At 58.1% G+C, this 111,033-nt stretch carries 123 protein-coding genes and 3 tRNA genes (2 of these 126 running past the window's edge); 64 read left to right on the forward strand and 62 right to left on the reverse strand.

What is annotated here, in order from left to right; translation table 11 throughout:
- From HP15_RS03290 to HP15_RS03420, 27 genes are all read right to left on the reverse strand, one after another.
- A protein-coding gene (locus HP15_RS03290) for a hypothetical protein (RefSeq protein WP_041644985.1) crosses the window boundary here: on the reverse strand, positions 1–151 show its 5' end (the start). It extends 548 nt beyond the left edge of the window; the window shows 151 of its 699 coding nt (coding positions 1–151); its start codon is at positions 149–151; its stop codon lies beyond the left edge, outside the window.
- Between the two features lie 10 nt (positions 152–161).
- Entirely contained in the window at positions 162–941 is a 780-nt protein-coding gene (locus tag HP15_RS03295; RefSeq protein WP_014576178.1) for a hypothetical protein, read from the reverse strand.
- Positions 942–943: 2 nt separating this feature from the next.
- Complete coding sequence (locus tag HP15_RS03300) at positions 944–1,519, reverse strand: phage tail protein I (RefSeq protein WP_014576179.1); 576 nt, start codon at positions 1,517–1,519, stop codon at positions 944–946.
- Entirely contained in the window at positions 1,512–2,432 is a 921-nt protein-coding gene (locus tag HP15_RS03305; protein WP_014576180.1) for a baseplate assembly protein, read from the reverse strand. Before HP15_RS03305 ends, HP15_RS03300 begins: the two co-directional genes overlap by 8 nt.
- Entirely contained in the window at positions 2,432–2,770 is a 339-nt protein-coding gene (locus tag HP15_RS03310; protein ID WP_014576181.1) for a GPW/gp25 family protein, read from the reverse strand. The genes HP15_RS03305 and HP15_RS03310 overlap by 1 nt, the downstream gene beginning before the upstream one ends.
- 51 nt (positions 2,771–2,821) lie before the next feature.
- A complete protein-coding gene (locus HP15_RS03315) occupies positions 2,822–3,607 on the reverse strand; it encodes a phage baseplate assembly protein V (RefSeq protein ID WP_014576182.1) in 786 nt (261 codons plus the stop codon).
- The gene (locus tag HP15_RS03320) at positions 3,607–4,167 is read right to left on the reverse strand and encodes a hypothetical protein (protein ID WP_014576183.1); all 561 of its coding nucleotides are present in this window, start codon (positions 4,165–4,167) and stop codon (positions 3,607–3,609) included. Before HP15_RS03320 ends, HP15_RS03315 begins: the two co-directional genes overlap by 1 nt.
- Positions 4,143–4,685 carry a prophage LambdaW5, minor tail protein Z-like protein gene (locus HP15_RS03325; protein WP_014576184.1) on the reverse strand — a complete coding sequence of 181 codons (543 nt, stop codon included), beginning with the start codon at positions 4,683–4,685 and terminating at the stop codon, positions 4,143–4,145. Before HP15_RS03325 ends, HP15_RS03320 begins: the two co-directional genes overlap by 25 nt.
- 1 nt (position 4,686) lies before the next feature.
- Positions 4,687–4,998 carry a head-tail joining protein gene (locus HP15_RS03330; protein ID WP_014576185.1) on the reverse strand — a complete coding sequence of 104 codons (312 nt, stop codon included), beginning with the start codon at positions 4,996–4,998 and terminating at the stop codon, positions 4,687–4,689.
- Positions 4,998–5,297, reverse strand: coding sequence for a Rho termination factor N-terminal domain-containing protein (locus tag HP15_RS03335; RefSeq protein ID WP_014576186.1), 300 nt, complete (start codon positions 5,295–5,297; stop codon positions 4,998–5,000). The genes HP15_RS03330 and HP15_RS03335 overlap by 1 nt, the downstream gene beginning before the upstream one ends.
- Positions 5,298–5,371: 74 nt before the next feature.
- Complete coding sequence (locus HP15_RS03340) at positions 5,372–7,474, reverse strand: phage major capsid protein (RefSeq protein WP_014576187.1); 2,103 nt, start codon at positions 7,472–7,474, stop codon at positions 5,372–5,374.
- Positions 7,452–9,029 carry a phage portal protein gene (locus HP15_RS03345; RefSeq protein WP_014576188.1) on the reverse strand — a complete coding sequence of 526 codons (1,578 nt, stop codon included), beginning with the start codon at positions 9,027–9,029 and terminating at the stop codon, positions 7,452–7,454. The genes HP15_RS03340 and HP15_RS03345 overlap by 23 nt, the downstream gene beginning before the upstream one ends.
- A complete protein-coding gene (locus HP15_RS03350) occupies positions 9,022–9,564 on the reverse strand; it encodes a hypothetical protein (protein ID WP_014576189.1) in 543 nt (180 codons plus the stop codon). Before HP15_RS03350 ends, HP15_RS03345 begins: the two co-directional genes overlap by 8 nt.
- 3 nt (positions 9,565–9,567) lie before the next feature.
- Positions 9,568–11,529 carry a phage terminase large subunit family protein gene (locus HP15_RS03355; protein ID WP_014576190.1) on the reverse strand — a complete coding sequence of 654 codons (1,962 nt, stop codon included), beginning with the start codon at positions 11,527–11,529 and terminating at the stop codon, positions 9,568–9,570.
- The gene (locus tag HP15_RS03360) at positions 11,519–12,037 is read right to left on the reverse strand and encodes a helix-turn-helix domain-containing protein (RefSeq protein ID WP_014576191.1); all 519 of its coding nucleotides are present in this window, start codon (positions 12,035–12,037) and stop codon (positions 11,519–11,521) included. Before HP15_RS03360 ends, HP15_RS03355 begins: the two co-directional genes overlap by 11 nt.
- A gap of 117 nt (positions 12,038–12,154) precedes the next feature.
- On the reverse strand, positions 12,155–12,586 hold the full coding sequence (locus HP15_RS03365; protein WP_014576192.1) for a 3TM-type holin: 432 nt from the start codon (positions 12,584–12,586) through the stop codon (positions 12,155–12,157).
- 11 nt (positions 12,587–12,597) lie between these two features.
- Entirely contained in the window at positions 12,598–13,023 is a 426-nt protein-coding gene (locus tag HP15_RS03370; RefSeq protein ID WP_014576193.1) for an N-acetylmuramoyl-L-alanine amidase, read from the reverse strand.
- Positions 13,024–13,026: 3 nt separating this feature from the next.
- Positions 13,027–13,335 carry a hypothetical protein gene (locus HP15_RS03375; RefSeq protein ID WP_014576194.1) on the reverse strand — a complete coding sequence of 103 codons (309 nt, stop codon included), beginning with the start codon at positions 13,333–13,335 and terminating at the stop codon, positions 13,027–13,029.
- Between the two features lie 91 nt (positions 13,336–13,426).
- A complete protein-coding gene (locus HP15_RS03380) occupies positions 13,427–13,960 on the reverse strand; it encodes a hypothetical protein (protein WP_014576195.1) in 534 nt (177 codons plus the stop codon).
- A 9-nt stretch (positions 13,961–13,969) separates the two neighbouring features.
- Positions 13,970–14,302, reverse strand: a complete 333-nt coding sequence (locus tag HP15_RS03385; protein ID WP_049784454.1) for a dATP/dGTP diphosphohydrolase domain-containing protein — start codon at positions 14,300–14,302, stop codon at positions 13,970–13,972.
- 1 nt (position 14,303) lies between these two features.
- Entirely contained in the window at positions 14,304–14,615 is a 312-nt protein-coding gene (locus tag HP15_RS03390) for a zinc finger-like domain-containing protein (RefSeq protein WP_049784455.1), read from the reverse strand.
- A complete protein-coding gene (locus tag HP15_RS03395) occupies positions 14,612–15,286 on the reverse strand; it encodes a DUF6475 domain-containing protein (protein WP_014576198.1) in 675 nt (224 codons plus the stop codon). Before HP15_RS03395 ends, HP15_RS03390 begins: the two co-directional genes overlap by 4 nt.
- Positions 15,276–16,289, reverse strand: coding sequence for a hypothetical protein (locus tag HP15_RS03400; RefSeq protein WP_014576199.1), 1,014 nt, complete (start codon positions 16,287–16,289; stop codon positions 15,276–15,278). Before HP15_RS03400 ends, HP15_RS03395 begins: the two co-directional genes overlap by 11 nt.
- Positions 16,286–17,032, reverse strand: coding sequence for a Rha family transcriptional regulator (locus HP15_RS03405; protein ID WP_041644986.1), 747 nt, complete (start codon positions 17,030–17,032; stop codon positions 16,286–16,288). The genes HP15_RS03400 and HP15_RS03405 overlap by 4 nt, the downstream gene beginning before the upstream one ends.
- 65 nt (positions 17,033–17,097) lie before the next feature.
- Entirely contained in the window at positions 17,098–17,508 is a 411-nt protein-coding gene (locus HP15_RS03410) for a hypothetical protein (protein ID WP_041644987.1), read from the reverse strand.
- 177 nt (positions 17,509–17,685) lie between these two features.
- Positions 17,686–17,757: transfer RNA gene (locus tag HP15_RS03415), tRNA-Met, on the reverse strand.
- Positions 17,758–18,500: 743 nt separating this feature from the next.
- Positions 18,501–18,749, reverse strand: coding sequence for a transcriptional regulator (locus tag HP15_RS03420; RefSeq protein WP_041644989.1), 249 nt, complete (start codon positions 18,747–18,749; stop codon positions 18,501–18,503).
- Positions 18,750–18,865: 116 nt separating this feature from the next.
- Here HP15_RS03420 and HP15_RS21635 point away from each other — a divergent pair, with 116 nt between their 5' ends.
- The gene (locus HP15_RS21635) at positions 18,866–19,849 is read left to right on the forward strand and encodes an XRE family transcriptional regulator (protein ID WP_014576202.1); all 984 of its coding nucleotides are present in this window, start codon (positions 18,866–18,868) and stop codon (positions 19,847–19,849) included.
- Between the two features lie 35 nt (positions 19,850–19,884).
- A complete protein-coding gene (locus HP15_RS03430) occupies positions 19,885–20,796 on the forward strand; it encodes a hypothetical protein (protein WP_014576203.1) in 912 nt (303 codons plus the stop codon).
- Positions 20,797–20,819: 23 nt separating this feature from the next.
- Here the strand turns inward: HP15_RS03430 and HP15_RS03435 are convergent, their stop codons facing one another.
- Positions 20,820–21,602 carry an HNH endonuclease family protein gene (locus tag HP15_RS03435; RefSeq protein WP_169702129.1) on the reverse strand — a complete coding sequence of 261 codons (783 nt, stop codon included), beginning with the start codon at positions 21,600–21,602 and terminating at the stop codon, positions 20,820–20,822.
- A gap of 124 nt (positions 21,603–21,726) precedes the next feature.
- Between HP15_RS03435 and HP15_RS03440 the strand changes: the two genes are divergently transcribed.
- From HP15_RS03440 to HP15_RS03520, 17 genes are all read left to right on the forward strand, one after another.
- Positions 21,727–22,116 carry a response regulator transcription factor gene (locus HP15_RS03440; protein ID WP_041644990.1) on the forward strand — a complete coding sequence of 130 codons (390 nt, stop codon included), beginning with the start codon at positions 21,727–21,729 and terminating at the stop codon, positions 22,114–22,116.
- A gap of 13 nt (positions 22,117–22,129) precedes the next feature.
- A complete protein-coding gene (locus HP15_RS03445; RefSeq protein WP_049784456.1) occupies positions 22,130–22,327 on the forward strand; it encodes a hypothetical protein in 198 nt (65 codons plus the stop codon).
- 96 nt (positions 22,328–22,423) lie between these two features.
- Complete coding sequence (locus tag HP15_RS03450; protein ID WP_014576206.1) at positions 22,424–22,612, forward strand: carbon storage regulator; 189 nt, start codon at positions 22,424–22,426, stop codon at positions 22,610–22,612.
- The gene (locus HP15_RS03455; RefSeq protein WP_014576207.1) at positions 22,605–22,934 is read left to right on the forward strand and encodes a hypothetical protein; all 330 of its coding nucleotides are present in this window, start codon (positions 22,605–22,607) and stop codon (positions 22,932–22,934) included. Before HP15_RS03450 ends, HP15_RS03455 begins: the two co-directional genes overlap by 8 nt.
- The gene (locus HP15_RS03460; protein ID WP_014576208.1) at positions 22,915–23,136 is read left to right on the forward strand and encodes a hypothetical protein; all 222 of its coding nucleotides are present in this window, start codon (positions 22,915–22,917) and stop codon (positions 23,134–23,136) included. Before HP15_RS03455 ends, HP15_RS03460 begins: the two co-directional genes overlap by 20 nt.
- Before the next feature lie 3 nt (positions 23,137–23,139).
- A complete protein-coding gene (locus HP15_RS03465; protein WP_014576209.1) occupies positions 23,140–23,760 on the forward strand; it encodes an HNH endonuclease signature motif containing protein in 621 nt (206 codons plus the stop codon).
- Positions 23,754–24,101, forward strand: coding sequence for a hypothetical protein (locus HP15_RS03470; protein ID WP_014576210.1), 348 nt, complete (start codon positions 23,754–23,756; stop codon positions 24,099–24,101). Before HP15_RS03465 ends, HP15_RS03470 begins: the two co-directional genes overlap by 7 nt.
- Positions 24,101–24,361: a hypothetical protein gene (locus HP15_RS21845; RefSeq protein WP_014576211.1), complete on the forward strand. Its 261-nt coding sequence runs from the start codon at positions 24,101–24,103 to the stop codon at positions 24,359–24,361. Before HP15_RS03470 ends, HP15_RS21845 begins: the two co-directional genes overlap by 1 nt.
- Entirely contained in the window at positions 24,342–24,533 is a 192-nt protein-coding gene (locus HP15_RS03475; protein ID WP_014576212.1) for a hypothetical protein, read from the forward strand. The genes HP15_RS21845 and HP15_RS03475 overlap by 20 nt, the downstream gene beginning before the upstream one ends.
- Positions 24,527–24,754, forward strand: coding sequence for a hypothetical protein (locus HP15_RS03480; RefSeq protein ID WP_014576213.1), 228 nt, complete (start codon positions 24,527–24,529; stop codon positions 24,752–24,754). The genes HP15_RS03475 and HP15_RS03480 overlap by 7 nt, the downstream gene beginning before the upstream one ends.
- Positions 24,754–25,425 carry a hypothetical protein gene (locus tag HP15_RS03485; RefSeq protein ID WP_014576214.1) on the forward strand — a complete coding sequence of 224 codons (672 nt, stop codon included), beginning with the start codon at positions 24,754–24,756 and terminating at the stop codon, positions 25,423–25,425. Before HP15_RS03480 ends, HP15_RS03485 begins: the two co-directional genes overlap by 1 nt.
- Positions 25,425–25,721 (forward strand): hypothetical protein, encoded by a 297-nt coding sequence (locus HP15_RS03490; protein ID WP_014576215.1) that lies wholly within the window; start codon positions 25,425–25,427, stop codon positions 25,719–25,721. The genes HP15_RS03485 and HP15_RS03490 overlap by 1 nt, the downstream gene beginning before the upstream one ends.
- A complete protein-coding gene (locus HP15_RS22460; protein WP_206076547.1) occupies positions 25,718–26,914 on the forward strand; it encodes a hypothetical protein in 1,197 nt (398 codons plus the stop codon). Before HP15_RS03490 ends, HP15_RS22460 begins: the two co-directional genes overlap by 4 nt.
- A gap of 2 nt (positions 26,915–26,916) precedes the next feature.
- A complete protein-coding gene (locus tag HP15_RS22280) occupies positions 26,917–27,075 on the forward strand; it encodes a hypothetical protein (RefSeq protein ID WP_014576217.1) in 159 nt (52 codons plus the stop codon).
- Positions 27,072–27,332, forward strand: coding sequence for a hypothetical protein (locus tag HP15_RS03505; RefSeq protein ID WP_014576218.1), 261 nt, complete (start codon positions 27,072–27,074; stop codon positions 27,330–27,332). The genes HP15_RS22280 and HP15_RS03505 overlap by 4 nt, the downstream gene beginning before the upstream one ends.
- 273 nt (positions 27,333–27,605) lie before the next feature.
- Positions 27,606–28,001 (forward strand): hypothetical protein, encoded by a 396-nt coding sequence (locus tag HP15_RS03510; protein ID WP_014576219.1) that lies wholly within the window; start codon positions 27,606–27,608, stop codon positions 27,999–28,001.
- A gap of 220 nt (positions 28,002–28,221) precedes the next feature.
- Entirely contained in the window at positions 28,222–29,337 is a 1,116-nt protein-coding gene (locus tag HP15_RS03520; RefSeq protein WP_041644992.1) for a tyrosine-type recombinase/integrase, read from the forward strand.
- Positions 29,338–29,358: 21 nt separating this feature from the next.
- On the opposite strand, the gene HP15_RS03525 is transcribed toward HP15_RS03520, so the two are convergent.
- From HP15_RS03525 to HP15_RS03565, 9 genes are all read right to left on the reverse strand, one after another.
- Positions 29,359–29,435, reverse strand: a tRNA-Met gene (locus tag HP15_RS03525).
- Positions 29,436–29,527: 92 nt separating this feature from the next.
- Entirely contained in the window at positions 29,528–30,619 is a 1,092-nt protein-coding gene (gene ychF / locus HP15_RS03530; RefSeq protein ID WP_014576221.1) for a redox-regulated ATPase YchF, read from the reverse strand.
- Positions 30,620–30,656: 37 nt separating this feature from the next.
- The gene (pth, locus tag HP15_RS03535; protein ID WP_014576222.1) at positions 30,657–31,244 is read right to left on the reverse strand and encodes an aminoacyl-tRNA hydrolase; all 588 of its coding nucleotides are present in this window, start codon (positions 31,242–31,244) and stop codon (positions 30,657–30,659) included.
- 30 nt (positions 31,245–31,274) lie between these two features.
- Positions 31,275–31,925: a 50S ribosomal protein L25/general stress protein Ctc gene (locus HP15_RS03540; RefSeq protein ID WP_041644993.1), complete on the reverse strand. Its 651-nt coding sequence runs from the start codon at positions 31,923–31,925 to the stop codon at positions 31,275–31,277.
- 166 nt (positions 31,926–32,091) lie between these two features.
- On the reverse strand, positions 32,092–33,042 hold the full coding sequence (locus HP15_RS03545) for a ribose-phosphate diphosphokinase (RefSeq protein WP_008176348.1): 951 nt from the start codon (positions 33,040–33,042) through the stop codon (positions 32,092–32,094).
- Between the two features lie 52 nt (positions 33,043–33,094).
- Positions 33,095–33,169, reverse strand: a tRNA-Gln gene (locus HP15_RS03550).
- 19 nt (positions 33,170–33,188) lie between these two features.
- A complete protein-coding gene (gene ispE, locus HP15_RS03555; protein WP_014576225.1) occupies positions 33,189–34,052 on the reverse strand; it encodes a 4-(cytidine 5'-diphospho)-2-C-methyl-D-erythritol kinase in 864 nt (287 codons plus the stop codon).
- Entirely contained in the window at positions 34,049–34,681 is a 633-nt protein-coding gene (gene lolB, locus HP15_RS03560; protein WP_014576226.1) for a lipoprotein insertase outer membrane protein LolB, read from the reverse strand. Before lolB ends, ispE begins: the two co-directional genes overlap by 4 nt.
- Positions 34,678–36,426 (reverse strand): tetratricopeptide repeat protein, encoded by a 1,749-nt coding sequence (locus tag HP15_RS03565; protein ID WP_041646126.1) that lies wholly within the window; start codon positions 36,424–36,426, stop codon positions 34,678–34,680. Before HP15_RS03565 ends, lolB begins: the two co-directional genes overlap by 4 nt.
- Positions 36,427–36,673: 247 nt before the next feature.
- Here HP15_RS03565 and hemA point away from each other — a divergent pair, with 247 nt between their 5' ends.
- From hemA to HP15_RS03585, 4 genes are read left to right on the forward strand one after another with little or no spacing between them, the layout of a single operon-like run.
- Positions 36,674–37,963 (forward strand): glutamyl-tRNA reductase, encoded by a 1,290-nt coding sequence (gene hemA, locus HP15_RS03570; protein ID WP_008176344.1) that lies wholly within the window; start codon positions 36,674–36,676, stop codon positions 37,961–37,963.
- Complete coding sequence (prfA, locus tag HP15_RS03575; RefSeq protein ID WP_008176342.1) at positions 37,960–39,048, forward strand: peptide chain release factor 1; 1,089 nt, start codon at positions 37,960–37,962, stop codon at positions 39,046–39,048. Before hemA ends, prfA begins: the two co-directional genes overlap by 4 nt.
- Positions 39,038–39,889, forward strand: coding sequence for a peptide chain release factor N(5)-glutamine methyltransferase (gene prmC, locus HP15_RS03580; protein WP_014576229.1), 852 nt, complete (start codon positions 39,038–39,040; stop codon positions 39,887–39,889). Before prfA ends, prmC begins: the two co-directional genes overlap by 11 nt.
- A 14-nt stretch (positions 39,890–39,903) precedes the next feature.
- Positions 39,904–40,650 carry a molybdopterin-synthase adenylyltransferase MoeB gene (locus HP15_RS03585; RefSeq protein ID WP_041644995.1) on the forward strand — a complete coding sequence of 249 codons (747 nt, stop codon included), beginning with the start codon at positions 39,904–39,906 and terminating at the stop codon, positions 40,648–40,650.
- Positions 40,651–40,822: 172 nt separating this feature from the next.
- Here HP15_RS03585 and phrB read toward each other — a convergent pair whose 3' ends face one another.
- Positions 40,823–42,226 (reverse strand): deoxyribodipyrimidine photo-lyase, encoded by a 1,404-nt coding sequence (phrB, locus tag HP15_RS03590; protein WP_014576231.1) that lies wholly within the window; start codon positions 42,224–42,226, stop codon positions 40,823–40,825.
- Positions 42,227–42,391: 165 nt separating this feature from the next.
- Between phrB and HP15_RS03595 the strand changes: the two genes are divergently transcribed.
- The 11 genes from HP15_RS03595 to HP15_RS03645 all read left to right on the forward strand — a co-directional run bounded on the left by HP15_RS03595 (position 42,392) and on the right by HP15_RS03645 (position 55,611).
- The gene (locus HP15_RS03595) at positions 42,392–43,201 is read left to right on the forward strand and encodes a hypothetical protein (protein WP_014576232.1); all 810 of its coding nucleotides are present in this window, start codon (positions 42,392–42,394) and stop codon (positions 43,199–43,201) included.
- A 51-nt stretch (positions 43,202–43,252) separates the two neighbouring features.
- Complete coding sequence (locus tag HP15_RS03600) at positions 43,253–44,113, forward strand: mechanosensitive ion channel family protein (protein WP_014576233.1); 861 nt, start codon at positions 43,253–43,255, stop codon at positions 44,111–44,113.
- Positions 44,094–44,591 carry an ATP-dependent zinc protease family protein gene (locus HP15_RS03605; RefSeq protein ID WP_041644996.1) on the forward strand — a complete coding sequence of 166 codons (498 nt, stop codon included), beginning with the start codon at positions 44,094–44,096 and terminating at the stop codon, positions 44,589–44,591. The genes HP15_RS03600 and HP15_RS03605 overlap by 20 nt, the downstream gene beginning before the upstream one ends.
- The gene (gene rimK / locus HP15_RS03610; RefSeq protein ID WP_008176329.1) at positions 44,588–45,493 is read left to right on the forward strand and encodes a 30S ribosomal protein S6--L-glutamate ligase; all 906 of its coding nucleotides are present in this window, start codon (positions 44,588–44,590) and stop codon (positions 45,491–45,493) included. Before HP15_RS03605 ends, rimK begins: the two co-directional genes overlap by 4 nt.
- A gap of 3 nt (positions 45,494–45,496) precedes the next feature.
- Positions 45,497–46,561, forward strand: coding sequence for a succinylglutamate desuccinylase/aspartoacylase family protein (locus HP15_RS03615; RefSeq protein WP_008176327.1), 1,065 nt, complete (start codon positions 45,497–45,499; stop codon positions 46,559–46,561).
- Positions 46,562–46,575: 14 nt separating this feature from the next.
- Positions 46,576–47,001 carry a secondary thiamine-phosphate synthase enzyme YjbQ gene (locus HP15_RS03620; RefSeq protein ID WP_008176325.1) on the forward strand — a complete coding sequence of 142 codons (426 nt, stop codon included), beginning with the start codon at positions 46,576–46,578 and terminating at the stop codon, positions 46,999–47,001.
- A gap of 224 nt (positions 47,002–47,225) precedes the next feature.
- Positions 47,226–48,203 (forward strand): TAXI family TRAP transporter solute-binding subunit, encoded by a 978-nt coding sequence (locus HP15_RS03625; RefSeq protein ID WP_008176323.1) that lies wholly within the window; start codon positions 47,226–47,228, stop codon positions 48,201–48,203.
- 90 nt (positions 48,204–48,293) lie between these two features.
- Complete coding sequence (locus HP15_RS03630; RefSeq protein WP_014576235.1) at positions 48,294–50,483, forward strand: TRAP transporter permease; 2,190 nt, start codon at positions 48,294–48,296, stop codon at positions 50,481–50,483.
- 116 nt (positions 50,484–50,599) lie between these two features.
- Positions 50,600–52,414, forward strand: a complete 1,815-nt coding sequence (locus HP15_RS03635; RefSeq protein ID WP_014576236.1) for a sensor histidine kinase — start codon at positions 50,600–50,602, stop codon at positions 52,412–52,414.
- Complete coding sequence (locus HP15_RS03640) at positions 52,411–53,763, forward strand: sigma-54-dependent transcriptional regulator (RefSeq protein WP_014576237.1); 1,353 nt, start codon at positions 52,411–52,413, stop codon at positions 53,761–53,763. The genes HP15_RS03635 and HP15_RS03640 overlap by 4 nt, the downstream gene beginning before the upstream one ends.
- A 153-nt stretch (positions 53,764–53,916) precedes the next feature.
- On the forward strand, positions 53,917–55,611 hold the full coding sequence (locus HP15_RS03645; protein WP_014576239.1) for a methyl-accepting chemotaxis protein: 1,695 nt from the start codon (positions 53,917–53,919) through the stop codon (positions 55,609–55,611).
- A 76-nt stretch (positions 55,612–55,687) separates the two neighbouring features.
- Here HP15_RS03645 and HP15_RS03650 read toward each other — a convergent pair whose 3' ends face one another.
- The 3 genes from HP15_RS03650 to HP15_RS03660 form a co-directional block, all read right to left on the reverse strand.
- Positions 55,688–57,073, reverse strand: a complete 1,386-nt coding sequence (locus HP15_RS03650) for a PhoH family protein (protein ID WP_041644998.1) — start codon at positions 57,071–57,073, stop codon at positions 55,688–55,690.
- 24 nt (positions 57,074–57,097) lie between these two features.
- On the reverse strand, positions 57,098–57,589 hold the full coding sequence (locus tag HP15_RS03655) for a CBS domain-containing protein (protein ID WP_008176308.1): 492 nt from the start codon (positions 57,587–57,589) through the stop codon (positions 57,098–57,100).
- 82 nt (positions 57,590–57,671) lie between these two features.
- Positions 57,672–58,406, reverse strand: coding sequence for an START domain-containing protein (locus tag HP15_RS03660; RefSeq protein ID WP_014576241.1), 735 nt, complete (start codon positions 58,404–58,406; stop codon positions 57,672–57,674).
- A 137-nt stretch (positions 58,407–58,543) separates the two neighbouring features.
- Here HP15_RS03660 and HP15_RS03665 point away from each other — a divergent pair, with 137 nt between their 5' ends.
- Positions 58,544–59,551, forward strand: a complete 1,008-nt coding sequence (locus tag HP15_RS03665) for a DUF2804 domain-containing protein (protein WP_014576242.1) — start codon at positions 58,544–58,546, stop codon at positions 59,549–59,551.
- Between the two features lie 40 nt (positions 59,552–59,591).
- Here HP15_RS03665 and minE read toward each other — a convergent pair whose 3' ends face one another.
- From minE to HP15_RS03690, 5 genes are all read right to left on the reverse strand, one after another.
- Complete coding sequence (gene minE / locus HP15_RS03670) at positions 59,592–59,843, reverse strand: cell division topological specificity factor MinE (protein WP_008176301.1); 252 nt, start codon at positions 59,841–59,843, stop codon at positions 59,592–59,594.
- 3 nt (positions 59,844–59,846) lie between these two features.
- Positions 59,847–60,659 carry a septum site-determining protein MinD gene (gene minD / locus HP15_RS03675; RefSeq protein WP_008176299.1) on the reverse strand — a complete coding sequence of 271 codons (813 nt, stop codon included), beginning with the start codon at positions 60,657–60,659 and terminating at the stop codon, positions 59,847–59,849.
- 77 nt (positions 60,660–60,736) lie between these two features.
- A complete protein-coding gene (minC, locus tag HP15_RS03680; RefSeq protein ID WP_014576243.1) occupies positions 60,737–61,498 on the reverse strand; it encodes a septum site-determining protein MinC in 762 nt (253 codons plus the stop codon).
- Complete coding sequence (locus tag HP15_RS03685; RefSeq protein ID WP_014576244.1) at positions 61,495–61,884, reverse strand: HopJ type III effector protein; 390 nt, start codon at positions 61,882–61,884, stop codon at positions 61,495–61,497. Before HP15_RS03685 ends, minC begins: the two co-directional genes overlap by 4 nt.
- The gene (locus tag HP15_RS03690; protein ID WP_014576245.1) at positions 61,884–62,162 is read right to left on the reverse strand and encodes a DUF1244 domain-containing protein; all 279 of its coding nucleotides are present in this window, start codon (positions 62,160–62,162) and stop codon (positions 61,884–61,886) included. Before HP15_RS03690 ends, HP15_RS03685 begins: the two co-directional genes overlap by 1 nt.
- Before the next feature lie 115 nt (positions 62,163–62,277).
- On the opposite strand from HP15_RS03690, the gene dinB reads away from it, so the two are divergent.
- Complete coding sequence (gene dinB / locus HP15_RS03695) at positions 62,278–63,342, forward strand: DNA polymerase IV (RefSeq protein ID WP_014576246.1); 1,065 nt, start codon at positions 62,278–62,280, stop codon at positions 63,340–63,342.
- Here dinB and HP15_RS03700 read toward each other — a convergent pair.
- On the reverse strand, positions 63,339–63,887 hold the full coding sequence (locus tag HP15_RS03700; protein ID WP_041644999.1) for a phosphatase PAP2 family protein: 549 nt from the start codon (positions 63,885–63,887) through the stop codon (positions 63,339–63,341). The two genes, dinB and HP15_RS03700, sit on opposite strands and share 4 nt — an antisense overlap.
- Positions 63,853–65,061, reverse strand: a complete 1,209-nt coding sequence (locus tag HP15_RS03705; protein WP_008176287.1) for a glycosyltransferase family 4 protein — start codon at positions 65,059–65,061, stop codon at positions 63,853–63,855. Before HP15_RS03705 ends, HP15_RS03700 begins: the two co-directional genes overlap by 35 nt.
- 126 nt (positions 65,062–65,187) lie before the next feature.
- On the opposite strand from HP15_RS03705, the gene HP15_RS03710 reads away from it, so the two are divergent.
- The 4 genes from HP15_RS03710 (at position 65,188) to HP15_RS03725 (ending at position 69,583) form a co-directional block, all read left to right on the forward strand.
- Positions 65,188–66,225 (forward strand): NADP(H)-dependent aldo-keto reductase, encoded by a 1,038-nt coding sequence (locus HP15_RS03710; RefSeq protein WP_014576249.1) that lies wholly within the window; start codon positions 65,188–65,190, stop codon positions 66,223–66,225.
- 226 nt (positions 66,226–66,451) lie between these two features.
- Positions 66,452–66,775, forward strand: a complete 324-nt coding sequence (locus tag HP15_RS03715) for a hypothetical protein (protein WP_008176283.1) — start codon at positions 66,452–66,454, stop codon at positions 66,773–66,775.
- Between the two features lie 127 nt (positions 66,776–66,902).
- Positions 66,903–69,113, forward strand: a complete 2,211-nt coding sequence (locus HP15_RS03720; RefSeq protein WP_014576250.1) for an acetyl-CoA hydrolase/transferase C-terminal domain-containing protein — start codon at positions 66,903–66,905, stop codon at positions 69,111–69,113.
- Complete coding sequence (locus HP15_RS03725) at positions 69,113–69,583, forward strand: FKBP-type peptidyl-prolyl cis-trans isomerase (RefSeq protein ID WP_008176279.1); 471 nt, start codon at positions 69,113–69,115, stop codon at positions 69,581–69,583. Before HP15_RS03720 ends, HP15_RS03725 begins: the two co-directional genes overlap by 1 nt.
- On the opposite strand, the gene HP15_RS21850 is transcribed toward HP15_RS03725, so the two are convergent.
- Both HP15_RS21850 and HP15_RS03740 read right to left on the reverse strand, forming a co-directional pair.
- A complete protein-coding gene (locus HP15_RS21850) occupies positions 69,501–70,361 on the reverse strand; it encodes a lysophospholipid acyltransferase family protein (RefSeq protein ID WP_014576252.1) in 861 nt (286 codons plus the stop codon). The two genes, HP15_RS03725 and HP15_RS21850, sit on opposite strands and share 83 nt — an antisense overlap.
- A gap of 17 nt (positions 70,362–70,378) precedes the next feature.
- On the reverse strand, positions 70,379–71,140 hold the full coding sequence (locus HP15_RS03740; protein ID WP_014576253.1) for a GNAT family N-acetyltransferase: 762 nt from the start codon (positions 71,138–71,140) through the stop codon (positions 70,379–70,381).
- 246 nt (positions 71,141–71,386) lie between these two features.
- Here HP15_RS03740 and HP15_RS03745 point away from each other — a divergent pair, with 246 nt between their 5' ends.
- The 3 genes from HP15_RS03745 to glpK all read left to right on the forward strand — a co-directional run bounded on the left by HP15_RS03745 (position 71,387) and on the right by glpK (position 75,504).
- Positions 71,387–72,124 carry a response regulator gene (locus HP15_RS03745; protein WP_014576254.1) on the forward strand — a complete coding sequence of 246 codons (738 nt, stop codon included), beginning with the start codon at positions 71,387–71,389 and terminating at the stop codon, positions 72,122–72,124.
- A 165-nt stretch (positions 72,125–72,289) separates the two neighbouring features.
- The gene (locus HP15_RS03750; protein ID WP_014576255.1) at positions 72,290–73,765 is read left to right on the forward strand and encodes an ATP-binding protein; all 1,476 of its coding nucleotides are present in this window, start codon (positions 72,290–72,292) and stop codon (positions 73,763–73,765) included.
- Positions 73,766–74,022: 257 nt separating this feature from the next.
- Positions 74,023–75,504: a glycerol kinase GlpK gene (gene glpK, locus HP15_RS03755; RefSeq protein WP_014576256.1), complete on the forward strand. Its 1,482-nt coding sequence runs from the start codon at positions 74,023–74,025 to the stop codon at positions 75,502–75,504.
- Positions 75,505–75,513: 9 nt separating this feature from the next.
- Here the strand turns inward: glpK and HP15_RS03760 are convergent, their stop codons facing one another.
- Both HP15_RS03760 and argF read right to left on the reverse strand, forming a co-directional pair.
- Positions 75,514–76,587, reverse strand: coding sequence for an ABC transporter ATP-binding protein (locus HP15_RS03760; RefSeq protein WP_014576257.1), 1,074 nt, complete (start codon positions 76,585–76,587; stop codon positions 75,514–75,516).
- 4 nt (positions 76,588–76,591) lie between these two features.
- Entirely contained in the window at positions 76,592–77,506 is a 915-nt protein-coding gene (gene argF / locus HP15_RS03765; RefSeq protein WP_014576258.1) for an ornithine carbamoyltransferase, read from the reverse strand.
- Between the two features lie 238 nt (positions 77,507–77,744).
- Between argF and grxD the strand changes: the two genes are divergently transcribed.
- Complete coding sequence (gene grxD, locus HP15_RS03770; protein ID WP_008176261.1) at positions 77,745–78,071, forward strand: Grx4 family monothiol glutaredoxin; 327 nt, start codon at positions 77,745–77,747, stop codon at positions 78,069–78,071.
- A gap of 10 nt (positions 78,072–78,081) precedes the next feature.
- On the opposite strand, the gene HP15_RS03775 is transcribed toward grxD, so the two are convergent.
- The 5 genes from HP15_RS03775 to HP15_RS03795 form a co-directional block, all read right to left on the reverse strand.
- Positions 78,082–78,834, reverse strand: a complete 753-nt coding sequence (locus HP15_RS03775; RefSeq protein ID WP_014576260.1) for an energy transducer TonB family protein — start codon at positions 78,832–78,834, stop codon at positions 78,082–78,084.
- A gap of 5 nt (positions 78,835–78,839) precedes the next feature.
- Positions 78,840–81,071, reverse strand: coding sequence for a DUF1631 domain-containing protein (locus HP15_RS03780; RefSeq protein WP_014576261.1), 2,232 nt, complete (start codon positions 81,069–81,071; stop codon positions 78,840–78,842).
- 195 nt (positions 81,072–81,266) lie between these two features.
- Complete coding sequence (locus HP15_RS03785; protein ID WP_014576262.1) at positions 81,267–81,869, reverse strand: Yip1 family protein; 603 nt, start codon at positions 81,867–81,869, stop codon at positions 81,267–81,269.
- A 157-nt stretch (positions 81,870–82,026) separates the two neighbouring features.
- A complete protein-coding gene (locus tag HP15_RS03790) occupies positions 82,027–83,313 on the reverse strand; it encodes an HlyC/CorC family transporter (protein ID WP_008176252.1) in 1,287 nt (428 codons plus the stop codon).
- A gap of 85 nt (positions 83,314–83,398) precedes the next feature.
- Entirely contained in the window at positions 83,399–84,205 is an 807-nt protein-coding gene (locus HP15_RS03795; RefSeq protein ID WP_041645006.1) for a cytochrome C assembly family protein, read from the reverse strand.
- A gap of 182 nt (positions 84,206–84,387) precedes the next feature.
- On the opposite strand from HP15_RS03795, the gene ffh reads away from it, so the two are divergent.
- The 13 genes from ffh to ung all read left to right on the forward strand — a co-directional run bounded on the left by ffh (position 84,388) and on the right by ung (position 97,872).
- Positions 84,388–85,779 carry a signal recognition particle protein gene (gene ffh, locus HP15_RS03800; protein ID WP_014576264.1) on the forward strand — a complete coding sequence of 464 codons (1,392 nt, stop codon included), beginning with the start codon at positions 84,388–84,390 and terminating at the stop codon, positions 85,777–85,779.
- Between the two features lie 163 nt (positions 85,780–85,942).
- Positions 85,943–86,182: a 30S ribosomal protein S16 gene (gene rpsP, locus HP15_RS03805; protein WP_008176245.1), complete on the forward strand. Its 240-nt coding sequence runs from the start codon at positions 85,943–85,945 to the stop codon at positions 86,180–86,182.
- A 27-nt stretch (positions 86,183–86,209) separates the two neighbouring features.
- Positions 86,210–86,737: a ribosome maturation factor RimM gene (gene rimM / locus HP15_RS03810; RefSeq protein WP_008176242.1), complete on the forward strand. Its 528-nt coding sequence runs from the start codon at positions 86,210–86,212 to the stop codon at positions 86,735–86,737.
- A gap of 3 nt (positions 86,738–86,740) precedes the next feature.
- Positions 86,741–87,487 (forward strand): tRNA (guanosine(37)-N1)-methyltransferase TrmD, encoded by a 747-nt coding sequence (gene trmD / locus HP15_RS03815; RefSeq protein WP_014576266.1) that lies wholly within the window; start codon positions 86,741–86,743, stop codon positions 87,485–87,487.
- Between the two features lie 37 nt (positions 87,488–87,524).
- On the forward strand, positions 87,525–87,881 hold the full coding sequence (gene rplS, locus HP15_RS03820) for a 50S ribosomal protein L19 (protein ID WP_008176237.1): 357 nt from the start codon (positions 87,525–87,527) through the stop codon (positions 87,879–87,881).
- Between the two features lie 114 nt (positions 87,882–87,995).
- Entirely contained in the window at positions 87,996–88,898 is a 903-nt protein-coding gene (xerD, locus tag HP15_RS03825; RefSeq protein WP_014576267.1) for a site-specific tyrosine recombinase XerD, read from the forward strand.
- Between the two features lie 128 nt (positions 88,899–89,026).
- The gene (locus HP15_RS03830; protein ID WP_041645008.1) at positions 89,027–89,758 is read left to right on the forward strand and encodes a DsbC family protein; all 732 of its coding nucleotides are present in this window, start codon (positions 89,027–89,029) and stop codon (positions 89,756–89,758) included.
- Between the two features lie 145 nt (positions 89,759–89,903).
- The gene (locus HP15_RS03835; RefSeq protein WP_014576269.1) at positions 89,904–91,205 is read left to right on the forward strand and encodes a homoserine dehydrogenase; all 1,302 of its coding nucleotides are present in this window, start codon (positions 89,904–89,906) and stop codon (positions 91,203–91,205) included.
- A gap of 11 nt (positions 91,206–91,216) precedes the next feature.
- Positions 91,217–92,617 (forward strand): threonine synthase, encoded by a 1,401-nt coding sequence (thrC, locus tag HP15_RS03840; RefSeq protein ID WP_014576270.1) that lies wholly within the window; start codon positions 91,217–91,219, stop codon positions 92,615–92,617.
- A 6-nt stretch (positions 92,618–92,623) separates the two neighbouring features.
- On the forward strand, positions 92,624–94,357 hold the full coding sequence (gene recJ, locus HP15_RS03845) for a single-stranded-DNA-specific exonuclease RecJ (RefSeq protein WP_014576271.1): 1,734 nt from the start codon (positions 92,624–92,626) through the stop codon (positions 94,355–94,357).
- Between the two features lie 94 nt (positions 94,358–94,451).
- A protein-coding gene (gene prfB / locus HP15_RS03850) for a peptide chain release factor 2 (RefSeq protein WP_099045589.1) occupies positions 94,452–95,547 on the forward strand; the annotation gives its coding sequence in 2 pieces (ribosomal slippage) (positions 94,452–94,523 and positions 94,525–95,547; 1,095 coding nt in all).
- A 51-nt stretch (positions 95,548–95,598) separates the two neighbouring features.
- Complete coding sequence (gene lysS, locus HP15_RS03855) at positions 95,599–97,134, forward strand: lysine--tRNA ligase (protein WP_014576273.1); 1,536 nt, start codon at positions 95,599–95,601, stop codon at positions 97,132–97,134.
- A 3-nt stretch (positions 97,135–97,137) separates the two neighbouring features.
- Positions 97,138–97,872: a uracil-DNA glycosylase gene (gene ung / locus HP15_RS03860; protein ID WP_014576274.1), complete on the forward strand. Its 735-nt coding sequence runs from the start codon at positions 97,138–97,140 to the stop codon at positions 97,870–97,872.
- 158 nt (positions 97,873–98,030) lie between these two features.
- On the opposite strand, the gene HP15_RS03865 is transcribed toward ung, so the two are convergent.
- The 5 genes from HP15_RS03865 to nadB form a co-directional block, all read right to left on the reverse strand.
- Positions 98,031–98,864 (reverse strand): HDOD domain-containing protein, encoded by an 834-nt coding sequence (locus HP15_RS03865; RefSeq protein WP_014576275.1) that lies wholly within the window; start codon positions 98,862–98,864, stop codon positions 98,031–98,033.
- A 110-nt stretch (positions 98,865–98,974) separates the two neighbouring features.
- Positions 98,975–99,970: a CAF17-like 4Fe-4S cluster assembly/insertion protein YgfZ gene (gene ygfZ, locus HP15_RS03870; RefSeq protein WP_014576276.1), complete on the reverse strand. Its 996-nt coding sequence runs from the start codon at positions 99,968–99,970 to the stop codon at positions 98,975–98,977.
- 21 nt (positions 99,971–99,991) lie between these two features.
- Positions 99,992–100,456, reverse strand: a complete 465-nt coding sequence (locus tag HP15_RS03875) for a hypothetical protein (RefSeq protein ID WP_014576277.1) — start codon at positions 100,454–100,456, stop codon at positions 99,992–99,994.
- Positions 100,440–100,712 (reverse strand): FAD assembly factor SdhE, encoded by a 273-nt coding sequence (locus tag HP15_RS03880; protein WP_014576278.1) that lies wholly within the window; start codon positions 100,710–100,712, stop codon positions 100,440–100,442. The genes HP15_RS03875 and HP15_RS03880 overlap by 17 nt, the downstream gene beginning before the upstream one ends.
- Positions 100,713–100,751: 39 nt before the next feature.
- Positions 100,752–102,356 carry an L-aspartate oxidase gene (nadB, locus tag HP15_RS03885; protein WP_008176209.1) on the reverse strand — a complete coding sequence of 535 codons (1,605 nt, stop codon included), beginning with the start codon at positions 102,354–102,356 and terminating at the stop codon, positions 100,752–100,754.
- Between the two features lie 134 nt (positions 102,357–102,490).
- Here nadB and rpoE point away from each other — a divergent pair, with 134 nt between their 5' ends.
- The 7 genes from rpoE to lepA form a co-directional block, all read left to right on the forward strand.
- Positions 102,491–103,177: an RNA polymerase sigma factor RpoE gene (gene rpoE / locus HP15_RS03890; protein ID WP_008176207.1), complete on the forward strand. Its 687-nt coding sequence runs from the start codon at positions 102,491–102,493 to the stop codon at positions 103,175–103,177.
- A 15-nt stretch (positions 103,178–103,192) separates the two neighbouring features.
- Positions 103,193–103,753, forward strand: a complete 561-nt coding sequence (locus HP15_RS03895) for a sigma-E factor negative regulatory protein (protein WP_008176205.1) — start codon at positions 103,193–103,195, stop codon at positions 103,751–103,753.
- A gap of 67 nt (positions 103,754–103,820) precedes the next feature.
- Positions 103,821–104,795 carry a MucB/RseB C-terminal domain-containing protein gene (locus tag HP15_RS03900; protein WP_014576281.1) on the forward strand — a complete coding sequence of 325 codons (975 nt, stop codon included), beginning with the start codon at positions 103,821–103,823 and terminating at the stop codon, positions 104,793–104,795.
- Complete coding sequence (locus tag HP15_RS03905; protein ID WP_014576282.1) at positions 104,792–105,241, forward strand: SoxR reducing system RseC family protein; 450 nt, start codon at positions 104,792–104,794, stop codon at positions 105,239–105,241. Before HP15_RS03900 ends, HP15_RS03905 begins: the two co-directional genes overlap by 4 nt.
- 134 nt (positions 105,242–105,375) lie before the next feature.
- Positions 105,376–106,800, forward strand: coding sequence for a DegQ family serine endoprotease (locus HP15_RS03910; protein ID WP_014576283.1), 1,425 nt, complete (start codon positions 105,376–105,378; stop codon positions 106,798–106,800).
- Positions 106,801–106,926: 126 nt separating this feature from the next.
- Entirely contained in the window at positions 106,927–109,653 is a 2,727-nt protein-coding gene (locus tag HP15_RS03915; protein WP_041646129.1) for a bifunctional diguanylate cyclase/phosphodiesterase, read from the forward strand.
- Between the two features lie 104 nt (positions 109,654–109,757).
- A protein-coding gene (gene lepA / locus HP15_RS03920) for a translation elongation factor 4 (RefSeq protein WP_014576285.1) crosses the window boundary here: on the forward strand, positions 109,758–111,033 show its 5' portion. 527 nt of this gene lie beyond the right edge of the window; only the first 1,276 of its 1,803 coding nucleotides appear in the window; it begins with the start codon at positions 109,758–109,760; its stop codon lies beyond the right edge, outside the window.

The following is a 111,033-nucleotide window of genomic DNA, read 5'->3' on the forward strand; positions in this document are numbered from 1 at the left end:
TCCCACCAACACGACCCATGTGAGATGATCCACCTTGCACCGAAACCGGAAGCGGGTTTCCCTCGCTCACTGATCCGGCATCTTTAAGTAAATCGTCGATAGTTTTGACAGTTACGGGGGCGCCAGTGGCGTCCTTCACGATAATTGACATGGTGGTCTCCTTATATCAACGGGGTGTACTGACCGTTATCGGCAGTGATGAAGGACAGGGTATCGGCGTTATCACTGTGGTGGTGGATTAGAGCATCGACTAGTGCTTGGTTATGCTCCATCAAGGTATTGAGCAACGACATGGCCGCATCCAAGCTGTTTTGCATTGACGCTAGCCCTGATTCCAACTCCGCATTGGTCACGCCCAATCCGATAATAGAGCTCAGCCGATCAACGCCATCTGATTTATTTTTCAATGACCTAACTTCGTTGGATGATGCTCGATTAGCAATTTCATCAGCCCAGGACGAAGTGGTGTATCGGGCCACTTCTACCTCAGACCCTCCGACTCCGCCTCCATCATTTCGGTAGCGGATCGCTTCTAATCCGTTGGGTGATATCACTGTGAACTGTTCGCCATCCTGCGTGTTTAACAATCCGTCAGAGACAGTTTCGTATACTTCAGCATTAATAAATGCTGCATCCCTGGCCGCTTCGGCCCTGTCCGCATTTTCGTTGATCGCTTCGAGCGCTTCGGACGCATCCAGGAACTGAATCTGAATAGTGCTATCTCGTCCGGCGCTAGAAACACGGAGATCATAGACGCCATCAGGCGCGGAAACCTGGAAAAGCCCGTTCTGATCCGCCTGAAATGGATTCGGCACAGCACTACCAGAGGCGTCTTTGAGCCCGGTTACCAAAGTTGTTGTTCCGGTCTCGTAGAGATAAATGTGGGCCCCGGGTATAACCTCCCCACTATTGTCCTGCGCGTAATAACTCTTCAGTTCCATGATTACCCCACAACAAAGGCCAGCTCGTTGGTCACGATCGGTCTGGCGTCGAATTGGTTAACGGTGATCTGTTCGCCCAGGTTGGCAGCGGTAGCCACCCGCGCCCTGGATCGGGTCGTGGTCCGGACCAGCACTCTATCCAGGTGCGAGCGCAAACTTTTCAGTCGCTCGACGATCGTCAGCACCTGGTCAATGCCCACGTTGGTGACCGGGGTCTGTTCGGACTCCAGCCAGATCCGGAAGGTGTAGGGCTCGCCGGCGGGTACCTGGTTGAACCACTCCTGGATGCGGAGGTCGATGCCGAGGCTGGCGAGGGCTTCGCGGACGGCGCCGATGGTGCCTTTGTGCTGCTGGACGGCGATGGCGGTGCGGATGGTTTCGCGCTTTTGCAGCTCGCTCCAGTCTTCGTTCCAGTCTTCCACGCTGAAGGCCCAGGCCAGCCAGGGCAGGACGTTGGTCGGGCAGGTGGCCGGGTCCCAGATCTCGCGAATGGTGATGGGCACGTTCTGGATGTCGCCGGCGGCCTCGGCGATGGCGCGTTCCAGTTCAGTGGCGTTGGGTGGCAGCAGGTCAGACATCGGTGCCTCCCACGGTGACGGTGACGCCGGTGCAGTACGCGGCCTCGCCGTCGCCGATCACGATGGTGGCGGCCGGGCTGGTGAGGGTTACGTTTTGCACGCCGGCCTGGTGCAGGGCGGCGTAGAGTCCGGAGAGGGTGATGTCGTAGCCGATGCGGTGCTGGTTGGCCACGTAGTCGGTGATCGCATCCTCGGCGGACTGGCGCACCACTTCGGCATCCGGGCCGGAGAAGACGGTGAGTTCGGCGACCACGCTGTATTCGGTCACGGCCACGGATTGTACGTTGACCTGGTCGGTCATCGGGCGGATGTCGTCGGCATTCACGGCGCTGTCCACTGCCGTCTGCAGCTCGGATGAGGCGGTTCCGTTGCCCTCGCGGGAGAGCACGTAGACGGTGACCTGACCCGGCGAGGGGCTGACGGCCTGGGCGTCTTTAACGTTGGCATCGGCGCTGAGGGCATGGAAGACGTAGCTACCGCGGCTGCCAGCTGTGGTATAGCCCTCCGGAGAGAGCTGGATCCGGCGGCGGAAATCAGTATCGCTTTCATAGGTCGGCGGTACCGGAGGCACGGCTTCGGGGTCGCCCTGGTCGATCACTTGGCGGAACACGTTGTAGTTCGCGCCGATCTGGTCCAGGTCGTCGTCTTTGGCGTAGGCGAGCATCACGCCCCGGGCGGCCTCGTTCACCCGCTGGCGCCAGACGAGCTCCTGATAGGCGTTTTCCTGGAGGAGCTTGGTCATGGGCTCGGACTCCAGTTCCAGGGTGGCTTCGATCTCGGCTTGTTCTTCGCCATCGAACAGGGCGAGCAGGGCGGACTTGCGCTGTTCGAAGATGGTTTCGAAGTCCAGGGGTTCGACGACGTTGGGCGCAGGGAGCTGGGAAAGATCGACTGCGGAAAATTCGCCCGCCATTAAGTCACCTCAATGCCGTCAAGGTTGATGGTTTCACCGCTCGGGATGTAATCGCCGGTGAGGCTGAGCAAGATCTGACCCGGCTTGGCTTCAGCGGCTTTGACGCTGGTGAGCCTGAAACGAGGCTCCCACTGGGCAAGGGCCTCAGCAGTCGCAGCGTAGAGTTCCAGGAGCGTTGCTCGGTTCATCGGAGAATCCACCAGCTCATAAATTCGGGACCCGTAATCCCGGCGCATGACTCGGCTGCCGATCGGAGTCGTCAGAATGTCTCTGATCGATTGGCGCAGGTGATTGATGCCCTGCAGGGTTTTTCCGGTCGCGGAGTCGGTGCCTTTCATGCCAATGATGTTCGGCCAATCAGGTAGGCCGCTCCGCTGGCAGTGGTTCTTTTAGTTTGGCGGTCCAGTCGTGCCGCCACTGTCACCCGGATGGGTGTGGCTCTTGAGGCTGGTGCCATCAGCGGTGACATCCCCACCGGTCACATCGAGGGTGCCCTGAATATCGAAGTCACCCTGTAGTGACGCGCCCGATCCGGCACCGCCAGCGCCTGGGGCTGCTACCAATGCGCCGGCCAGATTGAGGGTTCCGTTGATATTTACCGTGCCGTTGATCGTCACGGTTGGGCTGGTGATTTCGGCGCTGGCCGCTACGTCAGCGGTCATGCTTCCTGCAACCGTCGCCTCTACGTTGCCGGTGATATCCGCCAGCACGTTCCCACTCGCAGCTTCAACTTCAATCGAGGTGCCGCCGGAGAACTGCAGGCTGTACTTCCCGGCGCTGGCGTCGTACTCGATCACCGTTCCGTCTGGATAGGTGGTGCGGTCGATGCTGGCTGACCGGTCGTAGTCCTTGGTGGTGCCGTCCTGGTACTTCACTCGGTGCAGGGCTTTCCTGTTTCCCGGTGCGGGGTAGGCCAGCTGGTTAATACTGCCAATCACAACGGCCTGGTTCAGCTCGCCATTCGGAGCCAGTAGTATCACCTGCTCCCCGGGCTCAAGTGCCCACCAGTCGGAATCCGGGCCGGCCCGGTTGGTCCGCCAGCGAAGCCAGTCGGTCAGAATTCCCCCGGATCTAACACGAACGAGAGCGCCAGTTTCGTCCAGCTGATCGACCACGCCGAAGCGGATCACATTGGCCAGCCGGCGCTCGATGTCGGAAAGGGCCCAGTTATCCATCAGGAGCCTCCCGGCACAATCTGCACGTAGTCATCCACATGGTCCGGACCCACTTCCGGGGAGTAACCGACATAGACCTCAGAGATCAACGTGTCATCGCCCTTCCAGATGGAGGTACCCAGGTGCACTTCCTGTTCCCACTCCACGGTCCAGACCTCGTATTCATCGAGGTGTTCGGCGTTCCGGCCCATGCCTGCAATCTCATCCGGTGAGGCAGCAATGAACTGAGCGGGCCCGACTGGCAAGCCCCAGCGCTGATTATGCAGAAACGCAGAGAACGAACCGGCCAGCTTGCGGATCTCACGCTTTGCCTGTGCAGTCCGAAATCCAATAATCAGGTGGGCCTCGAAACGGGCCGTGATCGCCAGCTGCTCCGTGCCGGGGTCCATTCCGCCACGATCCCAGCTGGTCAGCTCAATAAAGCAGGCCGGGGCCGGAAACCGGGAGCGCTCCTGCTCATAGTCATCGACGGTTTGCAGCGAAGGGAACTGTGCGGCGATGGAATCGATGATCGCCTGGTGCAGGTTACTGAGGTCTATTTCCGTTTCTGCGTTCGCCATTCCAGCTCTCTCTCGAATACGGTCAGGAAACGTTTATCGAAGGCTGCCGTGCCCAGCAGTTCGTCCTCGATCCAGACGTTTGCCTTATCCTGAATCGGCACGGTCTGCTTCTCGATCGGGAGCCGTTCCTTGCCTACGCGCTTGAACACCTTGCGGTTGGCCCCGCGGGCCTGGGCAATGAATGCCCCGGGCACACGTCGACGGCCGGCGCTGACACCGGTGTTGGTTTGCCTTGGGGAGAGGTCCATGTAATCGATCGGATCGAGGCCATACCAGACAGTGATTTCTGTCTTGTTGCCTTTGGTCTTCACGCGAAAGGATTTCAGGCGACGGCGGAGAGCCTTCTGTTTGATGTCGAGCTCCCGGGACAATCCCCGGGCGGATTGGGTGCGGAGCCAGCGGCCCATCTTTCCGAGCGTGCTCCGGAGTGCCTGACGAACTTCCGTGTCGGTCGCCTGCAGATCCAGCTGAAGCTGGTTCATGCGGTCGGCGTGAATCTCCAGATCGATGAAACTCATACTATCGCTCGGCCAAATCCAGTGTGGCCATGCCGGTTCCGTCTGGTTGGGGGCCAGTCAGAATGTCGTAGCCCTTGCCGTCGATCGTGATGATGTCGCCCCGGGTAACACCGGCGAAGTCCGCCAGCTTGCCTAATCCTCGAGGACGACTGACGTCCATTTCGTACTCGCCGATCTGGGCATTCAGATACGGATCATCGAAGATCAGAGACACCGTTCGGGTGCCACCGGCCTGGAACTCGATAACCCCGGACACGGCAAATTCCTCCGTGTCCAGGAAATCATCGAGGTCTTCCCAACCGAGAGCCGGCATCAGTCTTCTTCAGACTCCAATTTCTCGATGGCCGCGACCAGATCCGCCTTCTTCATGTCGGCCGCGCCTTCGATATCGTACTCCTTGGCCACGTCGCGCAGCTCGGCAACGGTGAGGTCCTTCAGGGCCGGGGCTTCTGCGCCGTCTTCTTCAGCCTCAACCTTCTTGGCCTTTCCTCGACGAATCAGGTTCAGAGCGTCAGCCTCGGGAACACCGTGGACGATCTTGTCCTTAGTAATCATTTCCCCCTTCACGAAGAACGCGCTGGTGCACTGGAGGCTGATGGTTTTCTTACTCATGGGACTGTCCTCATGTTTTGAGAAGTCTGAGAAAGAAGCCCGCACAACGCGGGCCTCTATTCACTTACTGCCAATTAGGTGGAGTCGCGGCCCAGGCAGAAGGACTCAACCCGGCGAACGGCCATGTCGACATCCTGGAACACCACCAGTCGGGTGCCGCCAGACTTGGACAGGCTGTAGGGGTCAACGGTCAGATCCAGACCGCCCCACATGCCGATGATCAGGTCGGCGAAGTTCCCGAAGAACAGGTCGCCTGCCTGGATCTGGTTGGTTACCTCAGACCGGTAGCCGTTCACCGTGTTGCCCGGCTCCCAGATCGGGCTGCCGTTGGTGCTGCTGAACTTCTCGGTGGTCTTGAAGTGGCCACGCATACCGCTGTTCATGACGTAGGCCATGCTGTTCACATCGGCGTTGTCGGCAGCGATCTCACTTTCCATCTGCACCACTTCGGAATAGGTGGGGAGAACGCCGGTTCCGCCAGAGGTGGCGCCCGCAAAGTCCACGGCGTTGATGCCGGAGACGTTGGCGATACCAGTGGGCTCGTCACCGCCAGCACCGTAGAAACCGGCCAGATCAATCGCCAGAGCGATGGCAGCGGCCAGGTCACGTCGGACGATGGCTTCAGCGTCCGGGGTGGACTGCAGCATCAGCCGGCGAGTGATGTCGGTGAATGCCGCCACACTCTTCGGAGTGAGCCCGATCTGACCGATGGTCGGGGTGCCCTCGGTGGCATCGACACCTTCACCAACCCAGTACGCGGTTGCACCGCCGGTCTGTTTCGGGATGTCGACGTTACCCACCAGGCCAGTCATCTGCGTTGCCAGGCGCATCAGGGTGGTGCGGTTGCGCAGCATGTCGATGAAGCTGCCGGCCATGTACTGGGTGTCAACGATGTTGGAGCCGGACTGTGCACCGGTCGGGGTATCAGCCGCACCGCCAGCGTTGAACGCACGAGACAGCACGTCATCCGGAACCAGAATGCCACGGGCTTCTTTGCCATACTGGCGCTGGGCTTCCTGAGAAAGCTCAATCTCGAACGCCGCTTCTTCCTGGGCCCGCTTGTCGGTCGGATTGGTCAGGGCGCGTACCACCTTCATCATGGAGTAGCGCTGCAGCTCCTTGTCGGTCAGACCGATCTGGGCTGAGCGGGATTCCTGCTGGTCGCCCTGATCGTTCAGGCTCTTGGAGCGGTGCTGGGACATCTCATCCAGCAGGGCCCGCTGAAACTCTTCCGGAGACTTGCCCTCGGAGACGAACTTGCCGGCCAGGTCCATGTTTTCGTACTGGCGGCCCATGTCCATGATGGCTTTCACGCGGGTCTGCTCTTGCTGCTTGCCCGCATCGCGTGCTTCAGCGTGAGCCTTGCCGGCCCGCTCGATGACTTCCAGGACTTCCAGAATCTTGCCCTGGTCGTCTACCTTGGCGCGTACAAGGTTGCCCTTGTCGTCGCGGAGAATCTTTTCCATATCGCTGCCTCGTTCATTTGGCTTTGCAGAAGATTTACTGGGAGTATCTGAGTCAGCCTCTTTTCCCTCCGCTGGCAGTGGTTCCTTTGAGCGGCCAACGCCCACAGAAACATCCGCCGGAACGGAAACAATGCTGATTTCATGGGGCTCCCAATCAATGACGCGCACCATGTCCGCCAGCCCAGAACGCTCTTCGACCTCAACCTTATTGATCGAATAGCCCACGGATACGTGGCGACGGATGCCGTCAACAATGTCCTGCCACACCTCAGAAGCACGCGCTCCACGCCCGAAGCGCACCACAGCCCGGCCTTTCCGGTCTGCTCCCAACGTGACGGACTCAACAACGCCCACCTGGTCATTCCAGTCATGGTTCACCAGTACAGCGGCGCCGTCTTCAAGGCGCTCGGTTCGCATTGCGCCTTCCGAATGATCCAGCACCTCGATGCCAAACCACCGTTCCACTTCGGCTTCACTGGAGAACGCCAGCTCCACCGTTCGTTTTTGCTCATCCAACGCCCGGACTTCGGAGACAACCAGGTCCCGGCGCAGGCTTTCAGATTTCAGTTTCCGCAGCTGCTCCTCGGTAACGCTTCGAGTCTGCAGGCTGCCGATCAGTGCTTTTCGCTTGTCGACAGGTGCAGCGGCTACAGGCTCGGGAGCCTGATTGGTCGGCTGCAGCTGCCGGTTACGATTGCTCTGCTTCTCCATTGGTAGGCTCCTGTTCGGATGTGTTGCCAGCGGTTGGCGTCTGAACCGGCCCGCCCAGGGTCGCGTCCACTATCTCTTCCGGAATGCCGGCCTCGATCATGGCCTGACGATCGGCGGCCCACTGGCGCCATACGGTTCGGGGATCTCCGCCGCGCTCACGGATCACCTGGCTTGGGGATTTGATCTTGTTGGCGATATCCCGGGCGGCGGTCTTGCTGTCCTTGTCGGGGTCGACCCAGTCCCAGCGGCGGGCCTGCCAGTCGTGCTCCCGGTACTTCTCGATCCGGTCAGCCCTTAGAACGGCGCCATTGGTTCCGGGAACGGTGATGCCTTTGAGCAGGGCCCGGGGCAGCCATGCACGGATCAATGGTTCCAGCAGCTGCTCGATCAGCCACTCTTGATCTTCCATCCAATGATCGCGGGTGCTCAGGACACCATGGCGGAGGCTGGAGAAATTCACGCCCTCGAGGTCGTTGGCCAGGGTGGGGTAATCCAGACCGAAGCCAGTGGCAACACCACGCAACGATTGCTTTGAGAAGGCCGCTAGTTCTCCATTTGGAAACTGTGGAGCCCAGCCATTGAACTTGAGGCCAGGCGGCAACTCCTGATAGCTGCCCGGTTCGGCATCCATATACAGCGGCTCGTCATCGTCCTCCTCATCGGAGGGGCCCATGCCTTCTTCCCACTCGAAGAAGCCGCCCTTCGCAGCAGATACCCGGGCATTCACCAGGGCTGCCTTCTCGAATCCGTCCAGGTGATGCAGGCGGAGCAGGGCAGTGAGCATCCACGGCAGCCCGCGGCGCTGGCCCACCAGATCTTCCTTGAAACCGTGCAGCACTTCCTCGGCAGGGATCTCGACAAAGGCCCGGCCGCCGTACTGGTAATCGCTTTCTGCAGGGTCAACGGTGCCGAACAAATAGGCGACGGCCCGGCCCCACTGGTTGTACTTGATGCCCTGCCGGATGAAATACCCTCCGGGTAGGCGATCCTCGTTCACTTCCACCGGGCACCGCTGAGGGTCCAGCACCTGCAGGGCCAGCCCCCACGGGTTGAGGTTTCGCCCGAACACCATCCGGAACATGAATTCGCCGTTGCTGGCAGCATCCTCAACAGCACGGCTGCACAGCTGGCGAAAGGAGCGGCGGCCGGCCACATCACAGATAAGGCGATCACACCAGGCGTGGAAGTCGGCCTCGATGGCGTCATTGGCCCGCTCGTCAAGAGAGCCGTCCGGATCTTTGGACAGCGCCTGCAGTTGGATACCCTTCCGGCCTACGATGTTCTGGCGACACTCCCGCACAAACCCGCGAGCGTAATCGTTGGTCAGGATCAGGTGCCGGGAACGGGCAACCAGGGCCCGCTGATTCTTGTCGATGAACTGGTCAGCAGGTACCGGCGTGGTCGGGAGGTCGGCAGACAGGCGATCGGCCCGGGCCTGACCCAGCAAGGAGCGGGCCAACGCTCGGCGAATGGTGCGCATCTTGCCCGATGGCGCGGTCTGCTCTGTGGTTGCAGGCTGTGCCTGATCTTTATTTCGCTTCCACTTTTCAAACACCGTGGCCGAACCTCGCTAATATCTGGCGTCCAAGTACGTTTTTGCCGCGCCGGGCATCGTTCAGCCGCTTCACTTCACGGCGGTACTGGTCGCGCAACTTGAGGAGCTGGCTGATCGGGGTTCTTCGGAGCTCCCGGTTATTGATGCGGTAGCTGTCCTGGTCTTTGGATGCACGGCCTTCAATCACTGCCTCGATCGCGGCCAGGACCTTTTCAGGATGGGTGCTTCCGTCGTATCCGCTGGCCTGGGCTTCCAGATCCGGGGTGATGGTGATCCGGCCGGATTCCACCTCGTGGATATCGGTGCCATCGGTAACGCGCAAGCTGTACCAGTAATCGCCGGCCACCCACTGCGCTGTGGTGGTCGGTGTCTTTGTGAAGCGGTGGCTTGAGTCCTCGGCAACAGAATCAAGATCGATGCTGGCCTGGCCACGCAGGATCAGCTTGGCCTGCCACTCAGGCGCCGAGTAATCCGCCAGCGAGACCAGGAAGGAAACGGACAGGCCCGCTGCAAGCTGTTCAGGAATCAATGACATGCATCACCAGTGGTTAACCCAGCTTTTCCGGGATCTGGAAGTTCTGCGTCTAGTCTTGCGTTTGGGCTTCTGACCCTCCGCTGGCAGTGGTTCCTCTACAGGCTCTGGCTTGTCGCGTTTCTTGGTGGGCTTCTTCTCGGGCTCTTTACCCTCGTCTTCGCTCATGGCTTTGAGCCTCTCGGCATGGCGGCGGATATTGGGGCTGGCAATCTTGAGGGCGGCATAGGCGTAGACCCGACAGTCCAGTGCCTCATTTCGGGGGCGGGTCTGGTGCCATTCACGCTTGGCCACCCCCTTGATGTACTTGGTGACCAGCTTCTCGGCAGTGATCTGGTGGAACCATTCGGCTTCCCGATCGGCGGGGATATGGGTGTACCCGGGCCCGGGTTCGGTAACCGCCAGCCGGCGCATCACGGTTAGCTTCGCCTCGTCGGTGCCAACGGAAAACAGATCCACTTTCCTCTGGCCCCGGCCGGTTCTCTTTCTGGAAGGCGCAGTGACCACCGGACGGTCCCAACCGCCCACACCTTTGATGGCGAACAGACGACGGCCCGTTTTGCGGCGGGCGTATTCGTAGGCTCTCTGGGTGTAGCCGGTGCTGCCACCGGTATCCAGACAGGCTGCGATGATGCCCAGGTGCGCTCCGGATTCATGCTTCCAGGTAGTTGCCAGGTAATCGTCCAGATCCTGCCAGACCTCATCCCGGAGCGGGTCACCCCACAGCACGGTGTAATCAATGGACCAGGATTCCTCACCACGGCCCCAGGCAACGGTCTCCACTTCCAGGCGGTCCTGCTGCATGTCTATGCCTGACGTCAGCACCACGCCGCCAGCTGGTACCGGATCAGGATATTCTTCAGCACGCTGCATCAGTACATGGGAGTCAGCCTGTTCGCCTTGCTCTTCCCAGGTCTCCGCCAGCGAAACGTTCACGAATGACTGCAGGTCATTGGCGGCTTTCTTGTCCAGGAAGGATTGGACAATGTCCCGCAACCGGCGGAAGCAGGAATACAACTCATTGAGATGGTAACTGGCGTGGCCCCGAAAGGGCTTACTGGCTTTCCATCCAGCGCCCACCTGTTCAGCAGTACGGATTGCCGCGATGCGCTCGCCGTCATTCCACAGCGTGCCGCACTCTTCGCAGATATACCTGGCGGTCTCGGGTAGGTGGTGGCCATCTTCATCCTTGTCCCAGGTCACCCGGTCCCAGTTCAGGCGCTGGTGATGGTCGCAGTGAGGGCAGGCCACGTAGAAGTGACGCTGGTCACCCTGCAGGAAAGCGGCTTCAATCCGAGATTCGTCCTTGATGGTCGGCGTGGATATCTCGATCAGCAGGCGCTGGTCACCAAAGGTCGCGGCCCGTTGCCAGAGTAGCTGCACCTCGTCACCTTCCGGGGTGCCACCGTAGCCGTCTATTTCATCGGCCACGATCAGCGGAGCTGACCGACCGCGCATGGTCTTGGTGGATCCGGCCCAGGCGTACATCATGAACCCGCCCGGGTAGCTCTTCATCCGCTGGTTGTTCACGCCCTCATGGCTGCGCGGCTTGGCAATCAGGTCCTGCAGCACCGGGTTAGTGTCGACCATCGGGTTGAATTTGGTTTCCAGCCAGGTAGTCAGATCGCCCTGGCTGGGCTGCATCATCATCTGGCTCTTTGGCTCGTGCGCAATGAAGTAGCCCTGGACGCAGAGGGCCAGCTGGGTCTTACCAACCTGAGCACCCCACATCAGAGAAATCCGGTGGCAGCCGGGGTGGGTGGCCATATCCATCGGCTCACGCTGGTAGGGCGCATTGGCAAAACGGATCGGTCCCGGGATGGCATTGCCTGCAGCGATTCGGACGTTTTCTTCTGCCCACTGGGAAGGCCTGAGCGGAGCCGGAGGGATCAGGTGGTTGGCTGCTCGCTTCAGTGCTCGGACAACACCGACCGGGTTGCTGAACTGTTCAACGGTTTCAGGCTGCATCCGGCTCCTCTTCCTCCGGCTCCAGATCGATATCGGAATCAGCCGCGGATTCCAGCGCCTGGATTAGCTCGGCAGATAGGACTTCCTTGAAGCGCGCTTCACTGGTCTCGCCGATCAGCTGGCTAACCACACGGCCCGGGACGTTCATGATGTTGGCGCGGATGGTGGCGTTCTCCATGGCGCGGGCCCGCTCGAACTCGTCAATCGGTGCAACCAGCTTTCGGTCCCGGGCAAGGTCCAGCTCGGCCTGGGCTGCTTCGGCGGCCAGCTTACGGAGCTTCAGTTCATACTCATCCATCGGGCCATCACCGGTGGCCTCGATCTGGGCTTGCTCCCGATTCCACTCGGCGACGTCCCGCGTATTGAACTTCCAGGGTTTGCCCTGCCGGCCCTTCTCTTCATAGGGGCAGCCGTTACGGATCCAGCTGGTCACCGTGTTCAACGAGACCCCGAATATCTCCGCCAGCTCCTCGCGATTGACCAGCCGGCCCTTGCCCTTGAATGCCATGACACTCCTAAATAACAACAATCAACCGGAAACCGGGGCGCTCGCTCATGTGAAATCTCGCGAGTCCGCACACCCGCAGTGCACACACTACCGGGGAGTACCTAAAAAATCAGCAAGCTATCGGTTGCGCTGGTCACGAGGCGGGCCTTTGAGAATGGTTGTGATCTTCTCTGCGCCACGGCTCACGAAGTAGAAACCGAACGCGGCCATCAGCATCTGCTTAAGCATCTCCACATAGGCAGCGTCTACCTGCTGCTCATACAGGCTGAAGCCAGCGAACAGCGTCCAGGCCCCCATGAGGTAGACGAGAACAAGCGGCCGGATGTTCTTGCTCAGCCAGCTGTCTGAGGACATGTCGGTCTTGAGGCGCTCGGTGAGCTCGGACTCCATGCGTGCCTGGAACTCAAGGGCCTGAGCCCTGGCGTTGCGGTCCAGCTCAGCCAGCCGTGCCTCAGCCTTGGCACGCTCCTCTGGGGACATGTTAGGCGGGAAGTACGATTTAATCAGGTCTTTGCCTGCGGAGATGAGATCACCAATAACGGGCATCATGGCGCTGTCCTCTAGTCGATTCGGTACTTTTTTCGGCTGGCCCACCATGCAGGGACGTCCATGTTCGGGCAGGTCTTGCGGCTGTCGAGGTCACGGTGACCAACCACTTCGGCCTCTGGATGCTCCAGCAGCTTGACGTGTAGCCAGCCTTCCAGCGTCCTGAGCTGGTCCTCATCGGGCGCAGTATCGGTAATGATGCAGATGCCCAGGCTGTCGGAGTTGTCGCCCTCGCCGTCCTTGTCAAAGTCCCGAACGTGTGCGCCCTGCCAGTAGTCGGGCCTGCCGGGCTGCAGCTCGGCGTCACCGGTAATCACGGCGTTGTAGCCGATGCCGTCCCACCCGCGTTGCTGGTGCCAGCGGTGGATGTCCTCGGCGGTATCGCCCCGGTCCTTTGGGCTGTCGCTGACGTGCACCACCAGGTATTTGATCGTTCTCATGGATTACTGCCTCACCTTTCTCTCCAGGCCCTCGATGCGCCCTTCCAGGATCTGGTTAATCAGGCGCATGTTCTCGCGCTGGGAAGCGGCTTCCGCCTTGGTCTGGTATTTGTCGAACCGCTCGTCCATGGTTGCGATGCTGGCCTCCAGCGTGTCCAGCCGGTTCACCACCACCCCCATGGTGTTGGTCAGGTCGGTTACGGACTTGCCGACCCAGATAATGGCGCCGAGGATCAGCCCCGCGATGATTGTCTGGCCGTGTCGCTCCCAGGTGCTGATATCGCCCCCGCGTGAATCAGTTTTTGCCGGCATGGCTGTTGCTCTCCCATCGGTGGCCGGGTTTGTGTATGCGTCGATGGACTTATGATGGAAGGCTGGCGGTTTGTTGGTCACTGGCACTGGTTCACAGCTCAAGTGGCAGCTGGGGCTTGGGCGGTCTGCGCTGGCCCCGAGGCTTTACGGGGCATTGATCGCCGCCGATATCGATGCGCAGGATGTAACCGAGCGTCAGGGGGCTGATCTTGACGGAATGGGCGATGACCTCGATGTCGGAGCCGGCCTCGTGCATTTCCCGGGCATCGATCACTGCGCTTGCCCACTTTTCAGTGATACCGAGCTTTTCGGCCACTTCCTTGGCCGTATAGCCCAGGTCATACCAGTCGAGAATGCGCCGGTCCTCGATGATGGCCCGCTCCACATACCGGCATTCGGCTGGCTGGATGGCACGGCCGCCGTGCTCCTCGGCTAGGGCCATGGCATCATCCCAGCCCACGAGCTTTACCAGCTGGTGGTCAGGCTTCAGGTTGTGGGGCTTGGGGATATAGATGTTCCTTCGGCGTTCGCGCTTGCCGCAGGGCGGAAGATCCCGGACAAGCCGGAGCGCCTTGTGGTATCCGATAACATCGGCGATTTCCTGTACGCTTTTCGGCAGTCGCATGAATGACCCTTATTCAGTAATGAGAGCTTCCAGCTCAACCTCTCCCAGAAACATCAGGCAGCACACCGCATGGGCGGCATGGTGCAGGCCGGTTTCATCGTCCAGCATGATGCCCTGGCTCAGGGCGTTGATATGCCGCCTGGCAGCGGCGATGTACCGCCTGCGCAGGTCTGGCACTTGCCGCCAGTTGTCCTCGTGGTACTTGATCGCCCCAACGCTCAGCACCTTGGCGGTTTCCAGCTCCATGAGCGGCGGGATCAGGTCCATCCGGGGCTTTTCCTGGTCGTACTTAATGCCTCGTTGCTTGGGCGCTGTTCCTATCAGCGATTGTTTCTTCATCATGTCAGTCTCCGTGGTACCGTGATCCGCCAGCCCCATAGCCTCGGCTGTCGTCTTTGGCCCGCTCGTCCGCCAGCTGGCGGTGTAGCCCTTTAATCTCCTGCTCTTTCTCGTTCAGCCTGAGTCGCAACTGGAGGATCAGCTCAGAGGCTGGCAGTCCTTCGCCGGTTTCCTTGCAGACCACTCCGGAGGATTCGCAGTGGTCGCACGGCAGCTCGTAAAACATCGGCTTTACAACGCCACGGCCATGGCAGGTCGGGCAACGCTTGAGCGGTCGCTTTTGCTTCGTCAGGGTGGGGCCGGACGCCTTTCTCAATGGACGCCTCCGATGCGTTTTGCCGCGCTGTCCACGGCGAGCTCCAGAAACTCCTTGGTGCCGTGCTGCTGAATACGGGCCACCCCCATATCGCCGCCGCCCTGGTAAACCATCCGGGCCTTTTCCGGGTTGCCAATCATTACCGGCTCATCTTGAGGGCGGCCTCGATTGAAACCCTCGTGCTGGCTGTTCTCGTGCTCACAGGTGCCGATCAGCTTTCGCGGGAAAGACTCGGGAGGTTGGAAGGTGAAGCCCTGGTAAAGCTTCTGGAAGTTATTCCGGAGAAACGGGTATTCCTTCTCCTCAGTCATGCTGATTTTCTGCCATCCGCCTAGTCGCTCGATGGCTGCGTGAATCTTGGGATCATCGAAAACTACGGAGCGGTAGTTGCCTACACACCGAATGGCGCGATCGACCTTTGCCCAGGCCTCACCGCTGGCGGATTGGCTGCTGCCCTGAAGCAATCGGACGATATCGGCGGGCTTGGGCGGATACTGGCCGGTATCCGGGTTCGTTACGTGCCGAGAAATGGCGCGCTCAATGTCCGCCAGAGAGAAAGCGATCAGGGACTGGAAGACCATGTAGACCACTCTGGGCTCCATACGCTTGCCGTAGATCTCATAGGCCTGTGCCCAGAGCGAGTCGAAGGCTTCGAGGTCATTAGTGTTCATAGGTCACCCCTTGCTGGCTGGACATGCGCTGTTCATGGATTCTTCGGAGCTCGGCGGCTCGGTCGAGGTCTGGCTCGGCACCAGGCTTGCGCATTTCGGTCTTGCGCTGCAGTGCCAGCCTGGACCACTTTTCGCGGAGCTTGTCAGGGCTCTGGATGTTCGCCGCCCAGAATTCATGCTGGCGGGCCCAGTCGTACAAAATCCGGATGTGCCGATGCTCCCGGCCGTCCTGCTCGCGCATCAGCCGGATTGTGTTGGCCCATCGGGAGAAGTTCGGGGCTCTAGGTTTGTCAGGACCGAGCTGTTCAGCGAGCCGATCCCACATCCACACGGCCAGGTCGAGATCGTCTTGAGTCCCCCAGAAGCGACCGTTCTCAATGGCGGCGTCTGGCCTTGAGGGCTCAGGGTTGGGCTCTGGCTCAGTTTCGCTAGAAGTGTCCAAAGGGGTGTCCGGCCGATCAGGCCCGGACGATCTTTCTGCCGTAATCTCTGCTGTAGTCTCTGTAGTAATCTCTGTAATAGATTGGCGCTTTCCGCCATCACTGTCTGGCGGATTCGTGCACTCTTGAATGGCGGTTTCCGCCATACTTGTTGCACCGTTTGTACATTCTTGATTGGCGCTTTCCGCCAAACTGTTGTTTTTGTTGGCTGTACACTCTTGATTGGCGCTTTCCGCCAAACTGGATGACAGCGCTTCCAGGGCAGCCTCGACAGCCTCAATGTCTACTCGAAAATACAGTCGGGCGGGAACTCCCTTTCGATCCTCCTGAAGGAAGCCGGCTTTAGTCAGGCGGCGGCGGGCAGTTTCCTGCTCACGCCTTGTCATGCCAGTCTCGTCCTGCCATTCCGCCTGTGACTTGTAAAACCATCCATCTGGGTTCCTGGTCCTTGTTCGCCAGTAGAGCGACTGGGACAGCATCATTGCTCCGCACATACCAAGGCCTAGATCCACGAAGGCGCGATTAAATGCGATGGGGCGCGCCATCAGGTCGATAATACTCATGCAGCCTTTTCCTCGTTATCGAAAAGCATGTGTGTGTAGTTGCCATCCCAGTCCTTGCGCATTTCGAGCTGACCCTGTTCATATTGGGAATAGAGCCACTTCGCACCCTTCTGGGTCAGGATTACCTTCTCGCAGGGCCGATCCTCCTTGTTTAGGTACCGGCGCTCGGTGAATAGCTTGTCTCGGTAGGCGGCGGCGCTTCGGTAGCCGTGCTGGGTCTTGAGAAGGCGCTTGCGCTCGACCAGAACGGCCTGAACGCGGTTCAGATTGACGCCATTGAGCATCCGGCAGAACTCCACCGGGGTGAGGCCTGCTTTAAGATTCTCGGCCAGGTCGTTGCACACGGCGTTGAGACGGTCAGTTTCCTGCCGGTAGTGGTTCACCTGGGAGTTCAGGTCCTCAATAACGACTTTCGCTTGAGGGCTGAGGTTTTCCAGCCAGCCCGGGGCGGCTTTCCTTTGTTCCAGCTCGTGCAGGCGCTTAATGACCCTGTGGCGCAGCGGAATGCTATAGCCTGTCACCAAAGTCTCGGTGAGTTCGCGGTCAAGGCGATACTCCGCCTGCTTGCGATTCATTGAATCGAAATAGGTATGAGCAAAACTGCTCACATCTCTTTCAAGCGCCTTGAGCATCACTTCAATATCGCGCTTCACATCTGGGTGGCGCTTCCCGGTGAGCTCCGCAATCTCGCGACTGCTCATCGTGAGTTGCTGTGTGTTGCCCGCAGTAATCAGTTGGTTCATACTGTCCTCCTCGGATGTTAGCCCGGCGAGGTGTTTGCGCACCGTTTGAGCCGGGCTTTCTTATTTCAGGCCTCTGGCCCTTTCCCCGTGACCACCACACGAACCTCTCCGTCCGGCTTCATGATCTCGTCGCGCTTCAGAAACGGATGTGTCCGGAAGTGGCAGTCATCGATCTTCAGTGCATCCGCCAGCCCATCACGGCCTGACTTGAACGCGGCAATAATGTTGTCGTCGTCCCGGGCCCGCCGGTTAGGCGGGTGGAAGTCCAGGAACACATGAATTTCGCCGCCAGCTTCGACCAGCTCCCTCAGCGGAGTCAGATCCCACTTGCCGGCCTGGATGGTCTCCAGCGAAATCATCTTGCAGGTGTACCGATAGACTTCTGCAGCCCTGGCCTTCTTTGCCCAATGCCCTCGTGAGTTCGGGCTTAGGGCCTTGTGCGGCCAGGGAAGTTTGATTTCGAGTTTCTCTGGCATTGCCTGCTCCGACTGCGTAATTCAAAAACTGTCTTAACGTGACATGTCACGTTTTCTCGTAGTGACTCCGGACACTCCGCCAGCCTGGCCTTTCTCTCTTCCCGATCGGCGCCGGCGGCAACGTAGGCGTTCCATTCACCAAGTGATTGCATGGTCCACCTCAAAGCGTTGTCTGGTAGCAGGCGAGGGAGTCGAACCCTCCGATATCCGGGTTATGAGCCCAGCGAGACACCGTTTCTCCATGCCTGCATAGCTGGCGGGTTATCCGGTACCACCGCCGTATGCCTTTTGAAGGGAGGCTACCCAGACCCCCTACCGGTGGGAGCCACAAGTTCGCAATGTCATTGCGGTTGATGCGTCGGCCGGGAACCTCCCAACCCCTTACACATCTGTGGAATGCCCTCGCTTGGCGGACCCGCTTTCAACGGCAAGGACACTCCCAGATGCGTCCCGGTTACCCTCGTCCGGGGACACGTCAACCACCTACCAACGGTGATACTTTTGTGCCGGGTGCCCTGGGCACCATCCCCAGGGTGGAGCCGTGGCGCCGGTGGCTCGACGCACGACGTTCTATGGCCCTACATTCCTGCCGCAGCTCACACGGGCAGTTCAGATTCCGCCGAAGCGGGCGGGCTCTCTCGGGCGGTATCCGTATCCGAGGAGGGCTCTACCTGACTCGCAGGCCTGGGGAGACCTACCAAGTCACCTTGGTCATGGGAGCAGAGCCCTCCCGGATACGGCCTGTCTTTCCAGGCTGTCAGCGCGATCAACTGGGGCGGTGGTGGGTTACCTTTGCCTCGCGCTGCTGGCGTTCTATCGCCGGGACCCTGTCCCCGGCTGCAATGTCGGCACCTCGGCTTACGCCTGGCCAGCTTGTTTTACCGTCTGCTTCTGATAGCGCTGCAGCTCGCGCTTGCTTCAAACCCTGTACAGATATCCACCCGTAGTCAGACGGGTATTCCGCCAGCTCCGGAGTGGTTTAATGGAAACCATCAGGCGGCCTCTCCAGATCGTTCCGCCGGCAACCCGTCAGTAGGATTCGGGTAGATGTCCGGGCGGAGCTCGTGAGGAGTGACCTGCCAGTCGATGGCTTGGGCAACAGGAATGACGTATTCAGCAGGAATTGATTGATCTCGGTTTAACCAATTCCATATGTAGGGCTGAGACAGCCCTACTAGCTTTCCAAGCGACGTTTGGTTGCCAGCTATTTCAATTGCCTTTTTGAGGGCTTCGGTACTCATCGACGTCTCCGCTGCGTTCGCATGCAATAACAACACTAGTTGTTTTATATGTCAACATCTGTTGTTGGAGCACCCTAAAACAATTGTTTTATGATGTTTTTTTTAAGGGGAGTTCAATGGCGTTAGGGCAAAGACTCAAACAGGCAAGAAAACTCGCTGGTTATACTCAAGAGCAGCTTGGTGAGCGCGTCGGACTGACTCAGGCGGCAATTGGAGCTCTCGAAAAAAGGGATAGCCAGCGCTCAAACAAGGCTGCAGAAATGGCTGAAGCTCTTGGGGTCAGTTTGTTGTGGCTGGTTTCCGGTAGCGGGCCAATGCTTGAGGAGGAGGCGAGGAAGGCTCGTAAAGAGCTTGATCAGTCTGATGCCCGGTATCAATGGGAAACGATATTTTTTGATTGCGTTCGAGAAAGCTTGGAAGCTGGCGACAATATTGAGAATCTGCTCGGCATCACTGAAGACGAATTCGAAGAAATAACTGGTGGCGGCTTATATGCGCCAGATTGGTTGCTTTCAAAAATTGAAATTGAGGGCTTTCCCAGATCGGGGACGAAACGCGATGTTTGTGTGTCACCGCAGACTAATAAAAATTTACAGCGGGCTTCTAAAAATGCCGACGAACTGGAGTTCTTCGGGCACATGGATGCTTGGGACAGCAACACGCCATTGGATGAGGATGAAGTTGAATTGCCTCTGTTCAGGGAAGTAGAGCTGGCAGCCGGCGCGGGCCAGACTCAGGTAATCGAGAACCACGGCGCCAAACTCCGCTTTGCAAAATCCACGTTATCCAGGGCAGGGGTGGTCGAAGAGAACGCAGCCTGTGCCTTCGTCCGCGGCAACAGCATGGAACCGGTTATGCCGGACGGCACCTGTGTTGGCGTGAACACCGGTGACACTACCATCCGGGATGGCGAAATCTATGCGATCGACCACGATGGCATGCTCCGAGTGAAGTATCTGCACCGTCGACCAGGTGGCGGAATCAAGATTGTGAGCCAGAATGCATCAGAGCATGCGACTGAAGAGTATTCCGCTCAGGATGTGATCGACAACAATATCCGGATCATCGGGCGTGTTTTTTGGTGGTCAGTGTTGCGCTAGTTTTCCGATAAATCCAACGAAGTAAGGCTCTTGAAATGGACTTCAGCATTCCCCAGCAGGTTCACTACACAAACAAAAACAGGGCCTCTATTCAGGAAATAGCGGATGGGCTCGTAGCATTAGATAGCCTGATCAGGCAAACTCCAAGCGTGCTTGAAGCGCTGTTTCCGGACTACAAGATAGAGTCTGTCGAGATATATCTCGATGAGTTCAGATCCGGAAGTATTTGGGAAGACCTCGTTGTAAAGTTCATCTTTGGCAACCAGAAAAACTTCGACAGCGCCATTGGTGCGGCAAGAGAAAAGCTTGGTATGGAGGAGGTCATGAGTGACCCTCAAGTGCTATCCGCAATTATTTTGGTTATGGTCCTGAGCGGTGGCCTCTACTGGTTGGGGAAACGGTCAAAGAATAAGCCCGAGAAAAGAGCTGCGATTGAAGCAAATAACAACACCGTTATCCAAATTGGTAGCGGCATGGTCGGCTTGGATGCAGACGAATTTCGGGCACTCATTGATAACGCGGTGCAGGACAAGAATCAACTTGCCAAAGACGCAGCCCGGATCGTGAAGCCTGCAAAGCGAGATCCAAATGGATATATCGAGTTTGGGGATAATCCCGGCCTAAAAATTACCAGTGAGTCCGTCAAAGCAATGCCGGATTATGTCCAGGATGATGAGCCAGAGGAGATAGTCGAAGATTACGACGGGCTGTTGCTGGAGCTCAGGGCCATTGATCTCGATCACACTAAAAGCGGATGGCGCGTGCGCGCTCCTGACCTCAGCGATCGAAGAATAAAGCTTCAGCTGGATCCATCCGTTATGCCTGACGACCTTTTCAACAAACGCCAAATACGTGGCAAAGTCACGGTCGTTTTCCGTTCAGATAATGCCGGTCAAAAAATACCGCGATTGATTTTTCTGCGCGAAGTTATTGAAGACGATGTATAGCCTGATAAATGAAGGGCTTTTTCTTACCCGCAATACTCCGCCAGCTGCTGTTTGTATCGATTGAACTCTCCCTGCGAGGGCTTCAGCCCGTAAACCTTCACTATCCTGACGAACCTGCTGACGTACTGACACTTCCCAGCTGGCGGAAGCCATTCCTCAGGCCCCTGAGCGCCTTTCTGGCGGTTTAGGGACAGCTCTACACTCCACAAATTGACCGGATCGTTGGCGAACCTTTCCCGCTTACCATCAGACCAGGTATTGGCTCCGTGGTCCCAAGCCCACTTCAGCGGTACGACATGATCAATATCGATCTCTGAAGCATTCTGAATGACCTTGCCCGTAAAGGGGCTGATCCAGCGGCCGGTAACCACCCTGCAGAGCCTTTCATCCGCGAATCTGACCTTGGTGCTGGACTGAGCGATCAGGGCCTCGGCACGGCTGTTCTGGCAGTCTCCATCCGCATCATCCCACCCATGCCCAAACTTGCTTCTCTCATACCGTGAGTCGGCTTTCGCCAGGGGCCTGCTGGCGGACTCACTGTTGTCTCGATATCCGCTCATGCCCTTTGGAAGTCGACCGCCGGACGCCAGGCAAGCTTCAACCTTGTCGAAAGCTTGGTAGTTCTTTGTCCGGTCGAAGTAGGAACTGGCTGGCGGATGGCAGATGCCTGAACTCGTTTTCTTTACCAGATCTGCGGCTGCCGGGAATGGGCAGGCTAGAAGCAGGGTAGCGATAACTGCAGTTAAGTTTCTTTGCACGAATGCCTCCTTGTTTGTCGCGGCAAATATATAGAACTTCCTGCCCATATTCACCCGCAAGATACGCCCCACAATGACCGAGAGGCCGGCAAAAAAAACAACATTGGTTGTTGACATGGAAAACAACAGGTGTTGTTATAGTGCCCATACCGTTGATCAGGGAGACAACAAAATGGGCCGCAGACAAAAACCGCATTACCCACGAATGGAGGTGGAGCTGGCAGACACGACGCTCCTCCCACCACGCCGGGCCGAAGTCGTTATGCTCGCGGCGAGGGGCATGAGCGCCAAAGAAATTGGGCGGTTGCTGGATATCTCACCAGACACCGTGACCTGGCATCTAGATGAAGCGAAAGACCAGTTTCACGCGCAGAGCCGAGTAGATCTCATTTCACAAGGCTGGATGCAGGGCCTCTTCCGGGCTAGGGCATTTGCTTTCGTTCTCATGGCTTTCTCAGCACTACCCGCAATGCGAAGCAGGCCTACACCAATGACAGGCACCCGTCCGCCAGCGGTTCGCAACACCATTGGCCGGAATCAGATCCGCGAAAACCGAGCTTAACCAGGAGATCACTATGGCAACTCTGACGATTGAACTGCCGGAGAAAGTTACCCAAGGCCAAATGATGGAGGCACTGGCTTCGTTGGGCTGTGAGCTTCGGCTTTCCAGCGATGGCAGGAACTACAAGGCCGTGCCGAGAGAGCAGGGCAACGTGGTCCGTATGCCGACTCGGATTCGCGAAGTCCGCCAGCCGGGGCCGGGTGTCGCATGAATATCGATCCAGAACACTTGTCAGTAGCGCTCAGCGCAGCGCTTCTTTTCTGGCTGGCAATAGCAATCGACACCATCAAAAAAAGGAGAAGAGAGAATGCTGATTCTGACAAGGCGCACCGGAGAGACGATCGTCATCGAGACCCCGAGCGGGGAAGTGGTGGAGGTCACCGTTCTGGGGAACAACGGCCCGCAAATTCGCATGGGCGTTACCGCGCCAAAGCACACAAGCATTGACCGCGAAGAGATCTACAAGCGCAAGAAGGCGGAGGCCAATCATGGCTGAGTGCTATGCCCACGAGGTTTTCGGGAATCTGTCCTGCTTTGCAGGAACCCCGGACCAGGTGAAAGCGGCACTGGCCAACCAGGCAGGTGAGGACATGGTCGACTGGGGCAGGGTGGTACCGCTCCAGGTGGAGACTGCCAAGTCCCGACACGCTGAAGAGCTTTACCAGGTGCTCAGGGATCTCACCTCCATGGCCCGACTGGGTGTGCCTATCTCTTGCATCAACACATACCTGGCGGCGATCCGGAACGCGGAGCAGCTGCTGGAGAAAGTCGACAACGAATCCACGGAGGATTCCATCCATGAAAAACAAGCTGATTGATCTTAACAACCATCTTTTTGCCCAGCTGGAACGGCTGAATGACGAAACCCTGAAAGGTGAAGACCTGGAACAGGAGATCGAAAGGAGCAAGGCAATCACCGGCGTCAGTAAAGAGGTTGTTGCGAATGGTCGCCTCGTCCTCGATGCCGAAAAGCATAAGCGCGAACACGGCCTGACCAACGGCCCCAAGTTCCTGGAGTAAGTCATGGCCACCTGGAATGCGCAACGGGATGACTGGCTGCGATCGCTGTATCCGGACACTCCGAACCGAACGATCGCGAAGATGCTCAATTGCAGTTACCTGGCAGTGAAAAACAGGGCGACGGTTCTTGGACTCAAAAAGGATCCGGCATACATGGCCAGTAAGCCGGGGTGCTTCAAGCCAGGGCAAGAAAGCTGGAACAAGGGACTCAGCTATCAACCAGGTGGCCGCTGCCAAGAGAACCAGTTCAAGCCCGGGCAAAAACCGCAAACGACAGTGCCGGTTGGCACCGAGTCGGTCGACAAGGATGGCTACCTGAAGCGGAAGGTTCGTGATGATGCGCCTTCAGGGATGAGCCGGAAGAACTGGAAGTTTGTGCACGTCCTGAAGTGGGAGGAGTACCACGGCCGTCCGGTACCGCCAAAGCACGTTGTGCGATTGAAGGACGGAGATAAGCGGAACTTTTCCCGGGAGAACCTGGTGCTGGTGAGCATGGCTGAGAACGCAATCCTGAATAAGTTCTTCGCCATGGAGAACCCGCCAGAGGGGAGCTTCGATGTGCTCCACAACCTGGCCAAGATCAAGTTGGCAGCGAACAAACGGAAACGGGAGCTGACATGTTGATTGCAAGCTATGAGCAGTGGGAAGCCGAGCAGAGGCAGATCATAGAGCAAGAAAACCCGTTTCTTGAGTGCCGGCGTTGTGACGGCGAGGGAGAGATCATCGAGGACTGCCCCTGTTGCGGTCATGAAAAGGAAGAGGAGTGTCCGACTTGCGAGGGCGCCGGGCAGATCAGGTATGAGGACGCGCCGATAGGTTTGCAGCGCAAACAGATTGAGCCGTGGATGTACTTCGACCAGGTCATTGCCGACCTGAAGAAGTGGTGCGCTTACACCCGTGAAGACTTTTTGAAGCTGGCCGGTGGATTCGTTAATGAATTCCGCAAACAGCATGGGAGGGTCTGATGGACGGAAATACAGCCAGAACCATCCTCAGCCTGAACGATCAGCGGGACAAGGCCGAAGCCAGCAAACGCCAAGCGCTCCTGGAGCTGGCCGAAATGAAGCACGAGCTTCAGGTGCTCAGGCACATGAAGCGAGAGATCCTCGTCTGCCTACTCGATCGACGGTTGCCGCATTACCAGCGGGACGGATCATCACCCAGCTGCCACCACACAGTCAGCCGAATAGCGAGGATTGTACGCAGTGCACACGCAGGTAACTGACCTGAGTCACGAGGATCGCGCTGAGGCGATTATCGAGCTCATTGAGAGCACCGGCATGGCCTACGCCCATTCCAGCGGCTGTGTGGTGCTGAAGGACGGAACATGGCTCCAACCCGAGCAGTGGCAAGTGTGGGTGGAGCATCTGAAAAGTGAGGAGAGGGAAGCATGCTGACACAAGAGCAACGAGATGAGGCGGTCAGGCTCCTGGGGACGTCCGCGGACGACTGCGAGCAGAACATCATGCGCAGTGTCGAGATCAACCCCTATTCGGGACTCATGACCGTGGCCAGCACTCTGGTACATGCCAACCAGACAAATCGAATGAAAAAGTCTCATCGCCAAGCGTTGATGAAAGCCGGCCGGAAAGCTCTGAAAGAGCTGGGAGACCTCTGATGGATCGGCCGATTATTTTCAAAGACGACATGATTCGCGCCATTCTCGAAGGCCGGAAGACGCAGACGCGGCGGGCAATGAAGCCTCAACCAGAAGGCGGATTGGATTTCACGCCATTCGCACCGTTCGGCGCTGTGAATGGCAAAGGGAATCCGCTGATCTGTAGGCATGGTCAGCCCGGTGACCGGCTGTGGGTTCGCGAAACCTGGTGTGAGGTTGATGATACCGGCCTCGCTGGTGAGCGTTGGGTCGATTATCGGGCAACACCGAAGTATTCGGCATCGCACCCCGCTGGCTGGGAGAACGCTCCGGACGATCCGGAAGCTTTGAAATGGCGCCCTTCAATCCACATGCCCCGGTGGGCCAGCCGTATCACGCTGGAAATCACAGCTGTTCGGGTGGAGCGGTTGCAGGATATCAGCGAGAAAGACGCAATTGCTGAAGGCGCCCGCCACTTTCCAGATCTCCCAGGCACCAGCCCATATGGACAAGATGATCGATGGTCCATGGAAACACCGGACAGCTGTGACAAGTGCCTCGGCAATGCTCGCATGGCTTTCGCCAATTACTTCTGCAAGATCACCGGGAATGCACCAAAGGGCTTGCACGATCCAAGGCCATGGGATGCCAACCCCTGGGTATGGGTGATCGAGTTCCGGAGGGTTGATTGATGGCCATGACATCAGCTGAAAGAAAGCGCCGCCAGCGTGAGCGGGAAAAGCACCTGGACATTAAGCCTTTCACTATGCAACTGGCTGCCAACGAGAGAACAGCGATCGAGGAGGCGGCAAACCTCCGAGAGTTCGAAGATCAGACCGAGTACATCCTCGCGCTGGTTTACAAAGATCGTGACATGTCACGAAAGGAAAATGTGTGCAGCTATCCCGAATGCCGGTGCCCTTTCGATATGGGGCCGGATGGTAAATGCCTGGTTGGGAAGCCGCGGGAGAAGGAGGTTCAAGAGTGAGCGAAAATATCCCTTTCGAGTTAACCGATGGAGCTTGTTGCCCGGAATGCGGGACCAAGATGATTCCAATCACTCATTCGGAGACAGAAATCGATCCATGGTGGTGCACAGAGTGCGGCTTCAATGAGCCAGTGGATTCTGAAGGTGGTACCGACATTGATGGCGGCACCATTGAACATAGAGAAGATCAGCTGGACTGCGCTCTGAGCGGACAAAGCAAGCAAGATCGCCTGATTGACTCGGTTCACGCAGAACTGTGTGGCGTGGCATACAACATGATGCTGTCGCACACCATTTCAGGCAACTGGCCAGATAGTGAGGCAGCCACCAAGGTCAAGCATGACCAGCTGTTGGCGCTGGCTTACGAGTTGCGGAAACTGAAAATTGGGCCAGAACAAGCCGATCAGGTGCCGGAGGGCTACGCGCTTGTCCCTGATTCCATGTGTCTCAGTTACGAGGATATTGAAAGCATCATCACCATGACCGGCTGGGATGAAGGCCGGGATGATTTTGGCGAGGGCGTGCTTTGGGTGGGCACTCTCAAAGATGATGACGGCAAAGAGACTTATGGGCTTCATATCAGTTGCATCGAGGTGATGGAAGAAGGCGCTCTGCCGGTTCAGGAATTTCAGAAGCCGCCACTCACCACCCCCACACCTGCCACCACATCCGAACAGGGTAGCGATAGTGTGCGCGGCGATCTGCGTTGTCAGCAATGCGGAAATATGGAGCCCTTCCACGCCACTGGATGCGCTCAACCTTATGGCGAGTTTGCTGCCACCACACCCGAAACGGAGTCGTTCCAGAGCCGTGTCCAGCCGTGGCTACTGGAGTGCTTTGGCGCAATGATCGCGGGAGATAAAGAGGAACGTAACCACCGATTCCTTGAGGAAGCATTGGAGTTGGTGCAATCGCTGAGGTGCACCGCTGATGAAGCGCACAAGCTGGTTGATTACGTGTTCAGCCGTCCGGTTGGCGATCCGCCCCAGGAAGTTGGCGGCGTCCAAGTGACTCTCGCTGCCCTGTGTCTTGCCAACGCGATGGATATGCACCAATGCGGGGAAACAGAGTTGGCAAGGATCACTCAGCCGGAAATGGTCGAGAAGATTCGCGAGAAGCAGAAGCGCAAGCCGTCAATGTCTCCGCTGCCCGGAGTGTATCCAGACCGCCCAGCCCCACCACAGGAGCAGTGAGAATGGATAAGTGGCGCAAGGCGATCAGCTTCACAGTCTGCTTCATGGCACTGACCTACATAGGCGGGTTCATGTTGCTTCTAGGGGCTCATCATTCCGCAAAAATGGTCGGGGTGAGTGTGGTTATCGCGGTAGACGAAGGTGCGGGAGGTGAGCAGTGAGTCATGAACCGAACGATGCAAGCAATTACCGCCCTCGCTTTGCCAACCCAGCGGGCCGGATCAGTGAGCTGGAAAACATGCTGGAGTTTGCCAAGCAGGAAATCGAAAACTTCCGGGACAAGTGGGTTGCAGAAAAGCGAAAGGCAGAGCGTCGTCAGGCGCTACTCGGTGAGGTCTTTTCAGCTTTCCCGCCAATTCAGGCCAGAGAAGAATGTGAGCTGTTGGCGCGAATAAGCCGGGAGGTCGCTGATGAATAATCCTGACTACGGAGTACGCCTGCCAGTTTACCCGGATACTGATCTTGGTGGCGGCTACAGGCCGAACATCAACTGCATCCATTTCTATCGCGGCAGATGCGCTCATCCATCGGCCCGTCGAGCAATTCTGCCTAACAAGCGGTGCGTCCTGCTCGGAATTGATGAAAGGTGCGCTGGGTGCCGATACCAGGTTGAGAATGCACGTCCCAATCCGCCAGCAAATCCGCCGCCAATGCCTCCAGTAAAGCCAGCGAAAGCTCCAGGAGATGAGTAATGGGTCAGCTTGAAATGTTCGCCTCTGAGCGGCCAGAACCCGCCTTCGAGCATGGTGGTTACATGCCGCCAGCAACCATGCTCTATCGAGGTCAGGATTTTCCGGCCAGGTACAAAGATCTTCATGGTCTGATCACTCTGGAAGTGCCCACACTTTTCTGGCTGATGGATCGAGTGATGGAGGTTTTGAAAGGCGAATCGGTTCACTGGTACGACATGAGTAAGGCAGTCGGCTTTCCAATTGAGACCTACACGCTGTCCTGGCATCTGAGCCTTATGGTCAGCCGAGGCCTGATAGATGCAGAGGAAGTCTACCTGGGCGGCAAGAGGCCGGGAGATAAGGACTATGCAGGCTTTCAGTATCGCTATTCACTTCCCGAGGAGGTGTCTTCATGACGGAAGTAATGATTCAGCCGCGGATCATTCGGGCAGGCCAGGCCCCGGACTATTGCGGTATGGGGCGGGAAGTTTTTAACAAAGAAATTCGGCCGTATCTCACTGAAATTCCGATTGGAGAGATCGGAAAGGGATTCGATCGCCTTGATTTGGACAGTGCCCTGGACGAGTATATTTCTCGGCGAGGGCGTGCTCCGGCCCAAAAATGGAGTGAAGTAGCATGTCGAAAAGTGGGAACGGTCTCCGCCTCCGCGGCGGGACATGGCACATCGAGAAGCGAATTAACGGACGGAGGATTCGCGAAAGCACTGGAACGAGCGATCGGGTAGAGGCAGAGCAGTACCTCGTCCGAAGGCTCGAGGAAATCCGCCAGGCTTCGGTCTATGGTGTTCGGCCAGGCCGAATCTGGCGGGAGGCGGCTCTCAGGTATGCCCGGGAGTTCGCACACAAGCGAAGTATAAAGCGGGATGTGCAGGATCTGAAGTCGCTGGACCCTCACATTGGGAAGCTACCCCTGAACCAGGTGCATTCCGGAACACTGCAAAAGTTCATCGATGCCCGACGGAAAGAGGGTGCGAAGTCTGGCACCGTCAACCGATCGCTGGCCGTGGCCCGGAGAATTCTCAGGCTATGCGCCGAACTTTGGCGGGACGAATACGGGATGACCTGGTTGGAAACCGCGCCGATGATTCCGGACGTGGATTGGAAAGATTCAAGGGATCCGGCGCCGGTGACCTGGGCAGAGCAGGGCAGGTTGTTCCAGGAACTGCCAGAGCACCTGAAGGATATGGCCGAGTTCGCGGTGCATACCGGGTGCCGGGAAAGCGAGATCTGCGCTCTGAAGTGGGAGTGGGAGGTTTCGCTACCTGACAAGGGGTTCGGGTTCATCTTGCCCGCCAGCGTCACGAAGAACGGCTGCGATCGCCTGGTGGTTCTGAATGCAACGGCGAGAGCCGTGGTGAACCGCCAGCGAGGTAAGCACGAGCACCAGGTGTTCACCTTCAGCAGCCGGCCGGTGGCCTCTATCTTCAATAATGCCTGGCGCAAAGGGCGGAAGAAGGCAGGGCTTACCCATGTCCGTGGGCACGATCTCCGGCATACCTTTGGCAGGAGGCTGAGGGCTGCTGGGGTCAACGAAGAAACCCGGGCGGAGCTCCTGGGGCATAAACGCGGATCGGTCACCACACACTACTCGGCGGCAGAAGTTGCTGAACTGGTCAAAGCGGTGGAGCTGATCGCGGAGAAGAGAGGACCGGATTCCGATGGCGTGGCCGTGGTGAAATTCCGGTTTGGGCACAAAATGCCCACAGTAGAAAAAAGAAAGGCCGCTGAGTAAGCGGCCAAACCTTGGAAATACTGGTAGCAAGGGGCGGAGTCGAACCGCCGACCCCAGCATTATGAGTGCTGTGCTCTAACCAACTGAGCTACCTTGCCATTTCGCTTTGGGCATCGCCCCAAACGAGGCGCGTATTTTCAGTATTTGGGCCCTTTCTGTCAAGGCTTAGGCCCCAGTTTTTCCTGAAAAATTACACGTTGAAGCGGAAGTGGATAACGTCGCCGTCTTTCACGATGTATTCCTTGCCTTCCAGGCGCCATTTTCCGGCGTCCTTGGCCCCGGCTTCGCCGTTGTACTGAACGAAATCGTCGTAGCTCACCACTTCTGCCCGGATGAACCCGCGTTCGAAGTCGGTGTGGATCACGCCAGCGGCCTGAGGCGCCGTAGCACCAATTTTGACGGTCCAGGCGCGGACTTCCTTCACCCCGGCGGTAAAGTAGGTCTGCAGGCCCAGCAGGCCGTAGCCGCCGCGAATGACGCGATCCAGGCCTGGCTCTTCCATACCCATCTCTTCCAGGAACATGGATTTTTCATCGTCTTCCAGTTCGGAGATTTCGGCCTCTATCTTGTTACAGATGGGTACTACCACGGCATTTTCCGATTCGGCGATCTTGCGCACCGTATCCAGATGCGGGTTGTTCTCGAACCCGTCTTCGCTGACGTTGGCAATGTACATGGTCGGCTTCACGGTCAGCAGGCAGAGTTCCCGGATCAGGGCCATCTGATCCTTGTCGAGGTTCATGCTGCGCACCGGTTTGCCCTCGTTCAGCACGGGCAGCAGTTTCTCGAACATCTCCAGCTGGGCCTTGGCTTCCTTGTCACCGCTCTTGGCCACGCGTTGAACCCGCTTGATGGCCTTTTCAACGGTTTCCAGATCGGCGAGGGCCAGTTCGGTGTTGATGACTTCGATGTCGGAGGCCGGGTCTACCTTGTTGGCGACATGAATGACATTGCCGTCTTCAAAGCAGCGCACCACGTGGGCGATGGCATCGGTCTGGCGGATATTGGCCAGGAACTGGTTGCCCAGGCCCTCGCCCTTGGATGCGCCTGCCACAAGGCCGGCGATGTCGACAAATTCCATGGTGGTCGGAACGACACGTTCCGGCTTTACGATTTCCGCCAGCTTGTTGAGGCGCGGGTCCGGCATGGCGACAACACCGGCGTTGGGCTCGATGGTGCAGAACGGGAAGTTTTCCGCGCCAATGCCGGATTTGGTCAATGCGTTGAACAGGGTAGATTTGCCGACGTTGGGAAGGCCGACGATGCCGCAGTTAAATCCCATGGAATGCCTCTGCTGGTACTGGAAAAATTTGAGCGGATTATACCGGTTTGAAACTGTGCAGGCGATTCATGGCGGCGGGGAGTTTGCCGCTGGCTGCATCCGGTAATACCCGCATGATTTCGTCGATCACTGCGTTCAGTTCCTCGGTTTCCTGTTTGCCCAGGCGGCCGAGGACGTACCCGGTTACCCTGCGGCTGTCGCCGGGGTGGCCGATACCGATGCGCAGTCTCTGGAAATCGTTGGTGCCCAGGTGGGCGATAGCGTCACGCAGGCCGTTGTGTCCGCCGTGGCCGCCACCTTTCTTGAGCTTTGCGGTACCCGGGGGCAGATCGAGTTCGTCGTGGGCAATCAGAATCTGTTGGGGCTGAATCTTGAAGAAGTCTGCCAGCGCCTTGATGGCCAGGCCGCTGCGATTCATGAAAGTGGTCGGATTCAGGAGGTGCAGGTCCAGGCCCTGCCATTGAATGCGGGCATAGAGCCCGTGGTACTTCTTTTCGGGGCGGAGCGTCTGGCCCGCGGTGCGAGCCAGAGCTTCCACGAAGAGGGCGCCGGCGTTGTGGCGGGTATTCTCGTAGTCAGCGCCGGGGTTACCCAGACCAACCACCATGACAATATCCTGCGCCATTCGCCGTTGCCCTCCTCAGTTAAGGAGTGATTACTCCTTGTCTTCGCCGCCTTCTTCGCTTTCTTCGCCGTCTTCGGCTTCGTCATCAACCTTGGCGCCACGCGGCTTATGGATAGCCACTACAGGCAGGTCGTGATCTTCACCCTGGAGCAGGGCGGCAATCTTGACGTCTTTCGGCAGTTTCAGGTCGCTCAGGTGAACTACCTGGTCCATCTCGACAGTGGTCATGTCCACTTCGATGAACTCGGGCAGGTTCTGCGGCAGACAGATCACTTCAACTTCGTTGATCTGGTGGTTCGCTACACCGCCGTGGAGCTTGATAGCCGGTGCGGTGTCTTCGTTGATGAAGTGCAGCGGTACGTTGACGTGGATCTCGTGGTCCTTGTCAACACGCAGGAAGTCAGCGTGGGTCAGGATCGGCTTGTACGGGTGACGCTGCAGATCCTTCAGGATTACGCTTTCTTTCTTGCCGTTCAGCTCAACGGTCAGAACGTGGGAGAAGAATGCTTCGTTCTCCAGGGCTTTCTTCAGCTCGTTGTGCCAGATGGCAATCGGAGTTGCATCCTTATTGCCACCATAAATGATGGCCGGGATTTTCCGTTCCTCACGACGCAGGCGGCGGCTCGCACCTCTCCCCTGATCGTCACGAGGAAATGCTTCGATAACAAATTCCTGAGACATGGTAATAACCTCAATCGTCACCTGAGCTGCCCGCGACCAGGCGTAGGATCAGGTGATGTTTCTGAAAAGCCGGATTTTTCCGGCTGACTAAAAGAGTCGGGAGCCTGTGTAGGCTCCCGACCCGGTAACTGCTTGTAATACCTTGATATTACGACCGAAAGGTCACTCAGGCATTCTCGAACATGGCACTGATGGACTCTTCGTTGCTCACGCGGCGAATCGACTCCGCAAGCAGCCCGGCCATTCCGAGGACGCGGATTCTATCACAATTATGCGCTTTGTCACCCAGCGGGATGGTATCGCAGACCACAAGTTCGTCCAGCTGTGAGGCATTGATGTTATCAATGGCCGGGCCGGAGAGAACCGGGTGGGTGATGTAGGCAACCACGCGGGCCGCGCCGTGTTCTTTCAGGGCGTTGGCCGCTTTGCACAGCGTGCCGGCGGTATCAATGATGTCGTCTACCAGGATACAGGTCTTGTCTTTGACATCACCGATGATGTGCATTACCTGGGAAACGTTCGCTTTCGGGCGACGCTTGTCGATGATGGCAAGGTCGGCGTCGTCCAGGCGCTTGGCCACGGCACGGGCGCGAACCACGCCGCCAACGTCCGGAGATACCACGACAAAGTTCTCGAAACGCTGTTTGAAGATGTCTTCAAGCATGACCGGTGTGGCGTAGATGTTGTCCACCGGGATATCGAAGAAGCCCTGGATCTGGTCGGCGTGCAGGTCAACGGTCAGGACCCGGTCAACGCCGATGCTGGAAATCATGTCTGCGACCACCTTAGCGCTGATGGCAACACGGGTAGAGCGTACCCGGCGATCCTGGCGCGCGTATCCGTAATAGGGGATAACGGCGGTGACCCGTGTAGCGGAAGCACGGCGAAGTGCGTCGGCCATCACGATCAGTTCCATCAGGTTATCGTTGGTGGGGTAGCAGGTCGGCTGGATGATGAACACATCATGGCCGCGGACATTCTCATTGATCTCGACGGTGGTTTCCCCGTCGCTGAAACGGCCAACAGTGGCCTGACCCATGGGAATGTGGAGTTTGCGGGCAATCGCTTGAGCCAGTTCAGGGTTGGCGTTGCCAGCGAAGATCATCAGTTTGGACACGACGGCATCCTTCTCAGTATCGGCGTTTGATTCAGAAGAAGCGGGAGAAAGGTGGCTGGGGTGGCAGGATTCGAACCTGCGCATGACGGGATCAAAACCCGTTGCCTTACCACTTGGCGACACCCCAGTATCGTGCTTTTTTGGCATCATTTCAGCTCTGTTAGCTTTTTGTGTAGAGGTGATTTGTTCACCCCTTTAGCTACGAACCCCGTGACGCCGGAGGGTTTGCTTTCCCAGATGATCCGGGCTGCGGATTCTGTCGGGAAACGTCCAAATATGCAAGCCCCGGTTCCGGTTAATCTTGCAGGTCCGAATTGTGAAAGCCATTCCAGGCTCTGGTTAACCTCAGGATACAGTTTTCGAACTACATCCTCACAGTCGTTTCGGTACCTCGAGGCGTCTCCCTCAAAAGCGGGCGCTATTTTGATTCTCGGGGTGTTCCTTGTCAACCCTTGCTCGGAAAAAATCTTGCCAGTGTTTATGTTGCAGCCGGGCTTGAGGACAACGAACCAGTCTTCCGGCGGATTTGCGTTGGTCAGTGTTTCACCAACTCCCTCACCAAAGGCGGCATGGCCCCGGACAAACACCGGCACATCGGCGCCCAGGCCGAGGCCTATTCCGGCAAGCTCATCGGTGCTCAAGTCGAGCTGCCAGAGATGGTTCAGGCCCAGCAGAGTGGTTGCAGCATTGGAGCTGCCGCCGCCCAGACCGCCGCCCATGGGCAGCCGTTTGGTGATGCCGATGGTGACCCCGGGCAAGTCGCCTTGAGCCCTCTCAAGGAGTGCTCTGGCGGCGCGAATGATGAGGTTGTCCTCGTCGTCGACACCGGGAACAGGCTCCGCGAGCCTCACCCCCGGCTCGCCGGGTGTCAGGGTGAAGCTCAGCTCGTCGCCGTAGTCCAGGAACTGGAACAAGGTCTGAAGCTCGTGATAGCCGTCTTCCCTGCGGCCGACAATGTGCAGGAACAGGTTCAGCTTGGCCGGTGAGGGCAGTATCAGGTCGGGTGTCACTCGGGCTGCTCCTGCCAGTCGCTGACCACCAGGCGCACCCGCTTGTCGTCCTTGAGGGCGGTAATCCGGGCGGGCAGCGCAGGGTAAGCGGAGAGGAAGGCCTGCCAGCGGTCGTAGCGGATTTCCCAGCCGTTCTGGCGGATTATGGCCAGGGTGCCCTGATTATCAAACAGCAGGCGATAGTCGCTGGCGGGGGATGGCAGGCCCCGAATCCACCAGGTCAGATTCTCCAGTGGCAGCTGCCAGCCCGTGGCCGCCTCGACCAGCGCTTCCGGTTCGCTCGAGCGGTAGGTTTCGCCGTTCGGCAGGGTTAACTCGATAAACCCGGGAACCCCTTTGAGTGTCGTGCTGCCCATACCGAGGAAAGATGAGGAGAGGGCAAGATCGTAGGCTTCGCCATCCTGAATCCAGTGATTGATGATGGCGGTTCCGCTGTCGGATGGCTGGCGTACGGCCAGCTTCCCGGACAGCTTCCAGTGGTCGAGTTTGTCGAGACTGACTGCGCGAGTGGTCCAGTCAGCCGGAGGCTGGTCTGTCATGCCCTCCGGCAATGGATCGATCTGGATCGTGGTACAGGCGCCGAGGGTGGCAAGCATCGTCAGTGCGGCCAGAATTCGCGCCAGTCTCATTCGGTGTCACCACCATTGGTCAGCCGATCGATGGTTTCTCTGAGCACTTCGTGATTGCTGTCCTGTTCGAGGCCTTCCTGCCAGATGATTCTGGCCTGTTCTTCGGCTCCGTTCATCCATAGCGCCTCACCATAGTGAGCGGCAACTTCCGGATCGGGGAAGGCGGCCCAGGCACGGGAGAGGTACTCTAGCGCCGGCTCGAGCTGGCCTTCGAGGAACAGGACCCAGCCCATGCTATCGAGAATGGCCGGATTGTTCGGGTCCAGCCGCAGCGCTTTCTCGATATAGCCGCGGGCTTCTCTGAGTCTGTCTGTCCGAGTGGTCAGGATGTAGCCCAGGGCATTCAGGGCAACGGCGTTTTCCGGTTCCTGTTCGATAATCCGCTTCAGGTCGGCTTCGGCGTCGGCAGGCTGTCCGATGCCATCGTAGAGCATGGCCCGGGCGTACCGGATCTCGATATTGTCCGGATGTTCTTCCAGGGCTTCCGTGGCGGTGCTCAGGGCCTGCTGTTGTTGTTCCTGATCCAGCAGCAGGTTCACCTCCAGCAGCCAGAAGTTCTCTGCCTGGCGGGGATTGGCTTCGCGCAGCCTGCGAATGCGGTCAATGGCGTCCTCAAGCTGTCCATTCTCGGCCAGCAGAGAGCTGGCGCGGGCCAGGGCCGGGAAGTAGTAATTGCCCTGTTCCACGCTCTGGTAATAGCCAATGGCCTGCTCGATATTGCTTGCCTGGTCTTCAATGCGGCCCAGGTAGTAGTTGGCTTCGCTGGTATGGTGGCCCTGTTCGGCCAGTTGTGTCAGTTCTTGCCGGGCCAGGTCGGTCTGCCCATTTTCAAGAGCGACCAGTGCATGAGAGAGTCGCAGGCCCGGCGTGTCCGGGTACCGCTTTACGAGGCGATTGAATTCATCCTGGGCAGCCTGTAATTCACCTTCATTTATAAGCATGCGGCCGTAAAGGGTGCCCATTTGTCGGTTGCCCGGAAAGCGGCGGGTGTTGGTCAGCAGGTAATCCAGGGCGCTGCTTTTCTGACCGGTCTGGTAGAGCAGGTCGCCCTTGAGAATGATGGCCGGCTGGAAGTTTGCGTTTTCCTGCAGCAGTGGTTCGAGTCTGTCCAGGGCTTGCTGTGGCTGTCCGGTTACTTTCAACAGGAGCGCAATGCTGTATTCCAGTTCCGGGGTGTCGGGGTGGCGGTCCGACATCTCATTATAAAGGGCAAGCAATTCCTGCTGTTGCTCTGGCGGCAGATTGGCCGCAATAGCGGCAAGGCTGTCGAAGTCAGCATCGCCGCCCTGATCCATGATCCGTTCCATGTGATGGATGGCAGTCTGGAGGTCGTTTCCCTTTACGGCCTGGATGGCAGAAATCCTGTGGGCCTGGAGATTATCCGGGTCGATGTCCAGCCACAGCTCGGCGAGCTGTTTCTGGGCGTTATCGCCGTTCAGGGATTGGGCGATTCGCATCGCCCGCTCAATCACCACCTGGTCTCGGGACTGTTTGGCAGCCTTCAGATAGTTAACCAGGGTAATGTCGTAGCGTCCGCGCTGGGCTGCAATTTCGGCAGACAGAAGCAAATAGAGGGTTTCGGGCTCAAAATCGGCGTATTCAACCGGCGGTTGTGGTTCTGTCTTTTCTCCGGCGGCGACGGTTTCGCTCTTGGCAGGCGCTTCCTCTGTGCCGGTGAGGCTGGCACAGCCTGCCAGCGTGAGGCCAAGCAGGCAGGTAAACAGAAATGGTACGGATTTGTGCATGCAACTTCCCATGATCTGTCGAAAACGCATCTGAAATAACCACGCTCCAGCCCCGGAATTGAGGTAGATCGGGTCGCGGCCTCAGCCGAATCCCTATAATGGCATAAGCACCTGATCTTGCCCAACCTGTCCGCACTTGCCGAAGCTGCGGTGGTTTTGGGTGGCAGCTCAGGCCGCTGGCCGTTAAAATGTCCAGTAATTGCGCGTCTCTAAACCGCTCATCGGCAAAAGGTTGTACAACCACGAAATGGCACTGGTAACGCTGGGAATCAATCATCGCACGGCCCCCGTAGAGCTACGGGAGCGAGTGGCGTTTACGCCCGAGCGTATGGCGGAGGCGTTCGCCGAGCTGCGTGCGACGTCAGGCGCCACCGAGGCGGCGATACTGTCGACCTGTAACCGGACCGAGCTGTACCTGGCCGGCGATGATGACTGCGCCCCCATGGTGCTTCGCTGGATGGCCGGCTTCCATGGAATGGACGCCGCGGAACTGGAAGAAGCGCTGTACGTGCACCGCGATGGCGATGCCGTCAGGCACATGATGCGAGTGGCCGCCGGCCTGGACTCCATGGTGCTTGGCGAGCCACAGATCCTCGGGCAATTGAAGGATGCCTATTCGCTGGCCAGGGAACACGGCGCCAGCGGCTCGTTCCTGTCCCGATTGTTTGAACATACCTTCTCGGTCGCCAAACGAGTGCGGACGCAGACTGCCATCGGTGAAAATCCCGTTTCTGTTGCCTATGCCGCGGTGAGCATGGCGCACCACATATTTGCCGACATGTCCCGCAACAAGGCCCTGTTGATCGGTGCCGGCAAAACCATCGAACTGGTGGCCCGGCACCTTGCGGATGCCGGCGTGAAAGACTTCCTGGTGGCCAACCGTACCCTTGAGCGGGCACAGGCACTGGCAGAATCCCGTGGTGGCAAGGGCATTGTGCTGTCCGAGATCCCGGAACATCTGGCCGATGTCGACATTATTATTTCTTCAACGGCAAGCCCATTGCCGATCCTTGGTAAAGGTGCCGTTGAGCGAGCCCTCAAGAAACGCAAACACCGCCCCTATTTCATGGTGGATATTGCCGTGCCCCGGGATATCGAGCCGGAGGTGGCCTCGCTGGACGACGTGTATCTCTACACGGTGGACGACCTGCGTCAGGTTATCGAAGAAAATATCCGCTCTCGTGAGGGTGCGGCCCGGGAGGCCGAGAATCTGGTGGCGTCCGGGGTTCAGGATTTTCTGAACCAGCTAAGGGCGCTGGATGCGGTGTCCACGCTCAAGCAGTTCCGTCAGCGTGCCGAAGTGCTGCGCGATGCGGAGACCGAAAAAGCCCTGCGCGCCCTGCGCAATGGCACAGATCCTGAAACCGTGCTACGCAGTATGGCACGCGGCCTCACCAACAAACTCCTGCACGAGCCCTCTGTGCAGGTTCGCAAGGCCACCACAGAAGGTCGCACCGAGGTGACAGAGTGGCTGCGTGAGTTGCACCAGCTGGATGCACTGGACGCGGACACGACGACAACCCCGGAAAAACTATGAAGCCATCGATCCAATCCCGCCTCGAGCAGCTTTCTGACCGCTTCGAGGAAGTCAGTGCATTGCTTAGTGATTCCTCCATTATCTCCCAGCAGGACAAGTTCCGGGACCTTTCCCGGGAGTTCGCCGAGATTGAGCCCATTGTTCATTGTTTCCAGGCCTGGCAGCACTCCCTGGATGACATCGAGGCTGCGCGCGAGCTGGCGAAAGATGGCGACGCCGATATGCGGGAAATGGCCGAGGAAGAGCTGCAACTTGCCGAGCAGAAGAGCGAGGAGCTCGATGAAGAGCTCCAGCGCCTGATGCTGCCGAAAGACCCGAACGACGGCAAGAACGTATTCCTGGAGATTCGCGCCGGCACCGGTGGTGACGAAGCTGCCATTTTTGCCGGCGACCTGTTCCGGATGTATCTGCGCTATGCCGAGCGCCGGCGCTGGCAAGTGGAGGTTCTGAGCGAGAGCGAAGGCGAGCACGGCGGCTTCAAGGAACTGATTGCGCGCGTGGCCGGTGACGGAGTGTATGGTGCCCTGAAATTCGAGTCTGGTGCCCACCGGGTGCAGCGTGTTCCGGAAACCGAATCCCAGGGCCGGATCCATACCTCCGCCTGCACCGTGGCGGTTATGCCCGAGGCCGATGAGGCCGAGGCCATCGAGCTCAACAAGGCGGATCTGCGGGTAGACACGTTTCGTGCGTCAGGTGCTGGCGGCCAGCACGTGAACAAGACCGATTCGGCGATCCGGATAACGCATTTGCCAACGGGCATCGTGGTGGAATGCCAGGAAGAGCGTTCCCAGCACAAGAACCGCGCCAAGGCGTTGAGCCTGCTGGCCTCTCGGCTTCAGAATGCCGAGACCGAGCGGCAGCAAAAGTCCATGGCCGAGACTCGCAAGAGCCTGGTGGGCAGTGGCGACCGGTCCGAACGGATCCGCACGTACAACTTTCCCCAGGGGCGGGTGACGGATCATCGGATCAACCTCACCCTTTACAAGCTCGACGAAGTCATTGCCGGTGACCTGGACGCCGTCGTCGTGCCTCTGCAGCAGGAGCACCAGGCCGAGCTGCTCGCCTCTCTCGCCGATGACCAGTAAACCTTCACTGACCTGCGAAGCCCTTCTGAAGGAGGCATCCAGCCGAATTGAAAGTGATTCGCCGAGGCTGGATGCCGAGCTGCTGCTGAGCCACATTACGGGGCTCAGCCGGACCAGTTTCCGGGCCTGGCCGGAACGTGAGGTGACCGACACTCACGCCGAGGCCTTTGAGAGGCTGGTGCAGGATCGGGTGGCCGGCAGGCCTGTGGCACATTTGTTGGGGCATCAGGAATTCTGGTCACTACCGCTGAAAGTCAGTGCCTCCACCCTGATTCCAAGACCGGATACTGAATGCCTGGTGGAAGTTGCTCTTGCTTTGCCGCTACCACGGCAAGCCAGTGTGCTGGATCTGGGAACAGGGACGGGTGCCATTGCCCTGGCTCTCGCCAGTGAGCACGGGGGCTGGCGAATATCTGCCTGTGATGCCGTGCCCGAGGCAGTGGCGCTGGCCCGTGAAAACGCCGTTGCCCTTGGCCTGAACCTTTCCGTGGTCCAGAGCTCCTGGTTTTCGGGGCTGGAGCCAGAGAGGTTTGATCTGATTGTCTCCAATCCACCCTATATCCCCGATAGCGACCGCCATCTTGAGGAAGGGGACGTTCGATTCGAACCTGCCTCGGCCCTGGTATCCGGGAGCGATGGCCTGGATGATCTGCGGCTGATTATCAGCCAGGCGCCGGACTGGCTGTTTGAAGGCGGCTGGCTTCTGGTTGAGCATGGTTTCGACCAGGCAGAGGCCGTGGCACAGTTGTTTCACGCTCGCGGGTTTAAAGCCGTTGAGACCCGGCAGGATTATGGCAACCGGGATCGGATGACACTTGGACAATGGTCTTCGGGTGCCTAACAGTGGAGATGCAGATGCTCAGTGACGACGAATTATTGCGCTACAGCCGGCAGATCCTGATGCCCCGGTTCGATATTGCCGGCCAGGAAAAGCTGCAGTCGGCCAGGGTTCTGGTGATCGGTGCTGGCGGATTGGGGTGTCCTGTGGCTCTGTATCTGGGCGCCGCAGGTGTCGGGACCCTGACCCTGGTGGATGACGATAATATCGAGCTCGCCAACCTTCAGCGCCAGATCGGTTTCGAAACCTCGCTGCTGGGTGAATCCAAAGCGGAAAGCCTTGCCGATCGGATTCGTCGGATCAACCCGCTGGTGTCTGTTATCGCCCTGAATCAGCGCCTCGAAGGTGAGGCTCTGACGCGGACGGTCACTGAGGCAACCCTGGTGGTGGATTGCACGGATAACTTCAACACCCGGTTTGCGCTGAATCGTGCCTGTGTGGCGTCGAAAGTTCCGCTGGTGTCCGGTGCGGCCATTCGGGGCGAGGGGCAGGTTTCGGTTTACGACAGCCGGCGGGAGGACAGCCCCTGCTACCACTGTCTGTATCCGGAGCAGGGCAATGAGGATCTGACCTGTTCCGAGGCGGGCGTGATTGCGCCTCTGGTCGGGATGATCGGGGCGACTCAGGCCATGGAGGCCATCAAGGTGATTTCCGGGGTTGGCTCTCCTCTGGTGGGGAGGTTGCTGATTCTGGATGCCTGGGAGATGCAGTGGCGGGAGATGAAGCTGGCCAGAGATCCTTCCTGTCCGGTTTGTTCCAGTTGACTTCACGCCTCGGGCAGCGGGGCTGCAGACAATCTTTCCAAAACACGCTCCTTGCGGCACGTCCATGTGACGCTTGGGCTCCGCCATCCATGGCTCCGCACAGTTTTGGAAAGACTGTCTCCAGCCCCTCGTCATACTGTCGAGTCAGCCCGCTCTCCGACTCCGGTTCAGTTTAATTCTTCAATTCCTGGAATTTTGCGATCGCTTCTTTCCTGCTTTCTTTAAGATCAACGATCTGCCTCGGATACCCCTTTGGAATAACACCACCCTTTGCACCCGGATCGTGAATCCGTTTGCTATCCAGTTTCGCTAGCTCCGGTACCCATTCCCGAATGAAATCCCCATCGGGATCGAATCGCTCGCTCTGGGTAACCGGGTTGAACACGCGGAAGTAGGGGGCGGCGTCGGTGCCGGTGGAGGCGCTCCATTGCCAGCCGCCGTTGTTGGAGGCCAGGAAGCCGTCGATCAGTTTTGACATGAAGTAGGCTTCGCCCAGGCGCCAGTCGATGAACAGATTTTTGGTGAGGTACATGGCGGTGATCATGCGCAGGCGGTTGTGCATCCAGCCGGTCTGGTTGAGTTGGCGCATGGCGGCGTCGACGATGGGGACGCCGGTGTTGCCGGTTTTCCAGGCTTCGAACCTGTCGCCCGGGTTATTCCACTCAAGAGTTTCGGTTTCCGGTTTGAAGGCGCGGTGCATGCTCACTCTGGGGAAGTGGTACAGGATGTTGATGTAGAAATCCCGCCAGGCGATTTCGGTGATCCAGGTTCCCAGGCCTTCCTGGTTGCCGCCGGCGCCCTGCGCCTGTCGGCCGGCTATCAGGCATTGCCGGCCAGAGAGAACACCGTTGGCGAGGTAAGGGGATATCTGGCTGGTGCCATCAATGGCGGGGAAGTCACGCTTTTCCTTGTACGCACCGCCGCGTTTTTCGAGGAAGCGCTCGAGCTGGTCGTGGGCGGCATCTTCACCGGTTGCAACGAGGGGCTCGGGTGCGTCTCGAAAGGCTTCGGGTATGGCGTCAATCTGTTCCGGGCTTACGGCGTTACCCCTGGCTTTGGGCGTTGGGAAAAGACCCGGATGGGTTTCTTCTATCCAGCTGCGCCAGCGTCTCGAAAACGGTGTGAACACGGAGTAGGGGTCATTCTGTTGGGTGAGGATCTCGCCTACTGGTGCAACTGTCTGGTCGCGGTATTTGCGAACGGCAATGCCGAGTTGATCAAAGCGGTGTTTCAATGCCTTGTCGCGCTTGCGCTCGTTAACGCCGTACTCCTCGTTGAAGTGCAGCGCTGTCACCCCGTGCTCTTCGCAGTGGCTCTCGAGTTTGCCAAGGCTGTCGTCGAAGCGTTTTGCCTGAATAAAGGACAGCGGTATACCCAGTTTGGCCAGCTCTTCGGCCAGGGCGTTGGCGTGGGCGACGACGAATTGCACCCGGGCCGGCGACCAATCGTGTTCCTGCCATTGGTCCGGGGTGAGAATAAAACAGGCTCGCACCTCTTCGCTGCTTTCGCAGGCGGCTGTGAGGGCGGGGTTGTCGGCAACCCGGAGATCGTTTCGGAACCAGACCAGTTGTGTCATCCGTAATCCATAGTTGTCTGAGGGATTGATGTAAGTGTAATTACAGCCCGGTGTATCAATAAAATCACCAACTTGGATATTCGCCCGGGCTGGCTGATTGGATTATAGTTAGGACACTTTTACAGCAATTCAGCCGGCCGATCCTCAAGGAGTTCTGTGGCAGGAATGGAGAACAACAGCGAAGGTCGCCGTGACGGCGTTTGGGCCCAGCCTTATTCACTGGCTTCCGGCCAGACCCAGTATCATCAACTGGGTCATATTCGTTTGTGGGTGACTCTGTTGGACCAGGAATGGCAGATTCGTTCAGAAACGCTGGAACTGGATACGGATCCGGCTAGCTGGACAGAAAATATCGGCCACACCCTGCCTTCGGCTTCTGTGCCGCTGCAGCGTTTCATTCGGGAAAACCAGTCGTCGACCGTGACATTCCTGCCGGCACTCGCAAACATGCCTACCGTGATTCGTCCTTTCCAGCCCCTGACGATTCCCGCCGGCGGCCGCTGCACAATCTACGTGGGCACGCTGGTCTGGATGAAGGTCTGTGCCGGCGACAAGCAAACCGTGTTGACGGAAATTCCCCTGGCGTCGCCTTCGATGACCTGGGTGGGCAGAAATACCATGGAGGGCGAGCTTTGTTATACCTCTCATAGTTTTGCCCGTCTTGTGCTTGAGGCGGTGCCGAAACGCCCCTGGCGAGCCGTCACGCCGGTGACGCTGATCAACCGGCGGGATGAGCCCCTGCTGCTTGAGCGCTTCAGTCTGCCCACGCCGTTGCTGTCATTGCACCAGAACGATCGGGGCCAGCTCTGGACGCCGGGGGTAACCGTTGAAGTTGAGACCGACATGAATTCGGCGAGTCTGCATGTGGAACAGTCGTTGCTGGCCGCAGCGGGCACCTGCCGGCCGGTGGCGGATGCTCGTGAAAAAATGGCCCGCGGCCGGCTTGTCCGGGCGTTTGACCGGATGTTTGGCTGAAACGGATCTGATGGAGTCGACGCTTTGCTGGAAACAATGCAAACAGGCGTAATGCAGTTTTTTACCGATATTGCCTGGGGGCAGTGGATCAGTTCCGCCTTTCTTGTTGTGTTGGGGCTGTTCCTCGGGTCTCTGGCGGCCCGCAGTGTCGGCCGTTTCATGGCGCAGCGCACCTCCCGCCATCATACCGTCATGGTTCGGCGGCTGGTGTTTTACGTCATCGTGGTGCTGTTTTTTGTGGCGGCCCTGCGGGAGGCCGGGTTCTCTCTGGATGTGGTGCTCGGCGCCGCCGGTATCCTCACCGTTGCCATTGGTTTTGCTTCTCAGACCTCGGCGTCGAACATGATCAGCGGCCTGTTTCTACTGGTGGAAAAACCCTTTGAAATCGGTGACTTCATTGAGGTAGACGCGACCATCGGGGAAGTCGTCGGTATTGATATGCTGAGCGTGAAGTTACGCACGCCGGACAACCTGTACGTGCGGATCCCCAATGAAACCCTGATCAAGACAAGGGTGGTCAACCGTTCCCGGTTTCCGATACGCCGGCTCGACCTGACGGTGGGGATTGCCTACGCTGAAGATGTAGAGCGGGTGGAAAGTCTGCTTCTGACTCTGGCAGAAAAGAATCCGGTCTGTCTCGAAGAACCCAAGCCCTTCACTTTGGTGACAGCGTTTGGTCCATCCTCGGTCGATCTGCAGTTCTCTTACTGGGTGCCGAAGGAAAAGGTGCTTGAAGGGAGAAGCGGCATGATGGTCGCGATCAAGAAAACCCTGGATCGGGAAGGCATTGAAATTCCGTTCCCCCACACCAGCGTTTATGCGGGTAGCCATTCAGAGCCGTTCCGTGTTCAGCTGTTGGGGCCGGAAAAAATCACTGAAAAGGATCTCCCGGATGTCGACAAAGACAGCTGACGTTATCAAAACCATCCCACCGACCCCCGCCGAGAGTAAGATGAGTCTTGGCTGGCGGGAATGGGTGGCGCTGCCGGACCTGGATATCAGCCGTATCAAGGCGAAAATCGATACCGGAGCCAGAACTTCCTGTCTCCACACGTTCCGCACTGAACCCTACACGGAAAACGGTGAACGGCGCGTGCGCTTCTGGGTTCATCCGGTACAGAACGATCTTCACCAGGTGGTGGAGTGTGACGCCAGGGTGCTGGATGAGCGGAACGTGTCTGATTCCGGCGGCCACAAGGAAATGCGCCTGGTCATCGAGACCACGCTGCTGATTGGCGGCCAGAAATGGCCCATTGAAATGACATTGACCAACCGAGATTCTATGCGGTTCCGGATGTTGCTGGGCCGTACCGCTATGTCAGGGCGCTCAGTGATCTATCCCGAAGCTTCCTATCTTGCCGGCAAGCCGGCCTTAAGGACTGAAAAATGAAAATAGCGGTACTGTCACGAAACCGTCACCTCTACTCGACCCGCCGTCTGGTGGAGGAGGGCATTAATCGTGGCCACGAAGTGAAGGTGATTGACTGCCTTCACTGTTCGATGAATATCACCTCGGCCAATCCACAGATCCACTACCACGAGGAGGTCCTTGAGGATTTCGATGTGGTGATTCCGCGGATCGGTGCATCGGTGACGTTTTACGGAACGGCGGTATTGCGCCAGTTCGAGATGATGGGTGTGTTTCCGGTGAATGAATCCGTGGCTATCAGCCGTTCCCGGGATAAGCTCCGCTCGCTGCAACTGTTGGCCCGCAAGGGTGTAGGAATGCCGATTACCGGTTTCGCGAACAAGCCGGACAACGTTCCGGAGTTGCTTCAGATGGTTGGCGGGGCACCGGTGGTGATCAAGCTGCTGCAGGGTACCCAGGGCATCGGCGTGGTGCTGGCAGAAACCCGCAAGGCCGCGGAGAGTGTGATTGAAGCCTTCATGGGCCTGAAAGCGGATATTCTCGTGCAGGAATTCATCAAGGAAGCCGGCGGTGCCGATATCCGTTGCTTTGTGATTGGCGACAAGGTGATCGCGGCCATGAAGCGTCAGGGTGCCGAAGGCGAATTCCGTTCGAACCTGCACCGGGGCGGCACTGCCTCCCTCATACGCATCACCCCCCAAGAGCGCAGCACTGCCATCAAGGCCGCCAAAGCCATGGGCCTGAACGTTGCCGGTGTTGACCTGCTCCGCTCCAGCAGGGGGCCACTGGTAATGGAGGTGAACTCGTCGCCTGGCCTTGAGGGCATCGAGAACGCCACGGGCAAGAACGTTGCCGGCATGATCATTAACTGGACCGAAAAGAATCAGAAGCCCTGGAAGACCCGGACCAAGGGGAGAGGCTAAAGCATGGCTCGTGCCCCCTATGAAATTGCCGGGACCCAGGTAAAGGCCGGAACCCGGCAAACCGTGGAAGTTCCGGTCGCCAAGCTTTACACCCATACGCCGCTGCACATTCCCGTTGAGGTTGTGCACGGCCGGCGAAGTGGTCCGGTATTGATGGTGTGTGGTGCCATTCACGGTGATGAGATCAACGGTGTTGAGATCGTTCGTCGGGTGCTCACCAATTCGGCGTTGAGGCACCTTCGGGGCACGTTGGTTGCGGTGCCTATCGTGAACATTTTCGGGTTCGTGCAGCGCACCCGATACCTGCCTGACCGGCGGGATCTGAACCGCTGTTTTCCCGGCAGTGAAAGTGGCTCCCTGGGCGGACGTATTGCCTACCTGCTGCGCACCCAGATTATGGAGCGGGTGACCCACATTATTGATTTGCACACGGGTGCAGTTCATCGATTCAATCTGCCGCAAATTCGTGCCGAGCTGAAAAATCCGGAAACCGTGCGCATGGCCGAGGCCTTTGGTGCCCCGATCATAATCAATTCGGGGCTCCGAGAGGGAAGCCTCCGGGCCTACGCTGATTCACAGGACATTCCGGTGATCACCTTCGAAGGCGGAGAAGCTCTGCGATTTGATGACGTGGTGATCGGCAGCGGTGTGAAAGGGGTTATCCGGGTGATGCGTGAACTCGAAATGATCCCGGCGAAGAAGGGGCCCAAGGCACCGAGAAAACGGTCTGAAACCGCGGCCAATTCCCAATGGGTGCGGGCGGATATCGATGGGATCATGAGGCCTGTCGCCCGGCTGGGCCAGAAGGTTCGCAAAGGCCAGAGGCTGGCCATGGTGGCGGATCCCTTCGGCGAATCGGAAACCGCGGTGGTGTCACCCTGCTCAGGTATCGTGATCTGCGTGAATAACCTGCCACTGGTGAACGAGGGTGAGGCAATCTACCACGTCGCCCGATTTGACGAGCTCAGCGAGGCGGAAAAAGCGATGGATTATTTCCGCAGCAGCTACGAGGGCGATGTCGGCGACGATGTGGTTCCCGTGCACCCCTGGGATGACCGGCAGAAATAATCGAGAGGGCTGTCATGATCTGGGATCAGTCGTTTATCGAGTTGGCTCCGCTGCCGCGGGGTTTTCATCTGGTCACCAATGAAATCCTTGCCCAGGCGCCGGACCTGACCAACTGCGAAGTCGGCTTGCTGCACCTGTTCATCCAGCATACCTCCGCTTCGCTGGCGGTGAACGAGAACGCCGATCCGGATGTGCGGGGCGACCTGGAACGCCATTTCAACGTCATGGTGCCGGAGAATGCGCCGCACTATGAGCACGTTATGGAAGGGCCCGACGACATGCCGGCTCATATCAAAAGCATCCTGATCGGCCCCTCGCTGACCCTCCCGGTCAGCCATGGTCGCCTGGCACTTGGAACCTGGCAGGGACTTTATCTCTGTGAGCACCGGGATCGAGCCGGTAGTCGTCGTATTGTGGCGACTCTTCAGGGTCGCTGGTAGCCAGAACCCGAAACGCCCTACGTGTCGGGATTCACCCATCTGCTCTTTCAGATGGGTGGATATCCACCCATTTTCCAGCGCCTGACCTTGCTCTGATTCTAGTAAGGCCCTGTTTTTCCGAATTAATCGAGATCTGGTCTGCTCCTTGCTGATTGGGTTACCCACCGGAGCTGTTAGAGCTTCGTTGAGCACCCAACAAACAAAATGAATCGGGAGCATTCCTTATGAAAACCCAAGCCGTAATGGCGGTGGCCTTTGCCTCCACCTTCGCAGTCGCAACCCCCGCAACAGCCCAGGATCGTTCGGACTGGCCGAGCAACTTCACCGTTGGTACCGCCAGTCAGGGTGGAACCTATTTTGCCTACGGTTCCGGTTGGGCGAACTTTGTGGCTGAAAACCTGGGCGTTTCCGGTGGTGCCGAGATCACCGGCGGACCGGTTCAGAATATGGCGCTGGTGCACACCGGCGACCTGAAGTTTGGCCTGACCACCATGGGCCCGGCTCGGGAATCCATGGACGGTAACAGCCCGCTTGCGCCGGGCATGAAGATGGACAACGTCTGCGCCATGTTCCCGATGTACGAAACACCGTTCTCGGTGACCGCGCTATCCAGCTCTGGCATTACTTCCATCGCCGATATCCCTGATGGCGCCACGATCGGTTTTGGTCCGGCGGGCTCCACCTCGGACACCTACTTTCCGCGCATGATGGAGACCCTGGGTGTGAACTTCGAACGCCGCAACGGCAGCTGGTCTGATCTGGGCGGTCAGCTTCAGGATGGACTGATTGATGTGGTTGCCTTCGCCGCCGGTATTCCCATTCCTGCGGTCAGCCAGCTGGAAGTGCAAACCGACGTGAACATCATCGGTATGAACGATGCCGAGGCCGAGACCATTATCAGCAACTTCCCGGTGTCCGAGTTCATCATTCCGGCGTCCACCTACCAGTCCCTGGATGCGCCTTCCCGCGTGGTATCTATGTGGAACTTCGCGATGGTCAACTGTGATGTATCTGAAAGCTTCGTGTATGAAATCACCAAGCTGACCATGGAGAACAACGACAAGATGGTCTCCATTCACAAGGCGGCCCGTAACTCGGTACCCGAGAACTACACAAAGAACAACGTCCTGCCCTGGCACCCGGGCGCTGCGCGTTGGTTCAACGAGAATGGTTACCCGATCGAAGACAGCCAGATCAAGTAACAGTGCTCGAGCAGGAGGCTGCCCTGCAGCCTCCTGCAATGTATGGCCAGCCGAGTTCTGGCTCCGATTTGCCTGCAAGCAGGGTGTGTCATGACTACCGAACAAGATTCCAAAGACCTTCCGGACATTGAAGTGGGCGAAGACCATGTACTCGCGCACAACGTGGACGAGGAACCGGTCGAAGCCAACCGCCGGCTTTTCGAAGGCGGCCTGCTGAAATTCGTCGCGCTGCTGGCGATAGCCTATTCAGCCTTTCACCTGTATTCCCTGAACATAGCGCCCCTGGAAACCTGGTCGTTCCGGATTGTGCACATTGCCGGTGCCCTGGTGCTGGGTTTCGTTCTGTTTGCCGGCGCCCGGTTTGTGTCATCGGAAGAGGGCGGCGCACGCCACCGGTGGACAACCTGGATCAGTGCCGGTGCCATGCTGCCGGCTCTCTATGTGTTGTATCAGACATTTTCGTTCTGGCAGATGGTTCAGAACGGCGCCATGCGGATTCCGGTCGAACTGGAGGTGTGGCACTTTGGCTGGCCGCTGCTGGCGGCGACCGGTGTTGGCATTGTCATGAGCTGGTTTCATCAGCGCGAGCGATCGGTATTCAGTGTGCCCGACCTGGTGTTGATCGTCTGCTCGCTGGCCGTGGCCGCCTATTTCCTGGTGGTTTATAACACGTCCATGCGGATGTCGACCGGCACCTCCTTTGCGCCGGTGGGTATCTCGTTTGCAGCCATTGCCGGCACGGCCCTGATCATGGAACTTACCCGGCGCGTGGCGGGGATGGCACTGGTGATCATCGGTCTGGTGTTTCTGGCCTATGTTTTCGCAGGACCCTACCTGCCAGGTTTCCTCGGTTACCCGGGGCTTTCGGTTCAGCGTTTCTTCAGTCAGGTGTATACCGATGCCGGAATCCTTGGGCCGACCACGGCGGTGTCTTCGACATACATCATTCTGTTCATCATTTTTGCCGCCTTCCTGCAGTCCTCGAAGGTGGGTGACTACTTCGTGAACTTTGCCTTTGCGGCGGCCGGCCGTTCCCGGGGTGGCCCGGCCAAGGTATCGATCTTTGCATCGGGCCTGATGGGTATGATCAACGGCACCAGTGCCGGCAACGTGGTATCCACCGGCTCCCTGACGATTCCATTGATGAAGAAGGTGGGCTACAGCAAGCAATCCGCAGGCGCTGTCGAGGCGGCCGCGTCCACCGGTGGTCAGATCATGCCGCCGATCATGGGCGCCGGCGCCTTTATCATGGCGGAGATTACCGGCATTCCCTACACCGAGATAGCCATCGCGGCGATCATTCCGGCGATCCTGTATTTTGCCTCGGTCTACTTCATGGTGGATTTTGAAGCCGCCAAGACCGGCATGCGCGGCATGCGTGAAGACGAGCTGCCAAAGCTTAGAACCATGATGAAGCAGTGCTATCTGTTCGTGCCGATCATAATCCTGATTGTCGCCTTGTTCATGGGCTATTCGGTGATCCGGGCCGGCACCCTGGCGACCGTTTCTGCCGCGGTCGTGAGCTGGCTGTCACCCAACAAGATGGGGCTGCGGCATATCCTTCAGGCACTGGAAATTGCTTCCTATATGGCGATCCAGATTATCGTGGTGTGCGCAGCGGCCGGGGTAATCGTGGGCGTGATTTCGCTGACGGGAGTGGGCGCGCGCTTCTCTGTGCTGTTGCTGGACGTTGCGGCCACGAGCCAGTTGCTGGCGCTGATCTTCGCCATGTTCATTTCCATTCTACTGGGTATGGGGATGCCGACCACGGCGGCCTATGCGGTAGCTGCCTCAGTGGTCGCGCCCGGCCTTGTCCAGTTGGGTATTGAACCGCTGACGGCGCACTTCTTCGTGTTCTACTTCGCTGTAGTTTCCGCGATCACACCGCCGGTTGCGCTGGCCTCCTATGCCGCTGCAGGCATATCGGGCGCCAATGCCATGGAAACCTCCGTGGCCTCGTTCCGGATTGGCATCGCAGCATTCATCGTGCCTTTCATGTTCTTCTACAACGGCGCGTTGTTGATGGAAGCCGGCTGGTTCGAGATCGCGAGGGCACTGGTAACCGCAACCTTTGGCGTTTACATGCTTTCTGGCGGCGTGCTCGGTTGGTTTGCGAGCATTTCCGCGTCCTGGATAACGCGACTCCTGCTGATTGCGGCCGCGTTGCTGATGATCGAGGGAGGGCTCTGGACGGATCTCACCGGTATTGCCCTGGCGGTCCTGGCGTTCGTCATCCAGAAGCAGCGTAAAACTCGCCTTGCCACAGCTGGCGCCCTGTAACGGGGGCTTGCTGGCTGCGTCAGAACAACCGTGCCATGGAAGCATCGCACGGTTGTTCTGTACCCGGCCTGGCTATACTCTAGCGGCTTTCCGCGGTTTTTCGGGAACCGGACCCTATGCCTTACCGTATTGGCGTTTTTCTCCTTTTTGTGGCGACCCTGGTGGCCGCCTGGCTGCTCGGTGGCTGGGTTGGATACCGGCAGGTGGAGCAGGAGAGCCTTGAGGAGTCCTTCCGGTATCGCCAGTTGGTGGCCAACGAACTGAACCGATATCTCCCGGTGCCCGAGCTGATGGCCGAGCATCCGTTACTGCAACGGGCGCTGGAGGCGCCTGACAATCCCTCTGCTATTCTCTCGGCCAATGAACAGATGCAGCGCATGGCCACTATCGTAGGCAGTTCGGATGTCTACCTGATGGATACTCGCGGCCTGACGATCGCAGCCAACAACTACCTGCAGCCAGACAGTTTTGTCGGGCGGAATTTCAATTTCCGGCCGTATTTCTATGAGGCGATGGAGTCGGGCGATTCGGCGATCTATTTCGCCCTCGGCCTGATGTCTGGCGTTCGGGGTCTGTATTTCTCGCATCCGGTTCGGGACGAGGGCGGCCAGATTATCGGGGTGGTCGCCGTGAAGGTTCTGGTTCACGAACTGGAATCCCAATGGGATCGCCCTACTGGCTTGCGAGAGGCGGAGATGGTCGTGCTTGATCATAATGGCATCAGTTTTCTCGCGAGCAGGCAGGACTGGCTTTACCGCAATTTCTCGGGGATGGCCGATGCCGTGCCCGACGAGTATTCCCGCCGGCGTTATCCAGACCGTGATTTGACGCCAATGGCACTGAAAACGTTGGGAACCCCATGGGGGCTTCTCGAGCAGTCAGCAACGGTCCGTATTCAGGACAGTGGCAAACCCCGGGAATATCTGAGCGTAAGCACGCCTCTGCCGAGGATGGACTGGACGCTTCAAGTCATGGTGAGCACTCGCTCGGTCGTCTGGACCCGGTTGGGTTTTGCGGTCGGTGGGGCAGCGCTGTTCTTTGGTGGCCTGTTGACCTGGCTGTACCTGCGCGAACGCTACCGGCGCGAGGCTGAACTGGCTCTTCGGGGCGAGCAGCTGGAGCGAAGCGTGGCCGAGCGAACCGCAGACCTGGAGAACTCCAATCGCAAACTGGTGGAGGAGATCCGGGAGCGAGAACGCACCCAAACCGAGCTGCGGGAAACACAGCAGGAGCTGATCCAGGCTGCAAAACTGGCGGTGCTGGGTCAGATGTCCGCGGGCCTCAACCATGAAATGAACCAGCCTCTGACGGCCATTCAGACCTATGCCCGAAACAGCCGCCGCTTCCTTGAGAAAGGTGCCGGGGAGATGGTGGATGCTAACCTGTCAGAAATCATCCTGCTGTGTGACAAGATGGCGGAGCTGACCCGGCAGTTCAAGGTGTTTGCGCGCAAATCCGAAGGCCCGCCAGCGGTGGTGGATCTCCGGCAACCGATTGACGCATCCCTGAAAATTATCGTTGCCCAGCAATCGAGTTCGGAAATCGATATCCAGTGGCACCGTCCAGACTCGCCGGTGATGTGCCATGGCGACCTGATACGGATAGAGCAGGTTATGGTTAACCTGATGGCGAATGCGGTTCAGGCGGTAGAGGGTGGTGCACGGCCGGAAATCCGGATTGATATAGAAGAAACCGAGCAGTGCTGGAAATGCCTGGTGCGCGATAATGGGCCCGGATTGCAGGGCGACACCGAACAGATTTTCGAGCCCTTTTTTACCACCAAATCGGTCAAGCAGGGACTGGGTCTTGGACTTTCCATATCGCGCCAGATTGTGGATGCACTGGGTGGCAGCCTGACCGGTCGTAACCGCCGGGATGGGCCGGGCGCAGAATTCGTCGTAACCCTCAAGAAGCGGGAGGCCATGGAATGACAGAACCCTCGGTAATCTTTGTGGACGACGATCCACACATCCGCCAGGCCATTGCCCAGACACTGACCCTGGAGGAGTTGCCGGTCAGCTGCTTCGAAGATGCGCCATCGGCGCTGGGGCATATCAACGCCGACTACGACGGCGTGGTTCTCTGCGACTACAACATGCCGGAGATGAACGGCCTGGAGATGCTGGACCGGCTTCGAGCTATCGATGACACCATTCCCGTGATCATTCTTACCGGGCAGGGCGACATAAGCACGGCGGTAACAGCCATGCAGCAGGGCGCTTACGACTTTATCGAGAAGCCGTTTGATCATGATGAACTGATAGAGCTGCTCCGCCATGCCCTGGAAAAACGGCATCTCGCCCTCGAGAACCGGCGACTGAAAGCACAGCTGCGCCACCTGGCCAGACCCGGTCCCCGGATGTTGGGGGATTCGCCGTTGATGCAAAAGGTCATGGCGACCATTGATCCCATCCTCGACATCTCGGCTAATATTCTTCTGCACGGGGAAACAGGGTCCGGGAAGGATGCGCTGGCCCGATACATTCATGAGAACAGTGGACGCAGCGCCCACAACTTCGTGGCAATCAACTGCGGGGCGGTGCCCGAGAACCTGATTGAAAGCGAGTTGTTTGGCCATGAGGCCGGGGCGTTCACCGGGGCTGAAAAGCGCCGGATCGGCAAGATCGAACACGCCCACAAGGGCACCCTGTTCCTGGATGAGGTTGAAAGTATGCCCATGCCCTTGCAGGTGAAACTCCTGCGGGTGCTGGAAGAACAACGGGTCGAGCGTCTGGGCAGCAATAAGGTTCAGGAGGTGGATGTCCGGATCATCGCCGCCACCAAGGCGGATCTGAAAAAACTCAGTGACGACGGCGAATTCCGGCCCGATCTCTATTACCGGCTGAATGTGGTCAAAGTTGACATCCCGCCGTTGAGAGAGCGGAAAGAGGACATCCCTCTGCTGTTCCATCATTTCGTGCTGATTGCCGCGGCCCGTTACGATCGGGAGAGCATACCGCTTGATGCTGGTCAGGCAGCCCGGCTGATGCAACATTCATGGCCCGGCAACGTTCGCGAACTTCGGAACCTGGCTGAACGTTATGTCCTGCTGGGGCCGGCAGCGCTGGATGAGAACGAACCTGCGGATACGGCCAATGTGGCGGGTCGACAGACGCTCGCCGAAATGATGGACGGTTTCGAGCGTTCTGCCATTATCAGCGCCCTGAATGCCAGCCATGGCAGCATCAAGGACACCATGGTCCAGCTCGGTATTGCCCGGAAAACCCTGTACGACAAGATGCGCAAGCATGGGTTGGACAAAGCCCAGTTCAAGGATTGATGAGCAACAAAAATTTACCGGCATGGTTACAGGCTGGAAACAAACTACGCAGTATCATCAATGATATTGCCCCCGGTTTTTGCGTAGTCTTTGCGACTTTTTCCATGCCGGATCGCCCGGCGAATTGATCACTTAACCAAAAGACTACCAGTCATGAAAAACCTGACCATCCAGACACGGGTACTGTTGCTGGCCCTGGTGCCGGTGATTGTGCTCACGGCATTCCTGACCAGTTACAACCTTAACCAGGCCAGTGCTATTGGCGAAGAGGCCGTTGCCGGTTTCTCCTCCGATATGGAAGAGAGTAAACGCCAGGAACTGCAGAATTATCTGGCCGTTGCAAAGTCTTCCATCGAGCATCTCTATAATCAGCCTGGGTCCGCAGACGATCCGGAGGTGCGCGAGAAAGCGTGGGAGATCCTGCGACAGCTGCGTTTTAACGATTCGGGAAGCACCGGTTATTTTTTTGCGTATGACACCCGGGGTGTCAATGTGATGCACGGCGTCAACCAGTCTCTGGAAGGCAAAAATCTCTGGGACTTCCAGGATCCCAACGGAACCTTCCTGATTCGTGAGCTGGTAAAGGCGGCGCGCAATGGCGGCGGTTATGTGCCTTATGGTTGGAAAAACAGCGAAACCGGACAAGTAGCGCCCAAGCTGGGCTATGCGGAAATGCTGCCCAAGTGGGGTGTGATGATCGGCACCGGCTTCTGGATTGACGGCCTCGAGGCTCAGGTAGCGGCGATGGAAAGCCAGGTGGGGACTTCACTCGAGGACGCCGTGATAGGCTCAGTCAGCACCTCACTTGTCGCATTGGCGCTGATCGTCCTGCTTGCCCTGATCGTGGTCCGCAGCATCATTCGGCCCCTGAAATCGGCCGTGTCGGCAATGAACGACATCGCCAGCGGCGATGGCGACCTGACCCGTCGTCTTGACGTTTCCGGCAAGGATGAGCTTGGACAGTTGGCGACTGCCTTTAACAGTTTCGCCGACCAGGTGCACGGACTGGTTGAACGCGTGCTGTCGTCTACCCGCACGCTGAACGAGGCCACGGCTGACCTGAACCAGGTCATGACTGAAGCCGAGCAGGGCGTCGAGCGACAGAAATCCGAGAGTGATCAGGTGGCAACGGCGATGAACGAAATGACCGCAGCTGCCCAAGAGGTTGCGAGCAACGCGAGTGAAGCCTCCACGGCCGCCGATCATGCCAATGGACAGGTTTGCGATGCCCAGGGCCTGGTACATCAGGCTACCGAAGTTATTGGCGGGCTCTCCGAGCAGGTGGGAGAGGGCGTTCGGGTTATCGAGCAGCTTGGCACTGACTCTCGCCGGATTGATAGCGTACTGGAGGTCATTCGCGAAATTGCTGATCAGACCAACCTATTGGCCCTCAACGCTGCGATCGAAGCGGCACGGGCCGGCGAGGCCGGTCGGGGTTTTGCCGTGGTGGCTGACGAAGTTCGAACGCTGGCTCGCCGGACCCAGCAGAGCACCCAGGAAATCCAGGATATGATTGAGCGGCTTCAGTCTGGGGCAGGGAATGCGGTCAAGGTAATTGCTTCCATCAGTGAGCGCAGCGAAGCGACCGTGGAAGAAACCCGGCAGGTCAACGATGCGCTGCAGCGCATTGGTCAGGCTGTGGCAACGATCACGGACATGAATACACAGATTGCCAGCGCAGCCGAAGAGCAGACCAGCGTTTCCGAGACCATTAATCAGAACGTGCATGAGATCGTCGCGATTACCGAACAGACGGCGCAGGGAACCCGTCGGGCCGGAAATGCGACACAACGGCTGAAGAACCTGGCTTCCGAGATGTCAGAGCAGGTCAGTCGGTATCGGGTGTAGGCACTACTGATTAAGTGCGAAAGGGGCAGAGCTCGGGTTCTGCCCCTTTTTTTCGTTCTTTAAACGCTCGCCAATGTCAGAGATTGGCTTCGGCAAATTCTGCCAGTAGCGACCGGGGAACACCCTGCAGGTGGATGTGAGCGCCATGTCGAAAGCGCTTGAATCGTTCGGTCATGTAGGTGAGGCCCGAGCTCAGGGCACTCAGGTAGGGGGTATCGATCTGCGCAAGGTTGCCGAGGCAGATCACCTTTGACCCGTTGCCGGCCCGGGTAATGATGGTCTTGATCTGATGGGGCGTCAGGTTCTGTGATTCATCGATAATGATCAGGCTGTGCTGGAAGCTGCGGCCCCGGATGTAATTCATGGATTTGAAGTGCAGGGGCACCTTGCTGAGGATGTAGTCAACGCTGGCGGTCATGTTCTCGTCGTCCTCGTGGAGCGCTTCCAGGTTGTCGACGATGGCGCCCAGCCAGGGCTCCATTTTCTCGGCTTCAGTGCCGGGCAGGAACCCGATGTCCTCGTCGAGGCCCTGGGTGGAGCGGGTGGCAATAATGCGCTTGTAGAGCTTGCTGGCCACGGTCATCTCGATACACGCAGCCAGCGCCAGGATGGTTTTGCCCGAGCCGGCGGAGCCGGTGAGGTTGACCAGGTGGATGTCCGGGTCCAGGAGCAGGTTCAGCGCCATGGCCTGATAGATGTCCCGGGGAACCAGGCCCCAGACTTCCTCGTTCATCAGGTCGTGTTGGTGCAGGTCCTTGATGATCAACTGGTCGTCGGAGAGGTCCACCACCTTACCGACGAAGCCCATTTGATCGATGACGAATTCATTGATGTTCAGCTTCGCCAGCTCGCCTTCCCGCTTGAGGATATGTTCGGTTGAACCCTCCCGCTGAACAGTCTCCACTTTCTCAATGGTGTCCCAGAAGGAGTTGGGGAATTCCCGGTAGCCCTTGGGCAGAAGATCAATGTCATCGAGCAACTGGTCGTTGTGGTAGTCCTGAGCTTCGACGCCGAAGCCCCTTGCCTTGAGGCGCATGTTAATGTCTTTCGACACCAGGATAATATCCCGGGACTTGTGGCGGTTCTGGAGAGCAGCCAGGGTGTTGATGATCTTGTTGTCGTTCAGATGCTCTGGCAGCGAATGGTTGCCACTGTCACCGGTGCTCATCAGGATCGAAAGAGTGCCCAGGGGTTCGGCCTTCTTGCCCCGCACGATGGGAACACCTTTCTCGATCACCTTCGGGCTGGCATCGCCCAGCAACTTATCGATGTTGCGGATGGCCTGACGGCAGTCAGCGGCCACGGCTTGCTTGCCGGATTTGAGGCTGTCGAGTTCTTCGAGGACCGTCATCGGGATGATGACATCGTGTTCTTCAAAGTTGAGGAGGGCGTTCGGGTCGTGGATCAGGACGTTGGTGTCGAGGACGTACATCTTTCGGCGAGCTTGCGGTGCTCTGGGCATAAGTGGCGCTACCTCTCTGGTGGCTCAGTCGTTATCGGCGCAGCGTTGCGTGAGTTCCTCATCCGAGATCACTTTCAGCATATCGTAAGTCGTTATGATGCCGGTAATTTTTGAATCATTGGTGACAAAAATCCGGTGCAGGTGCTCGCGCATCATGATATTCGCAATGTCGCGCACTGGCGTCTTCTCGTCAACCGATAAAACGATGGGGGTCATGATGTCCCGGACTTCTACCGGCACCTTGCCCATTTCCTCAAAGATCACCATTCGCAGGCGTCGGGCTTCCTCCCGCTCTTCGGGAGTCAGATGCCGGTCCGCATCGGAGCGCGTGGCGTTCCAACGGAATTCGGTGATGTCTTTAAGAGTGGCAATGCCGACAATTTCGCCGTCGTCATCGGTGACGGGGCTGCCGGTTATCTCGTTGTCGGTGAGGAAGCGGGCCAACCGGTCCATGGTCCAGGATTGCGGGACGGCCTTGATGCTGGGTGTCATGATCTCGTAGGCGAGAACGGTCATTGATCTGGGCTGCCTTCTAGAGTCCTTTCATAAAGCTTAGCGCGTGATACTCCGCGCGTCATCCCTTACTGTGCGCCGGGACTCAGGGTTTGTTCATGCGAAGGCCGGTCAGTTGGCCCTGCTCGTCATAAACCAGTTGGTACCCCTGGTACTTTTTACTGTTGGCAACGCGTTCCAGCGCTTCCATCGACCTCACTGGAATATCCACCAGCAGGGAGTTCACCAGCCAGCCGGGTAGCGCTCCGTTTGGGTCCGTGTGCTGGACCCACACCATCCGGGTGCTCTCCCCCTCTGGCGTGAACCGGTACAGGGTGTCCGAGCGATCGACTCTCACCCGGCTACTGTTTTCCGCCCGCTGATCGGGCATGGCGTTCAGATCCATGACGATCTCACCGGAGGCCTGGTCACCCCGTGTGCGTATGCGCAGGACATAGTCGCGGTCAGTAACCGGCCAGGGCATGTCATTCACGGAATAGGCAAAGCGATCGTGAAACACGCCATCGCCAAACGCATAGGATTCGGTGCAGTTGTGCACCCACTCGACGCAGGAACCGGGGTTGGCCATCACGGCCATCAGGTTTTCGATAGGCGCGTCGAGCACCGCCACGGCCTTGAAGGCCTTGAAGCTGGAGCCTGGCTGCTCGATGGTATAGACCCGGATGTGATCGGCTTCCTTGCGTAGCGTCCACGCCTCGTCGCTTTCACTGGGCAGTTCAGCACGGGCACTGGCGGCAACGGCGAACACCAGCAACGCACAGACCAGCCCACTGAGCACCGAGGCCCAGCCCTTAATGCCATGGGCTATGCTCTTTCTCATAGGGTACACTTCCTTGCAGATGGTGGGCCGAGTCTAGCATGGGGCTTTTGCCGGCATGGCCACGGAAACAGTGGATTGTGAACCAGGTAGCGACCTGTTGATTTGGTAACCGAAATTGGCCCGATCTGACGACGACTATGACCATGAAGAAACTTATCAACGGCAAAGGGCAGGTGATTCCGGGACTGTTGGATGAACCGGTAGAAGAGATCAACTACCTGGACTATGACCTGCGTACGGTGATGGACCGCCCGCGTTCAAAGCTGGCAAGACGCTGGCGGTTCAACCAGTTCCAGTTTGTCAGCGCCATGGGCCCGGGTTGGGTGTTTGGTCTGGCGGTGGTGGATCTGAAACTGCTGGGCAGCGGATTCTTCTATCTCTATGACTTCGAGACTGGCCAGATGATGGAGCAGTCTTTCCTTCAGCCATTGGCCCGGCAAACCTGCATTGAGCCACGGCCAGAGGAAGGGGTGACAAGGTTCAGCAAGGGCGAGGTAGCCGTGCGAATTGCGCCTTCCGCGGATGGCCGGACAATTACGGTCTCGGCCCCTGGAGGTATCCGTATTGAACTGACGCTTTCAGAGGATCGGGACCCGCTCCGGCTGGTATGCCCGGCCGGCTACAATGGCTGGGTATTTACCCGCAAGTCGGCAGGTTTGCCGGTGGAAGGGGAAGTGCGCTGGGATCATCGTATCTGGCGCTGCGACGAGCAGACTCGGGGATCCATCGATTGGAGCTGTGGCTTCATGCGCCGGGAAACAGCCTGGAACTGGGCCTGCCTGGCCGGCCAGCTTGCGGATGGCCGGTCCGTGGGATTGAACCTTGCCGCAGGGGTCAATGAGACGGGAATGACGGAAAATGCGCTCTGGCTGGATGGTGTCTGCCACAAACTGGGCGCGGCAAGGTTCCGTTTTGATCGCTATCAACCAGGCGGCGACTGGCATGTGAGCACCGAGGATGGTCGGGTCGATCTGCACTTTGTCCCCGCTGGTGTGCGCAAGGAAAAACTGGACGCCTGGGTACTGGCATCCAACTTCCGGCAGTACGTGGGCTCGTTCAGTGGAACGGTGACGGATGAGGCTGGCGGAAAAATTGAGGTTAAAGGTCTGCGGGGCCTGATGGAAGACCACTTTGCGAGGTGGTAAGAAATGGCCTGTCCCACCCGGGACAGGCCAGATAAGCGGGTTATCGCTCCGGTAGCGTGACGTTCAGCTCCAGTACCGAGCAGCTCTCGTTGCGGTCTACCTCAACCTGAACCATGTCGTCGCTGATCTGAACGTACTTTCGAATGACCTCCAGCAGCTCCTGCTGCAGCTGGGGCAGGTAGTCCGGCTGGTCACGTTGGCCCCGCTCGTGAGCCACGATAATCTGGAGGCGCTCTTTGGCCACGCTGGCGGTGTTCTTCTTTTTACCCTTGAAGTAATCGAGGAAACTCATCCCTTAGCCCCCCTTGAACATCCGTGAGAAGAAACCCTTCTTCTGGGACGTCATGAAACGGTGTTCCCGTTCCTCTCCCAGAAGGCGTGCAACCGCATCATCGTAGGCCTGGCCGGCATCGCTGTCCTCTTCGAGGATAACCGGCAAACCCTGGTTTGAAGCGTTCAGAACAATCTGGCTTTCCGGAATGACGCCCAGCAGAGGTATCGCGAGGATTTCCTCTACGTCCGCCACGGACAGCATCTCGCCCTTTTCGACACGGGACGGGTTGTAACGGGTCAGGAGCAGGTGTTCCTTGACCGGGTCCTGGCCCATTTCGGCTCGACGGGATTTGCTCTGCAGAATGCCCAGAATGCGGTCGGAATCCCGCACCGAAGACACTTCGGGATTGGTAACCACAATCGCCTCATCAGCGTAATACAGCGCCATCAGGGCACCATGCTCAATGCCGGCAGGAGAGTCGCAGACGATGTAATCGAAGGTCTCGGAAAGCTCGTTGATGACTTTCTCGACGCCATCTTTGGTCAGTGCTTCCTTTTCCCGCGTCTGGGAGGCCGGAAGGATGTACAGGGTATCGACCCGCTTGTCGCGGATCAGCGCCTGGTTCAGGGAGGCTTCGCCCTGGATCACGTTTACGAAGTCGTACACCACGCGACGCTCGCAGTTCATGATCAGGTCCAGGTTGCGCAGGCCCACGTCAAAATCGATGACTACTGTCTTGTGGCCTCGCTTGGCAAGGCCGGTGCTGATCGAGGCGCTGGTGGTGGTTTTGCCAACGCCGCCCTTTCCTGAGGTAACGACAATAATTCTAGCCAAGGTTCTGTTCCTGTTTCTCGGTGGATTCGTCGTGTCTGCCGAATTATCCGGTCAAGTTATTGTGTTCAGCTCCAAAATCAGGCCTTGTCCAGTGGCGTTACCACCAGCAGGTCGTCCCTGAGCTGGATTTGCACAGCGCTTTTCCAGCCATTGTCCTGAAGATCTTCGGAGATTTTATAGTGTCCCGCGATGGACACAAGCTCCGCTTCCAGCGATTGACAGAAAACCCGTGCGGATTCTGCGCCATGGATGCCGGCCAGTGCCCGGCCCCGAAGCGGGCCGTAAACATGGATGTTGCCCGCCGCGAGCACTTCGGCACCGGCCTGCACCGGTGCCAGGATAACCAGGTCACCTTCCGGTGCGTGGATCTGTTGGCCGGAGCGGACCGGCTGGGAGATGATTTTGGCCGGAGGTGGGTCACCGGCAGCGCTTGTCGAGGCTGCAACAACTGCCGCTTCCGCTTCGTCCGCGGCCGCCTGTTCGGCTTCATGGGTGCGATCCCGCTGACCGTTGCCGGGCAGCAGTGCCAGAGCAGCCCCCCGGGCCAGACGGCGCTGGTCGTCGGTGCCACCGCGAACGCCAATCACATGGATGTGGTTACGCCGGCAGGTGCCGATGATCTTGAAGAAATCCAGTTCACTGTCCAGTCCCTGGTATTTCTCCAAACTGATGATCAGCGGAATATCCTTGAAGAACCCGGGGGCCTGGCTGATCTTGTCTCGCAGTACTTCTTCAAATTCGCTGTCGTCAAAATAATAGAGCTCCAGGGCTGTCATGGACACGCTGGCGCTTTTTAGCTGAAAACCCTGTTTTACCCCGGAGGTGGCGGTATCGCTCATGAAGGAGTCTCTTCCCTGGTCATGTTGTCGGTTGGGTTCGGGCGCTGCCGCAGTGGCACGCCTTCGAAGCGGATGCCTGACCATCCTGTACTGATAAACTGGCGGATGTTGCCGTGGCTCTCGCCGGTCGGATCGTCCAGAACCTGCTGGTAGTGCTCGGCAAACAGCTTGAGCGTGTCCACTTCGCTCAAATTGCAGTACTGGCCCAGACCAAAGATCCGGCAGGAGCCGGCATTCTCGCCTTCTGCATTTACCAGCGGGCCATTGCGGAAGCCGCAGGGCTGGTACTCGAAGTGCTGTTCAATCAGGGCCAGGGAATCTTTGAAACTGGCGTGGCCAGCGTCCAGGGATGCCAGGTGAATCCTTACGGCATCGTTGACGCTCATTATTTGTGTTCCTGCTTGGGGCCTGTCTGATAGAGCGCCTTCCAGTCCTCGTACGGCATTCCGTAGATTTCTTCACGGGCCTGGGGATCTGAAATCTCGAAACCACGCTCATTCGCCTCTGCCAGGTACCACTTGGACAGACAGTTGCGGCAGAAGCCCGCCAGGTTCATCAAGTCGATATTCTGGACGTCGGTGTTTTCGCGCAAATGCCTGACCAGTTTACGGAAGGCTGCGGCTTCAATTTCGGTGCGTTCTGCTTCAGGAATCGGGTTGCTCATGATGGCCTCGCAATGGTTGATGCGCCGGTTGTTGGGGTTCCTGACATTCTCTGCATGTTAGCTTAAGATACAAGGCTGTATAAATGTACAGAAAGTCGACGCGAGCCCTCTGATTATGCCACAACGCAAGATCATCCATGTGGATTGTGACTGCTTCTACGCGGCCGTGGAGATGCGGGACGATCCCAGCCTACGGGATGTGCCGCTGGCGGTGGGTGGCGACGGCGGTCGGGGCGTGGTGACTACCTGCAATTACAAGGCCCGGGCGTACGGTGTGCGGTCGGCGATGCCCGGCAGCGAAGCGCGACGGCTGTGCCCGGGGCTGGTGATGGTGCCAACAGATATGGGCCGGTATCGAGCGGTCTCACAGCAGGTGATGGCTATCCTGCGGGAACTGACAGACCTGGTGGAACCGCTATCTCTGGACGAGGCCTTTCTGGACGTCTCCGATGTGACCGATCACAAGGGCAGTGCCACTCTTATGGCTCGCCACCTTCGGGAGCGGGTGCGCCAGGAAGTGGGTATCACTATTTCCGCCGGCGTGGCCCCCAATAAATTTCTCGCAAAGATTGCTAGTGACTGGGAAAAGCCGGACGGGCTGTTCGTGATTCGCCCGGAGGACGTTGCGGATTTCGTTCGGGGACTGCCGGTTGAGAAGCTGTTTGGAGTGGGGCAGGTGACCGCCTCGAAACTGCATGCTCTGGGGGTCAAGACCTGCGGCGACATGCAGGCGCTCGGGCCCGATGTATTGATTGAGCGGTTCGGCAAGCAGGGCTATCGACTCCACGAAATGGCCCACGGCCGGGATGAGCGGGCGGTGGTGGTGTCGCGGATTGCCAAGTCGGTAAGCGTGGAACGAACGTTTTCCCAGGATTTGCCAGATATGACCGCCTGCCAGACCGTCATGGCCTCACTGGTTGCGGATCTCAACCTTCGCCTGTCGCGCAAGGCCCGCCGAAAACCGATCCACAAACTCTTCATCAAGATCCGCTACAGTGATTTTTCAACCCATACCCTTGAGCGGGTTCGTGAGCAGGTCAAAGAGCCGGCTCTGGATGATTATCTGCCACTGCTGGCTGAGCTGGTCACCAACCGGGAGCGGCCGGTGCGGCTGCTGGGTTTGGGGGTGCGTTTCCGCAATGATGATGCGCCGGTTACCCAGTTGCGGCTGTTTGATTAGAACTGTAGCCAGCTCATGGCCGCGTAACCCATCAGGCCACCGATCAGGGCGCCGGCAGCGACATCGCTGGGATAGTGCAGGCCGAGGACCACCCTCGATGCCGCCACACTCAACGTAAACGGAAGCACGATGAGAGCCAGCGCCGGTTCCGCCACGGTCAGCATGACCTGAAAGCAGGCAGCGTGCAGCGTGTGGCCGGACGGGAAGCTGTAGCGGTCCAGGGGCCGTGTGCCGCAGTTGATGGCGGGGAAGGATATAAATGGACGTTCACGGATGAGCCAGCGCTTCAGTAACTTGTAGCTGAGGGTGCAGGTGAGGCCTGTCAACGCCATAAGCAGTGCCAGCCCTGGCCCGGATTCCGGGCGGAGAAAGGGGATGAACAGAATCAGTGCGTACCAGAACCAGCCGTCGCCGAGTCGGCTGACCAGTCGGAAATACCCGAGGGCGGGCCGGAACTGAACAGCGCGGTTAATAGATTGGCAGAAAGCGACTTCCCGCTGGTCTGCCAGTTCAAAGAAGCGAGATGCTTTGCTTGTTGATGGCATGGTATCCGGCCTTTGCGGTTTGGTTGAAAACCAGTTGTTCAAATTGTTCGATCTGCGAGTTCCAGTTCTGTTCCAGAGCGTCCAGCCTTGCCTGGGCCCTGATCCGGTTCAGCAGGGTTGGTTGATCGGCCAGGCGGAGAGCGCTGTCGACGTATGCTTCATCCTCGTCCAGAGGCACCTTCATGCCGTTTTCTTCGTGGCGTATGTGTTCGGCTGCTGCGGCGTCGTCAAAGCTGACGACGCCCAGTCCGCTGGCCATTGCCTCCAGCACCACGTTGCCGAAGGTGTCGGTTTTGCTCGGAAACAGGAACAGGTCCCCTGAGGCGAAATGGCGTGCCAGGTCGTCGCCCCGGCGGGTGCCGCAGAACACGTAATCGGGGTGGCGTTCAGCCAGCTGGCGCCGTAGCGGGCCGTCGCCAACCAGTATGAACCTGGCCTGGGGATGAAGGCCGCGAATACGTTCGAAGCAGGCAACCGCCATCCGAAGGTTCTTTTCCGGTGCCAGCCGGCCGACATACAGAATGGCGCGGTCATTGGCCTGCAAGCCCCAGGATTCCCGCAGTGCGCTGTCTCGCTTGTGGGGAGTAAAGCGATGACAGTCCACGCCCCGACTCCAGAGGCCGGTCGCTGGAATACCCATGGCGCGGGTCGTCTGCTGCATTTTTCGAGTTGGCACCAGGGTGATGGCCGTGCGGTTGTGGAACCATCGACCGTAGAGGCACAGCAACCTTTCCAGCATGCCGACGCCATAATAACGGCTGTAGCTGTGAAAATTGGTGTGGAAGCCCGAGCTGACCGGAATCCCTATCTGCCTTGCGGCTGTGGTCGCCGCAACGCCCAACGGGCCCTGAGTGGCAACGTAGACGGCATCGGGGCGGTCAGTGGTCAGGAGCTTTTTCAGATGGCCGGTTCGGGCCAGGCCAAAGCGCAGGTCCGCGTACCCGGGTAGCGGCAATCCGGTCACCACATGCTCACGGGAGAAAAGTGCCTCGCCAGCACTGGCAAAGTGGCCTTTACGCTCATGCTGCTGTCGCGGCCGTATAACCGTTACCCGGTGCCCACGTTGCATCAGCCCCTGGCAAAGCTGCCTGAGGGTGTTTGCCACACCATTGATTTCCGGCGGAAAAGTCTCCGAAACAATGGTAATGTGTTGTGAGCGCCGGTTGGCCTGCATGGTCTCGGTCACGGTGTTTCCTGTGCTTCCTTTGACATGCCTCTACTATGAAAAGCCGGCATGACAGTTATGCGACACTCCCGTGACATTCCCTTTACCCGTTAACCGAACCGAATCGGAGACGATATGCAAACGCGAAAGCTTGGAAAGACCGATCTCGACGTTACCCTGATTTGCCTGGGCACCATGACCTGGGGGGAGCAGAACACCGAAAAGGAAGCATTTGAACAGCTGGATTACGCAGTCGCCGAGGGTATCAACTTTATTGATGCCGCAGAGATGTACCCGGTGGCGCCCCGGGCGGAAACCCAGGGGCTGACCGAGACCTACCTGGGAAACTGGCTTGCCAGCAGGGGCAACCGCAACGACCTGGTAATTGCGTCGAAAGTGGCGGGACCGGGCAACGGACTGAAGTACCTGCGTAATGGTCCGCGCCTGACCCGGGATCATATTATGGAAGCCTGCGACGCCAGCCTGAAACGCCTGCAGACCGACTACATTGATTTGTACCAGGTGCACTGGCCGGATCGCAGCACGAACTTTTTCGGCAAGCTAGGTTACGAGCACAACCCGGAAGAGTCTTTCACGCCGATCGAGGAAACACTTGAAGCGCTGAATGATCTGGTTCGGTCCGGGAAGGTCCGGCACATCGGACTGTCCAATGAGACTCCCTGGGGCACCATGGAGTATCTGCGTCTGTCCGGCGAGAAAGGCTGGCCGAGAGTGGCCAGTATCCAGAATCCCTACAACCTCCTGAATCGGTCATTTGAGGTGGGGATGGCGGAAATTGCCCACCGGGAACAGGCCGGTTTGCTCGCCTACTCACCGCTGGCTTTTGGCATGCTCTCCGGCAAATATCTGGGCGGCAAGTGGCCTGAGAAAGCCAGAATGACCCTGTACGAGCGTTTCAGCCGCTACACCGGCAGTCGTGGCATGGATGCCACCCAGGCCTATGTTGAGCTGGCTCGGCAGAACGGATTGTCTCCGGTCCAGATGGCGCTGGCTTACGTGAACAGCCGCAGCTTTTTGACCAGCAATATCATCGGAGCAACATCCATGGAGCAACTGCGAGAAAACATAGGGTCCGCAAAGGTCACCCTGAGCCCCGAGGTACTGGAAGCGATAGAGGCCATTCACCGGGAATTCACCTACCCTTGCCCCTGAGCCCGCCGGCTTTGTTGGCTTGAACCCCCGGCTGAGAGGCGCTGGCCGGGGGTGCTGTTACAGTCTGAAATATCGGGGATCATAAATTGACAAAAAGATGCTGATCCCGTGACAAAAAGTCGGCGTCTTTGTGTGCAGATTCACATCTTTCCAGCCCTTAATCATTAGACTTAAGCCTAAGGTATCCGTAGACTCCCGTGTCGGAAAAAAGGTCTCAGGCAGTGTCATGATTATTCGAATCTTTGTTGCGTTACTCGCTCTCAATCTTGTTGCTTTCGTCGTTCGCGCCGAAGCATCCGAGCGCGTCTTCGAACAGGTCGAAAGCAAGACAGCCAGCGAGCAGATTTTCGAAATCCAGGAACGGGTTTCCGGTGATTTTGACGAGGACAGTTCCGATGCCTTTGCCGAAATCGGTTCCCGCCTGTTGAGCCTTACCTTCACCCGTTCGAAGCACTCCGGCAAGCATTATGCGTCAGATCCGGCTCAGGCCGACCATGGCATTGCGCTCCTGAACGAGGGTGCCTGCCTGAACCTGAAGTGGAACTTCTGAACCCCGCAATTCCCCGCACCCGGCAGTATCATCAAACCCCAGAATCATGATCTGGCGCATTGTCTGTGCCCGATGCTCGTGTGATCATCTCCGTTAACATGCTGATTAGCCAATAAGGAGCTTGGTAATGGCGGGTGATAGAGGGCAGTTATCAAATGATGTGAACGCCTGTGTTGACGAGGTGATTCGCCGGGTTGGCAAGGAGATTACTCTCGGTTTGCCGCTCGGGCTCGGAAAACCGGTTCGCTTTGTTAATGCGCTATACCAGCGGGCGAAAGACGATTCGGAAATCAGCCTGCACATTGTTACGGCACTGTCGCTGCTGGCGCCAAAGGGCGGCTCCTCGCTGGAAAAGCGTTTCATGGGGCCTTTTGTTGAGCGCCTCTATGGCCGGATTCCTGAACTGGCCTATGCCAGGGATGTATCGGCAAACCGTCTTCCTGAGAACGTTCAGGTCTCGGAGTTCTTCTTCAAAGCCGGCAGTTACCTGAACAATCGTTCCCAGCAGCGGCATTACGTGTGTACCAACTATACCCATGCCGTTCGCGATCTGATGGCGGTGGGTGTCAATGTCGTCGCCCAGATGGTGTCGCCGGGCGAGGCCCATGGGCAGCCCGGCCAGGTCAGCCTGAGCTGCAACCCGGATCTAACGCTGGACCTGATTCCCCTGCTCCGTGAGCGCGAGGCGGCTGGCACGCCGGTGGCGCTGGTGGCCGAGATGAACCAGAACCTTCCCTGGTTTGGCCATCATGCGGCGATTGAAGCAGACCGGTTCGATATCTTGCTTGATCAGCCTTCGGGAGACTATCCGCTGTTCTCAGCGCCCCAGATGTCGGTCAGCCCGGAAGACCACCTGATCGGATTCTACGCCAGTACCCTCCTGAAGGACGGCGGTACGCTCCAGGTTGGCATCGGCTCACTGGGCGCGGCCCTGGTCCACAGCGCCATTCTCAGACACAGTCACAATAAGGCCTGGCGGCAGGTGTTTGACCATCTCCAGGTTGATCAGCATTTCCCCGTCGTTCGCGAGGACGGTGGCGCCGGCCCCTTCGAGGAGGGGCTTTATGGCTGTAGTGAAATGATGGTGGATGGTTTCCTGTACCTGATGCAGGAAGGCATCCTTACCCGCGAGGTATACGATCACGCTGGTCTGCAGACATTGATCAATCGCGGTGATATTCCCAGCGAAGTGTCTCTCGCAACCCTCGATGTCCTGCGGCGCGAAAAGCTGATTGATAGCCCGTTGCGGGCAAAGGATGTTCATTGGCTGGTCCAGCACGGCATCTTTAAAGAAGCTGTCGAGTTCAAGGGCGGCCGGTTGCGTATTGGTGATCAGTCGGTCGAGGGTGATCTGGACAATCCGGAGGCCCGGCAGGCCATCGAAACCCTCATCCTCGGGGAACGGCTGACTGGCGGTATCGCCATGCACGGCGGTTTTTACGTTGGTCCCGAGCAGTTTTACCAGTACCTCAGGGAAATGACCGACGAGCAGCGTGCAAAAATCTGCATGACCAGCGTGAATTTCATCAACCACCTGTATGACCACCGGTTCGGAGACCAGAAGCTGAAAGCGGCGCAGCGCGTTCATGGCCGGTTCATCAATTCGGCTATGATGTACACCCTCAACGGTGCCGGCGTATCGGATGGTCTTGAGGATGGTCGTGTGGTTAGTGGCGTCGGTGGCCAGTACAACTTCGTTGCCATGGCTCACGAGCTGCCGGGCGCACGGTCGATCCTGTCGCTGCGCAGCACCCGATCATCCCAGGGCAAGGTACTGTCCAATATCGTGTTCAATTATGGTCATTGCACCATACCCCGCCATCTGCGGGACATCGTCATTACCGAGTACGGGATTGCCGATCTGAGAGGCCAGTCCGACGAGCAGGTCTTCCTGAGGCTGATCCGCATTGCAGACTCCCGGTTCCAGCAGGAGCTTCTGAAAAAAGCCCAGAAGGCGGGCAAGGTGGATCCTGCGTTCAGGCTGCCTGCCGACTGGTGTAACAATACGCCGCAAGCCATTCGTCGTGCCGTTGCGGCAGCGGGAGATGCCAGCCTGTTTCCGCCGTTCCCGTTTGGCAGGGACTTTACCGATGAGGAGCTGACGTTGGGGAAAGCCCTTAAGGGGCTCAAGGCCGCAACGGCCACTCGCCGTGGTAAACTGTCAACCCTGTTACAGGCCCTCCGGGCCCGGGATGACGAAGGCCGTTACGGGTCCCTGCTTGAGCGCATGGGCCTGCGTAACCCTTCAGGATTGCGGGACAAGCTGGATCGGCGACTGGTTATTCATGGCCTGCAACAGCTCGAAACACCACCGGATACAGGAAACTCGAAAACCTGATGACAGCTTCACAAGCAAGACCCGACGTTTTTACCGTTCACTATGTTTTGAAGAACAAGATCGGCGAGTTGGTTGATACTTCCGAAGGCAGTGAGCCCCTGCACTTCGTCTATGGCAGTCCCGAGATTATTGAAGGGATCCAACAGGCGGTGAAAGACCGCAACGTGGGCGATTGCCTCGAGGTAACGGTACCGCCGGCCATGGCGTACGGTGAGCACAAGCCCGAGCTGGTGCGCAAGGTGCCACGTTCACTGTTCGAAGGTATCGAGAACCTGCAGATTGGCATGAAGTTCCAGACCAACACGGGCGATGAAGCGCAGATCGTGCAGGTTGTCGGGATTGATGGCAACCTGGTTAAGGTGGACGCCAATCACCCATTGGCGGGCTTTACCCTGTACTTTGATCTGGAGATCGTTGGCCGCCGTGAAGCGACGGAAGATGAGGTAGCCCAGGGTCGTCCCTTGTTCTGAGGCACTCGGTTGCTGGTCTGTCGTATTCACCACGGTATATTCGGGTCAGTCCTTCCAGAACGGTCTCTCTCAGGCTGGCGGCGAACTCTCCGGCCGGGATCTTTTCCGACGGGTGCACAGGTTCGTGGAAGACTACGTCGACCCGGGCAGAAGGCTGGGCTAGCATCCGCAACAAATGGTGGTGGAACTCATCATCACCAATGAAGGGAGCCAGATGGTCGGGGCGGCCTTCCCGGCGATAGGCAATGGTGATCGGTTGTACCGGCGTTCTGCTCTCTGGAGCGGCCTTGAGCAACAGGCCATGGAACGGCAATACCGTCAGACCTGCGCTGGTGGTTCCTTCCGGGTATATCAAGACACTCTCCCCGGCGCGCAAATTCCCGGTGACCTGGTCCCGAACCCGGCGGGCCTGACCACCGCCGCGTCGAATGAAGAGCGTGCCGGCCTGTCGTGCCAGCCAGCCTATGACCGGCCACTGGCCGACCTCGGCTTTTGACAGAAACCGGATCGGTGCCAGGCTTCCCAGAATCGGAATATCTGACCAACTGATGTGGTTGCTGACGAACAGAACGGTCTCGTCGGAAGGTGAGCCGTGCTGGCGTATATTCAGTCCGAGGCACCGACAGGCCCAGCGGAAACAGAATTTGGCCCAGGGTGTCCGGTCGATAGCATTGCGGGTAACAATTTCAGTGATCCGCAGAGCGGCGGCCAACATTGTGGTGGCTGCAAGGAAGGCTATAAAGGCAGTGATCCGAACGGAGAGTCTCAGCCAGCTCATATCCCAGATTCCCGTCTTCAGGATGCCGAACGCATGAAGTGCCGGCTGTAGCGTCCGGCCAGTTTACTGACCTCCAGCACAACCAACAGGTCGGCACAGCGAAAATCCGGATCCCAGCAGGGCTCACCGCAGACACGGGCACCAAGACGCATGTAGGCTCGGATCAGCGCGGGAACGTCCACCGGTCGATCGCTGTCTCGGGTGTGTGTCAGATGCGGCATCGCGCGAAGTGGTTTTACCAGAAAGGCCGGATCGGCCAGATACTCGGTCTGGAGGTGGCGGGCGATGCGCCAGGCTTTCAGGCCTCCGTCAGACATGCCGATGCTCGCGCAGCCAATCATGTAGTCAACACCGCGCTCAACCAGATATTCGGCCACTGCCGACCAGAGCAGGCTGATGGTCGCGCCATTGCGATAATCCGGGTGAACACAAGTGCGCCCCAGCTCGGCTATGGTGCCGGGGAGTCTCTCCAGGGCGCTCAGGTCGAACTCCCCGGCCGAATAAAAGCCGCCAACATCTTTGGTGTCGTTCTGGTGCAGGATGCGTGTGGTCGCTACCAGTTCGCCCGAATCCAGGTCGGTAACGATCAGGTGGTCACACACTGCATCGAACTCGTCAGTGTCGATGCCGGGCGTTTGTGCGCCCAGGTCGCTGCCGTATTCCTCCGAAAATACCCGGTAACGCAGCCGCTGGGCCGCTTCGACCTGTCTGGGGCACCGGGTCATGTCGGTTTTCAGGCGACGGGCGCTGCGGCGGGCTTTCGCGGTTTGTGTGGTCATGGCGTCGTCTCTTTTGTTTCCATTTCCCGACAAGCCTATGAAGCCGGTATGACACATCGGTGACCACCAGGTGACGTGTCTGTGACATCGGGGTCCGATTGGCGGTTACGGGAGCTCTGTCACAGGGTGTAACGAAGCAGCGGTTCCATGTATATTTCTGAATAGCATGTATAATTGCTGTTACAGCAGGTTGCCTGTATCGTCAGGTACACAGAATGACCTGAAACCGGAATAACAAAACCAGAGATGGATGGCGTGGAACAGACAAACGAAAGTTGGCGAATTCTGATTGTCGAGGACGACGAGCGGTTGGCGGAGTTAACCCGCGAATACCTTGAAAGCAACGGGTTGACCGTCTCCCTGGAAACTCATGGTGGTGCCGCGGTAGAGCGGATCCGTAACGAGCAGCCGGATCTGGTGGTTCTGGATCTTATGTTGCCTGGCGAGGATGGGCTCTCCATTTGTCGACGCGTGCGCCCCTTCTTTTCCGGTCCGATCATCATGTTGACTGCCCGAACCGACGATCTGGACCAGGTCCTGGGTCTGGAAATGGGTGCCGATGACTATATTGGCAAACCGGTCAAACCCCGGGTGCTCCTGGCACGGATTCGCGCCATGCTGCGTCGGGTGACCGAAACCGGCTCGGGGTCGGCGGACGAGGCAGGGGGCGAAGAACCGGTGCGCCTCCAGTTCAATGATCTGGTTGTCGACCGCTCCATGCGGGAGGCCTGGCTGAGTGAAGAAAGCATTGATCTGACCAGCGCCGAATTTGATTTGCTCTGGTTGCTCGCCAGCAACGCGGGCCGCGTGCTTAGCCGGGAAGAAATCTTCACCGCCTTGCGTGGTATTGAATACGATGGTCAGGATCGATCCATTGATGTTCGCGTTTCCCGGATTCGACCCAAGATTGGCGATGACCCCATCCATCCGCGACGCATCAAGACCGTTCGTAGTAAAGGCTACCTGTTCGTAAAGGAAGCCTGACGATTCAGTCTCTGGAGCCGGTGTGCCATTCGCCCGCATACCGGTGTTCCATGCCAGGGTTGGTACCATGCCCCTGAAGTTCTTCCTCAAGCTTTATGCCCGCCTTGCCGGCCTGACCGCGCTGGTTGTTTTTTATGTGTCCTGCTGTTCACCGGGATCAACTCGGTGCGCTCCCAATTCTGGCATGAACGCTTCCCCGAGCCACTGATGCGCTGGCTGGCTGCGGCCCCGGCACCGTTACAGCAATACCACTGGCTGAGTTCGACGGTTGATCTTCGCATGGGGGCTGCTTCCCGTTTCAACCTGTCACCGGTGGCTCTGGAGCGACTTGGCTACGGCCAGGTGGTTGGCATCGACAGTGACGTTGGGTATCGGGTTCTGGTAACCGGACTGAGCGGAGAAATCCTGCAGCTGCGCCTGAACGAGCCCTACCGGGATGTGTCAGAAACCATTGGGTTGATTTTCCGGTGGCATCTTGATTCAGCCTCTGCGGATGATCGTCTCAATGTTGCCTCGCAAATGGCCCGTTCTCTCAATGTCCAAGTGCAGACCCTGGACGACGCCGACCTGCTGCCGGACTCTGACGTTCTGGACCAGGTCGCCGAGCGGGGCCTCGCCTTCTACACCGACGAATCAGACGGTTGCGGACGGGTGATCGTTCAGCTATCTGACGGTGAGTTGTACCGGATTGACATGCCCGCGGGGTTTGATCCCTGGGCCTGGCCGGTTGTCCTGCTGCTGGTCCTGGTGCTTGGCGGGGTTTTGGCCGTTGCCGTTTTCCTCGCGCTCCGGGAAGTGGACAGTAATCTCAGAACCGTTGAGTCGGTAGCGGTTCGAATCGCACGTGGAGAAATGAGCGCCCGGGTCCAGGCGGGCGAGGGAACGCTGGTAACCCGTCTGGCCTCGTCATTCAACGGTATGGCCGAACACATACAGCGCCTGGTGCAGGTGCAGCGGGAAATGATTCACGCGGTTTCGCACGAATTGCGCACTCCCGTGGCCCGTATCCGCTTTGGCGTCCAGATGATCGAGGACTGCCAGGACGAGGCTGCCCTGCAAAGGCAACTGGACGGTATTGATGGCGATATCCAGGAACTGGACGAGCTGATTGATGAGATCCTGACCTATGCGCGGCTGGAGCAGGGCGGCCCGGTTTTCTCGCTACAGGAAACCTCGATAACCGACATTGTCCGCCAGGTGGTCTCTGAGCAGCAGATGGTTCGGCCCGAGCTGAGTATCGAAGGCAACATTGATGAGGTCTCGGAACGTTGGGCGCTGTCGGATATTGAGCCTCGCTACCTGCATCGGGCGATCCAGAATCTGGTAGGCAACGCGGGACGCTACGCGGCTGGCAAGGTGCTGGTGAGCTGTCATTTCGATGAGGACAACTGTCGCGTTGACGTTGAAGACGATGGCCCCGGCATTCCAGAGGAAGACTGGGAGAAAGTGTTTACTGCGTTTGCCCGACTGGACGACAGCCGTACCCGAACCTCCGGCGGCTACGGCCTGGGTTTGTCTATTGTTCGCCGGATTCTCTACTGGCACGGAGGGCACGCCTTCGTCAGCAGGAGCGACACGCTTGGCGGTGCAAAATTCAGCCTGGTCTGGCCCAGAAAAAAACCCGTGGACTCCATTGTGTGAGCCAGACCCCCATCGCCTCACCTGATGTAACAAAGCAGCTACACAAGCACTACTGAAGTTTTTGGCGGGCCGGTCAATACTGCAGAGCGTAAGGGATGACTTTTGAGGTTGTAGTTCTTACGAACTTTCCTTGTTTCATTCGTCATTTTAGGGCCGGTTTTCCGGCCCTTTTTTATGCCTGCTCCCAAATTCCATATCGGTCACCCTTTCCCGTCTGCTCTGCTGTTAGAATTCCGGGAAACAAAAGGAGGCCGTCCATGACCCGTTATCTGCTTGCCATCGACCAGGGCACAACCAGTTCCCGTGCTATTGTTTTTGATCAAACGGGCAACAGCGTTGCAACCGATCAGCAGGAATTTCACCAGTATTTCCCGAAAGATGGCTGGGTGGAGCACGATGCTCGGGAAATCTGGGACAGCACTCTGGCGGTGTGTCGCGGCGCGCTCGACAAAGCGGGTATCGACGCCTCGGAGCTGGCGGGTATTGGTATCACCAATCAGCGGGAAACCACGGTGATCTGGGACCGGGCAACCGGCGAGCCGATCTACCACGCCATTGTCTGGCAAGACCGTCGAACCGCGTCCTGGTGTACCAAGCTGAAATCCGACGGCCATGAGGACACGGTTGTTGAACGAACCGGGCTGTTAATTGATCCCTACTTTTCGGCCACCAAGATAGCCTGGATTCTCGATAACGTGGAGGGCGCCCGCGCCCGGGCCGAATCCGGTGCACTGGCTTTTGGAACGGTGGACAGCTGGCTGCTCTGGAACCTGACGAACGGAAAATCCCACTGCACCGATGCCACCAATGCCTCGAGAACGGCTCTTTTCAATATTCACAAGCAGGACTGGGACGACGATCTTCTGGCACTGTTTCGCGTGCCGCGGGCCTTGCTGCCGGAAGTACTCGATAGCGCCGCAGACTATGGCACCGCTGAAGCACAGTGGTTGGGCGCGCCAGTTATGATTGCCGGCATTGCAGGGGATCAGCACGCGGCTCTCGTGGGGCAGGCCTGCTTTTACCCGGGCATGGCCAAGAGCACTTACGGCACCGGCTGTTTTCTCATGCTCAATACGGGCGATAAGGCCGTTCGGTCCGAGAACAGGTTGCTGACCACCATGGCCTATCGGCTAAACGGCAAGCCCTGTTACGCGGTAGAAGGGAGTATTTTTGTTGCCGGTGCTGCCATGCAGTGGTTGAGGGACGGGCTCAAGCTGATTGCCCACGCCAATGAATCTTCCGCCCACGCGGAGGCGGTCGGAGTCGACAATCCGGTTTACCTGGTTCCGGCGTTTACCGGCCTGGGAGCCCCTCATTGGGATCCTCATGCTCGCGGCGCCATCATGGGCTTGACGCGGGATACGGGCATTGGCGAGATCGTTACCGCCGGCCTGCAGTCGGTCTGCTATCAGACCAAGGATCTGGTGCGGGCGATCCAGAACGACGGCGCCCGACTTGAATCGTTGCGCGTGGATGGCGGTATGGTGGTGAACGACTGGGTGATGCAGTTCCTGGCCGACATACTGAATGTCACCGTTGACCGGCCCCGGGTTACAGAGACAACCGCTCTCGGAGCTGCCTACCTTGCGGGACTGCAGACAGGTGTTTTTGACAACCTGGAGCAGATCTCCGCGCTCTGGGAATGTGAGCGGCAGTTCCACCCGGAAATGCGCCCGGCTTTGCGAGAATCTCTCTATGCTGGCTGGCTGGATGCTGTCGAGCGCGTCTGCAACAACTGAATCTCTCAATCAGGTGGTGCGTTCGAAGGCAATCAGGTGATCCGCCTCGACACGCACCGGCACATGCTCACCCAGGTTGAAATCCAGGTGGCTGCGGAACAGGGCTTCGAACTCTGTGTCTTCGGAACACCGGAAACGGTAGAGCGTGGAAGTGCCGGCAAAGGTTTTCTCAACCACCTTGGGCTGCAGATCCGAGTCGGGGTCATGAACGATGTCATCGGGCCGGATCAGAACGTCTACCAGGGTGCCGGGTTCCCATTTGTAGGCCCGGTTGCCGTGGATCACGCCGAGCTCGGATTCAATAGTATCCGGCCCCAGGGCGGTGCCGGGGACGAATCCGCCCTGACCCACGAAGCTGGCAACGAAACGATTTGCCGGTTCATGGTAGAGGTTGTAGGGCACGTCCCACTGCTGGATCCTGCCGTCCCGCAACACAGCGACCTGATCGCACATGGCGAAGGCTTCCTGCTGGTCGTGAGTAACCAGAATGGCGCTGATGCCCAGCGTCTTCAGAATTTCGCGAACATCCAGGCTCAGCCGACGGCGCAGATCCGCGTCCAGATTGGAAAACGGCTCATCGAGCAAAATCAGGGTGGGCTCGGGTGCCAGGGCGCGGGCCAGGGCAACCCGCTGCTGCTGGCCGCCAGACAGTTCATGGGGGTAGTTGTCGGCCAGATCCTGCAGGTGCACGACATTCAGGAGTTCCATGACCTTCTGCCGTTTCTCTGCCTTGTTCAGATTCCGCAGACCGAACCCCACGTTGTCAGCGATAGTCAGGTGCGGAAACAGGGCGTAATCCTGGAACACCATGCCGATCCGACGCTTTTCCGGGGGCAGGGTGCGTCCGGGCAGGCTGATGGCCTGGGACTGCAGCGAAATCTCGCCACCACTCAGTGGAAGAAAACCGGCGAGGGCGCGCAGTATGGTACTTTTGCCGCAGCCGCTCGGCCCAAGCAGGCAGCCGATGTCGCCATGGCTCAGGGCAAAGCTGACATCTTTGACCACAGAATCCCCGCCGTAGCCACAGGACAGGTTGTTGACCTCGAGCAGCCAGTCTGCCGGAGATTGTGCGGTTGTGCTCATGGAATCAGTCCAGCCGGTTCAGGATGAGAAATTCGAGCAGAGCCTTCTGGGCGTGCAGGCGGTTCTCTGCCTCGTTCCAGACCACGGAGGCAGGATGCTCCATCATGTCCGCCGATATTTCCTCACCACGGTGAGCCGGGAGGCAATGCATGAACAGCACATCCTTATCGGCCACAGAGAGCAGCCCGGGATTGATCTGATAGCCACTGAACGCCCTTTCACGGGCTTTCTGCTCGTCTTCCTGGCCCATGGAAGCCCAGACGTCGGTCACCAGGAGCTGGGCGTTTCGGGCCGCCTCGGCCGGCTCCCGGAACACTTTGACCCGGTCTTCGTGGCCCTTGAGCATTGATTCTGCCGGCTCGTAGCCCTCAGGGCAGGCGATGTTCAGGTTGAAATCGAACTGTGCGGCGGCATTGATGTAGGAGTGGCACATGTTGTTGCCATCGCCGATCCAGGCTACGGTGGCGCCGCGAATACTGCCGCGGTGTTCCCGGAATGTTTGCATATCGGCCAGCAATTGACAGGGGTGAAAGTCATCGGTCAGCGCATTGATCACCGGCACCCGTGATGCAGCCGCGAAGCGCTCCACGGTTTCATGGGCAAAGGTGCGGATCATCACCGCATCAACCATGCTGGAGATAACGATAGCCGAGTCTTCTATCGGCTCGCCCCGGCCAAGCTGGGTATCCCGTGGCGACAGGAACATTGCGGAGCCGCCGAGCTGCGTCATGCCGGCTTCAAAAGAAACCCGGGTTCGCGTTGATGATTTTTCGAAGATCATCGCAAGGACACGGTTCTTGAGGGAGTCCCGAACCTTCCCTTGCCGCCACTCGTTGCGCAATGCTGTGGCATGATCAACCAGGCTTTCCAGCTCGTTGGTTGTCATGTCATTCAATGTCAGAAAATGTCTTGCCGCCATGCAATGGCCCTTATCTCACCGAACCCCGCTGCTGGCGGGATTGCCTGAACGTTGGCTGAAAAAATGGGGCATCAAGTCTAGCCCTTCGGAGCAGGTATGACAACGCTGTGGCCGGGCTGGAACTGCCAGTGTTGCTCGAGGTCAAATCAAGGTGTTTGGTGAGGTGTTCGGCACCCGTGTACAATGGCGTCTAGAAAATTGCCGTGTGGCAAGACTGTTCCAACAGAGGTGAATGTTCATGGATATCAATGAAACCATTAAGAGCCAGCTTGAAGAGAATCCGATCATCCTGTACATGAAGGGCAGCCCACAGGCACCCCAGTGTGGCTTCTCGGCCAAAACCGTACAGGCGGTAATGGCCTGCGGCGAACGCTTTGCGTTCGTCAATATTCTGGATAACCAGGAGCTTCGTGAAGCCCTGAAGGTTTACTCCAGCTGGCCCACGTATCCCCAGCTGTACATCAATGGTGAGCTCGTTGGCGGATGTGACATTGTTCTCGAAATGTCCGAGAGCGGTGAGCTGGCCAAACTTGTCAAAGAGGCGGCGAAGCAGGCAGAAGCCTGATCACTGCCGCTCAGAGCCGTTTCGGGGTGAACAACAGTTCCACCTCGAAGCGGTTCGCGCTCCCGCTATCCTTCGGTGGCTGGGGGTAGGGGCTAGCCGCCAGCGCAGCCCGATATGCAGCTTCATCGATTGGCTTGATTCCTGTTGATTTCAGAACCCTTGCCCGGGTCAGGGCGCCATTTCCAAGCAACTGCAGTTCGACTTCCATAGCGACCGTGTCAGTGAGGCTCCTCATGGCCGGCACTCTCAGTTCTTCAAGTTGATGGGCCAGATGGACGGCCAGTTTGACCACATAGGGGTCGAGCTCGCCCGGTGACTCCGTAACCCTCGTAATGCTCTCCTCCGTTTTTTCAGGGAGCTGTTCGGGTTCTTCTCCGGCAGCAGAGCTGGCGCTTGACTGTGCGGCTTCGCTCCGGGGGACGCTGGTATTTGTTGCCTTTGTCGGGGCGGGGGTTTGCGGCTCGCGGGATGTCACAACCTCCGGTTTGGAGAGGGGGGCCGGCTCAGGAGGATCAATCTCAAACGGCGTTACCCGTGGTGCATCCCGACGAGGACTGGGGTCAGCTGACGGGTCGGCAACCGTTCTGTGAGTGCCCGGGGCTACCAGCTCGAACCGTACACTCTCTCTGTGCGTGGCCGTTGGTTCTTCCTTGGGCGAGGGGATGCCTGAAAGCAGGAGCGTGTGTAGGAAAAGAGCCAGAGACAAGGCAAGCCCAAGCCGGTAGGCAGCCGGCAGGGCATTGGGACTGCTTTTTTCAGGCATTGGCGTCAGGCGGTCTTGCTCCGGAGGGTGCCGACAACCGCATCCAGGGCCCGATCAATCAATGCGCCCTGCTCAAGCAGAGTCAGCCGGCCACGGCGCATTTCATGGGCCAGTTCAATCCGGGTTTTCTCAATCACTTTCAGCCCCATCCGATTCACAAAGACAAAGCAATCTGCCTCATCAATGATAGCGGACAGCTTGCAGCGGAAGTTTGCGCCATTAACCAGGCTGAACTCGACCCAGTTACCGATCTGCATACCGTCTATCTGAGCGACATATTCAGACACGGCTGCGTCTTCCAATTCTTGCTGCCTGTTAGCCTTTTTCGAAGTGTGGCTTTCTGAATCATCAACTGGCGTCGCACCTGCTTCCTCGCGAGGTTCAATCACCGCGTTGGTCCGGAATGCTTCAGCAAGCTCGTGTTTCAGTTGCCCCATCATTTCATCAAGTTTTGACGAATTATAGGAGACTTCCTCGAGTCCCGACCTTAGCGACTTCAGGAGGCTGGGAACCACGCGTACCCATTCGTCTCGTTCATTGTCCTCCTGATGAGGGTGCAAGCACCAGATGAGGTCATCAACAACTTTCACGGTTGAATTCCATCGGTGTTCGACATCGTCTCTGAGATAGGCGAGGAAAAGAACGCGGCTCCACCCGTTCATTAGGATATCGTGAACAGGTTGCGGCATTTTATAACGGGAAACCTTCTCTTTCAGAAGGTTGTCGACGGTTTCTTGCGCCGCCTGGGATTTAATTCGCCCCCTCTCGGATTCTCGGGTTCGCTGTTCGACAAGCGATGCTTTGCGATTCTCGCGCTCTAGAAACTCCTCGAACTCCTGATTGAGCTTTTCAAAAAGAGAAATGTCACCATCGAATTCGTTGAGGATTCGCTGAACGATATTATGAATCTGTCCATACAGCTTATCCTTTGACTTTTCGTCACTATTGCTCCAGCCAATACCCGCTCTGGCAAGCGAATTTAGCAGCCTGCGAGCAGGATGTGTGGCGCGACTGAAAAAGCTCTTGTCTCGCATAACCACTTTCAGGATCGGAATCTGCAGACGGCTTATCAGAACCTGGACGGGAGCAGAGAGGTTGTAGTCGTCGAGAATGAACTCGAACAGCATGGAGACGAGATTGATCAGGTCTTCATCAACTTCGTTGAGTGCGGGTTGCCGTCCATCACCTTGGTCAGCTTCTTCCTGAAGTAGCTGGTGGACCAGTTGTCTGAGGTCTAAGCTTAGTGGCTCGCCATCACTTAAATTGCTTTGATTCTGCCAATGTGCGCCAGCAAGTGGCAGCGCATTGAGCAGGCTCGCTAATTCAGAGTCGCCGATAACTCGCAAGGAGGGATCAGATGCTCGAGGAGGTATGCCTGCGTTGGCCCTCTGTAATGCAAGCATCTGACGGATCTGTTCGAACACAGCGCTACTACCCGCTGCTTCCCGGCCACCTTCCAGAGTTTCAGTGCTTGCTGTATTCGATTCGTCTCTCTCTGAGCTTGAGCTCTGTTTTCCCGAGGCCTCATGATGCTGACCGGATTTGCCGTGATAACGGAAGTTCGGAATGATGCCGGCCTGGATCAGTATGCGGTTGGCTTCGTCCAGCAGCATGCCGAGGTTGGACACAACATAGCGGTCAAACTGCTTGAGCAGGATCAGGCGCTCACGAATCTGGATCTCAAGGGCCTGTATTGCCTCTGTGAACGCACTGCAAAGGTGTTCCGGTGCCATCGGATTGACCGGTGATTCGTCGGTGGCTTCCGGGTACACCTGACTGAAACGGGTCTGGAGTTGCAGCAGTGGGCCCTGAAAGTGCGCCTTTGCCTTTGTGATCATGGCGTTGAGGGCAACCTGCTCCTCAAGGTCGTCATTGCCGACCAGGGCAAGAGTGTCGGCGCTGGCCTGCTTGCTCAGCTGTTCTTCCTGAAGCGGTCCGGTGTGAGGGGGGGTGGCAAAATATTGGGCAACGGTGTTCTGGAAATGCCGCTCGACACCCTTGCGCTTGATGCGAATTTCACGCATCGCCTCGAAGTACCGGTTCTGTTCGTTGTTGCTGCGGGCATTATTGGCCAGCTCGAACAGTGAATCGTCGACGGCGTCGAAGGCGCCCTGCAGCAAATCACCGAGCCCGGCGACAACCGTGTCCCGGATGCGGGTGACCTCCGCAGGAACCGGTCTGTTACTTCCGGCTTCCCTGTGTTCGCGGAGGTAATGTATGCCGGACTGCTTGTTCATGGCAGACTCCTGTTTACGCCTCAACCGGATACATGACCGAGCTTGAAATCCTTGGATTCTCGTTATTGGTTAAATTTACCGCATTTTGCCCAAAGTTAACATGACCAAACGCTAACGTGGGAGCAAATTCAAAAAAACACGGGGTGCCCAACAGGCACCCTCGTGCAGATAACTGACTTGCAAGAGAATTTGCGGTCAGTTGACGTAAACCGGGCCTATGCCCATGCTCCAGATAACGACACTGATGGCGAGCAGGGCAACAAACATAACCAGGCCAACCGTCAGGACTGCAGAAGCGAACATGAACCCCTTGTCCGCCGGGATCTTCATCAGAATCGGTAGCCCTTCGTAAAGCAGGTAGACCGCGTAGGCAACCGCCACCAGGCCTGCCAGCATATTCACCCATATGTTCGGATACGCGGCGATTACGCCAATCAGGAAAATCGGGGTTGCCGTGTACGCCGCCAGAGCAACGCCTCTGGGCGTCCGTTCCACCGCATCATACGTTGCGGCGAAAAAATCAATGAACTTGCCGAGTATAAAAATGCCGGCAAGCATGGCCGCGTAGAAAAGTGTGGATAGCTGGAGTGCGCTCGTTACCGACAGTTTGGTGATCTGGCCATCACCAATTTGCCAGCCTACCTGGGTTGTTCCGATGAAGCCGGCAACCGCAGGGATCAATGCCAGCAGCAGAATGTGGCCGGCGTACAGTCTTGTGACAGTCTCGGATTCATTGCGGATCGCCTCCCACTCCCGGTCGGGATGGGCGAGCAGGCCAAACGTGTGTGTCAGACTCATGGACGTATTCCTTGTGATTGTTTTTGTATCGCACGCTCCTTCAGTGTTGGTGGGGGATCACCGGGGGTCAAGCTGGCGGTTAAATTTTGATCTTTCAAGAACGGAAGGCGCTATAACCGAAGGGTCTATAGCGCGATAGGGAGGAGGTGTCCGGGTTTTACTGTTTCAGTGACAGAGAACGTTTTTTGCGTTTTTTCGGGTGCACAATGGCTGCTTTCACGACATTGTCCTTGATCTGCAGCACTTCTACCCGATGGCCGTCCACTTTCAGGCAGACGTTGGTGTCGGGGATGTTCTCCAGGGTTTCGGTAATCAGCCCGTTGAGGGTTTTGGGGCCATCGGTAGGGAGCTTCCAGCCCAGGGTCTTGTTGATGGTTCGAACGGCGGAAGTGCCATCGATAATGAACGTGCCGTTGTCCTGCGGAATGATGTCCGGGCTGGTGGCGGCATAGTCCGTCGTAAAGTCGCCGACGATCTCTTCAAGTATGTCTTCCAGTGTCGCGAGGCCAAGAACGTCGCCGTATTCATCGACAACAACGCCGAACCGTCGACGACCTTTCTGGAAGTTGATCAGTTGGGTGTTCAGGGGCGTGCTTTCCGGGATGAAATAGGGTTCCTGGCAAAGCTGCATGATCATGGCCTTGTTGATTTCCTCCTGTTGCAGCAGTTTGGAAGCGCTGCGCAGGTGCAGTATGCCCTGAATGTTATTGATGTCGCCCTTGAAGACTGGAAGCCGGGTATGCTGGCTGCTGCGCAGTTGGCGCAGAATGGTGTCGGTGTCGTCTTCCAGGTCGATACCCACTACCTCGTTTCTCGGCACCATGATGTCATTCACGGTCACTTTTTCCAGATCCAGAATGCTGACCAGCATGTCCTTGTGCTTGGCGGGTATCAGGGCGCCTGCCTCGTTCACCAGTGTTCGCAGTTCTTCCCGGCTGAGGTGGTCGTTGGCAGCGTCTGCGGCGGAAACGCCCAGCAGTTTCAGTATGCCTCCGGTGAACAGGTTCACCGCCCAGACAATCGGATACAGGATTTTCAGCAGCGGACCGAGTATGTAACTGGCCGGAAAGGCAATTTTTTCGGGAAATAGTGCTGCAAGGGTTTTCGGAGTGACTTCTGCGAAGATCAGAATCACGATGGTCAGCAGGATGGTGGCAATCGCGATGCCGGCATCGCCCCAGACCCGAATCGCGATAACCGTGGCGATCGAAGAGGCGAAGATGTTCACGAAGTTGTTGCCGATCAGGATGACGCCGATCAGCTGGTCGGTTCGTTGCAGCAAGCCCTGGGCGCGCTTGGCACCTTTATGGCCGGTTTTGGCCATATGTTTGAGACGATATCGGTTGAGCGACATCATCCCCGTCTCGGAGCTCGAGAAGAAACCGGAAAGGAGGATCAGTCCGACCAGGAGAATAAACAGCGCGGTGAGCGATGTTTCGTTCAAAAGAGGTGTCCTTATATTGCTGACAAGTAGCGAAAATAGGGTTTCGGCGAGCGTTGTGTCAAGAGAATAACCGGTGCTTCCGGTGTCAGACGCCGCGCTGGAAGATCAGTTCCAGCACAAACTTGCTGCCGTAGAAGGCCAGCATCAGGAGTGCGCAGCCAGCGAGGGTCCAACGGCTGGCGGTGATGCCCCTCCAGCCTTTGGTGTAACGACCAATCAGGAGCGCCACAAACACAAGCAGGGACAGGATCGAGAACAGGGTCTTGTGGGCGAGATTCTGGGCAAAGAGATCCTCTATAAAGAGGGCGCCGGTCACAATGGCCAGAATCAGCATGACGACGCCGGCCCAGACCATCTCGAACAGCAGCGACTCCATGGTTTGCAGAGGCGGCAGGTTACGAACCAGCAGGCTGTTGTAATTGTGCTTCAGTTGGCGATTCTGGAAGTAAAGTAGAACCGCCTGGATGGCCGCCAGAGTAAAGAGGCTGTAGGCTGTCACCGAAAGCGCAATATGGGAGAGCATGCCGTAGCTTTGCTCGGACACCAGTCTCGAGGGTCCATGGGTAACCAGGGCGAGAATAATGGTGAGGCCGGCCAGCGGGTACACGCCGAGAAACAGGCTTTGCACCGGCTTTTTAAGGTTGAGTCCCAATAGAAGGAAGACGATCAGCCAGGAAATAAGCACGGAGCTTTTGAAAAAACTGAAATCGAAGCCGCCGTCGTGGTGGACTGTCTGGCCAATGAGAAGTCCGTGGCTGGTCAGGGCGAGAACGCCAATCAGGGTAGTAATGGCAATGTTGCTTTGAACCCGGCCCCTGAAATGCAGGGCCTGCAGCGCGGTACCAACGCTGTAAAGAAAAAGAGAGGTGACCGCGAGAATCAGCGTTCCCATGACTTCCTTATTAACCACTGTTCTGACTGGGGATCGGCGCTGGTTTGCGCCGATTTGACCGGGCTGGTCGTTTCAGGGCGATAGTCTGGTTATAATGTCGCGATTATGCAACTGGAATCAAGGAGTCGTCGCCGGCTCTGCCGATTCACGCACTCAATTTATCCGGGGTACGGAAGAGCAACATGTTTGAGAACCTCCAAGACCGACTTTCCGGCAGTCTGCGCAAGATTTCCGGCCAGGCGCGCCTCACTGATGACAATATAAAGGACACCCTGCGGGAAGTGCGCATGGCGCTGCTGGAGGCGGATGTCGCCCTGCCGGTGGTGAAGGACTTTGTTGAGGGCGTCCGCAAGCGTGCCATTGGCCAGGAGGTGCAGCGCAGTCTGACGCCGGGCCAGGTCTTTGTGAAAGTTGTCCAGCAGGAGCTGGAACGCGTCATGGGCGAGGGTAATGAATCCCTCAATCTGAACGTCCAGCCGCCGGCCGTAGTCATGATGGCGGGTCTGCAGGGTGCAGGTAAGACGACCACGGTCGCCAAACTCTCGCGCTTCCTTAAAGAGCGGCAGAAAAAATCCGTCCTGGTGGTCAGCGCCGACGTCTACCGTCCGGCGGCGATTCGCCAGTTGGAAACCCTCGCTGGCGAAGTGGGTGTCGAGTTCTTCCCGAGCACTGCCGATCAGGACCCGGTTGATATTGCCGAGGGTGCCATTGCCGCGGCCAGGAAGAAGCACATTGATGTGGTAATTCTTGATACCGCCGGCCGACTCCACGTCGACGAACAGATGATGGGAGAGATTGGTCGGCTGCATAAAGCGGTCAACCCGGTTGAAACCCTGTTCGTGGTCGATGCCATGACGGGCCAGGATGCCGCCAACACCGCCAAGGCGTTCAACGATGCCCTGCCGCTGACCGGCGTGGTGCTGACCAAGACCGATGGCGATGCCCGTGGCGGTGCCGCCTTGTCTGTTCGTCACATTACCGGTAAGCCGATCAAGTTCCTGGGTGTTGGTGAAAAGTCTGATGCGCTGGAGCCGTTCTATCCGGACCGGGTTGCCTCCCGGATCCTGGGTATGGGCGATGTGCTCTCGCTGATCGAAGAGGCAGAGCGCAAGCTTGATCAGAAGAAGGCCCAGAAGCTCACCAAGAAAATCAAGAAGGGCAAAAGCTTCGATCTGGAGGATTTTCGGGATCAGCTTCAGCAGATGAAGAACATGGGTGGCATCGGTGGCCTGCTCGACAAGTTGCCCGGCATGGGGCAGATGGCCCGGGTGGCGCAGCAACAGGTCAACGACAAGTCCATGGGGCAGATGGAGGCGATCATTTGCTCCATGACGCCAAAAGAGCGGCGTTACCCGGATGTGATCAACAATTCCCGCAAGCGCCGTATCGCCACGGGGTCTGGAACCCAGATCCAGGACGTCAATCGTCTGCTGAAGCAGCACAAGCAAATGCAGAAGATGATGAAAAAGTTTGGCAAGAAAGGCGGTATGGCGAATATGATGCGCGGCATGGGCGGCATGATGCCCCCTGGCGGCGGTGGGGGAGGCGGAATGCCCCCGTTTGGCCGTATGTAAAAAGCCTTACATGGAAAACGGGGAAACAACTGGTTTTGCTGTTTTCTTTGGCGCTTTTTTAGCATAGAATAGCGCCCCTTTCGAGTATGGGTCTTCGCGTCAGCTGGTGTTCAGCAGGCGTGAATCGTACAAAGTTCGTTCAACAGAACAGGATATTGGTTAAATGGTAATTATCCGTTTGGCTCGTGGCGGCTCCAAGAAGCGCCCGTTCTACCATCTGACAGTCACCGACAGCCGCAAATCCCGCGACGGTCGTTTCATTGAGCGCGTAGGTTTCTTCAACCCGGTAGCCCGTGGTCAGGAAGAGAGTCTTCGCGTTGATCGTGATCGTGTCAATTTCTGGCTCGGTCAGGGCGCGCAGACCAGCGAGCGCGTTGCACAGCTGCTGAAGGCTGCTGGGTAAGACAGTACTGACACCGGGGTTTATGGCATGACACAGAATTCGCAGGAAACTGTGATCGGCCGGATTACCTCGGTGTTTGGGGTCAAAGGATGGCTTAAAGTCTTTTCCTACACAGACCCCAAGGAAGGAATACTGAACTATCCCGATTGGACTCTTGATCTGGATGGCAAGCGTATTCCGGCCAAGCTTGAGGAAGGCCGCCGCCAGGGGCAGGGGATCGTCGTCAGGCTGAAAGGTATTAACGACCGTGATCTGGCCCGCACGTATTGTGGTGCCGAAGTCAGGGTTTCCACTGCTGAATTGCCGCCGCTTCCCGATGGGGAGTACTACTGGTTTCAGTTGGAAGGTCTTGATGTGTTCACGGTAGATGATGAGTGCCTTGGTAAAGTGCACCATCTGATGGAAACCGGATCCAACGATGTTCTGGTGGTGCAGGCAACAGCAGGCTCCATTGATCAACGTGAGCGTCTGATCCCCTATCTGCCGGGCGAAGTGGTGCAGAGTGTTGATCTCGCCGCAAAGCAAATGGTGGTGGACTGGGATCCGGAGTTCTGACGGGTGTGGATTGGCGCAGTCAGTCTGTTCCCGGAGATGTTCGGTGCGGTGACGGATTACGGGATCACAGGGCGTGCGGTTCGGGATGGTCTGCTGACCTTTCGGACCTGGAATCCCCGTGAATTTACCCAGGACCGGCATCGCACGGTAGATGACCGGCCCTATGGTGGCGGCCCGGGCATGCTGATGAAAATTCAGCCCCTGAGGGACGCAATCCATGCGGCACGGGAATCGGCACCCGGAAACCCCTGTGTGGTTTACCTGTCGCCCCAGGGTGAGACGCTGAACCAGTCTGTTGTCGAGTCGCTCGCGGCAGAACAGCAACTGATTCTGGTGGCGGGCCGGTACGAGGGTGTTGATGAGCGCCTGATAGCGACGGAAGTCGATCGGGAAGTGTCACTGGGCGATTTTGTGCTGTCCGGTGGCGAACTGGCAGCGATGGCTGTTATCGATGCGGTTACACGCCTCATCCCCGGAGCGCTGGGTCATGCGCAGTCGGCAGAGCAGGATTCTTTCGCCGACGGTTTGCTGGATTGTCCGCACTACACCCGGCCCGAGGTTTACGAAGGTCAGGCGGTGCCGGATGTTTTATTGGGCGGTCACCATGATCAGATCCGGCGTTGGCGGCTCAAGCAGTCGCTGAGGCGAACCCGGGAGCGACGCCCCGACCTGCTGGAAAAGCGGGTGTTTACGGAGGAAGAGCGTGAGCTGCTGGAAGAGATTTTGAACGAACCGGGTGCCTCTGAATAATCAGGGCATTAACAGATTGGGTATCAGGAGCATTACGATGAGCGGCAAGAACAACATCATCAGTCAACTTGAAGCAGAACAGATGACCAAGGAAATCCCCGCGTTTGCGCCGGGTGACACCGTGGTCGTTCAGGTTCGCGTAACCGAGGGTAACCGTGAGCGTCTTCAGGCGTTCGAAGGTGTCGTCATCGGCAAGCGTAACCGTGGCATGAACTCCTCTTTCACCGTACGTAAGATCTCCTACGGTGTCGGTGTTGAGCGTACTTTCCAGAGCTTCTCAAAGCTGATCGAAAGCATCAGTGTGAAGCGTCGTGGCGATGTTCGCCAGGCCAAGCTTTACTACCTGCGCGACCTGTCTGGCAAGGCGGCTCGTATCAAGGAAAAGCTGGGCTGATCAGCAGTGCGCTGAACAGCAGTCAGAAAAAGGCAGCCGAGGGCTGCCTTTTTTGTGTCTGAGGTTTCGGTATGCTTGGTGTGTTGTGGGACCTATGCAGTCTGGGAACTTGCCATGAGAGCAGAAGATGAATCGGTGATCGTCAGGTTTGTTGATGCCATCTGGCTGGAGGACGGACTGGGCGAAAAAACCCGCCAGGCTTACCGGAGCGATCTGTTGCGGTTGTCGGAATGGCTCGAAAGTCAGCCTGGCAAGCCGCTGCTCAGGGATGTTCGCAGAACCGACTTACTGGCTTGGATGTCCAGTGGCCTCGCGCAGGGCGTCAAGAGCTCCACGGCGGCCAGGCGGTTGTCCGGGCTGCGGCGGTTTTATCGGTTTCTGCTGCGAGAAGGCCTGATTACTGAAGACCCGACCCTTCGGATTGACAGCCCCAGGCTGCCTCGGCGTCTCCCCGACTCGCTGACCGAGGGCGAGGTGGATGCGCTGCTTTCCGAGCCGGACCCCGGAATTGCCATCGAGCTCAGGGACAAGGCCATGCTGGAAATACTCTACGGTTGCGGTCTGCGGGTCTCGGAGCTGACCGAGTTGCGGGTTGATCAGGTAAACCTTCGTCAGGGCGTGGTTCGGATCACTGGCAAGGGCGACAAGGAGAGATTGGTCCCCCTGGGTGAAGAGGCAGTGGACTGGTTGCTGCAGTATATGAAGGAAGGGCGGCCGGAACTCCTTAAAGGGCGATCCTGCGATGCGCTGTTCCCGGGCAACCGTGCTGCGGCGATGACTCGTCAGACTTTCTGGCATCGTATTAAGCACTACGCGGTTCGAGTGGGTATTCGCAAACACCTGTCGCCTCATACACTCAGGCATGCCTTTGCCACGCACCTACTTAATCATGGAGCGGACCTGCGTGTGGTGCAGATGCTGCTGGGCCACTCTGACCTTTCGACAACACAGATATACACCCATGTGGCTCGTCAGCGACTGCAGTCGCTGCACCAGGCTCACCATCCCAGGGGCTAGCCGTGGGGCGGTTCCGCGATTGGGGGTGAACTTTCTTTTTGTGTATTTGTCGCATTGAATTGATTCCCGGCCTGTGCCAATACTGCCCGGGTTGTTTAACTGCTTACTGGAAAAGGTTGTTTGCCAGAATGAATATGAAACATGTGGTTGTGGCGCTTGGAGTTGTCCTGGGTGCCTTTGGCGCGGCCAGCGTCAGTGCCGGTGAAGTGGAAGACCGGATTTCCGAGCGTCTGACCCAGGCTGTCCCCGGCCTCAAGGTGGTGTCGGTAAAAGAATCCGAAGCCAAGGGCCTCTATGAGGTTCAGAGCAATAATGGCGACACCATCTACGCGACCGAGGATGGCCAGTACCTGATGACGGGAGATCTTCTCAAGATTACCGATCAGGGCATTGCCAATGTCACCGAAGCCGCCCGCACGGAGGCCCGTCGCGAAATGATGGCGGACTATGGTAACAAGGGAGTTATCAGCTTCCCGGCGAAAAACGAAAAGGCCGTGGTAAACGTGTTTACTGATATCGACTGCCCTTACTGCCGGAAGCTGCATGACGAGGTGCCGCAGTTGAATGACTATGGCATTACCGTCAATTACTACGCGTTTCCACGATCCGGCCCCAATACAGCGTCTTTCAAGAAGTATGAGTCGGTCTGGTGTGCTGACGATCAGCAGGCGGCCATGGACGCAGCCAAGGCCGGCCGCTCAGTACCCGACGCCAGTTGCGAAAATCCGGTGGGCGAGCAGTATGAGCTTGGTGGCCGGGTAGGGGTCACAGGGACACCTGCCATTGTTCTGGAAGATGGCAACATGGTTCGTGGCTATGTCCCGGCCCAGCGTCTGGCGGAAGGCCTCGGGTTACTCTGAAATCCTGGCGCACCTATCGTACGGGATGCGTTACACGGTATTTTCGAAGGATCCGATTCAGGGCTTATTCAGTGAGGCCTGAATCGGTATACTATGCCCGCCTAATATAATTCATCAGCACCCCTTCGGGATCAGAGGTGAGAGTTTGAAAGACGTCAGTGTCGGAATCTGCGGATTGGGAACCGTCGGCGGCGGTACCTTTAATGTCTTGACCCGCAACGCCAGGCTGATTGCCGGTCGGGCCGGATGCAATATCCGGATTACCCGGGTTGCCAGTCGCCGGGCCCGCGAGGATATGGACCTCGGCGATGTGCCCTTCAGCACCGACATTTACGACGTGGTGAACGATCCCGACGTGGATATCGTGGTCGAGCTCATCGGTGGTTATGATGCGGCCAAAGAGCTGGTGCTGGCGGCAATCCGCAACGGCAAGCACGTGGTTACCGCGAACAAGGCCCTGATTGCCGTCCACGGCAACGAAATCTTCGAGGCGGCCGAGAAGGCTGGTGTTGTGGTGGCTTACGAGGCGGGTGTCGCCGGCGGTATCCCGGTCATCAAGGCTGTTCGTGAGGGTATGGCGGCAAACCGCATTGACTGGATTGCCGGCATCATCAACGGCACCGGGAACTACATCCTGACCGAAATGCGTGCCGGTCGGGAATTTTCCGAGGTTCTCAAAGAAGCCCAAGATCTTGGGTACGCTGAAGCAGACCCGACCTTTGATGTGGAAGGCATTGATGCCGCCCACAAGCTGACCATACTGGCATCGGCCGGGTTTGGCGTGCCTCTCCAGTTCGAGAAAGGCTTCACCGAAGGCATTTCGAAGATTACGCCTTATGACATTGCTCACGCCGAATTGCTGGGTTATCGCATCAAGCACCTCGGCATTGCCCGTCGCCGCGATGATGGCATCGAGCTGCGTGTGCATCCGACCCTGGTGCCCCAGAGTCATCTGATTGCCCAGGTTGATGGTGTCCTGAACGCGGTCCTGGTGGATGGCGATGCCGTTGGCCAGACCATGTATTACGGTCCCGGAGCAGGGGATGAGGCAACCGGGTCGGCTGTTATTGCCGATATCGTCGATGTGGCTCGTGCCGTGGCGACCGAAAGCAAGCTGCGTGTGCCCTACCTTGGCTTCTCACCGGACGCCATGGAAGACCTGGATGTGCTGTCCATGGAGGACATCCAGTCTGCCTACTACCTGCGCATTACCGCTCTGGATCGTCCGGGTGTGCTGGCCAAGATTGCCTCCATTCTGAGTGAGCATGGCATCAATATCGAGTCGATCATGCAGAAGGAATCCGAGCTGAAGGACGGACGTATTCCGGTGATCATCCTGACCCACACCGTTCAGGAGCGCCAGATCAACCGTGCGATCGAAGAGTTGGAAGCTCTGTCCGACACCGATGGCCATGTTGTCCGCATCCGCGCTGAAAACTTCAACTGACAGGTACGAACGTGAGATACATCAGTACGCGGGGTGAAGCGCCCGCACTGGGCTTTGAGGATGTTCTGCTGACCGGTCTGGCGACAGACGGCGGCCTCTATGTTCCTGAATCCCTGCCACATTTTGATCTGGAAGAAATCCGGAGCTGGCGCGGGCTTTCGTACAGTGAGCTGGCGTTCAACGTAATGTACCCGTTCGTGGATGACGCTATCCCTGCGGATGATTTCCGCAAGATGCTGGACGAGACCTACTCGGTTTTCGCCCACAAGGCCGTGGCCCCACTGGTTCAGCTGGATACCAACGAGTGGGTGATGGAGCTTTTCCGCGGCCCGACGCTGGCGTTCAAGGATTTCGCCCTCCAGCTGTTAGGGCGTCTCCTCGACTATGTTCTGGAGAAGCGCAAGCAGCACGTGGTTATCATGGGAGCGACCTCCGGTGACACCGGCTCGGCTGCCATTGAGGGTTGTCGCCGGTGCGAGCACGTGGATATTTTCATTCTGCACCCCTATCAGCGGGTGTCAGAGGTTCAGCGCCGTCAGATGACCACCGTCCAGGGTGAAAACATCCACAACATTGCAGTGCGTGGCAACTTCGACGACTGTCAGCGCATGGTGAAGGAGAGTTTCGGCAACCAGTCGTTCCTGGGTGGCAAAACCCAGCTGGCAGCTGTCAACTCCATCAACTGGGCCCGGATCATGGCCCAGATCGTCTACTACTTCCATGCCTCCCTGGCACTGGGCGGTCCGGATCGGAGCATGGCGTTTTCTGTGCCCACCGGGAACTTCGGCGATATCTTTGCCGGCTACCTTGCCAAGAAGATGGGGCTGCCAATCTCCCAGCTGGTCATTGCCACCAACCGTAACGATATCCTGCATCGCTTCATGAGTGGTAACAAATACGAGCAGCACCAACTGGAACACACCCTGTCTCCGAGTATGGATATCATGGTGTCCAGCAATTTTGAGCGCCTGCTCTTTGATCTCCACGGCCGGGACGGGCTGGCGGTTAAAACCCTGCTGGAAAACGCTGCGAAGGGGCCCGTCAGTATCGAGGACTATCGCTGGAAGCATGCGCGCAAGCTTTTTGACAGCGATGCGGTGGACGACAAGGCCACCTGCGACACCATTCGTGAGATCTACGAGCAGAACGAGTATCTGCTGGATCCTCACACCGCCATCGGCGTCCGTGCAGCGCGCAACTGCCGCCGTGATCAGGCGGTGCCAATGATTACCCTGGGTACCGCACACCCGGCCAAGTTCCCGGATGCCGTGGCAGAGTCTGGCGTCAGTGTAGAGCCGCCGCTGCCGGCGCATATGGCCGACCTGTTCGAGCGGGAAGAGCGGTATACCGTATTGGATAACAATATCGACGGTGTGCAGGCATTCATTGCCAAGCACTGGAAAAACGCCTGATCGGGTATGACACCAAAAAAGATCCTGCGTCGCCCCCAGCCCGATACCTTTCCGGATTGGGGGCAAAACCTGCCTCCCTTGCTTCGCCGCCTCTACGCTGCCCGTGGCGTTACCTCCGATGAGCAGCTGAGCTACACCCTGAAACACCTGGCTTCACCCCTGTCTCTGAGGGGTATTGACCGGGCCGTTGAGCTTCTTGCCGAGGCTATCGATCAGCAGCAGCGGGTGCTTGTGCTCGGCGATTTCGACGCCGATGGTGCTACCAGTACAGCCGTTGCCATGCTTGGACTCTCCATGCTGGGTCTGCAGAGTATCGACTTTCGCGTTCCCAGCCGGTTTGCCGATGGCTACGGCCTGACGCCGGGTATTATTGAACGCCTGCGCGACGAGGGTCAGCTCCCAGACCTGATGGTCACCGTTGATAACGGCATATCCGCGGTTGAAGGTGTTCGAGCGGCCAAGGAACTTGGCGTGAAAGTGATGGTGACCGATCACCACCTGGCCGGCGAAGAGCTTCCGGATGCCGATGCCATCGTCAATCCAAACCAGCCGGGTTGTCCTTTCCTGAGCAAGAACGCGGCCGGTGTTGGCGTCATGTTTTACGTGCTCACAGCGTTGCGCAAGCAGCTCCGGGAAACCAATCGCCTGCCTGATCCCGAGCCTAACCTGGGGTGCCTGCTGGATCTGGTGGCGCTCGGCACCGTGGCTGATGTTGTGCCTCTGGACCACAACAACCGGATCTTCGTTGAGCAGGGCCTGCGCCGTATACGTCAGGGTGAGGCCCGCCCCGGTATCCTGGCGCTGCTGGAAGTCGCGGGTCGGGACCACACGGCGATCAGCTCAACCGACCTCGGATTTGTGGTTGGTCCTCGCCTGAATGCTGCGGGCCGGCTTGATGACATGAGTATCGGGATTGCCTGCCTGCTGGCAGACAGTCCGGACGAGGCTCGCCGACTGGCCCGGGAATTGGACACCTTCAATCGTGAACGCCGCACCATAGAAAAAGACATGAAAGCCCAGGCCCAGGATCTGCTGTCTTCAATGTCGCTGGACCTGGATGGACTGCCCTGGGGGCTTGCGCTTTTCGATACCGATTGGCACCAGGGCGTTATCGGAATCCTGGCTGCCCGTATCCGTGAGCAGACCCATAGACCGACCATTGCCTTTGCGCCGGACGAAAACGGCGTAGACATCAAAGGTTCTGCTCGCTCCATTCCCGGGCTTCATATCCGGGATGTGCTTGCCGTGGTCGACTCACGTCATCCGGGGATCATGAAAAAGTTTGGCGGTCACGCGATGGCTGCGGGCATGACCCTCGCCAGGGATGATCTGGATGCCTTTTCCGAGGCCTTCGATCGCGCCGTTCGAGACACCCTCTCGGCCGAGGACCTGGAGGCGGCGATCACAACCGATGGGCCTCTGGGCGCAAGTGAACTGTCGTTGGACACCGCCGCGCTGCTCAAACGCGCCGGCCCCTGGGGGCAGCATTTCCCGGAGCCACTGTTCGACGGCGAGTTCCGGGTGGTCAGCCAGCGGATAGTCGGCGAAAACCATCTGAAATTGGTGTTGCAACCTGTCGAAGGCGGCGGGATCATCGACGGTATTGCCTTTAATACCGGCCCGGAAGTGCCCGACTACACCCGTACCGGTGCTCGGGTGGTTTACAAGCCGGATGCCAATACCTTCCGGGGGCGCACCAATCTCCAGCTTCTGGTGGATTACCTCGAGCCTCTTGCCTGATTCACGGAAACCCGCAGGCTGATTTACAAACCGATTTCCGGTAGAATCCCGCCTCTGTTTTTACTCTCCATTTTCTAGAGCGAGTAAGGGTTTCATGGAAATCAATCCCATTGTGACGAAGATTAAAGAGCTTCGTGAGCGCACTGAAGCGCTCAGGGGGTATCTTTGACTACGATCAGCGTAGTGAACGACTGATCGAAGTTGAGCGCGAACTGGAGCAGCCAAGCGTCTGGGACGACCCGGAGCGGGCACAGGCTCTGGGCAAAGAGCGCGCCGACCTTGAACTGATCGTCAAGACCATCGACAACCTCACCTCCGGCCTGGAAGACGCCGAGGGCCTGCTGGATATTGCCGCAGAAGAAGAGGACGAGGGCACCGTTGCCGAGATCGAGTCAGATCTTGAGGGTCTTGATAAAGAGCTCGAGAAGCTTGAATTCCGCCGCATGTTCTCCGGCGAAATGGACGCCAACAACGCCTATCTCGACATACAGGCCGGTTCTGGTGGCACCGAAGCCCAGGACTGGGCCAACATGCTTCTGCGCATGTATCTGCGCTGGGCCGAGCGCCGCGGCTTCAAGGCCGAGATAGTCGAACTGATGGAGGGCGAAGTGGCGGGCATCAAGAGTGCCACCATTCACATCCAGGGCGATTATGCCTATGGTTGGCTGCGTACCGAAACCGGCGTTCACCGTCTGGTGCGCAAGTCACCGTTCGATTCCGGCAACCGTCGGCACACGTCTTTCTCTTCCGTGTTTGTGTCACCGGAAGTGGATGACAGCTTCGAAATTGAAATCAATCCGGCGGACCTTCGGGTGGATGTTTACCGTGCCTCCGGCGCTGGTGGTCAGCACGTTAACCGGACCGAGTCGGCGGTGCGTCTGACTCACAATCCCACCGGTATTGTCGTGGCCTGTCAGGCTGGTCGAAGCCAGCACCAGAACAAGGACCAGGCCATGAAACAGCTCAAGGCGAAGCTGTTTGAGCGTGAGATGCAGGAGCGCAACGCCGAGAAACAGAAAGCCGAGGACGCCAAGGCCGACATCGGTTGGGGCAGCCAGATCCGTTCCTACGTTCTGGACGACAGCCGTATCAAGGACCTGCGCACCAAGGTAGAAACCAGTAATACCCAGTCGGTGCTGGACGGTGACATTGACAAGTTCATCGAAGCCAGCCTGAAGATGGCGCTGTAACCAGCGCCTTTGCCACGCTAACCCGGACAACCCGATTCCTAGTGAGCCAAAATGACTGATCAAACTCAGAATGCCGCACCGCATGAGGACAACAAGCTGATTGCCGAGCGCCGCGCCAAACTGTCAGAAATGCGCGACCAGGGCAACGCCTTCCCGAACGACTTTCGTCGTGACGCCACCGCCGCCGAACTGCAGGCGAAATACGGTGAAAAAACCAAGGAAGAGCTGGAGTCCCTCGGTATCAAGGTGGCCATTGCCGGCCGCATGATGCTCGATCGCAAGGCATTCAAGGTGGTCCAGGACATGACTGGCCGGATCCAGATCTACGCGTCCAAGGATGTCCAGAAAGACACCAAGCACTGGGATCTGGGGGACATCGTGGGCGTGCGAGGCACCCTGTCCAAATCAGGCAAGGGCGATCTTTACGTGACCATGGACGAGTACGTGTTGCTCACCAAGTCCCTGCGCCCGTTGCCTGAAAAGCACAAGGGCCTGACCGATACGGAAGCCCGTTACCGCCACCGCTACGTCGATCTGATGGTCAACGAGGACAGCCGTCGGGTGTTCTATGCGCGCTCGAAGATCATCAGCGCCATGCGTCAGTACTTCACCGACCGGGACTTCATGGAAGTTGAAACCCCGATGCTGCAGGTGATTCCTGGCGGCGCCACGGCGCGGCCCTTCGTGACCCACCATAACGCGCTGGGTATCGACATGTACCTGCGTATTGCCCCGGAATTGTTCCTGAAGCGCCTTGTCGTTGGCGGCTTTGAGCGGGTGTTCGAGATCAACCGGAACTTCCGGAACGAGGGGCTTTCCACCCGTCATAATCCAGAGTTCACCATGGTGGAGTTTTATCAGGCATACGCTGACTACAACGACCTGATGGATCTTACCGAGGACATGCTGCGCACCATTACTCAGAAAGTGCTGGGCACGACCACCGTGGTGAACAGCCGAACCCTGGCGGATGGCAGCGAAGAGACTGTTGAGTACGATTTCGGCAAAACCTTCGAGCGCCTGACCGTGGTCGATGCCATCCTGCGCTACAACCCGGATATCAAGCCCGAGCAGCTGGCGGATGACGCCAGTGCCCGTCAGGTCGCCAAAGATCTGGGTATTCACCTCAAGGAAGGTTGGGGCCTGGGCAAGGTGCAGATCGAGATCTTTGAGGCAACCGCCGAGCATCGCCTGATGCAGCCGACGTTTATCACCGAGTATCCAAAAGAAGTGTCGCCCCTGGCGCGCTGCAAAGACAGCAACCCGTTCGTCACCGAGCGCTTCGAGTTCTTCGTGGGCGGGCGCGAAATCGCCAACGGCTTCTCGGAGCTGAATGATGCCGAAGACCAGGCGGAACGCTTCCAGGCCCAGGTGGCCGAGAAAGACGCCGGTGACGACGAGGCGATGTTCTATGACGAGGACTACGTGATGGCCCTGGAATACGGCCTGCCGCCTACAGCGGGCGAAGGTATCGGTATCGACCGCCTGGCCATGCTGCTGACCAATTCGCCGTCAATTCGCGACGTTATCCTGTTCCCGGCCATGCGCCCGGAGCACAAGGCGGAAAGCCGGAAAGACGAGGACTGATCCATGAGCCCGGTTGAGGTACTGGCCAGCCAGCTCAGGCCCGACCGGGGCTGGAAAGATCATCTCGCGGAAGAGTTTCGCCAGCCCTACATGCAGGGCCTGGCGGAATTCCTCGCCGCCGAGGAACAGGCCGGCAAAGTCCTGTTCCCCGCGAGCCAACACTGCTTCAACGCCCTCAACAGCACGCCCCTGGATAACGTAAGAGTCGTTATTCTCGGACAAGACCCGTACCACGGCCCCGGCCAGGCCCACGGCCTGTGCTTCTCCGTACGCCCGAACGTGGCCATCCCGCCGTCTCTGGTAAACATCTTCAAGGAAATCCAGGACGACCTTGGCATCGCTCCCCCCGACCACGGCTGCCTGCAGCCCTGGGCAGAGCAGGGCGTATTGCTGCTCAACAGCGTCCTCACCGTCGTTCAGGGCCAGGCCGGCGCCCACCAGGGTAAAGGCTGGGAAACCTTCACCGACAAAGTCATCGAAACCGTCAACCGCGAGCGGGAAGGCGTGGTATTTCTGTTATGGGGCAGCTACGCCAAAAAGAAAGGCCAGCACATCGACCGCAACAAACATCTGGTCCTCGACGGCCCCCACCCCTCGCCACTGAGCGCTTACCGGGGCTTCTTCGGCTGCAAGCATTTCTCAAAGGCCAACGACTGGCTGGAGCAGCAGGGAAAGCCCACCGTTAACTGGGCGTTGCCAAGCAAAGCTGAGCTGATCGAGAGATACAAGAAGAGCTGAGGGCATGCCCGCAAGTAGTCTTCGGGATGGGGTCAGGCTCCCAAAACCGTGCGGAGCCATGGATGGCGGAGCCGAGCGTACAGGGAAGTATTCACAGCGTGTTTTGGGAGCCTGACCCCATCCTGAAGACGGGCGGCCAAACTCCCAGAGGCAAAAAATTACTGAAGCAGCGCCATAGCCGCTTCCATCTGGGCGTTCAGATCCTCTTCCTCGCTCATGTCGATATTTGGATCCAACCCAAGACGATCAAACGCCGAAATCTTCGTCCAGTCCATTTCATTCCAGGGGTGCTCTGACCCCGCAACCAGCTGCAGATTGGCCACCATCACCAGATCCGCATAGTCGGCCGTCGGAACTTCCCGGTTGAAGTTGGCGTATTCCAGGGGAACGTTCTGGAGCTCTTTCGGGAAATCCCACTTCTTGAGGATGGTCGCCCCGATCTTGGGATGCAGCTCATCGACCACGTTATCCAGCATGATACTGCTGATCTGGATATCCTGATCTTCCACATAACGCAGGATGGGTAGAACACCGATCAGATGCACCAGACCTGCAAGGGTAGCCTGGTCGGGCTTGAGTTTCGTGTAGTGTTGCGCCAGAACATGGCACACGCCCGCGACTTCGGTACTGGTCTGCCAGGTAGCGCGCATGCGCTTGTCGATCATGTCGGACGTGGCCTGGAACATCTGCTCCATGGCCAGGCCCATGGCCAGGTTGCTGGTGTAGGCCATGCCCAGTCGGCTGACCGCCATGTTCAGGTTCTCGATGGCGCGACTGCCGCGAAACAGCGGGCTGTTGGTTACCCGGATGATGCGTGCGGAAAGCGCCGTGTCATTGCTGATGACCTTGACCAGATCGGCGATTGAAGAATCCTCGGATTGCGCAATATCTCTGACCTGAAGGGCCACCTCCGGAAGGGTGGGCAGCACCAGCTTATCGTTTTCGATGGCAGCGTTGAGATCGGCTTTGATGGTTTCGACAATATTCGACATGGTCAGTAGAGGTCCGCGTGTAGGTTCCGGCTGATGGCCCTGCCGGAACAATCAAACATTTGAGCTATTACATAGCAAAATAGCAAATTCTGGCGCGTTTGCCTGTCAACTTATGTATCTGATTGTGCGCTTTTTTCCCTTTCGGGCACCGGGTAGGGCAGTGGCATTGGCTCCAGCGTCACCTCTGACAGGCCCTCCGGATGCAAGGCGTTTTCAGCGGCATCGTGGCGAACTACCGCAAGTAATTCAACGCTGCCGTCGCGGTATTTGATCGCGTTGACCACTTCTCCAACTGACCGCTCGCCGGCAAACAATGCGGTTCCGGGGGTTGGCAGGTCTTCTGACTGTTCAATACGGAAGCGGAAAAGGCTCTTTTTCAATTGCCCGAGGAAGTGCATGCGGGCAATCACTTCCTGACCCGTGTAGCAGCCTTTCTTGAAATGCACGCCGCCCACATGCTGCCAGTTCAGCATCTGAGGCACGAAGGACTCTTGTGTGGCGGTAGTCAGGGAGGCGACGCCCGCTGCGATTTCGGAGGCCTGCCAGTCGGCCGCCGACATACGGGCGCTGGCGGGAAGTGCTGCTTCGCCCTCTTCATTGTGCCAGAACTCGAAGCGGGGCGTGCCCTCGGCTGTCGATTGCGTTTTCACGAGGATGCCGTCAGGGAGCGTGCAGGCGTCCCCGGGCTCCTTCAGAGAATCCAGTGGCTTTCCGGCGAGCGTTTCTGCCAGGCCGTTGCCCAGAATCCCTGTAATCTTCGTTTCCTGAACCACCTCCATGGTGGTTCCACGAAACAGCATCAGATATTTGCGCAAGTGGCTGATGATGTCGTCAGCGAGTTCGGCGGGAAAGTCCATCAGGATATCGTCGCCTGAACGGACCATACGTGTGAGGCAGTAGGCACGTCCCTTGGGCGTTGCTGCGGCCGCGCGCGGCGAATACTCCGGGATTACCTCATCGAGGTTCTGGCTGAACTGGCCCTGAAGAAACTTGTCGGTGCCCGGCCCGCTGACGCATACAACCACGCGGTTGTCGAGATCCGCCCAACCGTTGTCCGGCAGGGGATACTCTGCAACGGCAGATACAGAAGCGTCTGTGTCGGTCATGGCGTACTCCAGGTTATTGAATCAGTGAGATGATCGCCGGGGGCGGCCCAGTCTGAGCCAGACCCTGAGACGACGGAAATCCTCCGCCGGAACATTGCCCGGGCTTCCGGGTACTGGTGCCAGCAGGAGTGAAGTGTATGAGCGGAATCTGGTGCCGGCAGGCCGAAGTTTCAAGAGTGCCAGGCCTGACCAGATCCGGCTGGAGGCAAGTGGAATAACCTCTACCCTCTGCTTGTCTCCGATTCTGGCATACATTTTATCGTGTTCGATCAGGAGACCACTCACGGAACCACAGCCCAGAAGTAACCCGTTTGACCGATACTGCAGGGCAGCGCCCCACAGTGCAATGGGGATTGCAACGAGAAGCCAGAATTTGCCTGCCAGCAGCGCCATCACCAGGAAAGCCAGCAGCAAAACCCATGGCAGCACCGCAAGCAGGCCGACCAGCAGGGAGGGCGTTAGCGTTAGTTCAATCCGGCTGGACACGTTTGAGAATGATGTCGACCATGCGTTGAAGATCGGGATCGGCCGGGCGGCTGCGTTGCATGAACCACTCAAACATGTCGTTATCTTCGCAGGTGAGCAGTTTCTTGTAGCGGGCCTGGTCTTCAGCGTCCAGATCGCGGAAGGCCTCTTCCATGAAGGGAATCAGAAGGTTGTCCAGCTCCAGCATGCCTCTACGGCTATGCCACCAGAGGCGGTTGAATTCTGCTTTTTCAGACGATGCAGGTGTCTCTGACATAGTGTTTACCATTGAATCCTGTGTAAAAACGGTGTTCGTTCAGGGCGCGAGTGTACGGTAGGTGGTGGGAACCAGCACGGTATCACGCACCTCATTGATCAGTCCCGGATAATCGAGAGTGTAGTGCAGCCCTCGGCTTTCCCTGCGCTGCAGTGCCGAACATATGATGAGATCAGACACGGTGACCAGGTTACGAAGTTCCAGCAGGTCATTGGTGACACGGTAGTTGCTGTAGAACTCGCCGATTTCCGCAGACAAAAGATCCACCCGGTGCTTGGCCCGCTGCAGCCGCTTGGTGGTCCGCACAATGCCGACGTAGTCCCACATGAAATGGCGAAGCTCGTCCCAGTTGTGGGAGATTACCACGTCTTCGTCGGAATCCCGGACCTGGCTTTCATCCCAGTCTGGTGCCTCTGGCGGTGGCGGAATGTCGGCTTCCCGGCGGGCAATATCCGCCGCAGCCGCACGGCCATAAACCAGACATTCCAGTAGGGAGTTGCTGGCCATTCGGTTGGCGCCATGGAGCCCGGTGAAGGCAGCCTCGCCGACCACGTAGAGCTGGTTAACATCGGTTCGGGCACGTTCATCGCTCATGATTCCGCCACAGGTGTAGTGAGCGGCTGGAACCACGGGAATGGGCTCGCGGGTAATATCGATACCGAAGCCCAGACACTTCTCGTAGATGGTGGGGAAGTGGTGCTTTATAAAGTCGGCGGGTTTGTGGCTGATGTCCAGGTAGAGATGATCAGCGCCCAGTCGTTTCATTTCGTGGTCAATGGCCCGGGCAACGATATCGCGGGGCGCCAGCTCGCCACGCTCGTCAAAGCGATCCATAAACCGGGAACCATCCGGCAGTTTCAGCAGGCCACCCTCGCCCCGCACGGCTTCCGTGATCAGGAAGGATTTGGCGTGTGGGTGATAAAGGCATGTGGGGTGAAACTGGTTGAACTCCATGTTTGCCACCCGGCAACCGGCCCGCCAGGCCATCGCAATCCCGTCTCCGGAAGCGCCGTCCGGATTGGTTGTGTAGCGGTAGGCCTTGGAGGCGCCGCCGGTGGCAATCACTGTGAATCGTGCCCGGAACAGCTCTACATGATTGTCTTCAAGGTTCAGGATGTAGGCACCGACGCATCGGTTTCCCGGCAGGGACAGTTTGCGATTGGTGATCAGATCCACAGCCACCCGACCAGACATGAGTTCTATGTTTGGTCGTGCCTCTGCCTGGGAGGTGAGGGTGGTTGAGACCGCATGCCCCGTGGCATCGGCTGCATGAATGATGCGCCGATGACTGTGGCCGCCTTCACGGGTCAGGTGGTAGTGGGCGTCCTGATCCCGCGTAAAATCGACACCGGAATCGATCAGCCAGTTGATGCTTTCCCTGCCATGTTCGACCGTAAACCGCACGGCGTCCTCATGGCACAGGCCTGCGCCAGCATTGAGGGTGTCGGAGATGTGGTTTTCGGTGGAATCCTGATCATCCAGAACTGCGGCGATACCGCCTTGTGCCCAGAGCGTGGCGCCGCTGCTGATCTGAGCCTTGCTCACCACGCAGACCTTCAGGTGCTCCGGCAGATTGAGCGCGACGGTGAGGCCGGCAGCACCACTGCCGATAATGAGAACATCGTATTCGAAGGACTGTGGCATCGGGTCGTTATCGCAGGCCATAATGTGGACGTGTATTGAACTAAACTTTACGCTTGCTGTCTATTTGGCCTGACAGGGTGAGCCGCCTGACCGGTGGTCTAGCCCGTTTCATGAACGGACGCCGGATAGCATCAATGACGCAGCGAAACTTGGTACAGGCCGGACAGCTGGCCATCAAATCAGGGAACCCCGGCAACCAGTCCATGACTCCTGATACAGAGAAACAACAGGGCGATCACCCGGACAGCCAGACGGATCTGCAGCTGGTGCGCAAGGTCCGTAATGGTGATCGCGCCGCCTTCGATCTTCTGGTGGTCAAGTACCAATCCAGAGTCGCATCAATTATCAGTCGGTACGTCTACGACAGTCAGGAAGTCATGGATCTGACCCAGGAGACCTTCGTAAAGGCGTTCAGGGCGATCGAGCGCTTCCGCGGGGACAGCGCCTTCTATACATGGCTGTACCGGATTGCCGTCAATACCGCGAAGAATTACCTGGAATCCCGCGGCCGGCGGCCGCAGGGCAGTGCCGACTCGGCGGAAGCGGAGAATTTCGATGACGGTTCACGGCTGCGTGACACCGCTTCGCCTGAACGGCTCCTGCAACGGGAACAGCTCCAGAAAGAATTGAACAAGGCGATCGCCCAGCTTCCTGAGGAGTTGCGCTCTGCCTTTCTGCTCAGGGAATACGATGGACTGAGCTATGAGGATATCGCGGGTATCCTCGAGTGCCCGATCGGTACTGTCCGTTCAAGAATATTCAGGGCCCGGGATGCGGTTGATCGGCATCTCGGGCCTTTACTCAATCACTCGGTGACGTAATTGAGGTTGCATCCCATGGATGATCGTCTCAGAGAAACACTGTCCGCCATGATGGACGACGAAGCTGACGAACTTTCGGTACGTCGCCTGCTTTCCCACGATCGCCAGGACGAGGTTCGGGCGCAGTGGCAGCGTTGGCAGGATGTTCGCGACCTTATGCATGACGGCCACTCGCCGGCCCATGGTATGGACGTCAGTGTGGGCGTCCGTGAACGGCTTGACGGGCGGGGCACCACCGCGGTCAGGCCTGAAGCTGCCGTACAGGCCACCAGGTCCGGCCGCTGGCACTGGCCGGCTGCCGCCATGGTTGCCATGGCGCTGCTGGTCGGGTTCGGTGCTGGTGCCGGCTGGGATTCATCCGCGACCGGGCCGGTTCAGCCGGTGACCGCAGCCGCACCAGAAACGCCTGTGCAGGACCAGCCGGTCAGGGAAATTGCCCTGCAGGGTCTTGATGAGGAACAGTGGGAGTATATGAGTCGCTACCTGCTGGAACACGCACAGCACAACAGTGTTGGCGCCGGGCGGGGCGCCGTCGGCTATGCCCGTCTGGTCAGTGCCAACGGTGCCGGCTACTGAACCCCGGAGCGAGAGTTTAATCATGCCTCAAGTCTTCATTAATGTTGTCCCAAGCCGTGCGTTGTCCATGCTCGTGGGTTTTTTGCTCGCGCTTGCTGGGTCGCTGCCGGCTGCCGCGGACGAAGACGAGGCATCCGCCTGGCTTGAAAGGCTGGGTCCGGCCCTGAACATGACGTCCTACCGCGGTGTGTTCGTATACGCCCGGGGCGAGAGCGTGCACTCCATGCAGATTGCCCATCGTTACAATGATGGCGTTGTAGAGGAGCGACTGGTTCTGCAGGACGGCGGCAGTGGAGAAATTGTTCGCAAAGGCATGAATGTGGTCTGCGTGCTTCCTGAAACAGGCCGCGTCAAGCTTGACCAGGTGATTCCTTCAGGCCCGTTCGCCGAAGCGTTCACCAGTCAGCTGATGCCGGTCAGCCACTGGTATCGGGCGGAAATGAAAGGTGAGGACCGGGTTGCAGGGTATGACGTGGTTTCAGTGGCGCTAAGTGCCAAGGATCCCTACCGCTACAGTCATCGGCTTTGGCTGGAGAAATCCACCGGTCTTCTGGTCAAGAGTCACGTTCGTAATGCCGAGGGGGAAGTGCTCGAGCAGTTTCAGTTCACCAGCCTGCACATCGGCGAGGACATTCCCGATAGCGAATTCGAGATCCGCACCGAGGGCCGGGAAATTTCCAGAACGCTGGATGAGCCCGCTGCTACGGCATCGGTGGTCCAGCGTATGGATGGGTGGCAGCTTGGCTGGCGCCCGGAAGGGTTTGTCCCTGCGGCGGCGCCCCGCTCCGGCAAGGGCCAGGCCGTTGCCTTCTCCGATGGCCTGGCCGCTTTTTCGGTCTTCGTTGAGCCGGCTGGCCCGGTTAGCATGCCGACGGGCGCCTCCCTGATTGGCGCCACCACCGTTTATATGCATCAGGTGACGGAAGGGGATAGCGCTTTTCTGGTTACCGTCGTGGGTGAGCTGCCTCCGCAGACTGCGCGCCAGGTTGCCGAATCGGTGCGTATCGAAGACTCAGTGGCCCTGGGTGCGGGTGAGCCTTGATTACTGAAACTGGAAAAGTGGTCGCGCTCAAGGGCGACAAGGTCTGGGTCCAGACGATCCGAACCAGCGCCTGTCAGAGTTGTGCTGCCCGTAATGGTTGTGGTCAGAAAGTCCTGGCGGCTGCCTCCGGCGGGCGCGCCAACCAGATTCTGGTGACCAACTCGGTCAATGCCAGGGTGGGAGATGAAGTGACCGTCGGAATCGATGAGCAGGCGTTGCTGGGTGCTTCCATTCTGGTCTACGCCGTCCCACTGATCCTGATGGTTGTCGCAAGTATCCTCGGGCACCAGATGTCCGGTGGTAGCGACGGCGCTGCGATGCTGGCCGCTGTCGCTGGCCTGGCTCTGGGTTTTTTCGCAGGACGCAAACTGCAAGACGCGGGCGGCAAGGAGTATGAGCCCCGCCTGGTCCGGGTAAGCCGGATAGCCTCTGAAAACTGTCTGTAAACCCTACGGTTTTGTAAGTTGAAAATCGGTGGGCCGAACCCAAAACTACGCCTAGGTGTAAGCACAACAGGGGGTACAACATGTCGAGTGCAACAGCAGTTGCCCAGTCGTCACGTAATTTCATACCCGGAAGGATGCCGGCCGCTTTGCTGATTTTGCTGTCCGCCATGGTGTTGGCGGGCTGGAGTCAGGCGAGTTCAGCCCGAAGCCTGCCTGACTTTACCGAGCTGGTTGAAGATAACGCCGGTGCGGTGGTGAACATCAGTACAACCACAGAGCCCACGCGCCGCAATTCCGGCGCTCCCGGGATGCCGTTTGATGAGCGTCAGCTCGAACAGCTTCCCGAGTTTTTCCAGGATTTCTTCCGCGGCCCCCAGTCTCCGTTTGGAGGTGGACCTGGCAACTCCCAGCCACGCCGCTCCATGGGCTCCGGGTTCATTGTCTCCTCGGACGGTTATGTCTTGACCAATAACCACGTGGTCGAGGGAGCTGATGAGATCATCGTGCGGCTGAATGACCGGCGCGAGCTGCCCGCGACGCTGGTTGGAACAGACCCTCGTTCCGATATGGCCGTGCTGAAAATTGAAAACGGCGATGATCTGCCTGTCGTTCAGGTAGGTCGGTCCCGAGATCTGAAAGTCGGTGAGTGGGTGTTTGCGATTGGCTCGCCGTTTGGATTCGATTACACGGTAACGGCCGGAATCGTCAGCGCCCTGGGTCGCTCCCTGCCATCGGAAAACTACGTGCCCTTCATTCAGACAGACGTAGCGATCAACCCGGGCAACTCCGGCGGCCCTCTGTTTAACCTGGAGGGCGAAGTGGTCGGTATCAACTCCCAGATCTACACCCGCTCTGGCGGTTTCATGGGGGTCTCCTTTGCCATTCCGATTGACGATGCGATGAACGTCTTCCGTCAGTTGCGCGACAACGGCTCTGTCTCCCGTGGCTGGCTCGGGGTGCTGATTCAGGAAGTGAACCGTGATCTGGCCGAATCCTTTGGCCTCAAGCGGCCCCGCGGTGCACTGATTGCCGAAGTGATGTCCGGTTCGCCGGCGCAGGCAGCCGGCCTGCAGGCAGGGGATATCGTCCTCAGCTATGACGGCGACGAGGTGCAGCTTTCCTCTGACTTGCCGCCCATGGTTGGCCGCACGCCGGTTGGCGAAACTGCCGAACTGAGAGTGCTTCGCGGTGGCGAGGAAATCGAGCTTCAGGTTGAAATCGGTCGCCTTCCCGAGGAGGGAAGCCAGCAGGCTTCCGCACCGGCCAGTGACAGTGATGGTCCCGGCTCTGCGCCCCTGGGCATGATGGTCGAACCGCTTCCTACGGACATGGCCGACTCAATGGGTATTGAAGGCGGCGTTGTGGTCAATAACGTTGCGCGGGGTGCGGCTTCCGAAGCGGGCATCCGTGCGGGCGATGTGATCACGGAAATGAATCGCCAGAAGGTGACATCGGTGCAGGAATTCCGCGAGGCTGTTCAGTCGCTGCCCGAGGGCAAGGCGGTATCGGTCCGGGTGGTGCGCCAGGGTCGGGCACTGTATCTGGTGATGAAGCCCTGATACCCTTCTGCTGATCCGGATTACCTGAGATAGAGCCCCCGCAGGTGTTGGAAACGACACTTTCGGGGGCTTTTGTTATACTCGGCGGATCAATAAAAATGAGTGGCCATGGAACGGACCAGCCCCATGATGAACAGACAGGAACTCTCTCTCCGTAAGCTACTGGAATTTCGCAATGCCTGGGTCGCCTGGCTGGTCTTCGCGGTAGCCGTTGCCGTCACCCTATTGCTTTGGCAGGTGTCTATCCGGCTGGTTGAAGACCGCACGGAAGCCCGTTTTCGCACCCAATCGCTCCAGCTTAAATCCGCCATCGAAGAGCGCTTGCTGAATTACGAGCAGGTGCTGGCCGGCAGTGCCGGTCTGTTTGCGGTGGCCGGAGACGTTTCCCGTGATCAATGGCGTGAATACGTGGACAAGGTTGATATCAACCGCTACTACCCGGGCATTCAGGGTATTGGCTATGTTCGCCGTATCGGTGTACGTCAGATGGCCGATCATATTGCCTCTGTCCGCGCGGAAGGGGTGCATAATTACCTGGTGAACCCGCTGGGTAGCGGTCCCTACTACTACCCCATGGTCTACCTGGAGCCTGGCACGGAACGTAACCGACGGGCCCTCGGCTACGATGCCTTCAGCGATCCCATTCATCGCCAGGCCATGGAGCAGGCCCGGGATGATGCTATCCCCACGGTGACTGCCAAGGTGGTGCTGGTTCAGGAAGAGCTTGGCGAAGACCAGGCCAGTTTTCTGATGTATTACCCCGTCTACCAGGGTGGAGAAGTGCCCGAGATCCGGGCCGAGCGTCGCATGATGTTGGCGGGCTATGTGTTCAGTGCCTTCCGGATGAACAATCTTATCGACGGCATCGTTGGCCTGATCTCGCCGTTTCTTGATGTCCGGATCTACGATGCCGGAGTCGTGGAACGGGAGAACCTCATGTATGGCTCCAATCTGGGGTCCCTGGACAACGAATTCAGTTTCCAGATGAGTCAGACCATCAGCCATGGTGGTCGAGACTGGCTGTTGCAGACGCGCTCCACGCCCGCCTTTGATTTCCTGGCCTCGGATCCGCGGCCTCCGATCGTCCTCGGCAGTGGCCTGGTGATCAGTGCCCTGTTGTTCCTCTTCGTGCTTGCCTTGATCCGTTCACGGCTGATGGCGCAGATCAGTGCCGGCCGCTATCGGGCGATTACCGAAGGCGCAGCCAATGTCACCCTGGTGATGGACCGTGCCGGGCAACCCCTTTACGCGAGCCCGTCCAGCCTGGATATCCTTGGCTTCGAGCCGGATCAGGTTCAGGCCCTGAACTTTGAGGAGCTCGTTCATGGTGACGACTGGCCCCAGCTGCAGCGGGGCTTTGACGATTCCGTTCAGTCGCCGGGCAAACAGATGCCGGTCATCCGGGTCCGTATCCGTGATGCCAAGGGGCAGTGGCGGGATATGGAGGGCACCTTTACTGCCATGTTGTCGGTGCCCGGCGTCAATGGCGTTGTGCTTAGCCTGCGGGATCTGACCCAGCTCAAGGCCGCCCAATCCGAGCTGCACAGGCTGGCATTCTATGATCCGCTTACCGGCCTGGCGAACCGGCAACTGTTCCGGGACCGTTTGAATCACGTGGTCAGCCGGAGTCGTCGGAGTGGTGAGCCGGCTGCCCTCATGTTCCTGGACCTCGACGGCTTCAAGCGTATCAACGACACCCTGGGGCACGATTCCGGCGATGAACTGCTGTGCCAGGTGGCGCAGTGGCTGGTGGGTTGTGTCCGTGAGGAGGACTCGGTTGCGAGGCTCGGCGGCGATGAGTTTGTGGTTTTGCTGTCCCGGATCAGTGACTCCGATGCTGCCGGCAAGGTCGCAGAGACCATTCTGCGCAGTCTTTGCCAGCGAATCCGGCTGAACGATCACGAAGTCGGCATCACGGTCAGTATCGGCATCACCATGATTCCCCACGACAGTGAGGACGCCGGAACCCTGATGAAGTACGCTGATCTGGCGATGTATCGTGCCAAGGAGCTGGGTCGGAATACGTTCCAGTTCTTCACCCCGGCCATGAACATCAAGGCGGCAAGGCGGCTTCTGCAACAGGAGGAGTTGGCCACGGCGTTGGATGGCGATCGCTTCGTTCTGCATTACCAGCCGAAGATTGATCTGGCCAGTGAGCGGGTGATTGGGGTTGAGGCATTCCTGCGCTGGCATCATCCGGAGAAGGGGCTGGTGTCGGCACAGCAGTTCATCGGTCTTGCCGAGGAAACCGGCCTGATTGTTCGCCTGGGTGAATGGGCTTTGAGACAGGCCTGTATTCAGGTTCAGGCCCTGGAACGGGCCGGCTTTGAATCCCTGAAAATGGCGGTGAACCTGTCTGTTCGACAACTGACCGATTCGGGCTTCCTGGACATGATCCGACAGGTCATCACCGAGACGGGCGTCTCGCCGGAGCGGCTGGAGCTGGAGATGCCGGCGGAGCTGCTCAATGAAGATCCGCGAATGCTCAGGGAGTTGCTGGTGTCACTTCATGATCTCGGGGTCTGTCTGATCCTGGATGATTTCGGCACCGGCTCCTGTTCACTGGTTGCTTTGCAGCAGCTGCCGCTGGATGTTATCAAGATCGACCACCGGTTCATTCGCGACATTCCCTACAATGTCAGTGCCACGGATGTGGCCTCCGCAGTGATTGCCCTGGCCCGCAAGCTCCACCTTACGGTGGTTGCGGAGGGTGTGGAAACCCCACAGCAGCTGAGCTTCCTGAAAACTCACGGCTGCGCCCAGTGTCAGGGCAACCTGTTCAGCTATCCGCTGGACGAGGATGCGCTCATCGGTTTCCTTATCCGGCAATACGAACGGCCGCTGATTTCCTGATCATGGCAATGGCGGCCGGTAACCGGTAAAATCACGCCGTTCCCGGATCCCGGTAGCGGCCCTTCCGGGCTCAATCCTTCGTCTTAACTGAGTATTCATCGTCTGTGACTGAACTGAGCCGAATCCGTAACTTTTCCATCATCGCCCACATTGACCATGGTAAATCCACGCTGGCAGACCGTTTTATCCAGGTTTGCGGCGGCCTGACGGACCGTGAAATGGCGGAGCAGGTCCTGGACTCCATGGATCTCGAGCGTGAGCGAGGGATTACCATCAAGGCCCAGAGTGTCACGCTGAATTACACCGCCCGTGACGGGCAGGAATACAAACTGAACTTTATCGATACCCCGGGCCACGTGGACTTTTCCTACGAGGTTTCGCGCTCGCTCTATGCCTGCGAGGGGGCGCTGCTGGTGGTGGACGCAGGGCAGGGTGTTGAAGCCCAGTCGGTGGCTAACTGCTACACCGCCATTGAGCAGGGTCTCGAAGTTGTGCCGGTTTTGAACAAGATGGATCTCCCGCAGGCCGAACCGGAGCGGGTAGCGGCAGAAATCGAGGACATCATTGGCATTGAAGCGTCTGATGCGGTCCGCTGTAGCGCCAAGAGTGGCCTGGGCGTGGAAGATGTTCTGGAAGATCTGATCAAGAAGATCCCGCCACCCAAGGGCGACCGAAGCGCGCCCCTGCAGGCTCTGATCATCGATTCCTGGTTCGACAATTATCTGGGCGTCGTGTCGCTCGTGAGGGTGACCGAGGGCACCCTGAAAAAGGGCGACAAGATCGTCATCAAGTCTACCGGAAAGGCCTGGAATGCCGACAAGGTTGGTATTTTCAATCCCAAACCGAAAGACACCGACCTGCTGGAGTCCGGCGATGTCGGCTTCGTGGTGGCCGGAATCAAGGACATTCACGGGGCGCCGGTAGGCGATACCATTGTTCACCAGAAGTTCGCCGAGCAGACGCCAATGCTGCCCGGGTTCAAGAAAGTCAAACCCCAGGTCTACGCCGGGTTGTTCCCGGTCAGCGCCGACGACTACAACGATTTCCGGGATGCCCTGGAAAAACTGACCCTCAACGATGCCTCGCTGTTTTTCGAGCCGGAGAATTCCGATGCCCTTGGCTTCGGTTTCCGCTGTGGTTTCCTGGGCATGCTGCACATGGAAATCATCCAGGAGCGGCTGGAGCGTGAATACGACATCGACCTGATCACCACGGCGCCAACGGTGATCTATGAGGTGGTTACCAAACAGGGTGAGACCCTGTCGGTAGACAATCCGTCCCGGCTTCCGGATATTGGTTCCATTGAGGAAATGCGTGAGCCGATCGTAGAAGCGAACATTCTGGTGCCCCAGGAGCATATCGGAAATGTGATAGCCCTGT

Source organism: Marinobacter adhaerens HP15, from assembly GCF_000166295.1.
Classification (GTDB): Bacteria; Pseudomonadota; Gammaproteobacteria; order Pseudomonadales; family Oleiphilaceae; genus Marinobacter; species Marinobacter adhaerens.

Coding starts and splice junctions, on each gene's coding strand:
- HP15_RS03450 (WP_014576206.1), top strand. CDS start 22,424: ATGCTGATTCTGACAAGGCGCACCGGAGAGACGATCGTCATCGAGACC.
- HP15_RS03360 (WP_014576191.1), bottom strand. CDS start 12,037: ATGGCATTCAAGGGCAAGGGCCGGCTGGTCAATCGCGAGGAGCTGGCG.
- HP15_RS03320 (WP_014576183.1), bottom strand. CDS start 4,167: ATGGCGAACGCAGAAACGGAAATAGACCTCAGTAACCTGCACCAGGCG.
- HP15_RS03465 (WP_014576209.1), top strand. CDS start 23,140: ATGGCCACCTGGAATGCGCAACGGGATGACTGGCTGCGATCGCTGTAT.
- HP15_RS03365 (WP_014576192.1), bottom strand. CDS start 12,586: ATGATGCCCGTTATTGGTGATCTCATCTCCGCAGGCAAAGACCTGATT.
- HP15_RS03645 (WP_014576239.1), top strand. CDS start 53,917: ATGAAAAACCTGACCATCCAGACACGGGTACTGTTGCTGGCCCTGGTG.
- HP15_RS03760 (WP_014576257.1), bottom strand. CDS start 76,587: ATGAGCACAACCGCACAATCTCCGGCAGACTGGCTGCTCGAGGTCAAC.
- HP15_RS03305 (WP_014576180.1), bottom strand. CDS start 2,432: ATGGCGGGCGAATTTTCCGCAGTCGATCTTTCCCAGCTCCCTGCGCCC.
- HP15_RS03480 (WP_014576213.1), top strand. CDS start 24,527: ATGCTGACACAAGAGCAACGAGATGAGGCGGTCAGGCTCCTGGGGACG.
- HP15_RS03400 (WP_014576199.1), bottom strand. CDS start 16,289: ATGAGTATTATCGACCTGATGGCGCGCCCCATCGCATTTAATCGCGCC.
- HP15_RS03540 (WP_041644993.1), bottom strand. CDS start 31,925: ATGTCTCAGGAATTTGTTATCGAAGCATTTCCTCGTGACGATCAGGGG.
- HP15_RS03355 (WP_014576190.1), bottom strand. CDS start 11,529: ATGCAGCCTGAAACCGTTGAACAGTTCAGCAACCCGGTCGGTGTTGTC.
- HP15_RS21635 (WP_014576202.1), top strand. CDS start 18,866: ATGGCGTTAGGGCAAAGACTCAAACAGGCAAGAAAACTCGCTGGTTAT.
- ffh (WP_014576264.1), top strand. CDS start 84,388: ATGTTTGAGAACCTCCAAGACCGACTTTCCGGCAGTCTGCGCAAGATT.
- nadB (WP_008176209.1), bottom strand. CDS start 102,356: ATGCCACAGTCCTTCGAATACGATGTTCTCATTATCGGCAGTGGTGCT.
- HP15_RS03865 (WP_014576275.1), bottom strand. CDS start 98,864: ATGTCGAATATTGTCGAAACCATCAAAGCCGATCTCAACGCTGCCATC.
- HP15_RS03700 (WP_041644999.1), bottom strand. CDS start 63,887: ATGCCATCAACAAGCAAAGCATCTCGCTTCTTTGAACTGGCAGACCAG.
- HP15_RS03420 (WP_041644989.1), bottom strand. CDS start 18,749: ATGAGTACCGAAGCCCTCAAAAAGGCAATTGAAATAGCTGGCAACCAA.
- HP15_RS03295 (WP_014576178.1), bottom strand. CDS start 941: ATGGAACTGAAGAGTTATTACGCGCAGGACAATAGTGGGGAGGTTATA.
- prfA (WP_008176342.1), top strand. CDS start 37,960: ATGAAGCCATCGATCCAATCCCGCCTCGAGCAGCTTTCTGACCGCTTC.
- HP15_RS22280 (WP_014576217.1), top strand. CDS start 26,917: ATGGATAAGTGGCGCAAGGCGATCAGCTTCACAGTCTGCTTCATGGCA.
- HP15_RS03605 (WP_041644996.1), top strand. CDS start 44,094: ATGTCGACAAAGACAGCTGACGTTATCAAAACCATCCCACCGACCCCC.
- HP15_RS03785 (WP_014576262.1), bottom strand. CDS start 81,869: ATGAGTCTGACACACACGTTTGGCCTGCTCGCCCATCCCGACCGGGAG.
- ung (WP_014576274.1), top strand. CDS start 97,138: ATGAGCCCGGTTGAGGTACTGGCCAGCCAGCTCAGGCCCGACCGGGGC.
- rimM (WP_008176242.1), top strand. CDS start 86,210: ATGACACAGAATTCGCAGGAAACTGTGATCGGCCGGATTACCTCGGTG.
- HP15_RS03370 (WP_014576193.1), bottom strand. CDS start 13,023: ATGAGAACGATCAAATACCTGGTGGTGCACGTCAGCGACAGCCCAAAG.
- HP15_RS03915 (WP_041646129.1), top strand. CDS start 106,927: ATGATGAACAGACAGGAACTCTCTCTCCGTAAGCTACTGGAATTTCGC.
- HP15_RS03625 (WP_008176323.1), top strand. CDS start 47,226: ATGAAAACCCAAGCCGTAATGGCGGTGGCCTTTGCCTCCACCTTCGCA.
- HP15_RS03565 (WP_041646126.1), bottom strand. CDS start 36,426: ATGCACAAATCCGTACCATTTCTGTTTACCTGCCTGCTTGGCCTCACG.
- glpK (WP_014576256.1), top strand. CDS start 74,023: ATGACCCGTTATCTGCTTGCCATCGACCAGGGCACAACCAGTTCCCGT.
- xerD (WP_014576267.1), top strand. CDS start 87,996: ATGAGAGCAGAAGATGAATCGGTGATCGTCAGGTTTGTTGATGCCATC.
- HP15_RS03395 (WP_014576198.1), bottom strand. CDS start 15,286: ATGAACACTAATGACCTCGAAGCCTTCGACTCGCTCTGGGCACAGGCC.
- grxD (WP_008176261.1), top strand. CDS start 77,745: ATGGATATCAATGAAACCATTAAGAGCCAGCTTGAAGAGAATCCGATC.
- HP15_RS03315 (WP_014576182.1), bottom strand. CDS start 3,607: ATGGATAACTGGGCCCTTTCCGACATCGAGCGCCGGCTGGCCAATGTG.
- HP15_RS03440 (WP_041644990.1), top strand. CDS start 21,727: ATGGGCCGCAGACAAAAACCGCATTACCCACGAATGGAGGTGGAGCTG.
- argF (WP_014576258.1), bottom strand. CDS start 77,506: ATGGCGGCAAGACATTTTCTGACATTGAATGACATGACAACCAACGAG.
- HP15_RS03705 (WP_008176287.1), bottom strand. CDS start 65,061: ATGCAGGCCAACCGGCGCTCACAACACATTACCATTGTTTCGGAGACT.
- rpsP (WP_008176245.1), top strand. CDS start 85,943: ATGGTAATTATCCGTTTGGCTCGTGGCGGCTCCAAGAAGCGCCCGTTC.
- HP15_RS03775 (WP_014576260.1), bottom strand. CDS start 78,834: ATGCCTGAAAAAAGCAGTCCCAATGCCCTGCCGGCTGCCTACCGGCTT.
- HP15_RS03340 (WP_014576187.1), bottom strand. CDS start 7,474: ATGGAGAAGCAGAGCAATCGTAACCGGCAGCTGCAGCCGACCAATCAG.
- dinB (WP_014576246.1), top strand. CDS start 62,278: ATGCCACAACGCAAGATCATCCATGTGGATTGTGACTGCTTCTACGCG.
- HP15_RS03460 (WP_014576208.1), top strand. CDS start 22,915: ATGAAAAACAAGCTGATTGATCTTAACAACCATCTTTTTGCCCAGCTG.
- rimK (WP_008176329.1), top strand. CDS start 44,588: ATGAAAATAGCGGTACTGTCACGAAACCGTCACCTCTACTCGACCCGC.
- HP15_RS03640 (WP_014576237.1), top strand. CDS start 52,411: ATGACAGAACCCTCGGTAATCTTTGTGGACGACGATCCACACATCCGC.
- HP15_RS03595 (WP_014576232.1), top strand. CDS start 42,392: ATGGAGAACAACAGCGAAGGTCGCCGTGACGGCGTTTGGGCCCAGCCT.
- HP15_RS03660 (WP_014576241.1), bottom strand. CDS start 58,406: ATGAGAAAGAGCATAGCCCATGGCATTAAGGGCTGGGCCTCGGTGCTC.
- HP15_RS03510 (WP_014576219.1), top strand. CDS start 27,606: ATGGGTCAGCTTGAAATGTTCGCCTCTGAGCGGCCAGAACCCGCCTTC.
- HP15_RS03910 (WP_014576283.1), top strand. CDS start 105,376: ATGCCGGCCGCTTTGCTGATTTTGCTGTCCGCCATGGTGTTGGCGGGC.
- HP15_RS21845 (WP_014576211.1), top strand. CDS start 24,101: ATGGACGGAAATACAGCCAGAACCATCCTCAGCCTGAACGATCAGCGG.
- HP15_RS03600 (WP_014576233.1), top strand. CDS start 43,253: ATGCAGTTTTTTACCGATATTGCCTGGGGGCAGTGGATCAGTTCCGCC.
- HP15_RS03725 (WP_008176279.1), top strand. CDS start 69,113: ATGACAGCTTCACAAGCAAGACCCGACGTTTTTACCGTTCACTATGTT.
- minE (WP_008176301.1), bottom strand. CDS start 59,843: ATGAGTTTCCTCGATTACTTCAAGGGTAAAAAGAAGAACACCGCCAGC.
- HP15_RS03650 (WP_041644998.1), bottom strand. CDS start 57,073: ATGCCCAGAGCACCGCAAGCTCGCCGAAAGATGTACGTCCTCGACACC.
- HP15_RS03310 (WP_014576181.1), bottom strand. CDS start 2,770: ATGAAAGGCACCGACTCCGCGACCGGAAAAACCCTGCAGGGCATCAAT.
- HP15_RS03430 (WP_014576203.1), top strand. CDS start 19,885: ATGGACTTCAGCATTCCCCAGCAGGTTCACTACACAAACAAAAACAGG.
- HP15_RS03585 (WP_041644995.1), top strand. CDS start 39,904: ATGCTCAGTGACGACGAATTATTGCGCTACAGCCGGCAGATCCTGATG.
- HP15_RS03445 (WP_049784456.1), top strand. CDS start 22,130: ATGGCAACTCTGACGATTGAACTGCCGGAGAAAGTTACCCAAGGCCAA.
- HP15_RS03690 (WP_014576245.1), bottom strand. CDS start 62,162: ATGAGCAACCCGATTCCTGAAGCAGAACGCACCGAAATTGAAGCCGCA.
- HP15_RS03410 (WP_041644987.1), bottom strand. CDS start 17,508: ATGCCAGAGAAACTCGAAATCAAACTTCCCTGGCCGCACAAGGCCCTA.
- HP15_RS03300 (WP_014576179.1), bottom strand. CDS start 1,519: ATGTCTGACCTGCTGCCACCCAACGCCACTGAACTGGAACGCGCCATC.
- rpoE (WP_008176207.1), top strand. CDS start 102,491: ATGACGCAGCGAAACTTGGTACAGGCCGGACAGCTGGCCATCAAATCA.
- prmC (WP_014576229.1), top strand. CDS start 39,038: ATGACCAGTAAACCTTCACTGACCTGCGAAGCCCTTCTGAAGGAGGCA.
- HP15_RS03740 (WP_014576253.1), bottom strand. CDS start 71,140: ATGACCACACAAACCGCGAAAGCCCGCCGCAGCGCCCGTCGCCTGAAA.
- ygfZ (WP_014576276.1), bottom strand. CDS start 99,970: ATGACCGACACAGACGCTTCTGTATCTGCCGTTGCAGAGTATCCCCTG.
- HP15_RS03895 (WP_008176205.1), top strand. CDS start 103,193: ATGGATGATCGTCTCAGAGAAACACTGTCCGCCATGATGGACGACGAA.
- HP15_RS03795 (WP_041645006.1), bottom strand. CDS start 84,205: ATGGGAACGCTGATTCTCGCGGTCACCTCTCTTTTTCTTTACAGCGTT.
- HP15_RS03685 (WP_014576244.1), bottom strand. CDS start 61,884: ATGAGCGTCAACGATGCCGTAAGGATTCACCTGGCATCCCTGGACGCT.
- HP15_RS03375 (WP_014576194.1), bottom strand. CDS start 13,335: ATGCCGGCAAAAACTGATTCACGCGGGGGCGATATCAGCACCTGGGAG.
- minC (WP_014576243.1), bottom strand. CDS start 61,498: ATGAGCGATACCGCCACCTCCGGGGTAAAACAGGGTTTTCAGCTAAAA.
- HP15_RS03880 (WP_014576278.1), bottom strand. CDS start 100,712: ATGTCAGAGACACCTGCATCGTCTGAAAAAGCAGAATTCAACCGCCTC.
- HP15_RS03435 (WP_169702129.1), bottom strand. CDS start 21,602: ATGGGCAGGAAGTTCTATATATTTGCCGCGACAAACAAGGAGGCATTC.
- HP15_RS03615 (WP_008176327.1), top strand. CDS start 45,497: ATGGCTCGTGCCCCCTATGAAATTGCCGGGACCCAGGTAAAGGCCGGA.
- HP15_RS03715 (WP_008176283.1), top strand. CDS start 66,452: ATGATTATTCGAATCTTTGTTGCGTTACTCGCTCTCAATCTTGTTGCT.
- HP15_RS03630 (WP_014576235.1), top strand. CDS start 48,294: ATGACTACCGAACAAGATTCCAAAGACCTTCCGGACATTGAAGTGGGC.
- pth (WP_014576222.1), bottom strand. CDS start 31,244: ATGGCGCAGGATATTGTCATGGTGGTTGGTCTGGGTAACCCCGGCGCT.
- HP15_RS03405 (WP_041644986.1), bottom strand. CDS start 17,032: ATGAACCAACTGATTACTGCGGGCAACACACAGCAACTCACGATGAGC.
- HP15_RS03485 (WP_014576214.1), top strand. CDS start 24,754: ATGGATCGGCCGATTATTTTCAAAGACGACATGATTCGCGCCATTCTC.
- HP15_RS03635 (WP_014576236.1), top strand. CDS start 50,600: ATGCCTTACCGTATTGGCGTTTTTCTCCTTTTTGTGGCGACCCTGGTG.
- HP15_RS03830 (WP_041645008.1), top strand. CDS start 89,027: ATGAATATGAAACATGTGGTTGTGGCGCTTGGAGTTGTCCTGGGTGCC.
- HP15_RS03900 (WP_014576281.1), top strand. CDS start 103,821: ATGCTCGTGGGTTTTTTGCTCGCGCTTGCTGGGTCGCTGCCGGCTGCC.
- hemA (WP_008176344.1), top strand. CDS start 36,674: ATGGCACTGGTAACGCTGGGAATCAATCATCGCACGGCCCCCGTAGAG.
- HP15_RS03655 (WP_008176308.1), bottom strand. CDS start 57,589: ATGACCGTTCTCGCCTACGAGATCATGACACCCAGCATCAAGGCCGTC.
- HP15_RS03335 (WP_014576186.1), bottom strand. CDS start 5,297: ATGAGTAAGAAAACCATCAGCCTCCAGTGCACCAGCGCGTTCTTCGTG.
- lolB (WP_014576226.1), bottom strand. CDS start 34,681: ATGAGACTGGCGCGAATTCTGGCCGCACTGACGATGCTTGCCACCCTC.
- HP15_RS03720 (WP_014576250.1), top strand. CDS start 66,903: ATGGCGGGTGATAGAGGGCAGTTATCAAATGATGTGAACGCCTGTGTT.
- HP15_RS03380 (WP_014576195.1), bottom strand. CDS start 13,960: ATGCGACTGCCGAAAAGCGTACAGGAAATCGCCGATGTTATCGGATAC.
- HP15_RS03330 (WP_014576185.1), bottom strand. CDS start 4,998: ATGCCGGCTCTCGGTTGGGAAGACCTCGATGATTTCCTGGACACGGAG.
- ychF (WP_014576221.1), bottom strand. CDS start 30,619: ATGGGATTTAACTGCGGCATCGTCGGCCTTCCCAACGTCGGCAAATCT.
- HP15_RS21850 (WP_014576252.1), bottom strand. CDS start 70,361: ATGAGCTGGCTGAGACTCTCCGTTCGGATCACTGCCTTTATAGCCTTC.
- rplS (WP_008176237.1), top strand. CDS start 87,525: ATGAGCGGCAAGAACAACATCATCAGTCAACTTGAAGCAGAACAGATG.
- HP15_RS03745 (WP_014576254.1), top strand. CDS start 71,387: ATGGATGGCGTGGAACAGACAAACGAAAGTTGGCGAATTCTGATTGTC.
- lysS (WP_014576273.1), top strand. CDS start 95,599: ATGACTGATCAAACTCAGAATGCCGCACCGCATGAGGACAACAAGCTG.
- HP15_RS03520 (WP_041644992.1), top strand. CDS start 28,222: ATGTCGAAAAGTGGGAACGGTCTCCGCCTCCGCGGCGGGACATGGCAC.
- HP15_RS03620 (WP_008176325.1), top strand. CDS start 46,576: ATGATCTGGGATCAGTCGTTTATCGAGTTGGCTCCGCTGCCGCGGGGT.
- HP15_RS03780 (WP_014576261.1), bottom strand. CDS start 81,071: ATGAACAAGCAGTCCGGCATACATTACCTCCGCGAACACAGGGAAGCC.
- HP15_RS03490 (WP_014576215.1), top strand. CDS start 25,425: ATGGCCATGACATCAGCTGAAAGAAAGCGCCGCCAGCGTGAGCGGGAA.
- HP15_RS03350 (WP_014576189.1), bottom strand. CDS start 9,564: ATGTCATTGATTCCTGAACAGCTTGCAGCGGGCCTGTCCGTTTCCTTC.
- phrB (WP_014576231.1), bottom strand. CDS start 42,226: ATGACACAACTGGTCTGGTTCCGAAACGATCTCCGGGTTGCCGACAAC.
- recJ (WP_014576271.1), top strand. CDS start 92,624: ATGACACCAAAAAAGATCCTGCGTCGCCCCCAGCCCGATACCTTTCCG.
- HP15_RS03710 (WP_014576249.1), top strand. CDS start 65,188: ATGCAAACGCGAAAGCTTGGAAAGACCGATCTCGACGTTACCCTGATT.
- HP15_RS03325 (WP_014576184.1), bottom strand. CDS start 4,685: ATGAGTTTCATCGATCTGGAGATTCACGCCGACCGCATGAACCAGCTT.
- HP15_RS03455 (WP_014576207.1), top strand. CDS start 22,605: ATGGCTGAGTGCTATGCCCACGAGGTTTTCGGGAATCTGTCCTGCTTT.
- HP15_RS03385 (WP_049784454.1), bottom strand. CDS start 14,302: ATGATGAAGAAACAATCGCTGATAGGAACAGCGCCCAAGCAACGAGGC.
- HP15_RS03665 (WP_014576242.1), top strand. CDS start 58,544: ATGACCATGAAGAAACTTATCAACGGCAAAGGGCAGGTGATTCCGGGA.
- HP15_RS03470 (WP_014576210.1), top strand. CDS start 23,754: ATGTTGATTGCAAGCTATGAGCAGTGGGAAGCCGAGCAGAGGCAGATC.